Source organism: Pseudolactococcus laudensis (assembly GCF_013449735.1).
In the GTDB taxonomy this organism is placed as follows: domain Bacteria; phylum Bacillota; class Bacilli; order Lactobacillales; family Streptococcaceae; genus Pseudolactococcus; species Pseudolactococcus laudensis.
The window spans coordinates 1-115,343 of record NZ_JACBNY010000001.1 but is presented as its reverse complement, the minus strand read 5'-3'; the positions used below and the strand labels follow the sequence as shown (position 1 = coordinate 115,343).

The 115,343-nt window shown below is 39.1% G+C and carries 114 protein-coding genes, 1 tRNA gene and 3 pseudogenes; 23 read left to right on the top strand and 95 right to left on the bottom strand.

The window, feature by feature from the left end; all coding sequences use genetic code 11:
- Positions 1-242 precede the first annotated feature (242 nt).
- The gene (locus tag HZR21_RS00570; protein WP_180745509.1) at positions 243-740 is read left to right on the top strand and encodes a P-loop NTPase family protein; all 498 of its coding nucleotides are present in this window, start codon (positions 243-245) and stop codon (positions 738-740) included.
- Positions 741-800: 60 nt separating this feature from the next.
- Here the strand turns inward: HZR21_RS00570 and mutS are convergent, their stop codons facing one another.
- From mutS to rpmB, 10 genes and pseudogenes are all read right to left on the bottom strand, one after another.
- Positions 801-3,317: a DNA mismatch repair protein MutS gene (gene mutS / locus HZR21_RS00565; protein ID WP_180745844.1), complete on the bottom strand. Its 2,517-nt coding sequence runs from the start codon at positions 3,315-3,317 to the stop codon at positions 801-803.
- Between the two features lie 34 nt (positions 3,318-3,351).
- Positions 3,352-3,729 carry a YlbF family regulator gene (locus HZR21_RS00560; protein ID WP_180745503.1) on the bottom strand — a complete coding sequence of 126 codons (378 nt, stop codon included), beginning with the start codon at positions 3,727-3,729 and terminating at the stop codon, positions 3,352-3,354.
- A complete protein-coding gene (gene argR, locus HZR21_RS00555; RefSeq protein WP_003140432.1) occupies positions 3,710-4,186 on the bottom strand; it encodes an arginine repressor in 477 nt (158 codons plus the stop codon). Before argR ends, HZR21_RS00560 begins: the two co-directional genes overlap by 20 nt.
- Before the next feature lie 58 nt (positions 4,187-4,244).
- Positions 4,245-5,936 carry an arginine--tRNA ligase gene (gene argS / locus HZR21_RS00550; RefSeq protein ID WP_180745501.1) on the bottom strand — a complete coding sequence of 564 codons (1,692 nt, stop codon included), beginning with the start codon at positions 5,934-5,936 and terminating at the stop codon, positions 4,245-4,247.
- 246 nt (positions 5,937-6,182) lie between these two features.
- Positions 6,183-6,644 (bottom strand): hypothetical protein, encoded by a 462-nt coding sequence (locus HZR21_RS00545; RefSeq protein ID WP_180745500.1) that lies wholly within the window; start codon positions 6,642-6,644, stop codon positions 6,183-6,185.
- A gap of 206 nt (positions 6,645-6,850) precedes the next feature.
- Positions 6,851-8,209, bottom strand: a pseudogene (locus HZR21_RS00540) (FAD-dependent oxidoreductase).
- 187 nt (positions 8,210-8,396) lie between these two features.
- A complete protein-coding gene (locus HZR21_RS00535; protein ID WP_180745498.1) occupies positions 8,397-10,403 on the bottom strand; it encodes a 4-alpha-glucanotransferase in 2,007 nt (668 codons plus the stop codon).
- A 278-nt stretch (positions 10,404-10,681) separates the two neighbouring features.
- Positions 10,682-12,364, bottom strand: coding sequence for a DAK2 domain-containing protein (locus tag HZR21_RS00530; protein WP_180745496.1), 1,683 nt, complete (start codon positions 12,362-12,364; stop codon positions 10,682-10,684).
- 1 nt (position 12,365) lies between these two features.
- Complete coding sequence (locus tag HZR21_RS00525; RefSeq protein WP_003140442.1) at positions 12,366-12,728, bottom strand: Asp23/Gls24 family envelope stress response protein; 363 nt, start codon at positions 12,726-12,728, stop codon at positions 12,366-12,368.
- A 291-nt stretch (positions 12,729-13,019) separates the two neighbouring features.
- The gene (gene rpmB / locus HZR21_RS00520) at positions 13,020-13,208 is read right to left on the bottom strand and encodes a 50S ribosomal protein L28 (RefSeq protein ID WP_003140443.1); all 189 of its coding nucleotides are present in this window, start codon (positions 13,206-13,208) and stop codon (positions 13,020-13,022) included.
- Between the two features lie 207 nt (positions 13,209-13,415).
- Here rpmB and HZR21_RS00515 point away from each other — a divergent pair, with 207 nt between their 5' ends.
- Positions 13,416-14,105, top strand: a complete 690-nt coding sequence (locus HZR21_RS00515) for a DUF1129 family protein (RefSeq protein WP_180745494.1) — start codon at positions 13,416-13,418, stop codon at positions 14,103-14,105.
- Positions 14,106-14,189: 84 nt separating this feature from the next.
- On the opposite strand, the gene polA is transcribed toward HZR21_RS00515, so the two are convergent.
- The 19 genes and pseudogenes from polA to HZR21_RS00430 form a co-directional block, all read right to left on the bottom strand.
- A complete protein-coding gene (polA, locus tag HZR21_RS00510) occupies positions 14,190-16,805 on the bottom strand; it encodes a DNA polymerase I (RefSeq protein ID WP_180745492.1) in 2,616 nt (871 codons plus the stop codon).
- 98 nt (positions 16,806-16,903) lie between these two features.
- Positions 16,904-17,680: a phosphonoacetaldehyde hydrolase gene (gene phnX, locus HZR21_RS00505; RefSeq protein ID WP_180745490.1), complete on the bottom strand. Its 777-nt coding sequence runs from the start codon at positions 17,678-17,680 to the stop codon at positions 16,904-16,906.
- 4 nt (positions 17,681-17,684) lie between these two features.
- Positions 17,685-18,791, bottom strand: coding sequence for a 2-aminoethylphosphonate--pyruvate transaminase (gene phnW, locus HZR21_RS00500; RefSeq protein WP_180745489.1), 1,107 nt, complete (start codon positions 18,789-18,791; stop codon positions 17,685-17,687).
- Between the two features lie 58 nt (positions 18,792-18,849).
- The gene (locus HZR21_RS00495) at positions 18,850-19,716 is read right to left on the bottom strand and encodes an ABC transporter substrate-binding protein (protein ID WP_246307762.1); all 867 of its coding nucleotides are present in this window, start codon (positions 19,714-19,716) and stop codon (positions 18,850-18,852) included.
- Positions 19,706-20,461 carry an ABC transporter ATP-binding protein gene (locus HZR21_RS00490; RefSeq protein WP_180745487.1) on the bottom strand — a complete coding sequence of 252 codons (756 nt, stop codon included), beginning with the start codon at positions 20,459-20,461 and terminating at the stop codon, positions 19,706-19,708. Before HZR21_RS00490 ends, HZR21_RS00495 begins: the two co-directional genes overlap by 11 nt.
- A 658-nt stretch (positions 20,462-21,119) precedes the next feature.
- Positions 21,120-21,779, bottom strand: a complete 660-nt coding sequence (locus HZR21_RS00485) for an HAD family hydrolase (RefSeq protein WP_180745485.1) — start codon at positions 21,777-21,779, stop codon at positions 21,120-21,122.
- Between the two features lie 183 nt (positions 21,780-21,962).
- Positions 21,963-22,319 carry a PTS glucitol/sorbitol transporter subunit IIA gene (locus HZR21_RS00480; RefSeq protein WP_180745483.1) on the bottom strand — a complete coding sequence of 119 codons (357 nt, stop codon included), beginning with the start codon at positions 22,317-22,319 and terminating at the stop codon, positions 21,963-21,965.
- Positions 22,320-22,329: 10 nt separating this feature from the next.
- A pseudogene (locus HZR21_RS00475) lies at positions 22,330-22,488 on the bottom strand (PTS glucitol/sorbitol transporter subunit IIB); the annotation flags it as partial.
- Positions 22,475-22,543, bottom strand: a complete 69-nt coding sequence (locus tag HZR21_RS12115) for a hypothetical protein (protein WP_374940015.1) — start codon at positions 22,541-22,543, stop codon at positions 22,475-22,477. The gene HZR21_RS12115 and the pseudogene HZR21_RS00475, both read right to left, overlap by 14 nt.
- Positions 22,544-22,633: 90 nt before the next feature.
- On the bottom strand, positions 22,634-23,434 hold the full coding sequence (locus HZR21_RS00470; protein WP_180745481.1) for an SDR family oxidoreductase: 801 nt from the start codon (positions 23,432-23,434) through the stop codon (positions 22,634-22,636).
- 225 nt (positions 23,435-23,659) lie between these two features.
- Positions 23,660-24,463 carry an MFS transporter gene (locus HZR21_RS11665; protein WP_246307761.1) on the bottom strand — a complete coding sequence of 268 codons (804 nt, stop codon included), beginning with the start codon at positions 24,461-24,463 and terminating at the stop codon, positions 23,660-23,662.
- Positions 24,460-25,068: an MFS transporter gene (locus HZR21_RS11660; protein WP_246307760.1), complete on the bottom strand. Its 609-nt coding sequence runs from the start codon at positions 25,066-25,068 to the stop codon at positions 24,460-24,462. The genes HZR21_RS11665 and HZR21_RS11660 overlap by 4 nt, the downstream gene beginning before the upstream one ends.
- Before the next feature lie 210 nt (positions 25,069-25,278).
- Positions 25,279-26,709, bottom strand: a complete 1,431-nt coding sequence (gene gatB / locus HZR21_RS00460) for an Asp-tRNA(Asn)/Glu-tRNA(Gln) amidotransferase subunit GatB (RefSeq protein ID WP_180745480.1) — start codon at positions 26,707-26,709, stop codon at positions 25,279-25,281.
- Positions 26,710-26,742: 33 nt separating this feature from the next.
- Complete coding sequence (locus HZR21_RS00455) at positions 26,743-27,348, bottom strand: NUDIX hydrolase (RefSeq protein WP_180745478.1); 606 nt, start codon at positions 27,346-27,348, stop codon at positions 26,743-26,745.
- 2 nt (positions 27,349-27,350) lie between these two features.
- Positions 27,351-28,799, bottom strand: a complete 1,449-nt coding sequence (gene gatA, locus HZR21_RS00450) for an Asp-tRNA(Asn)/Glu-tRNA(Gln) amidotransferase subunit GatA (RefSeq protein WP_180745476.1) — start codon at positions 28,797-28,799, stop codon at positions 27,351-27,353.
- A gap of 2 nt (positions 28,800-28,801) precedes the next feature.
- Positions 28,802-29,095, bottom strand: coding sequence for an Asp-tRNA(Asn)/Glu-tRNA(Gln) amidotransferase subunit GatC (gatC, locus tag HZR21_RS00445; protein ID WP_180745474.1), 294 nt, complete (start codon positions 29,093-29,095; stop codon positions 28,802-28,804).
- Between the two features lie 231 nt (positions 29,096-29,326).
- Entirely contained in the window at positions 29,327-31,090 is a 1,764-nt protein-coding gene (aspS, locus tag HZR21_RS00440; protein ID WP_180745473.1) for an aspartate--tRNA ligase, read from the bottom strand.
- 432 nt (positions 31,091-31,522) lie between these two features.
- Positions 31,523-32,311: a GTP-sensing pleiotropic transcriptional regulator CodY gene (gene codY / locus HZR21_RS00435; RefSeq protein WP_003140473.1), complete on the bottom strand. Its 789-nt coding sequence runs from the start codon at positions 32,309-32,311 to the stop codon at positions 31,523-31,525.
- Between the two features lie 107 nt (positions 32,312-32,418).
- On the bottom strand, positions 32,419-33,849 hold the full coding sequence (locus tag HZR21_RS00430; protein WP_003140474.1) for an aminotransferase class I/II-fold pyridoxal phosphate-dependent enzyme: 1,431 nt from the start codon (positions 33,847-33,849) through the stop codon (positions 32,419-32,421).
- Between the two features lie 232 nt (positions 33,850-34,081).
- Here HZR21_RS00430 and HZR21_RS00425 point away from each other — a divergent pair, with 232 nt between their 5' ends.
- Entirely contained in the window at positions 34,082-35,335 is a 1,254-nt protein-coding gene (locus HZR21_RS00425) for an MFS transporter (RefSeq protein WP_180745471.1), read from the top strand.
- A 140-nt stretch (positions 35,336-35,475) separates the two neighbouring features.
- Here HZR21_RS00425 and HZR21_RS00420 read toward each other — a convergent pair whose 3' ends face one another.
- The 15 genes from HZR21_RS00420 to HZR21_RS00355 all read right to left on the bottom strand — a co-directional run bounded on the left by HZR21_RS00420 (position 35,476) and on the right by HZR21_RS00355 (position 48,294).
- Positions 35,476-35,793, bottom strand: coding sequence for a DUF1292 domain-containing protein (locus tag HZR21_RS00420; RefSeq protein WP_031366252.1), 318 nt, complete (start codon positions 35,791-35,793; stop codon positions 35,476-35,478).
- A 20-nt stretch (positions 35,794-35,813) separates the two neighbouring features.
- Positions 35,814-36,239, bottom strand: coding sequence for a Holliday junction resolvase RuvX (gene ruvX / locus HZR21_RS00415; protein WP_310592546.1), 426 nt, complete (start codon positions 36,237-36,239; stop codon positions 35,814-35,816).
- Positions 36,236-36,502, bottom strand: coding sequence for an IreB family regulatory phosphoprotein (locus HZR21_RS00410; protein ID WP_031366254.1), 267 nt, complete (start codon positions 36,500-36,502; stop codon positions 36,236-36,238). Before HZR21_RS00410 ends, ruvX begins: the two co-directional genes overlap by 4 nt.
- 160 nt (positions 36,503-36,662) lie before the next feature.
- Positions 36,663-37,583 (bottom strand): aldo/keto reductase, encoded by a 921-nt coding sequence (locus HZR21_RS00405; RefSeq protein WP_180745467.1) that lies wholly within the window; start codon positions 37,581-37,583, stop codon positions 36,663-36,665.
- Between the two features lie 206 nt (positions 37,584-37,789).
- Positions 37,790-37,924 carry a 50S ribosomal protein L34 gene (rpmH, locus tag HZR21_RS00400; RefSeq protein ID WP_003138207.1) on the bottom strand — a complete coding sequence of 45 codons (135 nt, stop codon included), beginning with the start codon at positions 37,922-37,924 and terminating at the stop codon, positions 37,790-37,792.
- A 329-nt stretch (positions 37,925-38,253) separates the two neighbouring features.
- The gene (locus HZR21_RS00395) at positions 38,254-40,314 is read right to left on the bottom strand and encodes a serine hydrolase (RefSeq protein WP_180745465.1); all 2,061 of its coding nucleotides are present in this window, start codon (positions 40,312-40,314) and stop codon (positions 38,254-38,256) included.
- A gap of 224 nt (positions 40,315-40,538) precedes the next feature.
- On the bottom strand, positions 40,539-41,435 hold the full coding sequence (jag, locus tag HZR21_RS00390) for an RNA-binding cell elongation regulator Jag/EloR (RefSeq protein ID WP_180745463.1): 897 nt from the start codon (positions 41,433-41,435) through the stop codon (positions 40,539-40,541).
- 126 nt (positions 41,436-41,561) lie between these two features.
- A complete protein-coding gene (locus HZR21_RS00385) occupies positions 41,562-42,374 on the bottom strand; it encodes a YidC/Oxa1 family membrane protein insertase (protein ID WP_180745461.1) in 813 nt (270 codons plus the stop codon).
- 60 nt (positions 42,375-42,434) lie between these two features.
- A complete protein-coding gene (gene rnpA / locus HZR21_RS00380; RefSeq protein ID WP_180745459.1) occupies positions 42,435-42,785 on the bottom strand; it encodes a ribonuclease P protein component in 351 nt (116 codons plus the stop codon).
- A 107-nt stretch (positions 42,786-42,892) separates the two neighbouring features.
- Entirely contained in the window at positions 42,893-44,290 is a 1,398-nt protein-coding gene (gene argH, locus HZR21_RS00375) for an argininosuccinate lyase (protein ID WP_180745457.1), read from the bottom strand.
- Between the two features lie 431 nt (positions 44,291-44,721).
- Entirely contained in the window at positions 44,722-45,930 is a 1,209-nt protein-coding gene (locus HZR21_RS00370; protein WP_180745455.1) for an argininosuccinate synthase, read from the bottom strand.
- 137 nt (positions 45,931-46,067) lie between these two features.
- A complete protein-coding gene (locus HZR21_RS11870) occupies positions 46,068-46,196 on the bottom strand; it encodes a hypothetical protein (RefSeq protein ID WP_259276378.1) in 129 nt (42 codons plus the stop codon).
- A gap of 102 nt (positions 46,197-46,298) precedes the next feature.
- Positions 46,299-47,819, bottom strand: a complete 1,521-nt coding sequence (locus tag HZR21_RS00365; RefSeq protein ID WP_180745453.1) for a glycosyltransferase — start codon at positions 47,817-47,819, stop codon at positions 46,299-46,301.
- A 48-nt stretch (positions 47,820-47,867) separates the two neighbouring features.
- Complete coding sequence (locus HZR21_RS00360) at positions 47,868-48,020, bottom strand: bacteriocin (protein WP_180745451.1); 153 nt, start codon at positions 48,018-48,020, stop codon at positions 47,868-47,870.
- A 4-nt stretch (positions 48,021-48,024) separates the two neighbouring features.
- The gene (locus HZR21_RS00355) at positions 48,025-48,294 is read right to left on the bottom strand and encodes a hypothetical protein (protein WP_180745449.1); all 270 of its coding nucleotides are present in this window, start codon (positions 48,292-48,294) and stop codon (positions 48,025-48,027) included.
- Between the two features lie 400 nt (positions 48,295-48,694).
- Between HZR21_RS00355 and HZR21_RS00350 the strand changes: the two genes are divergently transcribed.
- The 4 genes from HZR21_RS00350 (at position 48,695) to HZR21_RS11525 (ending at position 52,024) form a co-directional block, all read left to right on the top strand.
- Positions 48,695-49,621, top strand: coding sequence for an alpha/beta hydrolase (locus HZR21_RS00350; RefSeq protein WP_180745840.1), 927 nt, complete (start codon positions 48,695-48,697; stop codon positions 49,619-49,621).
- Between the two features lie 120 nt (positions 49,622-49,741).
- Entirely contained in the window at positions 49,742-51,229 is a 1,488-nt protein-coding gene (gene lysS, locus HZR21_RS00345) for a lysine--tRNA ligase (protein ID WP_180745447.1), read from the top strand.
- Between the two features lie 192 nt (positions 51,230-51,421).
- Positions 51,422-51,763 carry a shikimate kinase gene (locus tag HZR21_RS11530; RefSeq protein ID WP_219605535.1) on the top strand — a complete coding sequence of 114 codons (342 nt, stop codon included), beginning with the start codon at positions 51,422-51,424 and terminating at the stop codon, positions 51,761-51,763.
- Between the two features lie 81 nt (positions 51,764-51,844).
- Positions 51,845-52,024 carry a P-loop NTPase family protein gene (locus tag HZR21_RS11525; RefSeq protein ID WP_219605534.1) on the top strand — a complete coding sequence of 60 codons (180 nt, stop codon included), beginning with the start codon at positions 51,845-51,847 and terminating at the stop codon, positions 52,022-52,024.
- A gap of 178 nt (positions 52,025-52,202) precedes the next feature.
- On the opposite strand, the pseudogene HZR21_RS11655 reads toward HZR21_RS11525, so the two are convergent.
- The 4 genes and pseudogenes from HZR21_RS11655 to HZR21_RS00315 form a co-directional block, all read right to left on the bottom strand.
- Positions 52,203-53,105 (bottom strand): annotated as a pseudogene (locus tag HZR21_RS11655) (D-2-hydroxyacid dehydrogenase).
- Between the two features lie 225 nt (positions 53,106-53,330).
- The gene (locus tag HZR21_RS00325) at positions 53,331-55,280 is read right to left on the bottom strand and encodes a PTS fructose transporter subunit IIABC (protein ID WP_180745441.1); all 1,950 of its coding nucleotides are present in this window, start codon (positions 55,278-55,280) and stop codon (positions 53,331-53,333) included.
- Between the two features lie 33 nt (positions 55,281-55,313).
- Positions 55,314-56,225 (bottom strand): 1-phosphofructokinase, encoded by a 912-nt coding sequence (pfkB, locus tag HZR21_RS00320; protein WP_180745439.1) that lies wholly within the window; start codon positions 56,223-56,225, stop codon positions 55,314-55,316.
- The gene (locus HZR21_RS00315; protein ID WP_004261159.1) at positions 56,203-56,925 is read right to left on the bottom strand and encodes a DeoR/GlpR family DNA-binding transcription regulator; all 723 of its coding nucleotides are present in this window, start codon (positions 56,923-56,925) and stop codon (positions 56,203-56,205) included. Before HZR21_RS00315 ends, pfkB begins: the two co-directional genes overlap by 23 nt.
- 249 nt (positions 56,926-57,174) lie before the next feature.
- Here HZR21_RS00315 and HZR21_RS00310 point away from each other — a divergent pair.
- Positions 57,175-57,257: transfer RNA gene (locus tag HZR21_RS00310), tRNA-Leu, on the top strand.
- A 115-nt stretch (positions 57,258-57,372) separates the two neighbouring features.
- On the opposite strand, the gene HZR21_RS00305 is transcribed toward HZR21_RS00310, so the two are convergent.
- Both HZR21_RS00305 and HZR21_RS00300 read right to left on the bottom strand, forming a co-directional pair.
- A complete protein-coding gene (locus tag HZR21_RS00305) occupies positions 57,373-58,722 on the bottom strand; it encodes a hemolysin family protein (protein ID WP_180745436.1) in 1,350 nt (449 codons plus the stop codon).
- Positions 58,723-58,823: 101 nt separating this feature from the next.
- Positions 58,824-59,951 carry an AI-2E family transporter gene (locus tag HZR21_RS00300; RefSeq protein WP_040525604.1) on the bottom strand — a complete coding sequence of 376 codons (1,128 nt, stop codon included), beginning with the start codon at positions 59,949-59,951 and terminating at the stop codon, positions 58,824-58,826.
- A 151-nt stretch (positions 59,952-60,102) separates the two neighbouring features.
- On the opposite strand from HZR21_RS00300, the gene HZR21_RS00295 reads away from it, so the two are divergent.
- Positions 60,103-60,546: a GNAT family N-acetyltransferase gene (locus HZR21_RS00295; protein ID WP_004261169.1), complete on the top strand. Its 444-nt coding sequence runs from the start codon at positions 60,103-60,105 to the stop codon at positions 60,544-60,546.
- A gap of 30 nt (positions 60,547-60,576) precedes the next feature.
- Here HZR21_RS00295 and rsmA read toward each other — a convergent pair whose 3' ends face one another.
- The 4 genes from rsmA to HZR21_RS00275 are packed head-to-tail and all read right to left on the bottom strand — an operon-like array spanning position 60,577 to position 62,902.
- Positions 60,577-61,449 carry a 16S rRNA (adenine(1518)-N(6)/adenine(1519)-N(6))-dimethyltransferase RsmA gene (rsmA, locus tag HZR21_RS00290; protein WP_180745435.1) on the bottom strand — a complete coding sequence of 291 codons (873 nt, stop codon included), beginning with the start codon at positions 61,447-61,449 and terminating at the stop codon, positions 60,577-60,579.
- The gene (gene rnmV, locus HZR21_RS00285; protein WP_004261172.1) at positions 61,440-62,012 is read right to left on the bottom strand and encodes a ribonuclease M5; all 573 of its coding nucleotides are present in this window, start codon (positions 62,010-62,012) and stop codon (positions 61,440-61,442) included. The genes rsmA and rnmV overlap by 10 nt, the downstream gene beginning before the upstream one ends.
- Positions 62,005-62,775 (bottom strand): TatD family hydrolase, encoded by a 771-nt coding sequence (locus HZR21_RS00280; protein ID WP_180745433.1) that lies wholly within the window; start codon positions 62,773-62,775, stop codon positions 62,005-62,007. The genes rnmV and HZR21_RS00280 overlap by 8 nt, the downstream gene beginning before the upstream one ends.
- Positions 62,765-62,902 (bottom strand): hypothetical protein, encoded by a 138-nt coding sequence (locus HZR21_RS00275; RefSeq protein WP_180745431.1) that lies wholly within the window; start codon positions 62,900-62,902, stop codon positions 62,765-62,767. The genes HZR21_RS00280 and HZR21_RS00275 overlap by 11 nt, the downstream gene beginning before the upstream one ends.
- Before the next feature lie 590 nt (positions 62,903-63,492).
- Between HZR21_RS00275 and HZR21_RS00270 the strand changes: the two genes are divergently transcribed.
- The gene (locus HZR21_RS00270; RefSeq protein ID WP_004261178.1) at positions 63,493-63,690 is read left to right on the top strand and encodes a CsbD family protein; all 198 of its coding nucleotides are present in this window, start codon (positions 63,493-63,495) and stop codon (positions 63,688-63,690) included.
- Positions 63,691-63,982: 292 nt separating this feature from the next.
- On the opposite strand, the gene spx is transcribed toward HZR21_RS00270, so the two are convergent.
- From spx to mutM, 3 genes are all read right to left on the bottom strand, one after another.
- Complete coding sequence (gene spx / locus HZR21_RS00265; protein ID WP_031366278.1) at positions 63,983-64,381, bottom strand: transcriptional regulator Spx; 399 nt, start codon at positions 64,379-64,381, stop codon at positions 63,983-63,985.
- A gap of 179 nt (positions 64,382-64,560) precedes the next feature.
- Positions 64,561-65,736, bottom strand: a complete 1,176-nt coding sequence (gene recA, locus HZR21_RS00260) for a recombinase RecA (RefSeq protein ID WP_180745429.1) — start codon at positions 65,734-65,736, stop codon at positions 64,561-64,563.
- Positions 65,737-65,856: 120 nt separating this feature from the next.
- Positions 65,857-66,690 (bottom strand): DNA-formamidopyrimidine glycosylase, encoded by an 834-nt coding sequence (mutM, locus tag HZR21_RS00255; RefSeq protein ID WP_180745838.1) that lies wholly within the window; start codon positions 66,688-66,690, stop codon positions 65,857-65,859.
- 102 nt (positions 66,691-66,792) lie between these two features.
- Here mutM and HZR21_RS00250 point away from each other — a divergent pair, with 102 nt between their 5' ends.
- Positions 66,793-67,251 carry an AraC family transcriptional regulator gene (locus HZR21_RS00250; protein WP_180745427.1) on the top strand — a complete coding sequence of 153 codons (459 nt, stop codon included), beginning with the start codon at positions 66,793-66,795 and terminating at the stop codon, positions 67,249-67,251.
- Positions 67,252-67,312: 61 nt separating this feature from the next.
- Positions 67,313-68,746, top strand: a complete 1,434-nt coding sequence (locus tag HZR21_RS00245; protein WP_180745425.1) for a UDP-N-acetylmuramoyl-L-alanyl-D-glutamate--L-lysine ligase — start codon at positions 67,313-67,315, stop codon at positions 68,744-68,746.
- Between the two features lie 203 nt (positions 68,747-68,949).
- Here the strand turns inward: HZR21_RS00245 and HZR21_RS00240 are convergent, their stop codons facing one another.
- Both HZR21_RS00240 and HZR21_RS00235 read right to left on the bottom strand, forming a co-directional pair.
- Positions 68,950-69,096: a hypothetical protein gene (locus HZR21_RS00240; protein ID WP_180745358.1), complete on the bottom strand. Its 147-nt coding sequence runs from the start codon at positions 69,094-69,096 to the stop codon at positions 68,950-68,952.
- Positions 69,097-69,109: 13 nt separating this feature from the next.
- On the bottom strand, positions 69,110-69,550 hold the full coding sequence (locus HZR21_RS00235; protein ID WP_180745423.1) for a DUF1810 domain-containing protein: 441 nt from the start codon (positions 69,548-69,550) through the stop codon (positions 69,110-69,112).
- A gap of 188 nt (positions 69,551-69,738) precedes the next feature.
- Here HZR21_RS00235 and hslO point away from each other — a divergent pair, with 188 nt between their 5' ends.
- The 3 genes from hslO (at position 69,739) to HZR21_RS00220 (ending at position 71,934) form a co-directional block, all read left to right on the top strand.
- The gene (gene hslO, locus HZR21_RS00230) at positions 69,739-70,599 is read left to right on the top strand and encodes an Hsp33 family molecular chaperone HslO (protein ID WP_180745421.1); all 861 of its coding nucleotides are present in this window, start codon (positions 69,739-69,741) and stop codon (positions 70,597-70,599) included.
- Position 70,600: 1 nt separating this feature from the next.
- Positions 70,601-71,590 (top strand): tRNA dihydrouridine synthase DusB, encoded by a 990-nt coding sequence (gene dusB / locus HZR21_RS00225; RefSeq protein WP_180745419.1) that lies wholly within the window; start codon positions 70,601-70,603, stop codon positions 71,588-71,590.
- Positions 71,591-71,829: 239 nt separating this feature from the next.
- Positions 71,830-71,934, top strand: a complete 105-nt coding sequence (locus HZR21_RS00220) for a putative holin-like toxin (RefSeq protein ID WP_082785331.1) — start codon at positions 71,830-71,832, stop codon at positions 71,932-71,934.
- 145 nt (positions 71,935-72,079) lie between these two features.
- On the opposite strand, the gene HZR21_RS00215 is transcribed toward HZR21_RS00220, so the two are convergent.
- The 10 genes from HZR21_RS00215 to yfmF all read right to left on the bottom strand — a co-directional run bounded on the left by HZR21_RS00215 (position 72,080) and on the right by yfmF (position 82,227).
- Positions 72,080-72,946 carry a YitT family protein gene (locus HZR21_RS00215; protein ID WP_003138168.1) on the bottom strand — a complete coding sequence of 289 codons (867 nt, stop codon included), beginning with the start codon at positions 72,944-72,946 and terminating at the stop codon, positions 72,080-72,082.
- Between the two features lie 422 nt (positions 72,947-73,368).
- Entirely contained in the window at positions 73,369-74,244 is an 876-nt protein-coding gene (locus HZR21_RS00210) for a YitT family protein (RefSeq protein ID WP_003138170.1), read from the bottom strand.
- Between the two features lie 8 nt (positions 74,245-74,252).
- Positions 74,253-75,995 carry an aspartate--tRNA ligase gene (gene aspS / locus HZR21_RS00205; protein ID WP_180745417.1) on the bottom strand — a complete coding sequence of 581 codons (1,743 nt, stop codon included), beginning with the start codon at positions 75,993-75,995 and terminating at the stop codon, positions 74,253-74,255.
- A gap of 22 nt (positions 75,996-76,017) precedes the next feature.
- A complete protein-coding gene (locus HZR21_RS00200; RefSeq protein ID WP_180745415.1) occupies positions 76,018-76,260 on the bottom strand; it encodes a hypothetical protein in 243 nt (80 codons plus the stop codon).
- A 3-nt stretch (positions 76,261-76,263) separates the two neighbouring features.
- Complete coding sequence (locus tag HZR21_RS00195; RefSeq protein WP_180745413.1) at positions 76,264-76,494, bottom strand: hypothetical protein; 231 nt, start codon at positions 76,492-76,494, stop codon at positions 76,264-76,266.
- Positions 76,491-77,777, bottom strand: coding sequence for a histidine--tRNA ligase (gene hisS / locus HZR21_RS00190; RefSeq protein WP_180745411.1), 1,287 nt, complete (start codon positions 77,775-77,777; stop codon positions 76,491-76,493). Before hisS ends, HZR21_RS00195 begins: the two co-directional genes overlap by 4 nt.
- A gap of 398 nt (positions 77,778-78,175) precedes the next feature.
- The gene (gene pgsA, locus HZR21_RS00185) at positions 78,176-78,733 is read right to left on the bottom strand and encodes a CDP-diacylglycerol--glycerol-3-phosphate 3-phosphatidyltransferase (RefSeq protein ID WP_003138178.1); all 558 of its coding nucleotides are present in this window, start codon (positions 78,731-78,733) and stop codon (positions 78,176-78,178) included.
- A 7-nt stretch (positions 78,734-78,740) separates the two neighbouring features.
- Positions 78,741-79,607: a helix-turn-helix domain-containing protein gene (locus HZR21_RS00180; protein WP_180745409.1), complete on the bottom strand. Its 867-nt coding sequence runs from the start codon at positions 79,605-79,607 to the stop codon at positions 78,741-78,743.
- A gap of 84 nt (positions 79,608-79,691) precedes the next feature.
- Entirely contained in the window at positions 79,692-80,975 is a 1,284-nt protein-coding gene (yfmH, locus tag HZR21_RS00175) for an EF-P 5-aminopentanol modification-associated protein YfmH (RefSeq protein ID WP_180745407.1), read from the bottom strand.
- A complete protein-coding gene (yfmF, locus tag HZR21_RS00170; RefSeq protein ID WP_180745405.1) occupies positions 80,965-82,227 on the bottom strand; it encodes an EF-P 5-aminopentanol modification-associated protein YfmF in 1,263 nt (420 codons plus the stop codon). Before yfmF ends, yfmH begins: the two co-directional genes overlap by 11 nt.
- A 240-nt stretch (positions 82,228-82,467) precedes the next feature.
- On the opposite strand from yfmF, the gene yaaA reads away from it, so the two are divergent.
- Together yaaA and recF are read left to right on the top strand one after the other, a co-directional pair.
- Positions 82,468-82,866, top strand: coding sequence for a S4 domain-containing protein YaaA (gene yaaA, locus HZR21_RS00165; RefSeq protein WP_003138185.1), 399 nt, complete (start codon positions 82,468-82,470; stop codon positions 82,864-82,866).
- 6 nt (positions 82,867-82,872) lie between these two features.
- On the top strand, positions 82,873-83,982 hold the full coding sequence (gene recF / locus HZR21_RS00160) for a DNA replication/repair protein RecF (RefSeq protein WP_180745404.1): 1,110 nt from the start codon (positions 82,873-82,875) through the stop codon (positions 83,980-83,982).
- Between the two features lie 92 nt (positions 83,983-84,074).
- Here recF and HZR21_RS00155 read toward each other — a convergent pair whose 3' ends face one another.
- Complete coding sequence (locus HZR21_RS00155; RefSeq protein WP_180745402.1) at positions 84,075-86,546, bottom strand: transglycosylase domain-containing protein; 2,472 nt, start codon at positions 86,544-86,546, stop codon at positions 84,075-84,077.
- 179 nt (positions 86,547-86,725) lie between these two features.
- Positions 86,726-87,496, bottom strand: coding sequence for a TraX family protein (locus HZR21_RS00150; protein WP_180745400.1), 771 nt, complete (start codon positions 87,494-87,496; stop codon positions 86,726-86,728).
- Positions 87,497-87,958: 462 nt separating this feature from the next.
- Here HZR21_RS00150 and tyrS point away from each other — a divergent pair, with 462 nt between their 5' ends.
- Positions 87,959-89,212, top strand: a complete 1,254-nt coding sequence (gene tyrS / locus HZR21_RS00145) for a tyrosine--tRNA ligase (protein ID WP_180745398.1) — start codon at positions 87,959-87,961, stop codon at positions 89,210-89,212.
- A 180-nt stretch (positions 89,213-89,392) separates the two neighbouring features.
- Here tyrS and HZR21_RS00140 read toward each other — a convergent pair whose 3' ends face one another.
- From HZR21_RS00140 to HZR21_RS00100, 9 genes are all read right to left on the bottom strand, one after another.
- A complete protein-coding gene (locus tag HZR21_RS00140) occupies positions 89,393-90,358 on the bottom strand; it encodes a ThiF family adenylyltransferase (protein ID WP_180745396.1) in 966 nt (321 codons plus the stop codon).
- Positions 90,345-91,319 carry a transporter gene (locus HZR21_RS00135; RefSeq protein ID WP_180745394.1) on the bottom strand — a complete coding sequence of 325 codons (975 nt, stop codon included), beginning with the start codon at positions 91,317-91,319 and terminating at the stop codon, positions 90,345-90,347. Before HZR21_RS00135 ends, HZR21_RS00140 begins: the two co-directional genes overlap by 14 nt.
- 57 nt (positions 91,320-91,376) lie before the next feature.
- The gene (locus tag HZR21_RS00130; protein WP_180745392.1) at positions 91,377-91,649 is read right to left on the bottom strand and encodes a hypothetical protein; all 273 of its coding nucleotides are present in this window, start codon (positions 91,647-91,649) and stop codon (positions 91,377-91,379) included.
- A gap of 397 nt (positions 91,650-92,046) precedes the next feature.
- On the bottom strand, positions 92,047-92,889 hold the full coding sequence (locus HZR21_RS00125) for an Rgg family transcriptional regulator (RefSeq protein WP_180745390.1): 843 nt from the start codon (positions 92,887-92,889) through the stop codon (positions 92,047-92,049).
- A gap of 273 nt (positions 92,890-93,162) precedes the next feature.
- On the bottom strand, positions 93,163-94,581 hold the full coding sequence (locus tag HZR21_RS00120) for an MFS transporter (RefSeq protein WP_180745388.1): 1,419 nt from the start codon (positions 94,579-94,581) through the stop codon (positions 93,163-93,165).
- 17 nt (positions 94,582-94,598) lie between these two features.
- Positions 94,599-95,822 carry a tRNA uracil 4-sulfurtransferase ThiI gene (gene thiI, locus HZR21_RS00115; protein WP_180745386.1) on the bottom strand — a complete coding sequence of 408 codons (1,224 nt, stop codon included), beginning with the start codon at positions 95,820-95,822 and terminating at the stop codon, positions 94,599-94,601.
- Between the two features lie 89 nt (positions 95,823-95,911).
- A complete protein-coding gene (locus HZR21_RS00110) occupies positions 95,912-97,054 on the bottom strand; it encodes a cysteine desulfurase family protein (protein ID WP_180745384.1) in 1,143 nt (380 codons plus the stop codon).
- 147 nt (positions 97,055-97,201) lie between these two features.
- A complete protein-coding gene (locus HZR21_RS00105) occupies positions 97,202-99,247 on the bottom strand; it encodes a cation:proton antiporter (protein WP_180745382.1) in 2,046 nt (681 codons plus the stop codon).
- 162 nt (positions 99,248-99,409) lie between these two features.
- Positions 99,410-99,706, bottom strand: a complete 297-nt coding sequence (locus HZR21_RS00100) for a hypothetical protein (RefSeq protein ID WP_003137941.1) — start codon at positions 99,704-99,706, stop codon at positions 99,410-99,412.
- Between the two features lie 241 nt (positions 99,707-99,947).
- Here HZR21_RS00100 and HZR21_RS00095 point away from each other — a divergent pair, with 241 nt between their 5' ends.
- Entirely contained in the window at positions 99,948-100,382 is a 435-nt protein-coding gene (locus tag HZR21_RS00095) for a universal stress protein (RefSeq protein ID WP_003137943.1), read from the top strand.
- Positions 100,383-100,445: 63 nt separating this feature from the next.
- Here the strand turns inward: HZR21_RS00095 and pepT are convergent, their stop codons facing one another.
- From pepT to rplU, 4 genes are all read right to left on the bottom strand, one after another.
- Entirely contained in the window at positions 100,446-101,678 is a 1,233-nt protein-coding gene (gene pepT / locus HZR21_RS00090; RefSeq protein ID WP_180745380.1) for a peptidase T, read from the bottom strand.
- A gap of 129 nt (positions 101,679-101,807) precedes the next feature.
- Entirely contained in the window at positions 101,808-102,098 is a 291-nt protein-coding gene (gene rpmA, locus HZR21_RS00085; RefSeq protein WP_003137946.1) for a 50S ribosomal protein L27, read from the bottom strand.
- Positions 102,099-102,179: 81 nt separating this feature from the next.
- Positions 102,180-102,512, bottom strand: coding sequence for a ribosomal-processing cysteine protease Prp (locus tag HZR21_RS00080; protein ID WP_180745378.1), 333 nt, complete (start codon positions 102,510-102,512; stop codon positions 102,180-102,182).
- A 17-nt stretch (positions 102,513-102,529) separates the two neighbouring features.
- Positions 102,530-102,841 (bottom strand): 50S ribosomal protein L21, encoded by a 312-nt coding sequence (rplU, locus tag HZR21_RS00075; RefSeq protein WP_061773673.1) that lies wholly within the window; start codon positions 102,839-102,841, stop codon positions 102,530-102,532.
- A 38-nt stretch (positions 102,842-102,879) separates the two neighbouring features.
- On the opposite strand from rplU, the gene HZR21_RS00070 reads away from it, so the two are divergent.
- On the top strand, positions 102,880-103,167 hold the full coding sequence (locus HZR21_RS00070; protein WP_180745376.1) for a hypothetical protein: 288 nt from the start codon (positions 102,880-102,882) through the stop codon (positions 103,165-103,167).
- Between the two features lie 74 nt (positions 103,168-103,241).
- On the opposite strand, the gene HZR21_RS11865 is transcribed toward HZR21_RS00070, so the two are convergent.
- From HZR21_RS11865 to HZR21_RS00055, 4 genes are all read right to left on the bottom strand, one after another.
- Complete coding sequence (locus HZR21_RS11865) at positions 103,242-103,367, bottom strand: hypothetical protein (RefSeq protein WP_259276379.1); 126 nt, start codon at positions 103,365-103,367, stop codon at positions 103,242-103,244.
- A 98-nt stretch (positions 103,368-103,465) separates the two neighbouring features.
- The gene (locus HZR21_RS00065; RefSeq protein ID WP_180745374.1) at positions 103,466-104,662 is read right to left on the bottom strand and encodes a Fic family protein; all 1,197 of its coding nucleotides are present in this window, start codon (positions 104,660-104,662) and stop codon (positions 103,466-103,468) included.
- 219 nt (positions 104,663-104,881) lie between these two features.
- A complete protein-coding gene (locus HZR21_RS00060) occupies positions 104,882-106,342 on the bottom strand; it encodes a flotillin family protein (RefSeq protein WP_180745372.1) in 1,461 nt (486 codons plus the stop codon).
- 42 nt (positions 106,343-106,384) lie between these two features.
- Positions 106,385-106,588, bottom strand: coding sequence for a hypothetical protein (locus tag HZR21_RS00055; RefSeq protein ID WP_003137958.1), 204 nt, complete (start codon positions 106,586-106,588; stop codon positions 106,385-106,387).
- Between the two features lie 183 nt (positions 106,589-106,771).
- Between HZR21_RS00055 and HZR21_RS00050 the strand changes: the two genes are divergently transcribed.
- The 3 genes from HZR21_RS00050 to HZR21_RS00040 all read left to right on the top strand — a co-directional run bounded on the left by HZR21_RS00050 (position 106,772) and on the right by HZR21_RS00040 (position 108,353).
- Positions 106,772-107,455 (top strand): response regulator transcription factor, encoded by a 684-nt coding sequence (locus HZR21_RS00050; protein WP_180745370.1) that lies wholly within the window; start codon positions 106,772-106,774, stop codon positions 107,453-107,455.
- 29 nt (positions 107,456-107,484) lie between these two features.
- Positions 107,485-107,883, top strand: a complete 399-nt coding sequence (locus HZR21_RS00045) for a histidine kinase dimerization/phospho-acceptor domain-containing protein (RefSeq protein ID WP_180745368.1) — start codon at positions 107,485-107,487, stop codon at positions 107,881-107,883.
- 149 nt (positions 107,884-108,032) lie between these two features.
- Positions 108,033-108,353 carry an ATP-binding protein gene (locus tag HZR21_RS00040; protein ID WP_180745366.1) on the top strand — a complete coding sequence of 107 codons (321 nt, stop codon included), beginning with the start codon at positions 108,033-108,035 and terminating at the stop codon, positions 108,351-108,353.
- A gap of 51 nt (positions 108,354-108,404) precedes the next feature.
- Here the strand turns inward: HZR21_RS00040 and HZR21_RS00035 are convergent, their stop codons facing one another.
- The 7 genes from HZR21_RS00035 to HZR21_RS00005 all read right to left on the bottom strand — a co-directional run bounded on the left by HZR21_RS00035 (position 108,405) and on the right by HZR21_RS00005 (position 114,965).
- Positions 108,405-109,166, bottom strand: a complete 762-nt coding sequence (locus HZR21_RS00035; RefSeq protein ID WP_180745365.1) for an ABC-2 transporter permease family protein — start codon at positions 109,164-109,166, stop codon at positions 108,405-108,407.
- A 60-nt stretch (positions 109,167-109,226) separates the two neighbouring features.
- Positions 109,227-110,093, bottom strand: a complete 867-nt coding sequence (locus tag HZR21_RS00030; RefSeq protein WP_180745364.1) for an ATP-binding cassette domain-containing protein — start codon at positions 110,091-110,093, stop codon at positions 109,227-109,229.
- A 196-nt stretch (positions 110,094-110,289) separates the two neighbouring features.
- Positions 110,290-112,821 carry a M1 family metallopeptidase gene (locus tag HZR21_RS00025; protein ID WP_180745363.1) on the bottom strand — a complete coding sequence of 844 codons (2,532 nt, stop codon included), beginning with the start codon at positions 112,819-112,821 and terminating at the stop codon, positions 110,290-110,292.
- Between the two features lie 156 nt (positions 112,822-112,977).
- Positions 112,978-113,853 carry a DUF5105 domain-containing protein gene (locus HZR21_RS11990; RefSeq protein WP_180745362.1) on the bottom strand — a complete coding sequence of 292 codons (876 nt, stop codon included), beginning with the start codon at positions 113,851-113,853 and terminating at the stop codon, positions 112,978-112,980.
- Between the two features lie 9 nt (positions 113,854-113,862).
- Positions 113,863-114,036 (bottom strand): hypothetical protein, encoded by a 174-nt coding sequence (locus HZR21_RS00015; RefSeq protein WP_180745361.1) that lies wholly within the window; start codon positions 114,034-114,036, stop codon positions 113,863-113,865.
- 76 nt (positions 114,037-114,112) lie between these two features.
- The gene (locus tag HZR21_RS00010; RefSeq protein WP_180745360.1) at positions 114,113-114,439 is read right to left on the bottom strand and encodes a hypothetical protein; all 327 of its coding nucleotides are present in this window, start codon (positions 114,437-114,439) and stop codon (positions 114,113-114,115) included.
- Positions 114,432-114,965: an RNA polymerase sigma factor gene (locus HZR21_RS00005; RefSeq protein WP_180745359.1), complete on the bottom strand. Its 534-nt coding sequence runs from the start codon at positions 114,963-114,965 to the stop codon at positions 114,432-114,434. Before HZR21_RS00005 ends, HZR21_RS00010 begins: the two co-directional genes overlap by 8 nt.
- Positions 114,966-115,343: the final 378 nt, after the last annotated feature.

The window sequence follows — 115,343 nt, the reverse complement described above, 5'->3', positions numbered from 1 at the left end:
TTTTTCTCCCTTCTTTTGTTCGTTTATATTTTTAAACCATTAAACCATGTTTTGTGATGTGACGCAAAAGATACGACTTATTTTTCTGAATTTTTATAAAGTAAACTGAAGTTCTGCATAAAAGATAAGCCTATTGAGATGAATAACGCACTACAAAATATGATAAAATAAGCTATTGAAAAGTTGCTATATTTTATTGTTCTGAATTCATCTTAGAAAACGAAAGGCTTGTTGAGCTAAACATGAAAATCTATATCATCGGTGCTGTTGCTAGTGGTAAGACCACTTTAGCCAAAACACTATCGGACAGATTGGATGTCCCTTACTATTCATTAGACAATGTCGTCCATCTACCCGATGCCCAATCACCAACAGGTAATACCAAGCGCTCTGTCACAGAACAAGCACAACTTTTTGCCCATATTTTACAGCAAGACCGTTACATCATTGAAGATGTTGGCCGCCCTCAGTTTACCAAGGGGTTACACGAAGTAGATCACATCCTGTTTCTTGATTTTCCAGTTTACCAACTCTATAAACGTGTCATTTTCAGGTGGCTGAAACAGAGAGTTGGGCTTGAAAAGTCAAACTATAAGCCAACACTATCTATGCTACTCAAGATGCTAAAATGGACAAATACAAGTCCTAAGACGCTCATTCAACCTTTTTTGTCAAAAACAATCACCCTCCGCAATAGGATAGATATCCAGAATTATATCAATACGATCAAAATAAAATAGTGTAGAAATTCAAAAAACGAATTTCTACACTATTTTTGGTTAGCCACTATATCAATTATCTCACACCAACTTCTTCAACTCATAAAGCTGGTTCATGGCTTCCATCGGTGTTAGATTCATGATATCAAGATTTCGGACAGCCTCTGCCAACTCATCTGTCCCAGCAAACAAATCAAGTTGCTGCAACTCAGTTGGCATTTCTTGAACGACCGTCTTAGTCTGCAATTTCGGTGTATCTGTTTCTAATTCTGACAAAATCACCTTAGCACGTTTCAATAGTGGGCTAGGCAGACCAGCAATCTTCGCCACATGGATACCGTAAGATTTATCGGCTGGTCCCGACTCTATTTTATGGAGGAAGGTCACCTCACCATCAGCTTCGAGCGTCGCGACGTGCACATTCTTCAAATGCTGCAGGCTATTTTCAAGCGTGACAAGTTCATGATAATGTGTCGCAAACAAGGTTTTAGCGCCGACATGCTCATGAATGTACTCGACAATAGCCTGAGCCAGCGCAATCCCGTCATAAGTCGCAGTGCCACGACCGAGTTCGTCAAATAGAATCAGCGAATTTTTCGTCGCACGACGAATGGCGTGATTGGCCTCCATCATCTCAACCATGAAGGTCGACTGGCCACTAATCAAATCATCCGCCGCCCCGATTCGGGTGAAAATGGCATCAAAAATCGGTAATTGGACCTGTTCTGCTGGAATAAAGCTGCCAATCTGCGTCATGACAACGGTCAAAGCAAGCTCTCGCATATAGGTCGATTTACCTGACATATTGGGTCCAGTAATCAGTTGAATCATCGTTTCTGCATCAAATTCAATCGAATTTGGCACATATTCCTGAGCACCCATCACTTTTTCAACAACCGCATGGCGACCATTGATAATCTGAATTTCTTGCCCATTTTTAATGATGCCTGGCTGGATATAATGGTTGTTTTCGGCGACAACGGCTAGGGATTGTAGCACATCTATTTCAGCGATTGTTTTTGCCAATTTCTGGATGCGTGCAATGAAAGTTTCTGTCTGATCACGAACCTGTAAAAATAGGTCATACTCTAAACTAGCAGAGTTTTCCCGTGCATCTAGCATCTGACTTTCTAATCGTGATAAGGCTTCAGTACCATAGCGCTCAGAATTTTTCAGCGTTGCCTTCCGAAAGAAATGGTCAGGCACTTGCTCACGATTTGAATTGGTTACATGGAAATAGTAGCCATCTTTTTTATTATAATCAATTTTGAGATTATTAATTCCAGAGTTTTCACGCTCTTTGGCCTCAAGTTCCGCAATCCAAGTCGTGCCATCTCGCATAATCATACGATACTCATCTAAAGTTGTATTAAAGCCATTTTTGATGATGTTACCTTCAGTAATTGTAGCTGAGGCGTTAGGGTCAATAGCAGATGTAATCAGTTCAAGCAAGTCAGGCATCGGGTCCAATTGCTCAATGAGCTGAGTCAAAACATCAGCCTTCATCTCTGTCAATACACCCTTAATCGCTGGAACATTCGACAACGTGTTAGCCAGTTGCAATAAGTCTTTCGGATTTGCTTTACCAAAGGAAACACGCGAGGCTAAGCGCTCAATATCATAAACCCCTTTGAGCGTTTCCGTCAAGTCAGAGCGCTCAAAAAAGTGGTCCAAAAAAGTCTGAATGATAGTTTGACGCTTTTGAATAGCTGAGACGCTAACCAAGGGCCTATCAATCCAGAACCGCAGCATCCGAGTCCCCATAGCCGTCTTGGTTTCATCCAGCAACCAGTATAGGCTGCCGTGTTTTTTACCCGTCCGTGCATTTTGAAGTAAGTCTAGACTTTTCTTACTAGCAGCATCCATGAGCAAGAAATCTTTGATTTCATAATGTTGGACCGCCTGCAAATGCGTCAGATGACGTTTCTGCGTTGTCATGACATAATTCAAAAGTTTTGAAGCCACTGAAATTTCTAGGTCAGATAAACTATAGTCAATCAAGTCGGCATTGTCAAAGCCTATTAAATCTTGTGAGACAAGGACGTTAAGCTGAGTTTCAAGGATTTGGCGTTGCACCTCCTCAGATGACAAATCATAGCCAACAACCACTTCCCGTGCTTTAAGGGCAGAGATTTCATCTACTACGGCATCAAAATCAGATAGGGATGTCACAAAGAACTCCCCTGTTGCCAAATCCAAGTAACTGAGGGCGTAACTTGTTTGAGTTCTATCAATTGCAACAAGGAAATTATTTTCCTTGCCAGTGTTGAGGGCATCCACGGCAGTCCCTGGTGTCACAACCTGCACGACATCGCGTTTGACCACGCCGACAGCTTTTTTAGGGTCTTCCATCTGCTCAGCAATGGCGACTTTGTAGCCCAAATCAATCAGAATATCAATGTACTGCTGAACACTATGGTGCGGTACACCTGCCATTGGTATTGGATTGACTGAGTTTTTATTGCGAGAGGTTAAGGTAAGCTCTAAAATTTGCGCTGCTTTAACAGCGTCGTCATAAAAGAGTTCATAAAAATCTCCCATCCGAAATAGCAAAAAAGCATCTGGATAATTTTGCTTAATATCCAGATACTGCTGCATGCCCGGTGAGATTTTCTCAGTTTTTTGTGATGCTTTAGTTGTCACGATAAAGTTCCTCGTTAATTTGTGATTCTAATCTTTGTAACAGATGTTGTAAGAGATCATTTGCGGCAACCAACTTGCGGCGGTAATCCACAATCAAGGGCGTATCATTGAGCTCTGACTCAATCACTTTTGAACGCGCCATGGTCTCTTGATAAGCCTTGACTTTGTCGATTTTTTTAAACAAGACAGCTTGTTTAGCTAGATCTTTCATCTCAACTTCAAGCGCATACAACTCTTTAGTCGCTTTCAAACGTTTTTCAGCCGCTTGAAAAGCAAGAATTGTTGGGTGCTGCGAAACTTGTGTTAGTAATGCCGCAAGAGCTTGCTCATAATCGGCGGTTGGGTCATCAATGTGGTTGGATGGCATTTTGTATGTCTCTTTCAAAGTTTGCAGCACTGGCCTCATCTTGACAAGTGATGAGCAAGGTATCTGCACCAGCAATCGTTCCTAAAACTTCTGAACGATTCGACGTGTCAATGGCATCTGCGACCAAGTCCGCCTCTCCTAAACCAGTGCGAACGACAATGATGAACATGGCACGACTCACACTGATAGCATAAGCTGACATGGTATCCATTAAGCTCATAGCCGTACGAATCAAACCAGTATTTTCAAGTTCACCTTCATAGTCAAAAACGGTATAAAAACTGCCTTCTTCATAACGATTTTTAATAATCCCAAGCTCACGAATATCTCGTGATAAAGTCGCTTGAGTCGTTGTAATCCCTTTTTCTAAAAGACGTTGCGAGAGTTCTTCTTGCGTTTCTATTTTATGATTTTGGATTAACTGTCGAATAATCTTTTGACGTTCTAATTTCTTCATAATCTTATTATAGCATAAGCTGAATCATTATGCTTTTACCTTTTCTATCGCGAAGAATTTACATTTCTTCAGGCGCATCAACCCCTAAGAGTCTGAGACTTTCTTTCAAGACGATACCTGTGGCGTAAGCCAAAGCGAGACGCGCGTCCTTCTCCGCATTCTCATCCAAAATCCGCGTGTGGGCATAGTACTTGTTGAAGGCTTGCGCAAGATTAATGGCGTATTTGGCAATGGCTGATGGCTCGAAAGTCCGTGCTGCTCTTGCGATAATGTCAGGGAATGCTTGCAATAACTTGATGATTTCCCAGCTTTCATCATCTGTTAGGGCAAGGGTTTTGCCTACCACCGCATCCGGTTGGAAGTCAGCCTTGCGCAAAATTGATTGAATCCGCGCATGCGCATATTGGACGTAAGGACCAGTTTCACCTTCAAATGAGACCATTTCCTCTAAGTTGAAGTCATAGCCGTTAAGGCGCTCGTTTTTCAAATCGTAGAATTTAATGGCACCAACACCAACAGCGTGGGCAACTGCGCCTTTATTAGGAAGATCAGGATTTTTCGCATCAATTTGCGCTTGAGCGCGTTTGACTGCTTCATGTAGCGTTGGTTCTAGTAAGATGACATTGCCTTTACGCGTTGACAATTTCTTACCTTCTTTTGTGACCAAGCCAAATGGCACGTGATAGATGTCATCCGACCAGTCATAGTCCATTTTCTTAAGAACTGCTTTGAGCTGTTTGAAATGACCAGACTGTTCTTGACCGACAACATAGAGTGATTTAGCGAATTTATAAGTCCGTTTGCGGTAAAGGGCGGCAGCCAAATCACGAGTGATATAAAGCGTTGCACCATCTGATTTTTTGATTAAAGCTGGGTTTTCAAAACCTTCAAGCTCAACAACAGTTGCGCCTTCAGATTCTGTTAGCAAGCCTTTTTCAGACAAGATGTCGATGATTTCATCCATCTTGTCATTATAAAAGGCTTCACCGTTCATGCTGTCAAATTCAACACCTAATTCCGTATAGATGCGATCGAACTCAACTAAAGATTCATCACGGAACCATTGCCACAATGCCAAGGCTTCCGCATCTCCATTTTCAAGTTTAAGGAACCAATCACGCGCCTCAATATCAACTGTCGGATCATCTGCTGCCTCAGCATTGATTTGTACGTAGAGCTTAAGTAATTCTGAAATCGGATTTTGACGGATAGCTGCCTCGTTGCCGTATTTTTTATAAGCCACGATGAGCATGCCAAACTGCTTGCCCCAGTCGCCCAAATGGTTGATCTTGACTGGATTGTAGCCTATTTTTTGATAAATCTTAGCCAAGGCATCCCCAATCACAGTTGAGCGTAAATGACCGATTGAGAAAGGTTTGGCAATGTTGGGTGACGACATATCAATGGCAACATTCTCGCCAGTTTGCTCTAAAGTCGCATAAGCTGTACCTTCTGATAAAATTTCTGATAAGACAGCTGTTGCTGTTGCTGATTTATCTAGGAAAAAATTGACATAAGGACCAGTTGCAACGACTTTCTCAAAGCCATCTGATGAGATTTTCTCTGCAATATCAGCCGCAATCATCTGAGGTGCTTTGCGTAAAGTTTTCGCCAATGAAAAAGCAGGGAAAGCTAAGTCTCCCATTTCAGATTTTTTAGGTGTTTCAAGCAAGTTGCTGATATCATCGATACTTAAAGCATTATCCAAAACAGCTGCAAGCGCTTGGGATACTAATTGTTTATCATTCATAATTATAATCAAGTCCTTAAAATAGAGTATTTAACTATATTTTACCATATTTTTACCTGTTATAGGTTACAAAATATGACGTCAACACGACTTGTCGCGATTGATACTATTTTTAAATATTAATCATCAGCTCATTTATAAAACTAAATAAATTATCGTTTTAATTCATATCACTATTTGCCCATAATAAAGCGCCTAATCATTTGGCTATTTGGCCCAAATTATCAGACGTACTAAGGATCGAGTTTATTTTTTAATCAATAGTTTTATCGTAATTAGGATGCTGACATAACTGAAGAAGATAACAAGTCCTAACCAAATTTCAGGTCCTAGTTCAAAATTACCGACTAACTGCCAGGTCGTGCCAATGGCAGCTAACCAGCCACCTATTGTGACACCGCTCCAGCCATTGACTTTTAAAGCATACTTATGTAAGCTTTCACGTGTTTCGTCTGATAATTTGATATCCGAATAGGTCTTTTGGATTTTTTGGATTCTTCGTTTTTCCAAATAAATTTTGAGAGGTGGCAATAACCACCACCAAAACTGGATTTTACCGATATCTTTTCTTTTAGATGATTCATGCTTATTTTTGATAGCCTCCCACCCTTTTACTTCTTCGTAAAGTTCGGTTGCTGCTTGTAATAAGGGTGCTCCGAAAAGCAACCAGGCGCCAATTGTTTGTAAACCTAAAATGAAACTATCCATGTCTATATTCCATACCAAACTTTCTGTTAATCATCTGCCAAAACAGATGTTCGTCAATAGTTTCATTTTATCTCAATTTAATAGATTATGCTACTTTATTTTCAAACATCTTTTTTCTATATGCTATTTGTACTGATACTTGCAATATGAGCAAAATAAAACAACTCTGACCTCAATTCGGTCAGAGTTGTTTTTCATCTGCTTACTTAAAACTTAGTCTCACCCAAAGCTGCTTGTGCTGCTAAGTTTAAGAGTGACCATTGACGGTCAAAACCTGGTTGGAAGAAGAAATCTGCTTCTGCTAGGTCTTCTAAAGTTAAGCCAGTTGTAATGGCTAAGGCTAAAGCATTAATTTGTGCTGTTACATCATAGGTAGACATGACTTGTCCACCAAGGATTTTATGTGTTTCTTTGTCGTAATTTAATTTGACATAGACGTCTGTATTGCCGTCGTTTTTAACAAAACTTGGGCGCAAGGTGTCTTTGAAGAAACTGCCTGTCACGGGTACGCCTGAACGAGCTGCTGAAAAATCATTCAGACCTGTCATCGCAAATTTATAACCAAAGACTGAGAGGGCACTTGTGCCCAACACACCACGGAATTTCTCTGTCGGTGTGTCTGATTCAATATTACGAACAACATAACGCGCCTCACGACGGGCTGTTGATGCCAAAGCAACAGGCGCATGTTGTTGACTTGCAATATTAAGCGGTAAAATAGCATCTCCGACAGCGTAGACGTCTTTTGCTGATGTCCGCAAGTACTCATCCACTTTGATTTGACCACGTGGTTCTAGGTCAACTAGTCCTTTGAGCCATTCTGTGTTTGGTGTGACACCTGCTGCAACAATGACAAGGTCCGCATCAATGGTACCAGTCTTTGTCTCAACGCCAGTGACGACATCCCCACCTGCAAATCCTGTGATGCTTTCACCTAGTGCTAAAGCAACACCATTAGCCTCAAAAACGGGGGCTAGGATATCTGTTAAATCTTTATCTAGGTAGTTGCCGAGAACGTCGTCAATCATGTCAATGATTGTCACTTTTTTACCTGCTTTGGCAAAAACTTCTGCACCTTCGACACCAATATAACCTGAACCAATGACTGCGACATTTTTGACTTTAGGGTCTTGCATTTTTTCTTTGATTTTAAGTGCCCAAGCACGGCCGCGCATGAAGAAAATGTTTTCTTTATCCGCACCTGGTACTGGCAAGGCTGCTGGTGTCACGCCAGATGAAAGAATCAGTTTATCATAAGTTTCGTTAAAAACGTCACCAGTTACTAAGTTTTTAATCGTCACTTATTTTTTATCAGCATCAAAACTCAAAACTTCATGTTGTGATTTGACTTTACCGCCACGCTTTTCGATGTCTTCTGGTTTAAAGTTACGAACATCGTCAACACCTGAGACTTTGTCTTCTAAAAATAGTTGCATCCCACATGACAAGAAAGAGACGAAATCCCCTTTTTCATAAATCGTCACATCAGCATCCGGATGCTTGTCCAAAAGTTCCAATGCTGATTGGTGTCCACAGTGACTTGCGCCAATAATAATGACTTTCATGTTGTTCTCCTTTTTTATATAGATACTTGACTCTTGCATAGTCCGCAACCGTGCGCACTGAATCTGTATCAGACAATACTATCAACTTTTTTTTTTTAAAATTCAGCCAATAGAAAAAGCTTTCCATCTTTAGGATACAAGAATGAAAGCCTTTTTTCTATTAATTTGTTTATAAATTTCAAAAAGTTTATCTACCGATATGTCGTCGTGTTATCGCAATCAATCCTTTGATTTTTGAAGTGATTTCATCATCGGCAAGTAATGTTTCATTTGATAAGTGATTGCGATACCGCCAGTAATGAAAAGGAATTTCCGGTTGATTAATCCGCTCCAAACTTTCATCTCCTAAGCAGTGTGAGGTCATGGCAAGTAAATCCTGTAACGGAAAAACAGCTAACATGGCATCAGAATTCATGTGGCGCTGAATAATTTCAGTCGCAATTTCTTGTGTCATAAATCCTGGTGCATTTCCCCACCAATGCATGACATCATTGTAATATTTTTGGGTGAAAGCCGGGTCTTCTTTCCACCATTGGCGTAGCGTTGACGTGTCGTGTGATGAGGTGGACACAACGGACAAATAGGGCGCCCAGTCTAGATTATTGACAATGTGAGCACTATCTGATGGCATCCGCTCAATCATCAGTCTTAATATTTGCAAGTGCCACATGACGTCTGGCACATTGTCAGGTACCATGCCTAAATCTTCACCACACGATAACATATCTGTCGCATTCTTAATGACTGGTAATTTTTGATAGGCTTTTTCTTTCCAAAAATCATTATGACGGGTATAGAAATAATCGTTATGCAGCCTCATCAAATTTTGTTTGACTTGCTCATCACCAAATTCACGAAAACTCAAGGTATCCATGAATTTGATTCGCGGATGATAAAGACCTGGTGTTCGGTGATCTGCTAGGAATAAAACATTTTCTTGTAGGGTAAATAAGATATCTCTCAACTGCTCATCTGAGACTTGTGCTGCTATTTTTTTCTGCGTGTTATAGCAGGCTTTAAATCTATAATTACCATTACCACGAGGTTCTAAAAACTCGGCAAAGATTTTATCGTTGTAGGTACCTGCGAGTTCACGCACGACCCAATCTCTAATAAAGGGTTGGGTAAATCGATCATCACCACCCCAACTATTGAAGGGTATTTGATAGGTGTTTTCGATTTCATCGACGGTTAGGCCAAGGGCAGGAGAAAACTGTCCGAGTAGCGCTCTGACACTGTGATTAGGGATTTCCCAAATTCGGAAGAAACCTAGAATATGGTCCAAGCGGTAGGCATCAAAGTACTCTCGCATGACGGTTAAGCGTTGTTGCCACCATGCAAAATTTGTTTCTGCCATTTTATCCCAATTATAGGTTGGAAATCCCCAGTTTTGACCGGTTTCTGAAAAAGCATCCGGCGGCGCACCAGTTTGCAAATCCATATTATACAAACTTTCATCAGACCAAGCATCCGCTGAGTCATGAGCGATACCAATGGCGATATCCCCTTTAAGGCCAACCCCAAGTGCATGTGCATAATCTGAGGCAGATTTAAGCTGTTGGTGCAGTAAAAATTGGACGAAATAATGGAGATTGAGGCCAGATGTTGATAGTTTTTTGAGTTTATCTTTAGAAAACTTGGCAAATTCTCCCCATTGTGAATAGTCAGATGTGTGATGTAAGTCTCTAAGATAGCAAAAAGCCGCGTAAGGTTCAAGCCAGTTTCGATTTTGAGCGAAGAAATCTAGAAATGCCATACTGGAGAAAATGTTTTTACTCAGTTTTTCATAGCCTATCTTAATATAATGCCATTTGGCAGCTAATACTGCCTCGTAATCTACAGTTTCTAGTCCGTTGAGTGATTTTTGTTGGGCATCAAAGTCGGCTTTTTCTGAATCTGTCAAAACCTCACGAAAAACAGACATATCAAGATAAATAGGGTGTAGCGCAAAAACTGAAATTGCCCGATATGGATAGCTATCTCGCCAGTCCATAAAAGTCGTTGTATCATTAATTGGCAAAATCTGAATCAAATCCATACCTGATTTAGCCACAAAATCTGCAAAACTTTTCAAATCCGAAAAATCACCGACGCCAAACGACTGCTCACTGCGTAACGAAAAGACGGGGATAGCTACACCTGTATGATAGGGAATACTTGTATGTGGCTCAAGTCTATAATTTATTGTGACCATAATGATTTCTCCTTTATCATCAAGCTATTCAGTGCAGATTTAAACGACGCCATTTTTATTAGCGCGCATCTGAATACTTGAGTTTTTTTATTTTATCAGCTATCCTGTCCTAACCTATTAAGACAATTATAGCACAAAATGTAACCGTTTTCACATTTTTGTATTGTATTTGTTATTTAGAAAGGTATATAATCCCTCATTTTGACAAATTTATGACTCTTTTTCTTTAGAATAACAAAAAACCGCCTCACGACGGTTCTTGATTTAGTAATATTGTCTTATTCAACAGAGAAAAGGTAAGGATAAACAGGTTGTCCACCTTCAAAAATTTCGACTTCAACATCTGGATATTTGTCTTCAAGTTCTTCTGACAGAGTCTCAACCATTTGACGTTTACCGTCAGCACCGATGTAAATACTGATAATTTCTGCATCTTCGTTGCTGGCTAACATTTTATCAAAAGTATCTGTCAAGACACCATGCATATCTTTGTCTGATACGACGATTTTATTGTCAATCATGCCGAGCCAGTCATTTTCGTGAATTTCAAGGCCATCAATAGAGGTATCTCTAACAGCATTCGTCACTTGACCACTGATAACTTCTGAGAGATTATCAGTCATATCAGCAGCATTCTCTTCTAATGTTTTACTTGTTTCGAAAGCTAGTAGCGCTGTCAAACCTTGTGACACAGTCTTAGATTCAACAACCTTCGCAGGCACATCTACGACATCAGCAGCCGACTGGGCAGCCATGAAGATGTTTTTATTATTAGGTAAGATAATCACATTGCGTGCATTAACTGACTCAATTGCTTTAACAATATCTTCAGTTGACGGATTCATCGTTTGACCACCTGAAATAACGTAGTCAGCGCCCATATCCTTAAAGATTTTAGCTAGACCATCACCAGCAGCAATCGCAATCACTGCAAATTCTTTAGGCTCAGCTGATGCTTTAGGTGCAGCATTAGTTGCTTCCTTGATGACTTGCGCATCATGTTGCTCGCGCATATTGTCAACTTTAACCTTAACAAGAGCACCATATTTCAGACCTTCTTGCATCACAATACCAGGATCCTCTGTATGAACATGGACTTTGACAATCTCATCATCATTAACGACAAGCAATGAATCCCCGATTTCATTTAAGTAATTACGGAACTCATCATAATCAAAAGATTTAGTCACAGTTGGCCCTTGGCCGATACCCACCATGATTTCAGTACAGTAGCCAAACTTAATATCTTCCGTCGCAACATGACCTGCAACTGACTTGTGATGCTCAGCATTGACCATCTCATCCATGACAGCAGGTGTCGCTTGAAATTCTTCAGACGTCAAATACTCGCCCGTAGCCGCTGCGACAAAGCCCTCTAAGATATAGACCAAACCTTGACCACCAGAATCGACAACACCGACTTCCTTCAGTACTGGCAACATATCTGGCGTTTTAGCCAAGGCAACTTTTGCCCCTTCGAGCGCTGCTTTCAAAACTTCAACCGCATCATCAGAGTTTGATGCTTTTTTGCCAGCAAATGCTGCAGCACCACGAGAAACGGTTAAAATCGTCCCTTCAACAGGCTTCATAACCGCTTTATAAGCAACCTCGACACCACTCTGGAAGGCTTTGGCTAAATTTTCAGCGGTAAAAACATCCGCTTCCTTGATAGCTTGACCAAACCCACGGAAAATCTGTGATAAGATAACACCAGAGTTCCCACGTGCACCCATGAGCAAGCCTTTAGACAAGATAGCCGCAACTTCACCGACAGTCTCTGCATGATTATCAGAGACTGCTTTGGCACCATTGGTAATCGTCATGCCCATATTTGTTCCTGTATCACCATCGGGTACAGGGAATACATTAAGCGAGTTGACATACTCTGCTTGGTTATTTAAACGCGTGCTCGCTGCTTGGATCATCTCCTGAAACAGACTTGCATTGATTGTATTTGTCATCTTATTCAGCCACCACTTTCACATTTTGTACGAAAACATTAACTGAATTCGCTGTAATGCCCAGTTGGTTTTCTAAATTAAATTTAACTCGTTCTTGCACATTTTTAGCGACTTCAGAAATTTTAACGCCAAATGAAACAATCACATAAATATCAACGTCAACACCGTTGTCATTAGCTGAAATTACAACACCCTTGGCGTAGTTTTCTTGACGCAAAAGTGTCTTAAAATTATCTTTCACAGCATTTTTGCTTGTCATACCGACCACACCAAAAATTTCTGTTGTCGATGCGCCAACAATCGTTGCAATCACATCATTTTCGATGTCAACTGTCCCATTTTTTGTATTAATTGTCACAGCCATAATTTTTTCCTCGCTTTACAATCTAGCTTGTTATGAGTGGACCTAAATCTTTCGACTAGGCATACTTTGTGTCTTGATATTTACTAACGATGTTTGCTCGCTAATTCATACCAATCAACACCTTTTCCCTCATTTTATCACAATCCGGCTAATAAAAAAACCGTGAAGTCTTTTCACGGCAAAATAGTTCTAACCAAACAAAGAGCTTTTGAATCATTTGGCCCAACGTATCGTAGACTCAAATTAACGCAAAAGCTTTTCTTTTGTTCTTCATTTGATCAAACACACGTCTTAAACGCGTTCAACTGAAAGGTTTTTAAGTGCACGAGCTGAGGCCCATACTGATTTCACTTTACCATTTTCAACGATTTTAATTTTTTGCAAGTTTGGTTTAACTTGTTTTTTCGTTTTGTTCATTGCGTGTGAACGGTTGTTAGCTGATGAAGTCTTACGACCTGTAAAGTAACATACTTTAGCCATGATATATTTCTCCTCGATTTTTTTTGTTAGTCAAATTCATAACATACTAGAATATTATACCATGTTTTGACTTAAAAGCAAGTGAAATTAATGATTTATTTTTTCAAGCCTGTCAGCTCTTACCTCATTTACTTTCACCATCTCTGATAGCGATACCATTTTCAAAATTTTAATGTAAAATCAGTCATTTTCTGTTAAAATAAGAATATGGAAAATTATATTGAACAATTAACAGCTAAAAATAGCGAATACATTCATGTGGTAACACGAGAGCTTGTCAAAATCGGTAAGTCTGATGACGAAATCAAGGCCATTTTATCCGATATTCTGCCAAAAATCGTTGAGGCTCAGGACCAACGTGTACTGGCTAAAGATATCTTAGGGACTCCCTCTGAATTCACAGCCCAATATGCTCCTGCGGTAGCTGGTGCTAAATCAAGTCAAGCGGCGACAAACCAAAATGACAACGAAACACCTGTCCTCATGTGGTTAGATAGCTCATTGCTAATGCTAGGCATCCTAGCTGTCGTGAACGGAGTTATGGCTGTCTTCAGTAAAAAAGCGACAACTTATGGTTTAATTACGCTTGTAACGATGAGCTTTGCTGCTGGTTTAGTTATGTATCTCATGTTCCGACTCATCTATAAACCCCAAAGTGAAGGTCAGAAAAAAACAACCTTCAAAACTTTTGGTGCTTTAACACTTGCCTTTCTAGGGTGGGTTCTCGTCTTTACTTTAACCATGTTAATTCCAAGAGAATTCAACATTTCACCTGCTGGGTATATTACAGCAATAATCGGGGCACTTGCGCTTGCACTCCGCTACTTCCTCAAGCGTAAATATCACATCAAGTCATCAATGTCTACCCAACCAACTCAAAACTCAGCGAACTCCTAGTCTTTAAAGTCTTTCCCAAATTGGGAAAGACTTTTTTAGTTACAGATTCAAAAAAATCAGACCTCATTGGCCTGATTTTTTATTTTATTTCGCTTCATACCATGTCTTGCCACTATTTTCATCAACTAATAGCGGTACTTTAAGCTCAATCGCGTCTTCCATGGTAGTTTTGACTAATTTTTTGATTGTGTCTAACTCATCATGTGGGACATCCAAGACGATTTCATCGTGAACTTGTAGTAACATTTTGGTTTGATAGCCACCTTCCATTAAAGCACGATCAAGGTTAATCATGGCAACTTTCAAAATGTCTGCTGCTGAACCTTGGATTGGGCTATTAATGGCTGTCCGCTCTGCAAACGAACGCACTGAAAAATTCCTGGCATTAATCTCTGGTAGATTACGTCTTCTATGATAAAGGGTTTCGACATATCCTTTATCCTTAGCACTTCTAACAATATCTTCCATATATTTTTTAATATCAGGATACCGCTCAAAATACGTGTCAATGTATGTTTTGGCAGCTTTTCTAGTAATCCCCAAATTATTAGACAAACCGAAATCAGAAATGCCATAGACAACACCGAAGTTAACGGCTTTGGCGTTACGACGGTCATTAGGCGTGACATCTTCTGGTTTATCAATACCGAACACGCGCATAGCCGTCGCCGTATGGATATCAGCACCGTCGTTAAAGGCTGCAATCAAATGTTCATCCCCTGAAATGTGAGCAAGAACCCGCAATTCAATCTGTGAGTAATCACTTGATAATAGGACTGAATCTGATTTTTCAGGTAAGAAAGCCTTGCGAATCTTACGGCCTTCAGCCAGACGAACTGGAATATTTTGGAGGTTAGGCTGCACACTTGACAGACGACCCGTCTGTGTTAAATCTTGAATATAACGCGTATGAATCTTACCGTCAGCCATAATCTCACCGAGTAAACCCGTGACATAGGTTGACTGGATTTTAGAAATTTGACGGTATTTCAAAATCTTATCAACGATTGGCGCTTGCGGTGCTAACTGTTCCAAAACATCAACAGCCGTTGAATAACCTGTTTTGGTTTTCTTAATGACCGGTAGCTGCATTTTTTCAAATAGAATGACACCTAGTTGTTTCGGTGAATTGATATTAAAGGTCTCACCAGCAAGTTCATAAATTTCTGCTGTTAAATCTGCGATGACTTTTTCATTTTCAAGACCGATTTCACTTAGGACACCACCAGATACTTTAATACCTGCTATTTCCATTTTAGCGAGGACATTAGCAAGTGGTAACTCCATATCTGATAGGAGTTTTTCTTGATCGTTTTCCCGTAGCTTACCAAGCAAGACTGCTTTCGTTTTGACGAGGACATCTACTTTTCGAGCGAGATGATCATACAGGACATCGTCAAATGGCACCGCACGCTTGGCGCCCTTACCATAGACCACATCATCATCTGGCAAATTCAGACCAAATAAATCTGCGATTGTTGATATTTTATTATTTTCAATCGTCGAATAGAGGTATTTAGCAAGCATGGTATCAAATGTAACGAGCGGATAGTCAATACCATGGCGACCTAGTAAGACCTTATTTTTCTTGAAGTCAAAGGTGTTCTTAGGAAAACGGAGATCTTTGAGCAGATCGACGTTTTTTGAGACATAAATCGTCTTGTCATCACCCCAAGCAAAGCCGATAATCGGTTCACGCTGATAATCTTCGCCTAGAATTTCCAGATAGAAGAATTGATCCTCATGAAACATCTCAGGCGTCACTGCATCTTCAACGACTGTAAAGTCCAGTTCTTCAATTACCTTTTCTGTCACACCTTCAAGGTCTTCCAGAAACTTCTGAAAGCCCATCTCTTGATAGAATTTTTTGAGTCTGTCATAGTCAGCGCCTTGGAAAATCGTATCGTCAAGTTGAATCTCAATCGGTGAGTCCAAATCAATCGTCGCGAGTTCCTTTGATAAGAAAGCTTGTTCACGATCATTGATCAGATTTTCTTTCATTTTAGAGGTTTTCATGCCGTCGACATGATCATAGATACCTTGGAGGGAGCCGTATTCTAACAGTAATTTAATGCCAGTTTTTTCACCAATTTTGGTCACGCCAGGGATATTATCGGATTTATCACCCATAAGGGCTTTCAAGTCGATAAATTGCGCAGTCGTTAAGCCTAATTTTTCTTTCAGGTAAGCCGGTGTGTAGGTTTCAAGTTCAGCCACACCCTTAATCGTGATTTCCACCGTCGTTTTGTCTGTGGTCAGCTGGGTCAAATCTCGATCGCCTGAAACAACCGTTATCGCATCAAATCCACCATTTTCCGCCTGCGTCGCCAAGGTACCGATAATATCATCTGCCTCATAGTTTGCTAGCTCATAATGCTTGATACCTTGCGCCTCTAACATTTCTTTGATAAATGGTAGCTGCTCTCTGAACTCATCGGGCGTCTTCGCACGCCCACCTTTATAGTCAGCGTACATTTCCGTCCGAAAGGTAGTTTTGCCTGCATCAAAAGCAACGAGTACGTGTGTGGGTTGGACTGAATCCAAAACATTACGTAACATAGTATGGAAGGCAAAAATCGCATTGGTGTGTAAACCAGACGGCGCAACAAAGCGGTCAATCTGCGTGTAAAGCGCAAAAAAGGCCCGAAAAGCAATGGATGAGCCGTCTATTAATAGTAGTTTTTTTTCTGTAGTTGTCATGGTTCTATTTTAACATAAAAAAACGCGCATCAGATTGATGACGAGCGTTTACTTTATTTTTATAACAAAACACATCACTTTGAAATGCTAGACACAAGCTATTGATTCATCTTTTCAATTAAATGTACTAATTCACTTAAATTCAAAATGACTGCATCGGCTCCAGCTGTTTCAAATACTTGTCGCACACGGTCTATTTCTGACTGCCTTTGCTCTCCTGATAACTGAGTATATTCTGACTCATTTAGCCCCATGACCGAGCTCCCCTCAATCACACCAACAGACAAAACATTGGCATTCTTTCCTTCTAGGATATCAGATACAGTGTCTCCGACTTTAATAACTGTTTGACGGTTTTGGATAGCTAGCCGTTCTAAATTTTTATTGATCATATCAGGAGCAGGGCGTCCTATGTTTTGGACATCATCCGGTGTCATCAAAAGATCCGGTTCATAGCCTTGAGTTTTTGCTGCCTGCGCCACTGGTTCAAGCATTTCTGCTGTATAACCAGTTGTTGTGCCAATCTTTATATCCTTGTCTCTTAAATAAGCAACCGTTTCTAAAACATCAGGTTTTAATAGCGTATGACTGGAAATTTCTGCCATTAATTTATCAGTAAAAACTGCCAACATGGCATCAATATCTTGCTCAGTAAAAGCTCTATGGTGCACATTCTCAAACAAGTTCGTAATTCGTGGCATTTCTAGTAAGGCTCTAATATGATCTCGTTTCAAAGCGCCCATTGGCTGACGAACTTCATCAAAAGACACCTCAATCCCTTCATTTTCAAACGTTTCGATAAAAGCTTGTACGGGAGCAAAGCACCCATAATCAACCGTTGTACCTGCCCAATCAAAAATCACTGCTTCAATCATCTTATCACCTTTCAATTTTCTTATTCGTCAAGTAGGCATCAAAAATACCTGATACGCGCTCAATGTCCGCCTGATAAATCTCACCAATCACCCCAACTCTAAAGGTGTTCAAATCAAGGAGCTTACCTGGATAAATGGCATAACCTTGCGACTTAACAAACTCATACATCTCATTAAAATCAATCTCATAACTCGGCAGTTGAAAAGTTGCAATAATTGGTGATTGTCTTGCTTCAGAAATATAGGCAACTAAACCATTTGCTTTAAAAAGCGACACCAGTTGCGTCATATTAGCTTGATATCGTGCATATCTCGCCTTCACCCCGCCTTCTTTTTCTAATTCTTGCAGCGCTTGTTCAAAAGCGATGACAACATGCGTTGGACTTGTAAAACGCCATTTACCATCCTTTGACATGGTTTCCCACTGATCATAAAGATCCAAAGATAAGGAGATTGCTTTGCCTTTTGTTGCTAACATAGCCTCTTTTTTAGCAATAATAAACGAAAATCCTGGTACCCCTTGAATACATTTATTGGCACTGGAAATCAAGAAATCAATGTTTAAGTCGGCCACATCAATCGGGATGCCACCAAAACTACTCATGGCATCAACGATAAAGGTTAATTGACGCGCTTTAGCAACTTGGCTAATGGCTTGAATATCATTTAAAATACCTGTTGTCGTTTCACAATGTACCATGGCAAGATGCGTGATACCGGGATGAGTATCCAAAAATTCCGCCACAACTTGCGCATCTGGCACTGCGTTATATGGAAATTCTAAAACATCATAGGGAAGACGTGCGTATTGGGCAATTTCTGCCATTCTTAACCCATAGACACCATTTGTTAAAATCAGGAGACGGTCTAACTGTCCGACTGAACTTGTCAACACACTCTCAACACCAAATGTACCCGACCCTTGCATCAAAACTGCTGTGTATGTTTCTTCCGATACATTTGCCAACTGCAGTAACTTTTTAATCAGACGTTTCGTAATCACTTTATAATCATCATCCCACGTACAATGATCTACTAGCATAGCCGCTTTAACTGAGTCTGTTGTTGTGAGCGGCCCTGGTGTTAACAATTTATAATTGATCGTCGTCATGTTTATTTCCCCTTGGCTTCTTCCGCAAATACTTGATGAGATTTTAATAACTCAAGCGTCAAAGGTTTTGGAAAACGTTTGGCTGCCGTCGCATCTTCACCTTGATAAAGTGCTGCTGGATAATATTCTTGCAGAGCTTTTCGAGTATCATTGGCAAGAATTTCAGCCACTTTTTATCATTTGGATTCATTGTTTTATGTTTCAAAAGTGCAACAGATTCAGTTAATAAATAATTGCCTTCCTTAACTTCTACCACCTTGATTGGCAGACCTGCTTTTTCATCCACAATACCTTGTTGACGCAAACCAAAGCCAACCGCAACTTCACCCGTTCGTAATTTTTTGATTGGACCTGAGCCAGAATCTTCAAGGTTAGGTCCAACATTATCAAGGATTTTAGCAAAAATGGTTTTGGCTTCCGACTCCCCATAGGTATCAATCAAAGCTTGAATCATTAACCAAGCAGTCGAGGAAGAATTGATATTGGGTATGGCGATTGTATTTTTATAGATTGGGTTAGCTAAGAGTTGAAACCCTACTAGACGCGTGATAATTCCTTGCTTACCAAAACTATAGATGATAGCAAAGCCATATACAATCGTTGGCACCAACATTGGTAAGATAATTAAAGTCCCTATTAAACGTTTATAGCCCTTGAAAACAGTCGTGAAATTCACACAATAGGCAAAAACAAAGCCTATTAAAGTTGCAAGCAAACTCGTCTGAAAAGAAATCATTAAACTATCAATAAAGGAAGTTCGAATGACAGAATTACTGATTAAATTTTTAAAGTTCGTCAAATTAATGGTCGAATTTGAGACAAATGCTTGATAGAAAATAGTCAGAAGAGGAAAAATCAGAAAGACTAAGAAAAATATCCCTATCAAGCTAAATGTCAACATCACATTTTTTTTATTATCCCGCATCATTTTCTCCGAACAGTTGGAAAATATTATGTCTCTTGATAAGGAGTTGTTGCAAGATAAAACGCTCTGCAAATGCTGAACTTGGATGATGAATTATATTTTTCGGCGAATCAAACTGGACGATGCGTCCTTGATCAAGCACTAAAATTTTATCACTCATTGTCAAAGCTTCTTCTGGGTCATGTGTCACAATAAAAGTGGTTAATTGAAATTGTTGAACAATTTCCTTTATTCGATTTTTAATATTCTCTTTAATGACACCATCCAATGCTGACAAAGGCTCATCTAAAAGTAAAATTCTAGGTTTCATGACAAGCGTTCGTGCTAATGCTACACGTTGTTTTTGTCCCCCAGAGAGTTGATTAATAGACTTTTTAAGGTGTCTACTTAAATATAATAACTCAATCAAATCTGCCACTTCTTTAGCTGATGATAGCCCTTTTTTATTGCGTAAACCGTAAACAATATTTTTCTCAACTGATAAATTAGGAAATAAAGCATAATCTTGAAAAACAATATTAAAAGCTCTTTTTTTCATACTTTCTTTTGTGATATCTCGTCCATCACAAATAATCTTACCGCTATCAGGTTGCAATAAACCTAAAATGATATTAAGTAGGGTTGTTTTACCACTACCAGATGAGCCTAGAATCGCAATTGTCTCCCCCTTTTGAACCTTTAATGATATGTCATCCAAGACAGTTATACCATTAAACGATTTTGAAACATGCTGCAAATCAATCATTAGTCCCTTAACTTTCTAGTTATTTACACGTCTCTGTAACTTATCTCAAAAAAATATTCTCATGATTCCTCTCACCATAGACCTAATGGTTTATAAGCACATCAATAAATTAAATATTTCTTTCATTTTCCCACATAGACACCTGTAAAATATCATTATTATTTTATTATATACACGTCTCTATTTTCGCCTTCGCTCACCACCACCCTTTCACTAATACACTCATTCTAACACGTGGTAAGTTAGGTTAATGTAAAAATATAGTAAATATTAAGAAAACATAATGTAAATAACACATAAATAATACTTTTGTTTTATCTTTAAAAATCAAAAACATTTATTTTATTAAGTTATGATTATAAATGTTTTCAACCAGTAGTTGACATCTCTTATGGAAAATTTTATAAAGAAACTGGGACAAAAGACTTCAGTCATCAAAAGAGAAAAGTAAACCTACCAGTTTATTTTTACCAATTTCGCATTGTTTTGCCAAAAGAATACCAATTTCGTAATTGTTCTCAATGGAGTCATAATGTTGTTTTACAATTTTTTCGGAAAATGATACAAAAATAGGCTATGAACAATTTCTATTAACATTAGAAATCATTCATAGCCTATTTTAGGAGTTTTTTTATCCCAACTCCACAATTTCTTACTCTCAAATTACTTTTAAATTCTGGAGTTTCTCGATTGTCAGTTCTTGATAATCTGTAACAATGATATCAGCGTTGCTCAAATCTTGAGCTGGATAATTAGGATTTTCAAAGCCAATCACATAAGCACCAGCTCGTCTAGCAGCTAAACTGCCATTTTTCGTATCTTCAATGATTATCGCATCTTGAGCAGAAACACCTAGCCTTTCTGCTGCTTCTAAAAAGACATCAGGTGCTGGTTTAGAATGCGCCACTTCTTCTCCACTCACTAACACTTCAAAATAGTCAACAAGTCCTAACTCAGTCATTGCTCGCACAATCTCATGTTTAGGAGAAGAAGAGGCAACTGCTAATTTGAAACCAGCTTCAAAAAGTCGTTTCACTAAATCCTGCGCCCCTTTGATAGCACGAATACCATCTCTTGCTATCATCACCTCACGTCTTTCATTCATGTCATTAATATAAAATGAAATGGACTCAGGTAGACCAAGTTCTTCTTTCATTATGGTCCACATCACTTCGAAAGTTGTCCCCATAAATTGATACTGGTAACTAACATCTTTAGGAAAACCAGCTGTCTTTAACATATCTGTTTTCGTTTCCAAAAAGGTATACTCTGAGTCAACTAAAACACCATCCATATCAAATATTACTATTTTTATCATTAATCAAAACCTCTTATTTATCTGTCATTCATTAATACGCTAGTCTTATAAAAGTAACAAATTTGCTTATTTTCTATCTCTCCCAAAAAACGACAATTAACAAAAAATTGCTTTTCTAGCTACTCACATAATGTAGCCTTAAATGCAATTTTCCTATATTTTAACGACTGAGATATTCTTTGGTTAAACAATCTCAATTGTTGAACCAACCTGTACATTTGGTAAGCTTTTTCCCTCAACATAAAGCGTACCAGGTAATTCAGCTTCACGCGCCCCATCAAATTTAATCGTAATATGACCAAGCGATGTTAAATTTTGTTTAACTACATCACCAACTGCTGTAATAAAGTAGGGAACATCATCAAAAATAATATTTTGCCCGACTTTGATAGCATCATGAATCGACTTGACCTCAATCGTATAACAAAATTCAGCTAACATTGCGGGTGCCTCTTCGCCAAATAAAATCATCATTTGACTTTCTCTCAAGCTTTGTGCTTCGGGACCAATCGCTTTAATTTGAGTTGTAAAAACCGTCATCTTTTCTTCCTTATCTATATAATCCAAAACTTGCTAACCAAGCAACAACAACACGCGGTAAACCATTCAAGAAACGTGAATAAAGCACACTGGGAACACCAACTTCAACTGTTTCAGATTCGGCTTCCATCAAACCAAGACTGACCGGAATGAAATCACAACCATTGCGTCATAACAGATCTAACCGTCTGCTCACTCGCTTTGATCAAGTGAGAAAGCTGCATTTCCGTCGCTTGACCTTTAGCCACCAAAAATTCTAAAATTTGTGTAAATCTTACGACTAATGCCACTTTCTACCTCAATCTAATTCCTGATTATCCTCGTGATTTACCACCCGCAACATTTGTCGTCACACCTGTAATATAACTTGCACGGTCACTCAAAAAGTAAGCTACCAAATCCGCAACCTCAGATAATTTGCCACTACGACCAAGCGGTGTTGCACTTGTATTACTGTAACCTGATCGTAATTCATCAACCGTTTTACCACGTGTATAAGCCAAAGACTCCTCGTAAGCAAGGGTACGCAAACCAGTTTCTTCTATAATACCAGGTGAAACACCGACCACACGAATATCATGACGGGCTAATTCCTTAGACCATGACTGTGTAAATCCGTTAATGGCAGCTTTTGAAGCAGCATAAGGAGACTGACCCTCTGACCCTCCAAGACCAGCTTCAGATGACATATTAACGATAACACCACCATCATGAGTAGCCATAACCCGTGAGACACATTGAGCAACAATATAAGCACCTTTAACATTAATCGAGAAAATTTTATCAAATGCACTTTCTGATAATTCGTATTCGCCGCCAGGATGTTTCACATCTACAAGTAAACGTGGCATATTGATACCTGCATTATTTACCAATCCATTAATCGTTCCAAATTTAGCAACAATTTCTGATACTGCTGCAGCAACGGACTCATGATTTGTCACATCCGTTTTAATAAACAGATAGTGTTCATTTTTTGTATCATTTTCATTCAAGTCCAAATTTGCAACATTAGCACCACTTTCAAGTAACTCATCAACAATTGCTTTACCAATACCTGACGACCCACCTGTCACAACATAAACTTTTCCTGCGATATTTAACCAATCTGACATTTAAGATGCCTCCTTTTCTTTACAGTTCAATTATAATCGCTTTCAATAGATTGATTAAGTCACGCTTTTATTTTTTTATTGATAATAAATTGTTTGAGTTGTGTCATCACCATTTTAATGATAACTTCTATTACTTAAATTTTCACACTTTAACAGTTATTTGTCCACAAAAAAGAATCCTCAAGTTAAGGATTCTTATTTAATCATTCGATATTCTGCACAAACTCATGAAACCTTTTTTTCTTGACGATAAACCTTAATCACAAAATATAAAATCGCAAATTCCAAAGCTGCCATGATTAAGAATAGAATCAAGGCGTTTCGTGAGCCATGTTGGGTACCAATAACTTTAGAAATGGCTAATTTTTGACTAAAGGCAATAATAATGGCAGTGATTGATGTCCCAAAAGCACCCGCGAATTGTTGCAGCGTCATAATGGCTGCATTACCATCTGTTTGTAAGTCCTTGGGCAACTGAGCTAGACCATTTGTCAAGACATTACCTGAGGTCAAACCAAAGCCAATACAGTAGATAGCAAAGAGAATTGAAATCGTTAAGTTAGTCAAATTCCCACTCATGACACAAAAGAGAACTAAAGAAACAATTGAAAGCGAAGTACCAAATAAAATCGGTTTAGCTGCACCAATCGCATCGTAAATGCGGCAACTAAAAGAAACGCAGACCGCATTCAAAATCGTGCCTGGCAAGACTGCTAGTCCTGCTGCAACTGCTGAGTCACCATTCACCAACTGGATATAGTTAGGCAGCACAAGATTAAGTCCTAATAAAGAGGCCAATAAAATAAAAGAACTGATAGCATGTCCATCAAAAGATACATTTTTGAACACAACTAAGTTAATCAAAGGACTCTCTTGACGATTGGAACGATAAATGAATACCCCAAGTCCAATTGCACCCATCACAAAAGCACCTAAAACGTGTAAACTCATAAATGGCATAGCACTCAAGTTACTGAGACTATAAATAAAACCAACCAGTGTCGCAACGATTGCAATGAAACTTATCACGTCCAATTTAATTTTCTGAGGCTCGGTTTTTGCTCAATAGTCATAATCCCTAAGATAAAAGAGAAAATCAAGATTGGTAGCAGGCAGATGAAAATATAACGCCATCCCAGTGAACTTGCCATAACGCCACCAAAGGTTGGGCCAACCGTTGGCGCAACTGCTGTAATTAAGGTTCCAAGTCCAATCATTGTCCCTAATTTTTGACGTGGTACTTGTTCCAAGATAATATTAAACATCAAAGGCAAGGCAATCCCTGTCCCAACACCCTGAGCAAAACGCCCCAATAATAAAATCGAGAAACTTGGTGCTATAATATCTAGCACAACCCCTGCAATAAAACAGAGATTAGCAACGATAAATAATTTTTTAAGTGTGAAACGACGTTTCAAAAATGAAGAGATTGGAACAGTTGCTGCGACGACTAATAAATAAAGTGTCGTCATCCACTGAACTGTCGAAATCCCAATATTAAATTGCTCAATTAAAATCGGAAAAGTAATATTCATAGCCGTTTCAACTGTAATGCCGGCAAAATTAAGAATACCTGTTGCTAAAATCGCCGCAATTAATTTGGGCGATATTTTGTCATTTGTATTGTCTGTCATCGTGTTTTTTAGAACCTCCTTGTTTTTATACTAGATTTTTATTCTAGCGGATAGCTACTTATTTGATTAAACAAGCAGACTATTTTAAAGCCATCTTCTCATGGTATCATATTCAAGCATTTTAATAAAGAAAAACCGACTCAAATGCATCATCCGAATCAGTTTTTCTTTTATCATCCTACAAATCTAGTCAAGATGATACACTCATGTTTATTTATCTAGTTCAGCGTACAACAACTCTTGAACAACTTGTGGATTGGCTTGTCCTTTAGTTGCTTTCATAAGTTGACCAATTAAGGCTTTGGCAGAATTTTTATTGCCGTCTTTATAATCGTTGACAGCTTTTTCATTCTTAGCCAAGACATCTGTAATGATTGGTACCAAAACAGCAGGATCTGAAATTTGAATCAAGCCAGCTTTCTTAACGAAGGCTTCAGCAGAACCACCATTTTTCGCCAATTCAACGAAAACTTTCTTGGCAATTTTTGACGAAATCGTGCCGTCAGCGATGAGCTTGAGCATTTCAGTCAAGTTTTCTGGTGTTAAACCAATTTCTGAAAGCTTTTTACCCTCAGCGTTAAGGTATTGTGCGACCTCACCTTGCAACCAGTTAGATGCCAATTTCGCATCCGCACCCGCATTTACCGCCGCTTCGAAGAAATCAGCCGTATCTTTTGCTGCTGTGATTTGTGCCGCATCGTAGTCAGAAAGCCCTAGCTCAGCCACATATTTAGCACGACGTGCTTTCGGAAACTCTGGCAAGGTTGCCCGAACTTCTTCTATCCACTCATCTGAAATCTCAAAACGCGGTAGATCAGGTTCTGGGAAGTAACGGTAATCTGACGAGCCTTCTTTAACACGCATCAAAGTCGTCTCACCTGTTTTTTCATCGTAACGACGTGTTTCTTGCTGAATCACAACGCCAGAGCGCAAAACTTTGGCTTGACGCGCCACTTCATATTCCAAACCTTTGCGGACAAAGTTAAAGGAATTCAGGTTTTTCAACTCAGTTTTCACACCAAATTCTTCTTGACCATAAGGACGTAGAGAAATATTGGCATCACAACGCATTGAGCCTTCTTCCATCTTCACATCAGAAATACCCGTGTACTGGATAATTTCCTTAATTGCAGTCAAGTAAGCGTATGCTTCCTCAGGGGAGCGCATGTCGGCTTCTGATACGATTTCAATCAAAGGGATACCTTGACGGTTTAGGTCGACGTAAGAGTAGCCGTCTGTGCCGTGTGTATTTTTCCCTGCATCTTCTTCTAAGTGAGCACGTTCAATCCGAAGTGTCTTCTTAGTCCCGTCTTCCAACTCAATTTCAATCGATCCATTATAACCAATCGGCTCATCAAATTGTGAAATTTGGTAGGCTTTGGGATTATCAGGGTAGAAATAGTTCTTGCGGTCGAAGTGCATGTTTTGGTGGATATCCATGTTTAAAGCAAGTGCTGCTTTAATCCCAGACTCGATGACACCTTTATTCATGACAGGTAAAACACCTGGAAAACTCCAATCGACAATATTGGTATTCTCATTTGGTCCTGCACCAAAGTGCGCAGGCGCTGGTGAGAAAATTTTCGAGTTGGTGTTCAACTCGACATGGACTTCTAGTCCAATGACTGTTTCAAAATTCATTTATTTTTCTCCATTTATTGTTTGAGTCAATGCCTAATCGATGTGTTGCTTACCTGTTTGAGATAACTCCTCTAGCAAGTTCAGTTGCGAGCGTGTATTGCGCTTTTCAGACAAAGGAACAGTTAGAGTCTCCAAGTTAAAATAACCGATTTCTGACGTTTCACTATTCACTTTAAAGTCTTGACTTAAAGCACGACATTCAAAGACAAGCTTATAATGCTGGCGACCTTGCGGTTGCCACTTATTCGTGTCAAAAACAGCTAACAAGCGAACAACTTCACCTGTGACACCTGCTTCTTCTACTAACTCTTTAAGAACATTCTCGCTAGGTGAAAAACCAATTTCACCATATCCACCAGGTAAGGCCCAATCCCCTTTTGCTTGATCACGAACGAGCAAAACATTACCATCATCGTTTTTAACAAAGGCTCGGACATCAATCATCGGTGTGGGATAATGGCTAGTCGGAAGAAATAAATCACTAAGTTCTGCTGGTGTTAAATCTGACAAATCGCCTGTTAAATCACGCAAGACATCTTTGATATCCTGATAGCGTTCCAAATCAAAGGCATTCTTGCCATAAATCAAACCTGCATCAGCAATGGCATTCAACCGCTTAATCAATTGGTCAACTGACATATTTAGGCACCAAAAATGACTGGCTTATTTTTATGGAAATCAGTCGTCGCTTCAAAAGCTGCTGCTGCTTGGTAAATCGTTGCTTCGTCAAAGGCTTTACCAATGATTTGCAGACCTACTGGCAAGCCTTCAACTTGACCTGCAGGAATTGAAATACCAGGTAAACCTGCCAAATTGACAGGAATTGTCAACAAGTCAGCCAAATACATGGCAACTGGATCATGACCTTGTGTATCCAAATCATAGGCAACAGTCGGTGCTGTTGGGCCAATGATGAGGTCATAGTTTTCAAAGACTTTTTGGAAATCTTGCATGATCAAAGTCCGAACTTGCCCAGCTTTCTTGAAGTAAGCATCGTAGTAACCAGATGATAAGCTAAATGTCCCAAGCATAATGCGACGTTTCACTTCTTCACCGAAACCTTGCGAGCGTGTTTTGACATAGATATCTTCCAAGTCAACCGCATCTTCTGCACGGAAACCATAACGGATCCCGTCAAAACGTTGCAAGTTTGAGCTAGCTTCTGATGAGGCGATGATGTAGTAAACAGCCACGCCATATTTGCTATGTGGCAAACTTACTTCTTCAACGATTGCCCCAAGTTTTTCAAAGTGTTTAGCCGCAGCTAAGACTTGTTCTTTTACCTGAGGATCGATCCCTTCACCTAAATATTCTTTTGGCAAGGCAATCTTCAAGCCTTTAACATCTTGACCGATTTTAGATGTGAAATCAGGGACTGCAACTTTTGAAGAGGTTGAATCTTTTGGATCGTAATCTGAAACAGCGTTGAGCAAAAGAGCGTTATCTTCAACATTTTGTGAAAATGGCCCGATTTGGTCAAGTGATGAACCAAAGGCAATCAGACCAAAACGCGAAATACGACCATAAGTTGGTTTGAGACCCACCACACCATTAAATGATGCGGGTTGACGGATTGAGCCACCTGTATCTGAACCTAGTGAGAGTAAGACTTGATTAGCCGCAACAGCTGTCGCAGAACCACCTGATGACCCACCAGGAACTTTCGTTTCATCCCAAGCATTTTTCGTTGGTTTGAAAGCTGAATTTTCAGTTGACCCACCCATGGCAAACTCATCCATGTTAGTTTTACCAACGATAATCATGTCGTTAGCATATAATTTTTCGACAGAAGTCGCATCAAAAACTGGCTCATAGTTATAGAGCATTTTTGATGCTGCTGTTGTCAAAATCCCTTTTGTCGAGATATTGTCTTTCACAGCAATCGGAATACCAGACACTGGGTTCGATGCGTCAATCCCACGCTCGTCAATGGCAGCAGCTTGTGCAAGTGCCTCATCTTCTGTAATCGTGATAAAGCTATCAACTTTACTTTCACGATCTTTGATATCTTTCAGGGTTGCTTTGGCAAGCTCAACTGCTGAAATTTCTTTCTTGACCAATTTATCATGGAGTGCTTTAATCGTTGTCATGCTTAGTTATCCTCCATAATTGCGGGTACTTTAATAAAGCCACCTTCAGCTTCTGGCACGTTTTTGAACAACTCGTCGCGATCCCAGCCTGCAACCGCAACATCTTCACGCCAAGCATTGATATTATCTGCCACATTTGATGTAAATGGGACACCTGTTGTATCTACTTCTTCTAATTTCATAAACATATCAACGATTTTTGTCAATGTGCCAGCAAATTCAGCAGTTTCTGCTTCATCAAAGGCTAATTTTGACAAATTCGCGACGTGTTTCACGTCATTTTTTGTGATTTCCATTGATTTCTCCTCTGTTTTTTTCGGGAATCAAACCTATAATTTCATGTTTCATACTCATTTAACTCAAGAAAAGGAACAAATTTTTGAGATAGTTCTTTGCCAATGCAAGGCGATAAGGCGAAGACGTACAGGTGTACGGCAAGACTAATCAACGATGAAGTGGCGGAAAATAGCCCAAAAATGTTTGTTTTATTTGGTTAATTGAGTATATTATATCAGTTTTTGATACTTTTAGTCAAAATCAATATCCAAAACTAATTTCAATTCATTTAATTGTTTCGGGTCAACATCGCTCGGTGAATCCATCATCAAGTCAACGCCTGCCGCACTTTTCGGAAAGGCAACAACTTCGCGGATGTTCTCTTCACCAGTCAAGACCATAAAGATACGCTCAAGACCAAAGGCACAACCAGCATGTGGTGGCGCACCAAATTTGAAAGCTTCTAACATAGCCCCAAATTTTTGCTCAACAAAGTATTTGTCATACCCAATCACTTCAAAAGCTTTATACATCACTTCTGGATTGTAGTTACGAACAGCACCTGAACAAATTTCATAACCATTCATGACCATGTCATACTGGTCTGCCTTAATCGCTAACTTATCCGCATCTGTTTTCGCTGCCTCAAGCGTTTGAACACCACCTTTTGGCAATGAAAATGGGTTATGACCAAAGTCAACTTTGCGATTTTGTTCGTCGTATTCGTAAAATGGAAAATCAACAACCCAGCAAAGTGCTACTTTATTTTTATCTTTGAGGTCGTAGAAATCCGCAAATTCATTACGCATACGACCGAGTACACGGTTAACGATGGCAGGTTTACCCGCACCAAAGAAGACGATATCGCCATCTTCAGCACCCGTTTTGGCTGTAATTTCAGCCAATTCAGCCTCTGTCAAGAATTTAGCAATCGGTGATTTGATGCCACCATCGACATAAGTCAAGTAAGCCAAACCGCCAGCACCTTCTTTTTTAGCGATTTCAGTGAAATTATCAATTTGTGAGCGTGACAAGCTAGCAGCACCTTTAACACAAATCGCTTTAACTTTTTTAGCATTTTTAAAGACAGCAAATTCAGTCGTCGCAAGCGTTTCATCTAAGTCAACCAAAGTCATGCCAAAGCGCAAGTCAGGCTTATCACTACCATAGATGTTCATAGCATCTTCATAAGAAATACGTGGAATATCTTCTGAGCCAAGCTCTTTACCCGCAAAATCTTTCACCAGATTTTGGATTAAGACTTCCATCTCTGAACGAATCTCTTCGCCATCTTCTACAAAGGCGCGCTCCAAATCAAGCTGGTAGAAATCACCATAAAGTCTGTCTGCACGTGGGTCTTCATCACGGAAACATGGCGCGATTTGATAGTATTTATCAATACCACCGACCATGAGCAACTGTTTAAACTGTTGTGGCGCTTGTGGCAAGGCATAGAATTTACCAGAATGGATACGACTTGGAATTAAGAAGTCACGCGCACCCTCTGGTGAAGAATTAGCCAAAATCGGCGTTTGCACTTCCAAAAAGTCTTGGTCTTCCATGAAACGACGGATAAATGATAGATATTTAGCACGTTGTTTCAAAGTTTCTTGCATTTTAGGACGACGTAAATCCAAATAACGGTATTTCAAACGCAAATCTTCGCTTGATTTATTGCTTTCATTGAGTGAAATCGGCAAAGGTTGTGATGCATTCAAAATCGCCAGCTCATCTGCCACCAACTCAATCTCACCCGTCTCCAAATTAGGGTTGGCAAGACCTTCACCACGCGGGCGAATCGTCCCTGTGACTGAAATGGCATATTCATCACGCAAATGCTCAGCAGCTGAAAAATTGTCTACTTTTTCAGGTTGAATCACAACTTGCAAAAGACCAGAAAAGTCACGCAAATCAATAAAAATGACACCACCATGGTCACGACGCGAATTTACCCAACCCTTTACCGTAACGGTTTCGCCTTGTTTCGAAATTGTCTCAATCGTTTTTGTTCTCATATTTTCCCTCTACTTATTATCGTGCTTAACCTATTTTACCATAGGCATACATCGATATATCTTAAAATTTAGAATTATTTAGTTATTTACGTCAATGGTGTATGACCCTAGCGCAACGGTGTTTTTCTTAGAACCGATAGACACTAGACCACTGATTTAGCAGTTTTGCGACAGAAAACTTAACAAAAATAGCACCCCAAATATCGTCAGAAAAGGACGAAATTCGTGGTGCCACCTTAATTCGCCACTGCGCCAAAATCAAAATTTGGAGTGCAATAGCCTTTACTTGTTTTATTTAATTGCATCAAAATAGTGTTCTTCATCTTAAACATCAGGCGCCATTCTCAGCAACAGGCGCTCTCTCAACTGATTCGTGTTAAGACTACTGCTATTTTGGTTAGGGTAGCTTCAAAATTCATTAACTAAACAACCTTAAAAGTTACGACCTTCAAGTTTTTCATAAATACCTGAATTAACAACTTTAAGGTAAGTTCCCTTCATACCAAGTGAGCGAGATTCAATAATCCCTGCTGACTCAAGTTTACGAAGAGCATTCACAATTACTGAACGTGTAATACCAATTTTATCAGCAATTACAGAGGCTGTCAAACGACCTTCAATGCCACCTAATTCTTCAAGGATTGCTTTTACAGCTTTCATTTCAGAATAAGAAAGTGTGCTAACAGCCATATTAACAGCTGCTGCTTTACGGATATTTTCTTCCATCTTCTCGATTTGAAGATTTGACAATTGAATCCCGATAACCGTCGTTGCCAATTCAACCAAAACAAGATCATCATCACTAAACGCTTCTTCATTACGCCAGATGATAAATGTTCCTAAACGCAAGCCACTACCATAAATTGGCGCAACCGTCGTTTTACCGTCAGGATGATCCTTGACAACTTCTTGTGGGTAAAGTGACAACATCGCATCTGAAGGCAAGTTAGCCTCAGTATCATAAGTACGTGATGCGACTTGAACATACTCATCTGATAATTTGCGTTTATCAAACATCGCTTCAACACGGTCATTGTTTGTTTTATAAGGCATGGCATAGCCAAGCACAACACCCTTGCCATCAATGACAACAGAGTTACAATCAATTACCGCTGATAAGCGTTCTGATAGGCCGTTATACGGTAATTCTTCGCTAGAGTTGTTAAGCCCTTCTTGCAAAATCGCCGTAATTCTTCTTGTTTTTTCTAATAAAGTAGTCATACTTCTCCTATTTTTAAAAAAGATTCTATAGCTTTATTATAACAATAACAAATCAGAAATACAACAATATTCAGAAAATTATTTATTGTTTTCTATTTTAAGACAATTTACTGGCGATATTTAGACAAAAATCGCGTCATTTTCTCTTGAATTTGTGCTAATTCATCAACACGTGGCATATAAACAATCCGAAAATGATCTGGATCTTTCCAGTTAAAGCCACGACCATGAACCAACATGACTTTTTCTTGTTTCAGAAAATCTAAAACAAATTGCTCATCGTCATGAATATTGTACATAGTTGTATCAATCTTAGGGAAAATATAGAAGGCAGCTTTAGGTTTCACTGCTGAAATTCCTGGGATTTCATTCATAGCTTTATAGATAAATTCGCGTTGCTCATAGATACGACCACCAGGTAGCAACAACTCATCGACAGACTGCGTGCCACCTAATGACGTTTGAACGACTTGTTGCGCCAATACATTTGAACATAGACGCATATTAGCTAGCATGTTTAGGCCTTCAATATAGCCTTGAGCCCGTCTCTTATCCCCTGAAAGTATCATCCAACCCACACGGAAACCAGCCACTCGGTGTGATTTTGACAAACCATTCATAGTCACGACAAACAAATCTGGTGCCAAAGTCGCGATTGGAACATGTTTAATACCATCCATGATGATACGATCATAAATCTCATCCGAGAAAATAATCAAATCATTCTGACGTGCTATTTCAACGATGTCTAACAAGACCTCACGTGGATAAACAGCACCAGTCGGATTATTAGGATTAATGATGACAATCGCCTTCGTATTAGACGTGATTTTTGACTTGATATCTGCAATATCAGGATACCATTCCGCTGATTCATCACATAAATAATGTACAGCATGACCTCCAGCCAAGCTAATTGACGCCGTCCAAAGAGGATAGTCAGGCATTGGCACTAGGACTTCGTCTCCAGTATTCAATAGCCCATTCATAGACATAGAAATGAGCTCACTCACACCATTACCAGTGTAAATATCATCAACGTCAACATTTGGAAAACCTAACACTTGGCAATACTGCATAATCGCTTTACGCGCGCTAAAGATCCCCTTACTATCTGAGTATCCTTCGCTATCACGCGCATTCATGATTAAATCACGAATCACTTCATCCGGAGCTGTAAAGCCAAATTCGGCTGGATTACCTGTATTAAGACGCAAAATTTTCTCGCCATTAGCACGCATACGATTCGCTTCATCCAAAACTGGACCACGAATATCATAAGCAACATCATCAAGTTTATCGGATTTTTCAAAAGTTCTCATATGTGTCACTACTTTCTCGTTAGTTTTTTTCGTCAGTTCATCCAAATTTACGTCATATAATGCTGCCAGTTTTTTAAGACTTTCTGCTTTAGGATTGGCATTTCCTTTCTCCCAAGCCCAATATGTTGGCTTAGAAACGCCGATTTTCCTTGCGACCTCTGCTTGACTAAAGCCAAATTGCTCTCGCAGTGTCGTTAGTTTATTTTTAATTATCATATACACCTCGTTAGTTTACAGTAAACTAACGTTAGTTTACTACTTCCATAGTTATTTGTCAAGCTAGACCCCAATACCCCAGAACACTCTTTACCATAAGATAAAACATGTTAGCAGGAATCATCCTGACACATCTGATTTTTTCATCTCGTTTCATTTATCTATAAACTTTTCAATTTAAATAATCAAAGGTATTTCCGTCTTGTCAAAATTTTTATAAAATTAAAAGTATATGAAAACAAAATGGAAAAAGAATTTTTTCACGCTTTTTGTCGGTCAACAATTATCCTTTTTCACAAGCATGATTGCGCAATATGCCTTGATTTGGTATTTGACCGATCGCTCTAAAAGTCCAACTTTACTTGCCATGTATATGCTAATTGCATTTATCCCTGGGATCATTATTGGTCCCTTAGTCGGTCCACTAATTGATCGCATGAATAAGAAAATTCTCTTACTGTCAGGTGATTGGATTGTCGCACTTGCTGCAATTATCCTAGCGATTTATGGGCAAGGTGGTCCACTGCCTTTTTGGTTATTAGGTGTCGCCATGTTCATCAGAAGTTTTGCAGGTGCCATTCAGACACCAACAACTCAATCCATTATCCCGACACTCGTCCCAGAAACATTTGTACCTAAAGTCAGCGGGCTCAACGGTGCATTTAATAGCGCCTCAATGATTATCACACCAGCTATTGGCGCGTTTTTTTACAGCCTGCTACCCATTTCTCAAATCATGCTAGTTGATGTCGCTGGTGCCATTATTGCGACAATTACAGTACTAATGACACAAATTCCTAGTTTTGAGCATCTTGACAATCCAAACTCCTATCTTCATGAACTAGTGGCGGGTTTTAAACTCGTCCGACATCATAAAGGTATTTTCAACTTCTTAATCATTACAACCTTAATTGGTATGTTTGCATGGCCCGCCTTTTCACTCTACCCCCTGATTACGACCACTTATTTCCATGGTAGCATTTCAGACGCTTCTATCGTTGAAGTATTTTGGTCCATTGGTTCCCTCCTCGGAGGCCTCCTCATTGGACTTTTCGCCACAACCAAACGACGATTGACGATTGGTGTCATGTGGTATTATCTGGCAGGGATTGCTTTCACACTCATGGGCTTCTTACCCGACAATCGACATGGGCTTTGGCTTTTTATCGCCTTACAACTCCCCGGCGGCATCGGATTCATGGCCGCAAACGGTCTCTTCATGTCCATCGTTCAACAAGCTTTCCCCGCTAAACAAACTGGACGTATTATGGGCATTACACAAGCTATGGTTTCCATGGCCAGTCCGATTGGTCTGATTTTTGCAGCACCACTTGCTGAAACCATCGGTATACCACCCCTTCTAATTATTGCAGGTGTCAGCATTTTTATCGGTAATATCGCAAGCATGCTATTACCTGAAGTCAGAGAGCTTGACCACATGGTAGTCATGACTGATGCAACTGATGACAAAATTGACAACGACTGATGATGAAAACACAACTTAACATATCATGAACTTTATACTAGCGACACTGTCCTAAATAACCACAAAATAAAAACTCTGAAAGTCAAACCTATCCTGATTTAACATCAGATAAGGAAATTTTCAGAGTTTTTGATATTGATTTAGTCTTGTTCTTCTACAAATGTATTGAAAACTTCTTCAATCATATCCCATTCTTCATCAGAATCTTCTGGGATTGGTAAGAGGTCACCCTCAGTACCATCTTCATTTTGTGTATAAGCGTAAGCTTGAATTTCAACTTCACCGTTTTCGTCTTCTTCCGCACCAGCTGGTACAACTAAGACATAGTTTTTTCCAAATTCTTCTTGACCATCAATTGTCAAAAGAATTTCAAACAAAGTCTCATTTCCATGATCATCAATCAAAGTGATAAATTCTTGCTCATGTTCATGGTCATGATGATGTGTATGTTCAGTCATTATTTACTCCGTAATCTAGTTTATAAAGTGTGGCTATCAAGATAATTCTGTAAAATCAACACAGCCGCCAATTTATCAATATATTTTTTGCGATTTTCACGACGTGTGTGTCCTTGAATTAAAATTTTCTCTGCTTGGGCTGTCGTGAGTCGCTCATCTTGATAATCAACTGGAATACCAAATTTTTCGAACAATAAATCACCATAATGACGACTCGCTTGCGCCCTAATACCTTCATCATTGTTCATGTGTTTAGGTAAACCTAAGACAAATTTTGCAGGTTGATATTCTTTGACAAGTTCTGCCAAACGCTCAAACCCATAATCTGCTTTTGACTCATTAATGCGAATCGTCTCAACAGGCTGAGCTGTATAGCCTAACAAGTCGCTTACGGCCACGCCGACAGTTACACTACCGACGTCTAACCCCATTAAACGTTGCATCAAAGTGACACACCTTGATCCTTGAGGTAATTTTTAATCAATTCTTCAACGATATCATCTCGGTCAAAACGACGGATTTTGTTTCTAGCATCGTTGTGGCGCGGGATATAAGCTGGATCGCCTGATAACACATAACCGACCATTTGGTTAATCGGGTTGTAGCCTTTTTCGCCGAGAGACTTGTAGACACTGACAAGTGTTTCGCCAATTTCTTTTTTGCTCGAGTCATCAAACTCGAAACGTACCGTTTCATCTGTAAAACTCATATCTGTCACCTCACTTCTGTAATTTATTGAGTTAGTTTCATTATAAGTTATTTTTGCTAAAAATTCAAACAATACTCTTCATTTTAGTGATTTATCTGGACAAATGAAGAAAATGCTGACATTCTCCAAACTACCGGAAAATCTCTAGCATTTTTAAGACTTATGGTAGGATATTACCTGCTGCCATGTATAAGCTATACCATTCTTCACGCGTCAACACAATATCTGCAGCCTCTGTCGCTTCAATAATACGAGATGGTGTCATTGTACCAAGAACTGTTTGGATCTTAGCAGGATGGCGATTAATGAAGGCGACAGCGATACCAGATGGCGTTACCTTGTATTGCTCCGCAAGCTCTAGTAATCTAGCATTAAGTTCAGGGAACTTTTCATCATTTCCAACAAAGACACCTTCGAAGAAACCATATTGGAAAGGTGACCAAGCTTGAATCGTCATGTCGTGAATCCGTGAATATTCCAGAATACCACCATCCCGAACGAGACCCGCTTGATTTTCCATGTTAACATTAATGCCAGCATCAATCATGCCCGTGTGTTTAAGACCAAATTGAAGTTGATTGATATTGAGTGGTTGTTTAACCGCTGTTTTCAGGAGTTCAATTTGACCAGGGTTTTGATTGGATACCCCAAACGCACGAACCTTACCAGCTTTTTCAAGCTGAGAGAAAGCTTCTGCAACTTCTTCAGGCTCAACCAAGGTATCTGGACGGTGTAAAAGAAGTGCATCGAGATAATCAGTATCTAGACGTTTCAATGAGCCTTCTACCGCTTTAATGATATGTTGTTTTGAAAAGTCAAAAGCAATCCCTGGTTTAATCCCAACTTTAGATTGTAAATAAATATCAGAACGCGAAATACTTGTTTCTTTCAACGCTTTAGCGAAAATCGTTTCGCATTCCCCAGCACCATATATATCTGCATGATCAAAGAAGTTAATGCCATTATCATATGCCGTCTGAATCGTTTCAACAGGATTTTTACCTGGTTCATTAATTCGCATACAACCTAAAATAAGTTGGCTAGCTGTCATGTCCGTATTGGCAATTTGAATTTTTTTCATGGTAAGAGCCTTTCTATTCTTGTAATCGTTTCCAATTCTATTGTATCAAAAACTTGGCAATTATATCCACAAAAACTATATATATTTTAATTCTATTAAGTTTATTTAAAAAGTCCTACATTCAAATTGAGTCATAATCTAGCTTTAAGCCAAAAAGACAACAAAAAAAACATAGGCTCGAGTATCTATGTTCTTTTTATCGTATTTTATGCAGTCAAAACTGCGCGTCCTTTACGACGACGGCTAGCAACGACGCGACGGCCGTTTTTAGTAGACATACGTTTACGGAAACCGTGTGTTTTTTGACGTTTACGTTTACTTGGTTGAAAAGTGCGTTTCATAATGTTTTTCCTCCTGTACAGAATTTTTGATTGTCGGTAACCCAACAACCTTATGTCTAGCCTAGGCTTTTGATCAGTTACTAAACATACCATAATATTCTATCGTTTTTACAAGCATTTGTCAAGGTAATCTCAATTTTCTTTTGTCACAACAATATATCTGCCACTATCACGTCCAACAGAACGGCTGTTAACGCCTGGTTAAATGTTTGATACTTTGGAAATTTACCTTTTATAGTTTTTTCTTATTACTAGAATTTATTAGCCAGTTTTCTGCCAAAATTTCTATATACAAAAGTACCTAAATGTGATCAATAAGTTTTTAAATCTTATTGAGCCATCTGTATTTTTCTAGAGATATCCGAAATTAAATCAAAATTGTATTGATTTTTAGTTGTGATGACTAAAATATAAGGCTGTCTTGCATAAACGATGCCTGCATCATTTCGAATATCCCAAAGGAAACCAACTTTATCTGCAACAGCTTGACCTGTTCCTCTCGGTATACCAGTCCGATAAATCTGGTTTCTCATCAAATCAATGAGATAGGCAACATTACCATTTCTAGAATTATTATAATAATATTTCAAAATATTGACTAAGTCCTTAGCTGAAGTTGTCGCATGGTCTGGATTATTGAAAATACCAGCATAACCTTTACTTTTTAAAAATTTATCAATGTTACCACTGCCGTAATTTATTTTAACCCACTCCGAAAAATTATTGCCTGAATTAATAATCATGTCATAAAAACCTGAACGGAAAGTACCACCCGGCCAGCCCGTGTTCCAATTTGCTTTACCGGTATCCATCAAATTAAAAACATAAAGGGCGATAAAAAGTTTATAGGTTGATGCCGATGTCACAAGTGCATCACCATTTTTTAGAATAGTATCGCCTGTACTCAGATTATAATACCCCGCACTCATGATATTGTTATTACTGTTAAAAATAGGCAAAATCTTTTGATTAGAGTAATCAGCTGCACCGACACTTGACTTTCCAGAAATAGAAGGTGCTGCACCATTTTTATGGACAAGGCGTACTTCGATAGCCTCTAAACGTTTGCTTGCTCCTGTACTCCCAATTATCCCATCGTTTTTTGTCCAAGCTAACCAACCTTTTCCTTCAACATGGCCACGATAATAGACATCATAGAATCGCGAAATTTCCCCATTTATTGAAATTCGCAAAGCTTCAAGTCGACGAGATTGTCCCACTGTACCACTGATGGCATCGTTATAAACTGTATTTTGCCATCCAATGCCTTGAACGTGGGCTCTATAGCTAACATTACCTTGTAAGTTAGTATCTCTGATACTAGCTCTGATTGCCTCAATCCGTTTAGATTGGCCTGTTGTTCCAGCGATTTGCCCACTTACTTTAGGCGATTGCCAACCATAATTTTGACCATGGACTTGATAAGAAAATTTTGTATTGCTACCATTGACAAAAGTACGTTTGGTATCGAAATTTTTTGTATTTTTCGGTACCAGTTGAATCTCAATCCCCTCTAGTCGTGCAGATAACCCTTGACTACCTGATTCTTGACCATTTTTTGCCCACGATAACCAACCAATCTCTTGAATATGCGCACGATAATAGATGTCATAATGTGCCGCAAGCTCATCTGTCAAGTAAATACGGATTCCCTCCATGCGTTTACTTTGCCCTGTTGTACCACTCAGAACACCATCTTTTTGTTCAGCTTGCCAACCGATATTTTGGATATGCGTTTGATAAATAATTTCACCCGAGTAAGTCGCATTTTCCAGTTTAATTTTGATGCCCTCTAGCCGTAAAGAACGACCTTGTGTCCCTGACATGGCACCGTTTTTGACCCAATTTTGCCAACCAATACTTTGAACATGGGTTTGATAAGTAACACTTGTTTCAACAACTTCAATAGTAATTTCGGTTGACACTTTTCCATCTTGAGAAGTGACTATAATCTGTGCTTTACCTAAAGCAATGCCTGTAACTTGACCCGTTCCATCTACTGTGGCTACTTTGGGATTTGAGCTTTGATAGGTGACGATTTGAGGAGCATCAACGGGTGCCACACTTACTGTCAGTTGTGTAATTTGACCAACTGCAATCTTTTCTTTTTCACTTGTAGCTGTGATTTTTGTCGCAATGACTTCTTTCGTAGTCGTTGAAGTTTGCTCTTCTACTTGTTGACTAGGTGCTACATTTTCTGCTAATGATTTGCTCTCATGAGTAGTTGACGTAGCCTGAGTAGTTGATGAAGTCTGAGTTGACTTTATCTCTGATTTATCAATTGTTTCACTACTTCTATCATTTTCATCAGCTAAAGTAATTCCTGTATAAACTGCAAATATACTCATCAACAAGGTCAATCCAATAATAAACTTTGCCAAACCCCTCATAACAGACTCCTTTAAAACGCATTTTATTCTTATTATAACACTTTAAATAGTAATATGTAAATCAGTTTAATAAAAAAATAATAAAAATTCTTGATTTTGAGACAAAACAAAAAACACCGTACGCCTTAATGTTTTAGGCGTACGGTGTTTTAACTTCGCAAATATCAAACTTACTTATGCTACCACTTTTTACAGATATTTGTCAAAATAATCTTATTTGCATCTCAATTTTCTTTTGTCACAACAATATATCTGCCACTATCACGTCCAACAGAACGACTGTTAACACCTGGTTCACGTGAGATAATAGCATGGACGATTTTACGTTCATTGCTTTGTAAATCATTGATATAAACTGTTTCACCATTACGCGCACGTTTTGCCGCATGATGCGCTAAGCTAGTAATGTAGACTTTACGCTTTTCATGATAATCCCCAACATTTATGGCAAGGATTACACGTTCTTCTGTCAAGCTGTTAGCATATGCTTTAGCTAAAACTTGTAAAGCCTGTAAAATTTTACCATGTTTACCAATTAACAAACCGTCCTGCGATGATTTAAGATTGAAAACAATCAAACTGCCATCATTTTGAGCCGAAACCGATGCTGGAACACCCATATCTTGTGTGATTAATGTCAAATATTTTGAGACTTCTTTAATCACTTTATTTTGACTGTGTGTCATTGCCTCAGCTACTGCTGCAGGCGCGATATCGCCTTCAAGGTCAACTAATTTTCTTTCAGCAATTTCGTTCTTAGCCTCTTCGATGATTGCATCTTTATCTTCTTGGCTTAAATCACCCGTGCTTGCTTTTTCAGCTGCTTTAACTGCCTTAACAACTTGTGATAACTCAAGCGTTGCTTCCATAGCGGATTGAACTTTCGGTGAGTCTGCAATAAAATCAGCATCTAATCCACGCGTGGCAAGGCGGTCAGCCTGACGAACAGTTTCTTCGTGGATAGCATCAATATTAACACGGGCACGTTTTTTACCAATGCCCAAGAACCCTTTTTTATCTTTCTGCTCAATTTGAATATGGACATTTTCACGTTTGACGCCAAGTTTTTTCAACCCACGCTCAATCGCTTCATCTACTGTATTTCCTGTAAAAATAGCCATCTCTTTAACTACTCCTTTATTAGGTATTGCTTAAGTACTACTTTGATGTTGATAAACGTATCTAAGATAAGTTTATCTCTTTTTATCACTGATAGCAATCTACGCCGTCAGTCTCTAAAATTTAGCTTATTTTTTCTTCTTAGCTTTTGCTAATGCCTTTTGACGAGCCTTTTCTTTATTTTTTTCTGCGTTCGCCTTGGCGGCACGTTCCTCTTGAAGTTTAAACGGATTGTTCAAAAGCAAGGTTTGGAAGACTTGGTAAGCATTTGATACGGTCCAGTAAAGTGCCACACCAGCTGCAACGCTAACGCCCATCCCAAAGATGAGAATAGGCATAACATACGTCATACTCGTCGTCATTGCATTTTTTTCAGGCGCTGCCTTCATTGTTAGCCACGAGCTAGCAAAGGTGAATACTGCGGCAAGAATTGGCAAGATAAAATAAGGGTCGTGTCCAGAAATATCAAACCAAAGGAAATGACCATCACGCAGAAAATCAACACGCGTAATGGCTTGATACAATGCCCAGAGAATTGGCATTTGCACCAGTAAAGGCAGACATCCCATATAAGGATTCACACCATTTTCCGCATAAAGTTCCTGTGTTTTTTCAGCAACTAAGCGTTTGCTTTCCGCATCTTTACCCGGGTATTGCGCTTGAATTTTTTTCAATTCAGGTTGCACTTCTTGCATTTTACGCGTTGATTTCATTTGTACGTGCATCAAAGGCAATAAGAGCGTTCTGATGATTAAGGTGAATAAAATAATGCCTAGACCGACCAAACCACCAAATGAAAGAAAGTGGATGATTTGGGCAAACCCGTAAACGAATTGCTCCCAAAGACCACTTGAGTGTCCTGTAATATCCGTACGGCCACAACCCGTTAAAACGAGGACCGCTATTCCTGATAATGCGACTAATTTAAGTTTTTTCTTCACAATTTTCCTTTTCTATAACTTAACGCTGTCATTTAATTAAAATCCTAAAAACTAAACTGATTATATCTCTGATTTCTGATAAATTTTTGCTACCTTCAAGACGTGTGTCAAATTTTTTTGCACTTCATCAAACGGCAAGGTTTCAACCCCTTTTCGACAAACAATCACAAAATCTGTTTGTGATAAATTGTCAGAAAGCGGCATTAACGCATGACGAACAAGACGTTTCACACGATTTCTGGTGACCGCATTCCCTAATTTTTTGCTCACTGAAATCGCTGCTCTAAAATGTGTCGTTTCTGAAGGCAATTGGTAGACCACAAATTTCTTGTTAGCCGTTGATTTTCTGGCAGAAAAAATTTTATCGAAATCAATCTTTTTCTTAATTCGTAAAGCTTTTTTGATTGCCAAAATAGATTCTCCTACAGTAATTTATCTAACCAATTCTACCATAAATATGCAAAAAATGCACCATTTCAAGGGTACATTTCTCATTTATTTTGATATAAATTAACACGTTATTCTTTTTCAGAATCAACTTTCTGCTTTAAAGCATCCTGTGCTAAAGCAATTTGCATCTTGACTTGTTCAAAGCCTGTGCCACCATAGGAATTACGGCGTTGAACAGCAGTCCGAGACTTCAAAGTCTCATAGATGTCTGAGTCGATTAAGGACGATACTTCTTGGTAGCGTGTCAATGGCACATCTTGCAAGTAATAACCCGCCTTCGTACATTCTAGCACCATTTCTCCGACGATTTCATGAGCTTGACGGAAAGGCAGTCCTTTAGCAGCTAGGTAGTCAGCAAGTTCTGTGGCGTTTGAGAAGTCTTTTTCAGTCGACTCTGCCATGATGCTTTCATTGACCGAAAGCGTCGACAGCATTCCCGCCATAACATCCAGACTGGTCAAAATCGTGTCTGCCGTGTCAAACATACCTTCCTTATCTTCCTGCAAGTCCTTGTTATAGGCCAAAGGCAGAGATTTCATGACCGTGAGCAAGCCAAAGAGATTGCCATAAACCCGACCAGATTTACCACGGATCAGCTCAGCCATATCAGGATTTTTCTTCTGCGGCATGATCGACGACCCCGTTGAAAAAGCATCCGACAGGGTCACAAACTGGAACTCATTGCTACACCAAAGGATCAGCTCCTCGCAAAAACGCGACAGGTGCATCATGAGAATGCTGGCATTGCTGAGAAATTCAAGGATAAAATCACGATCACTCACCGCATCCATCGAGTTCACATAAATGTCGCTAAAGCCCATGAGTGCCGCCGTTTCTTTCCGGTCAATAGGGAAAGTCGTCCCAGCAAGTGCCGCCGCTCCTAGCGGCGAAATATCAGCGTGTTTCATATTAAACTCAAAACGCTCAAAATCGCGTGTTAACATACTATAGTAGGCCATGAGATGATGACCGAATGAAATCGGCTGCGCATGTTGCAAGTGTGTATAACCAGGCATGATTGTCTCAATATGCTCTGACGCCAAGGTCACAATGACTTCACGCAAGTTTTGTAATTTATCCATGGTTTCTGATAAGGTGTCTTTCATCCACAGATGCATATCCGTTGCGACTTGGTCATTACGTGAGCGTGCCGTGTGAAGTTTACCTGCGACTTGTCCGATTTCTGCATGCAGATAAGTTTCCATATTCATGTGAATATCTTCGTTTTCGATTTTAAATTCGATCTCGCCCGCTTCGTATTTTGCTTCAACTTTTTGAATACCTGCCTTGATTTGTTCAGCTTCCTCAGCTGTTAAAATCCCTGTTGAGGCAAGCATCGTCACATGCGCAAGACTACCTTTTAGGTCTTGGCGTGCCATTTTTTGATCAAAAGTAATCGATGCCCCAAAAGCTTCTGTTTTTTTATCTAGGCCTTCTTCAAATCTACCGCCCCATAGTTTCGCCATGTTGTTCTCCCTTAGTTTATGTTGGTCGCTGTTAATCAGCTGATTTTTAGTAATTTTAATTATGGTGTTTTTTTACCATTTTCGTATTGTTTTGCCAAAAGAATACCAATTTGGTAATAAATCAGCGTTTTTCTTACCGATTTCGTATTGTTTTACCAAAAGAATACGAAATCGGTAGTGAATCATCTTTTCAACCACCGTAATTATATTGAGCAACTTGATTTATTGTGGTTAGTTCATTATATCAAAAAAGCGCCTAGTCTAGCGCTTTTAAGCGAAATTGTAACTCTCTGATTACTTTTAATCTCTATTTAAGTATGTGGTGAAATCTCACGGAATTTCTTAACCTGACCAATCACTCTCTCTGTAGCAATTATTGGCTTTAAGTGTCTCAAATCCAGTTCTCTGACTTGGTTTATTTGATGACTGGCTTATTTTTCTTTATCGAGTTTATCCCAAACTTGAGCATTGACTTGTGACGGCAGTCCCCAAAGTTTGATGAAACCGACAGCTGCATCTTGGTCAAATTCGTCAGCTGCTGTGTAAGTTGCTAAGTTCTCATCGTAAAGTGAGTTAGGTGATTTACGACCGATACAGATAGCATTGCCTTTATAAAGTTTCACTTTCACTGTCCCATTGACAACTACTTGTGTGCTGTCGATGTAAGCTTTGAGGGCATCCGTTGCTGGATTAAACCAGAGACCATTGTAAATCGTGTTTGAGAGTTCATTTTCAATTACTGGTTTGAAATGTGATACTTCACGAACAAAAGTAATGTCTTCAATGTCTTTATGAGCTTTCAAAATAACAGTCGCCCCTGGACACTCGTAAATTTCACGTGATTTAATCCCGACTAGACGATTTTCTACATGGTCAATCCGACCAATACCATGTTTACCAGCGATAATATTGACATCATTAATAAGTTGATATAAGGGCAATGCTTGACCATTGAGCGCAACAGGAATGCCTTTTTCAAAGGTCAATTCGATGAATTCAGCTTCATCTGGTGCATTTTCGATAGAGGTTGTCATGAAGAAAGCATCTTCTGGACATTCGTTCCAAGGATTTTCAAGAATCCCCGCTTCAATCGCACGACCCCAGAGGTTCATGTCAATTGAGTATGGATTGTCAAGGTCAGCGGGTACAGGGATACCATTCTTTTTAGCATACTCAATTTCAGCTTCACGAGACCATTTCCATTCCCGAACTGGTGCTAAAACTTTCAAGTCAGGGGCAAGTGAATGAATTGCCACTTCAAAACGAACTTGGTCATTTCCTTTACCTGTACAGCCATGTGCAATGCCAGCAGCACCTGTTTCACGCGCCACTTCCACCAATGCTTTTGAAATCAATGGACGTGACAAAGCTGAAACGAGTGGATATTTTTGTTCATACATGAGATTACCTTTGATAGCGTAACCAACATAGTTATGAGTGAAATCTTCTTTAGCATTGATAACGTATGACTCAATAGCCCCAACGGTCAATGCTTTTTCTTTGATGAAGTCGAGGTCTTTGCCTTCGCCAACATCCAAACAAGCTGCGACAACATCATAGCCTTCGTCAACGAGCCATTTGATTGCAACTGACGTATCTAAACCACCTGAATAGGCGAGTACAATTTTTTCTTTTGCCATGTGTATAAGTCCTCAACTTCTTTGTTTTTTGATTATATATACATTTTACTGCATAAAAATACATTTGTCAAGCGATTTTTTGCATATTTTTTCATTTTTATTGCTAATAATTTAAAAATCGCCTCAATAAGCGATTTTTATTGTTCTTCTTTCGTAAAATTCAGCTGCTCCATCAACCACGCCATATAGTTTTCCTTTTCGTAAACAATGCTAGCAACTGTTGGCATGGAAGCTTTGGCTAAAATTTCTTCATCATCACTAGCCAATTTTGCCTCATCAAGTGTTACATCAAAAAAACAAAAGGGTATGCACTAAACAATTTCTTGATAAATATTAAACATCTATCTTTATAATTTAAAATTGATATTTCAATCTTTTAACAGATAATCTGTTGATTTTCCAAAAAATTCTGACAGTGCTAAAACTTGTTGAATATTAGGATAACTTCGTTCATGCTCCCAATTTGCTATGACAGGTGGCGAAACAAATAATTTTTGAGCTAGACACTCTTGAGTGAGGTTCAATGCTTGGCGTTCCAGCTTGATTTTTTTTGAAATATTCCCTCCCTTTACTTTACATAATTCCTCATCACTTAAATCGATAATTTTAAGAAATTTAGACTCAGTTTGAATAAGTTGCAACGCTTCTTGATCTGTTATGTCTAAAGATAAATGAACAGCATTTTTATAATCACCTAAGCTAAACAAATATTTAACCGCGATTGCAGACGCATAATCTTTGGACATGAGTGTTGTTTCAAAGGATGTTTCGTTGTTAATCTCAGAATACTGTTCTAAAAATAGTTCAAATCGCTTTTGTTGCTTTTGATGTTGCTTTAAAATTCTCCCTAAATTATTCATAGAAAGCATGAAATAATTATCAGGAAACAATCTCAATAATACTGCTGTTTTATCAATTAATTCATTTATTCGACCAAGACTTAAAAGGAGCATGATATATTTCTGAGTCAGTGTATGAAAATCATCAGTTAACTGAAAATTATGTTTTTTCCAGCCTTGTTTTTCTTTTTTTAATATGACGCAATCTACAAGCTTAAAATAGCGTTCGCATTCAATCGCATCCCCCTGAGGAAAAGGAAAATTCAGCAACATTTTTATATTACCAGTGGTTTTCTCTAGTTCTTCATTGACTAACTTAGTGTAACGTTCAAGTTTATTGAATTTTTCCATTTCTTCAATGAGCGCCCCCTGATTTTCAAGAAGAAAATCAATTCTAACTTTCGTTATTTTTGCATCATACAATTCTTCATGTATTTTATTGACATAATGTGTTGTACCTTTTCGAAGTCCTCTTTCTGCAAGTGTAAAGCTATTTTGATTTGGTCTTTTGATTTTAAACTGAATTGCAACACTTTCATTACTAAGAGAAGCTAGCAAAGCTGCTATATTTCTTAATATATTTTTATCAATAGTTTCAAATAGTACTTCATCAGAATCTACAAAGAAAATCCAGTCAGTTGTTACCTTAGAACTGGCAAAGTTTCTCATCAACGAAAAATCTTCAACCCACTCTTTTGAAAATAACTGCAATTTATCTGATTCTATTTTATTGATTTGTTCAACTGTTTTGTCTGTTGACCCAGTATCAACATCTACAAACTCATCACATAAATCTAGCAAATTGGATATGGCAGGATATATTCTATTTTCCTGATTTTTAACGAGCATTGCAATTCCGATTGTACTGTTTGCTATAAAATCTTGATATCTTAAATTTAACTTCTCAAAATATTCTCTCTTAGAGAGTGTTTCATAATTCTCTTTAAAAGCATTTTTTAAGTCAATTTTTTTAGCAATTTCTAGTATCTCTGAATAATTAATAGACGATGCCATAGATTCAATATCTTCAGTTAACCAATTTTTATACATAAAAACCTCTCATAATAAAAAAAAGAGCAAGTGGACTCTCTCTATTTTTTAATTTCCTGTCGCTGCGTTAAACACTTGACCTGCAAAGTTGACCAATGGTGCTAAAATTCGACTAACTGCATCATAGCGATAGGCGCCACCGTTTACAGCCGAAAGTTCTTCATCGTTCAGTTCTTCATATTGTGCAAAAATCTTGTCCATAGGTTCACTCATCATAATTTTTTACATCCGCATTTGGATATTTTGTTTGAATAGCATGTTGATAAGCCTTTGCGTACTTTGAAAGTCTGATTACCTCATTAGTATTTTCATCTTTCAAGCCTTGATACAATTCAGATAGCTTTACTGCCTTTACGTTAATAAACTCTTGATTGAGTTTAGCTTCAACTGTTTCAAAGTAAACTTGTTTTTCTTTTGAAAAAAGTAGTTCACGTCCTAGATACAAATCACTATCGATTTCTGTTACAAAATACATGGCATGTCTCCTAAATATTTAGCATTCGCTACTTGTTGAAGATGACGTCTCATCTTCATAGCTAAATTCTATCATAATTTCCAACTTTTTAACCCTCAATATTTTAAGGGTTCTGAATTTTCAATCTTTTGTTTTCTATTACCCCAAAATGGCTTATCAAATTTAGAATTCTGAATCTATCCTACATGATGGTTATCACTACTTATAGTATACCTTAAATTTTTCGAGAAAAACCCTATATGCCGTGAATGGTCGAAAATATGCCACGAATAACCAAAAATTTGTATGAGTGACCAAAATATACCCTGAATGACATCTAAAACAGAGTCAATCACGCTACAAACACATTTTAGTCACCAAATATGCTCATTTTCCCTTTTTTTGTTACAATATAACAATGATAAAAAAGAAAACACTATTTAAAATAATCGCAGGCATTGTCGCAATCCTAGCCATCGTTTCAATCGGTGCTAGCTTTTACTTCTTCCATGTGGCGCAGGTTCGTGGTGATAAGTCCTTTATCAGTCATGCCGCAACACCTAAGTCTTCTCCCGTTTACCAGGATGAGAAAGATTTTCTCAAGTTAGACAAAGAAAACTTGTCCCTGAAAAATGACGGTTTAAATCTCAAAGCTTGGTATGTCCCAGCTGAAAATAAAACAGATAAAACAGTCATTGTGGTGCACGGTTTTAACGGTAGCAAGGAACAAATGGCTGCTTACGGTATGCTTTTCCATAAACTAGGCTATAACGTGCTCATGCCCGACAACCGTGCGCATGGCGCATCTGAAGGTACCTTGATTGGTTATGGGGTGACAGACAAACATGACCTCATCAAGTGGACAAATCAGCTTATCAAGACTAACCCTAAGTCTGAGATTACCTACTTTGGCCTTTCTATGGGCGCAGCCACTGTGATGATGGCATCCGGTCAAGATTTACCTAAAAACGTAGTGAACATCATCGAGGACTGCGGTTACAGCTCGGTCTGGGATGAGCTGACTTTCCAAGCCAAGGATATGTACAACCTGCCAGCCTTTCCGCTACTCTATGAAGTATCGGCAATCTCTAAAATTCGCGCAGGTTTCGCCTATGGCGAGGCAGATGCAAGCTCTGTCAAGGCGCTCGCTCACAACAAGCTACCGGTTCTCTTCATCCACGGTGATGCCGATGATTTTGTACCGACAGCAATGGTTGATCAAAATTACGCCGCAACGAAAGGCCCACGCGAAAAATTTATCGTCAAAGGGGCTAAACATGCTAAATCTTTGGAAACAGATAAGGCTGGCTATTATGCCAAGGTCGCTGCCTTTTTAGATAAATATTAATTTGAACGCAACAAAACGATTTTTAATGATTAAAAATCGTTTTGTTTTATATCGCTAGCTACACAAATCTACTATAATATGATAAAATGAAGGCAATGAACTTTTAAATGGGAGAAAACAATGACTGATGAAAATACAGTAGAATTAAACGACCAAATGCTGGTGCGCCGCGAGAAATTAGAAACACTTCGCGAAGCTGGACTTGACCCGTTTGGTAAGCGTTTTGAGCGTGATGCTAACTCAGCAACTTTAAATGCTAAATACGCTGATAAGTCTAAAGAAGACTTGCATGAACTTGCTGAACGCGCAACGATTGCTGGTCGTATTATGACTAAACGTGGTAAAGGGAAAGTCTCTTTCGCCCACATCCAAGACCGTGAAGGTCAAATTCAAATTTATGTTCGCAAGGATAATGTCGGTGATGAAGCCTACGATATCTTCAAACACGCCGACCTCGGTGACTTCTACGGTATCGAAGGTGAAGTCATGCGGACAGACATGGGCGAGTTATCTATCAAAGCAGATAAGATTACTTTCCTATCTAAATCCCTACGTCCATTGCCAGAAAAATATCATGGTTTGACAGATACTGAAACCAAATATCGTAAACGCTACCTAGACCTGATTTCTAATCGCGAAAGCTTTGAGCGTTTCGTCACACGTAGCAAAATCATCTCAGAAGTTCGTCGCTACCTTGACAGCCAAGACTACCTTGAAGTTGAAACACCTGTCCTTCACAACGAAGCCGGTGGTGCTGCCGCAAAACCATTCATCACGCATCACAATGCACAAGACATCGACATGGTGCTTCGTATCGCGCTTGAGCTTCATCTTAAACGCCTCATCGTCGGCGGCATGGAAAAAGTCTATGAAATCGGTCGTGTTTTCCGTAACGAAGGTATGGACACAACGCATAATCCTGAGTTCACCATGCTTGAAGTCTATACAGCTTATACCGACTATACAGACGTCATGGACTTGACAGAGGGCCTCATCCAACACGTTGCCAAAGCAGCCGTTGGTAAAGACGTTGTTGAATATGACGAGCAAACAATCAACCTTGCGGACAACTTCAAACGCATCCACATGGTTGATGCCATCAATGAAAAAACAGGCGTCAACTTCTTTGACATCGTTGATTTCGACGAAGCTGTTAAAGTCGCTGAAACACACGACATCAAAGTTGAGCCTCATTTCCGCTGGGGCCACATCGTCAATGAATTTTTCGAGAAATATGTCGAAGCAACCTTGATCCAACCGACATTCGTCTATGGACATCCGGTAGACATCTCACCACTGGCTAAGAAGAACCCAGAGGACGGCCGCTTCACTGACCGTTTCGAACTCTTCATCGTAGGTCGTGAATTTGGTAATGCCTTTACAGAGTTGAATGACCCGATTGACCAGCTAGAACGTTTTGAAAAACAAGCGAGCGATGCAGCAAACGGGGATGACGAAGCAACAGGCGTTGACTACGACTTCGTTGAATCATTAGAATACGGTATGCCACCAACTGGCGGACTTGGTATCGGGATTGACCGTTTGGTTATGCTCCTAACAGGTGCCCAATCTATCCGTGATGTACTGCTTTTCCCAACAATGAAATAAACCAAAATCATAATCGCTTTCTCAGATCATCTCTGAGTCAGCGATTTTTTATGTCGCTGGCATACCACCGCATAAATGATCCGACCGTGCTGGACATGAGAGAGGATTGAGGCAGCAAAAAACAGGTGCCATGCTGTGACTTATTTCTAAAGTAAATGATTTTGAAATGGCTTAAAATCTGTTGATAAATGAATGAAAATCAAAAAAATTGTGATATACTTACCTTACAAATTTGAATTTGCAGGAAGGGATATAATGGGCAAACAAGTGATTCATATATATGGTGCGTCTGGTTCTGGGACCTCAACTATTGGTAAATATATATCTGATAAATTGGGGTTCTATTTTATGGATACTGATGATTATTTTTGGCAAGCAACAGATCCACCCTATACTATAAAAAGAAATATTTCAGAACGATTATCTATGATGAAAAAAGATATAAATGAACATGAAAAAGTTGTTATATCAGGTTCACTTGTTGACTGGGGTGATGAGTTAATTCCCTTATTTTCATTAGCTATTCGAGTATAAACCGATACGAATAGACGACTTGAAAGATTGAGGAGAAGAGAACGAGAACATTTTGGGGACAGGATTGATACAGGAGGAGATATGTATGAAAATCATCAAGAATTTTTAAACTGGGCGGCGGCATATGACGACGGTGGCTTAGATATGAGAAGTAAAGCAAAGCATGATGAATGGCAAATGAAATTGTATTGCAAGCATATTATTGTAGATGGCAGTTTGCCATTGGAGAAAAATTTTCAAATGATTCAAAGTTATCTATAAGTTCCAGTTTATATGTTGATGTACTGGAATGTAACTATAAAAGTGGGTAACACTTTGAAAAAATCGTATATATTCGTAATAAATCGCTTTAAGCAATTCTATTATTTTCCAACAATGAAATAATATTAAAATCACTTATGACATTAAGCAGTCATAAGTGATTTTTAATAGGTTTCATCTAATATCCCAGATCCAAATCCACACGATTTTTGACTTCTGTACCATTTCTGAAATCTGCTAAAACGTTCGCAAATATGTTCAGAGCACGGTCAAGATAATCTGAAATATCACCTGCGACATGTGGCGTAATCAGTACATTTGGCATCTCCCAAAAGACCGATTCGCTACCCAATGGCTCATCTTTAAAAACATCCAAACCTGCAAAACCAACTTGTCCATTATTCAGCGCATCGATTAACGCTACTTCGTCAACCGTTCCGCCACGCGATAGATTAATCAATGTGGTGCCTTTTTTCATCGCTGAAAAGATGTGATGATCAAATAAATGGTAAGTTTTAGGTGTCAATGGTAGCAGTAAAACAACAACATCTGCTGTTGCAACGGCTTCGATGAGTTTGTCTGTTGGATACATGGTTTGATAATTTTCCTGCTGCCTACCCGTTCATGAAACACCTGTAACCTGCATCCCCATTGCGATGGCTTTGCGAGCTAGCGCATGACCAATCGTTCCCGCACCAACAACACACAAAGTTTTGTCATGAACAGTCGTGAACTCCCCCTCGTTATGCGCCCAATGATGCCGCAACTGATTTTTAACAGCTAAATTAATCTGACGCGTCTGTGCTAAAATCATCGCTAAAGCGTGTTCTGACATATGCTCTGCATGAAGACCACGACTATTCGTCAAAATAACTTGATTCGCTTTCAAATAATCAAAAGGCATTTTATTGACCCCTGCTGATAGGGTGAAAATCAATTTGAGGTTAGGAAAATGCATCAAAAATTCAGATGTCACATTTGGCTCAGAAATTAATATCTCAACTTCTGGATAAAATACCGTTAGGTGTTTATCAATACTTAAGAGTTGATCTGAAAATAAGGCCTCATAGTATTGTCTCATCTCCCTAGACATCTCACGCATAATAGCAATCATATCAGCATCTCCTTTATCAATTCTCCTCATATTTTACCATAATCTCTCCATTTTCAGCGTGTCTGCAATTATCATCTGGTTTTATAAAGGCACAAGCTATCCTGGCAGTAAGCGTAAGGTATCAGTAAATCAAAAAAGAACGCCTACAATAGACGTTCTTTTCTTGATAAAAACTTAGGATAAGTCTGAAACTTATTTTGCTTTACGCAAGGCACCAAACACAATACCTGAGATAACTGCACCGATTGCTACAGCTACTAGATACATGATTGGATTACTTGTCAAAGCGATAACGAAGATACCACCGTGTGGCGCCATGAGTTTGATCCCAAGCGCGCCGACAAGACCACCTGTAACAGCAGAACCGAGGACAAATGAAGGAATGGCACGCGCAGGGTCAGCTGCGCCAAATGGAATCGCACCTTCAGTGATGAATGAAAGACCCATGACGATATTTGTCAAACCTGAATCTTGTTCTTCTTTTGTGAATTTGTTTTTAAAGAGCAATGTTGCAACAAAGACTGCAAGTGGTGGTACCATACCACCAGCCATAACTGCTGCCATGACAACTGAACCACCAGAAGCAACAGTTGCTGCAAGTGTACCTGTACCAAAAACATAAGCGGTTTTGTTAAATGGTCCACCCATATCGATAGCCATCATACCACCAAGTAAAGCCCCTAGTAGAACCGCATTGGCACCTGATAAACTATTAAGGAAGTTTGTCAAACCACTGTTGATAGCTGCCATTGGAATATTGACAAAGAGCATGAGGAAACCAGTAATCAAAACACCTAATACTGGGTAAATCAAGATTGAAACAATACCGTTAAGCGAGCGCGGAACATTAGAAAAGACTTTTTTAAGAATGAGGATAACACCACCGGCAAGGAAACCACCGACAAGCGCGCCTAGGAAACCAGACGGTACACCAGCCAGAGCTAATGTCTTCTCACCACCACTGGCAAATGGTACTTTACCAAAGGCAAGACCATTTGACGCAATCGCACCCGCAACGAAACCTGCTACTAAACCTGGTTTTTCAGCGATAGAGTAGGCGATGTAACCTGCAAGGATTGGTAGCATGAAACCAAAGGCTGCGCCACCGAGTTGTTTGAAGACTGATGCTAATTCATGGTAGCTACCAAGGTTAGCGAGTTGGTCTTTTGGTACACCCATGGCATTATCAATGAGGAAGGCAATCGCAATCGCGATACCACCACCGATAACGAACGGTAACATACTTGAAACACCACTCATCAAGTGTTTATAGAAAGCTTTACCAATGCTGAGTTTTTCCTCAGATTCATTTTCTTGGGCTTGACCTGTTGATTTATAAGTTGGTAAGTTACCCGAAAGTGCTTCTTTAATCAAGTTTTCTGGTTCACGAATACCAGCTGCAACTGGTTTCAAAATCAATGGTTTGCCATCGAAACGATCCATTTCAACTGCTTTATCAGCTGCGATAATAACACCTTTTGCTTTTTTGATGTCTTCTGCTGTCAATTTGTTACCGATACCAGATGCACCATTTGTTTCGACTTTAATTGCCACACCGAGCTCTTTTGCTTGTTTTTTAAGCGCTTCTTCAGCCATATAAGTGTGGGCAATACCTGTCGTACAAGCTGTTACTGCAACAACGAAGTCTTCGTCATTGTTGACAGATGCAACAGACTCTTTGACTGTTTCTTCTTCAGCGGCGTTGAATGCTGCTAATACTTGGTCTGGCGTTGATGTTGAACGAAGTGAATCCGCAAAACCATCTTTCATCAGATACTTAGACAATTCAGCAAGTGCTGCTAAATGCGTGTCGTTAGCGCCATCCGGTGCTGCAATCATGAAGAATAAATCAGTTGGTTGACCATCTAGTGATTCATAGTCTAGTCCGCCATCTTTCTTAGCAAATAACACTACCGCTTCTTTAACTGCTGCATTTTTGCTGTGAGGCATTGCGATACCATCACCAAGACCAGTTGTTGTTAATGCTTCACGTGCTAAGATGCCATCTTTAAATGTATCAAAGTCAGTCACATAACCTGTGTCAACGAGTTTTTGGACCATTTCTGTAATGGCATCTGCTTTATTCGTTGCATTGAGCGATAGAATCATCGCATCTTTTTGTAATAAGTCCTGAATTTTCATAAGAAAACCTTTCTAAATATAAATTAAATCAAATTAACATTCTTCAATGACCACTTGGTCAGAAATTTCTTTGATGAAGGCTGCTTCTGCCAAGTCATCTGAGAAAGCTGTTGCAGTGCCACAAGCTACCCCTTGTCGGAAAGCTTTAACCGCATCATGCGACTTGACAAATTCTCCGACAAAACCAGCAATCATTGAGTCGCCAGCTCCAACAGAATTTTTTACTGTCCCTTTAATCGCTTTGGCAAAGTAAGTTTTTCCGTCTGCAAATAACAAAGCACCGTCGCCTGCCATCGAAATCATGGCGTATTGTGCGCCATCAGCCAGCAACTTGTGACCATAAGGAATCAACTCTTCTACGCTATCGAATTCGACACCGTAGATAGCACCTAACTCATGGTTGTTAGGTTTAACAACCAATGGGCGGTTGGCTAATGATTTAACCAAGACGTCCCCTTCGATATCAATGACAAACTCAGCGCCTTGCGCTTTGATTTTGTTGATGACATCTAGGTAGAAATCTTGCCCAAGGCTAGCTGGTGCTGAACCGGCTAGGACAACGATATCTGCTGCTGTCAAAACATCAAGTTTGGCAAAGAAGGCATCTCGCTCTGCTGCTGAGATTTTCGGTCCTGCACCATTGATTTCGCTTTCGATATTCGATTTGATTTTGACATTGATTCTCGTGTCTGATGCAATCTTGACAAAATCTGTTTGAATATCTTCTGCTTCAAGTTTTTCCTTGATAAATGCGCCAGTAAAGCCACCAAGAAAACCTAAGGCAGTCGAGTGCGAGTCAAGGCGAGCTAAGATACGTGAAACATTAATCCCTTTACCACCAGGGAATTTATCGTCGCTAGTCATTCGATTAACCTCACCTACTTTGAACTCTGGTAAGCGTACCAGAAAGTCGATAGATGGGTTAAGTGTCACTGTGTAAATCATGAATTTCCTCCGTAATAATGTCAATCTTGTCATCAAATTCTGCAATTTTTGCAAAATAGATTTGGCCTAGTTTTGAACTATCAGCTAAAATATATTTCTTTTTCGACTGTCGTAAAACTAAACGTTTAATCGTCGCCTCTTCTTCATCTGGCGTTGTGATACCACCATCTCGTGAGATACCATTTGCCCCGATGAAAGCCTTGCTAAAGTTAAAGGTCACTAGCTGCTGAATCGCAAAATTACCTGTAACAGCTTCTGTTGTTGGTTTAACGGCACCACCGATGATAATGGTCTTAATTTTTTTATCCATCAGCGTTGATGCCGTATGAACTGAGTTAGTTACAACTGTAATATTTTCCACATCCGTTAGATAGTCAGTCATCATGGCAACAGTTGTACCTGCATCCATGAAAATGACATCACCATTGTTAAGATGGCTGACTGCTCTTTGTGCAATAATTTGCTTGGCTTGCACGTTTTTAACAGATTTTTCAGCAACACCTTCTTCATATCGTAAGTTCAATAAACTTTCAGCTCCACCATGGACACGTCTGAGTTGTTGACATTTATCCAACTCTGTTAAATCACGTCTAACCGTCGATTCACTCGTATCCAACCCTTGTGCCAAAAGTTCCAAAGTCACATAACCTTTTTGATTTACAAGGTCTAAAATCTTTTGTTTTCTAGCGTTTTTTAGCATGGCCGTTCTCCTAATGATTCAGCAATATTTACCTAATGGCAGGTAAATCCAATACTTGCTGTAACCGTTTACAGTTCAATTATACAAGCAAAATAATTCATTGTCAAGCATTTTCTATCAAAAACTTCCAAAAATAATCGTTTTGACTTTTTTTCTTCCAAAAACTATCATTTGTTGTAAAAATAGAAATTTTAATCCTAACTTTTATCCGACACTTTTCTCACTTTTTTGATATAATGGAATAGTTAAGCGGAGGTGGCGGAATGGCAGACGCGCATGCTTCAGGTGCATGTATCCGAACGGGTGTGAGGGTTCAAATCCCTTTCTCCGCATCACTTTAAAAAGCAAAATAGTCTAGCAACTAAAATATAAGTTGCTAGACTATTTTTTTCTTGTCACAGATATATAACTTGATAGAATAAAAAATCTGCTTTCGCAGATTAAATTTTATTTTTCGTCACTATCTTTTTCATCAGTCTCAATAGGTTCATGGAAAGTCACACGTAGTTTAATGAGACGTGTCCCTTCAACCTCTAGACTGGTTAAAGTTAAATTGTCTTTTTCTGTCACAACATCATAATCAATTTGTTCTTTTTCACCTGGAATGGCACCAATACCCGCCATGAAATAACCGGCAATGGTATCAACATCATCTGATTCTAAGTGTGTATCGAAAAATTCATTAAAGTCATTCAGTGTTAAGCCACCTTTGACAATGAAAATATGCTCATTAATTTTGAAAACATCTTTCTCTGCAATATCAGATTCATCTTCGATTTCACCAACGATTTCTTCTAGCAGGTCTTCAAGGGTGACAATCCCTTCAACACCACCGTACTCATTAAGTAAAATGGCCATTTGATTTTGCGTTTTCTTTAATTCTCGTAATAGGTCATCAACAAAGATTGTCTCTGGCACAAAAAGTGGTTCTTGCAAAATCGGACGTAAATCAAGGTGATCAAATCCTTTTTCATAAGCACTTTTCAGTAACGTTTTGGTATGTAAAACACCTACAACCTTATCCTTATCATCAACGTAGACAGGAATTCTACTGTAGTTTTGAGCAAGAACAGCTGCGATATTCTCATGAATTCCTTCGCTAATATCAATCATAAAAGCATCAGTTCTTGGTACCATAATCTCACGCGCCATGAGCTCATCCAAGCTAAAGACACCTGCCAGCATCTCCCGCTCAATCTCATCTAGCACACTACTGTCTGCATTGAGCATGTACTCAATCTCATCACGTGTCATATTCTCAGAATTATCATCAAAAGTCATTGGTGTCAATTTACTGAGGATGTTAGTCGATGTCGCTAGTAACCAAACAAATGGGCTCATGATAACACCTAAAATTCTCAGTGGTGTCACCGATGCTAAAGCATATTTTTCTTTAAGATTTTGCGCGATACGTTTAGGATATAACTCACCAAAAACAATCGAAACATAGGTCAAAATGGCAAGAATAATCACCGATGCTAAATTTTTGGCTGCGAGAGTCCCACCCAAAACAGGTGCGAGTTTTGATGCCAAGGTATCAGCCAAACTTGCCCCAGACAAGATATTAATCAGGGTAATCCCGATTTGAATCGTTGACAGAAAGTTACTCGGTTGATTCAGAATACCGAGTAATTGTTGATATTTCTTATCACCTTCAGCAGCTCTTTGCTCGACACGCGCACGGCTAGTCGAGACTAGTGCCATTTCGGCACCTGAAAAAAGCGCATTAACGATGGTCAAAACAATCAGTAAACCAATTTGAAATAATAAGGACTGACTTTCGGGGTCAGGGTGCATGAGTTGTGTTCCTCCAATGTAGTTTCAGTGTTAGTATTAAGCCTGCTAGCATTTTTAAGCAGATATGTATCACACATCAGAAAAAATAGCTAGACAAGACATTATTTCTCTATTATATCATACTTCTCGTTTTCAGTCTCATCCAGTCGTGCTGCTTTATGATTTTCCCAAAGACGCCATGAGAACTTGACAATTTCTTTAACTAATGAGTAGAATGGCACAGCAATTAGCATCCCGACAAGACCATAGAGACTTCCGACGACAAGCATGAGCACCATAATGGTCACAGGATGGACTTCAACAGCTGATCCTACAACTTTCGGATAGATGATGTTACCATCAATTTGTTGCAAGGTCAGGACGACAACCACGGCAATCAGCGCTTGAACTGGGTTAGTAAAGGCCACGGTCAGTATAACCGGTATCACACCGATATAAGGTCCGATATAGGGAATGAGATTCGTTACTGCCGCAAAAACTGCAAACAAGAATGCATAGGGAATGCCAATAATTAAGTAAGAGATAAAGACTGTCACAAAGATAAACAAACAGTCAATCGCAGCGCCACTGATAAATTTGGAAATCGTGCCATTCATATCATTTAAGAGACCTACGATATTTAGTCTATCCGATTTTAAAACTGTTTTTTTCAAAAAAGGTAACATGGACTTGCCATCTTTTAACATATAGAAAAGTAAGACAGGAACCAAGGCTAGAACCATGAAGATTTTAGATACAACCGCAACGACATTGGACACACTCAAGGTTACACCAGACAGCAAGTTTTGTAGAATATCCATATAACTGATGTTGGCTTTATTGAGCAGAGCCTTGAAGTCAATCTCGCTAAAAGCAGGATTCTCGGACAATTTCTCCAACCATTTTTGCAATTGAGGGTAGATATTTCCTGATGCTTTAATTAAATCCGACAACTGAGTGATAGCGCTTGGTACTAGTGACATCATGGTATAGACGAAAATGCCGATAATCAAAATGAAAACGAGCACAATGCCCCAAATCCGTTTTAACTTAAATTTTTTCTCTAAGTAAGAGACTAGCGGATTAAAAACATAATATAAAAAACCTGCGATAATAAAAGGCAGAAATACTAATGAAAATAAGGTTGTCACTGGTTTGAAAACAAAACTAATATGTGTTAACAGCCAAATCAAGGTCACCACGGCCAGTATCTCTATTGTCCAAAAAAATAATTTCGAGCTTTTAAACATTTCCCCACCTACTAGACTGAGCAGGAAACACTGCACAGTACATCTTCTCCAAAAAATTGATATAATTACTTTAATTATAACAGATTTTGACCAGAATGTATTTTTTATGCCCAAGTCCCTCACATTTACCGGTCAAACAAGTAGGAGAACCATGAAAATCAAGCATACCCGTGATACCTTATCAGATGTCTATGTCCAGTCTCTCAAAATTCGAAACACCGTATTCGTTAAAGAACAGCAGGTCCCCCTTTCCCTCGAAATCGACAAAGACGAGGCCTATGCCGTCCACTTCGTTTTACTACTTGATGATCAAGATGAGACGGCTGTTTCGACCTTGCGTATCTTGCCTTCGGCCAATGGTGAACAGGCTTTGATCCAACGTGTCGCGACGCTCAAACCTTACAGAGGTCAGGGATATGCACAAAAATTAATGGTTCATGTCCTAGACTTTTTACAATCTCAACATTTTAAAATAGTAGAGCTTCATGCCCAGATACAAGCTATCCCTTTCTATGAAAAGTTAGGCTTTGAATCTTTTGGTGATATTTTCTTAGATGCTGGCATCCAACATGTGGCTATGAAAAAAATAGTTTGACAATTTTGATGTCAAACTATTTTTCTTGTCTTATTTTTTTAAAGGTAAGAGTGCCTCAGATAATTTAGCAAATTCTGGAATTGATAGTGCTTCACCTCGAATTTGTGGCGAGATGCCTGCAACTTCAAGCGCTTGTGTGAGTTGCTCGCGGACTTCTTCTGTTTTTCCAAAGGCTGACTGGAGATTGTTCCAAAGCGTTTTACGTCTGTGGAGAAAGGCGAGTTTTGCGACTTTGAAAAAGAAATCCTCGTCCGAAACCTCAACCATTGGCGCATCGCGACGGGTCATTTTGAGGATGGCAGAATCAACGTTAGGTGCCGGAACAAAGACTGTTTTGGGTACGATGAAGGCGACTTGCGCGGTCATATAATACTGAACCGCGATAGAGAGGCTACCGTAGGCTTTGGTATTAGGCGCTGCTGAGATACGGTCGGCAACTTCTTTTTGCATCATAACGACGAACTCGGTAAAGGGGATTTTACTTTCGATCAAGTGCATCAAGATTGGCGTCGTGATATAGTAAGGGAGGTTCGCCACGACTTTGATGGGCAGGTCAGGATTTTTGAACTTGCGGATGTGCGTCTGTAAATCTGCTTTGAGGACATCTTCATTGATCACTGTGACATTGTCGAAATCTCGTAGGGTGTCTGCCAAAATCGGAATCAAGCGGTCGTCGATTTCAAAAGCCATAACTTCTGCCGCATTTTCAGCGATAAATTCTGTTAAAGCGCCAATACCCGGGCCAATTTCGATGACATTGACATTGCGGTCAATCTCAGCTGTATCGACAATTTTTTGTAAGATATTGGTATCCGTCAGGAAATTTTGTCCCAAACTTTTCTTGAATGAGAAACCATGACGGTCTAGTATGGCTTTGGTAACGCGGTAATCTGCTATATGCATGAATAGTTCTCCATTATTTCTTCAACTTCTGCTAGGGTGATGCCAAACAATTCTAAGCGTTTGAGCTGCTGTTTCGCATTGCTATAGCCAATTCTGAGTGTCTGACCCAGATATTCTCGTCTTTGCCGGCTGTCTGTATGTCCGATTAAGCCAAGCCGAATCAAATCTGCATGCGTGATATCAAAGACAGTGTCTGCATCAAAATTCGACGTTAAATGCCCTAGGGCCTTCTCTAAATCATCATAACTCGCATGTTCCACCCCGAGGGAACGGCCTTTGGTCTTTGATTTTGGCTTGGCCTCATCTCGATTGAGAAAGGCGTGCTTGACTGTGGGAATGGCGGTCATGATGATGCGCCGAATGCGCTCGCCACTATGGTCAGGGTCTGTAAAGACGATAACGCCACGCAAGTCGTGTAAACGCTCAATCCGCTCCAAATCATCATCTGAAATCGCCGACCCTTGCGTTTCATAGGTGTCAACCTCGTAATAGCGTTTGAGATTAGCCGTATCATCTTTACCTTCGACGACAACGACTTCGGAAATTTTACGTTTATCAGTCATGTAGGTTAAAAATCCTCATAGCGTTGTCATAAGTCGCTTGGGCAACTGCTGCCGTTGGGATACCTCGGAGTTCTGCGATTTTTTCGACGACAAACTTGGTATAGGCAGGCGTGTTTTCACGACCCCTGAAGGGCATGGGCGCAAGATAGGGGGCATCGGTTTCAACTAAGATTTTATCGAGTGGTAACTTAGCCGCTGCTTCTTGGAGATCCAATGCCTTTTTAAAAGTCACCACACCTGAGAAAGAAATCATCATGCCCAAATCTAAAAATTGCTTGGCTTCTTCATAGGTACCTGAAAAAGAGTGCATGATGCCACCACGTGGGCCAACGCCTTCAGACTTGATGATATCATAAGTGTCTGTCATAGCATCACGGGTGTGAACAACAAAAGGTAAATCATGCGTTTTGGACAACTGAATTTGACGACGGAAAACTGTTTCTTGCACATCTTTGGGGTCTTCCATCCAGTGATAATCTAAACCAATCTCACCTAGGGCAATCACCTTGGGATTCGCCAAATGCTTGACAATCATAGCCCCAATTTCAGATGTATAAGCCCCTGCTTCTGTCGGATGCCAGCCAATGGTTGAATACAGGTTATCATAGCTTGCTGATAACGCCAAGCTTTGCGCAATTGTTTGGGTATCAAACCCAACAATATTGAGTTTGGTGACACCAAATTCACGCGCTTTTTCAATTTCCTCAGCTTCACGACCTGCAAAATTATCGACGTTTAAGTGAGTATGTGTATCAAATATCAATTTCTTCTCCGTTCTCTATTTCTGATGCTTGTGTTTCTAAATAGTTTTCTACGGCTTCAACGTTTATCACTTTTCTAACAGGTTTCACCTGAAACACAAGACAAGTATCAGAAGTTACTTCTTCCATTATAACATTTATTTCCAACTCGGTTTCACCTCAACCTTAAAAATCTCTGTCTATTAGCAGATTAACCTTCTCAATAATTTGATAATCTGACCGCTTTTATTATCTACTTCAACACATATTGAGCAGCTATCCGCTTAAAAATAGCTTTTCAGCATTCTTATTTGTCTTTTTTTTTTTAAATATGCTATACTAAATTTGAGGACGGATATAATGAGTTAAAAGTAATTTTAACTCTAAAGAAATTTATTAAACTTACTGTTATTGTTTTTTGTTTCCAAAGCATAAATTTAGTCACCTGCGGTTTATTTTTTTTCATTAAGAACGACTATTATTGACTTAACTAGTAGCCGTTTTTCCAATAGATAAAAAATATTTTCAAAAAAACTAAACGTTAGCCATGATGTAGCCATCATTAAGCTGGAGCTTCGGCTCAATAACTTATTAAATTGAGTTTTGGCACCTTGAGACTAAGAAAATAGATGATTTGTTCACTTACGGCAAACACCTCGTTCACTTCTACGATTAGTCGTCGCAGAAAAAGAATTCTATGTCTCAAAGCAGTCGCCTCAACATCTTAAAAGGAGAACACTATGTCTGATAAAGGAACTGTTGATAAATTAAAAGGTAAAGCAGAAGAAGTCGCTGGTACTGTAACTGGCGATGACAAGAAAAAAGCCGAGGGCTTGATGAATCAAGCAATTGGCAAAGTAAAAGAAACGGCTTCTGATGTTAAAGAAGCGGTTGAAGATGGCGTTGAAAAAATCAAGGAAAAAATTGACCGCGACTAACCTCTCCATCAAATTTTATGATATCTCTTAGGCTATCATGTATTCGTCCTCGCACCAAACGTGACTCATATCATTAAACAGTCATTTGTTTCAATCATATAAGACACACCATCAACAAAAACAAAAAAGATTAATAGTCAGCTCTAACAGTAAGGAATAATGAGACAAGCGACATGCTTGTCTTTTTCTTTACTTTGTTTTTGACATCATAACGAGGGATTAGATTTAAAACTACAAAAAAACTGCCCACCATTAGCGGACAGTTTAATTACGAATACAGTACTTTAATTGTTTAAATTGCATCACGCAAACGTAGGCCATCATTTTCTAAGACACGTACACTACGAGGTAAGAATGCGCGAATTTCTTCTTCATTATAACCAATGTGTAGACGTTTATCATCCATGATAATCGGGCGACGTAGAATTTGTGGGTTTTCAGAAATGATTGTGACAGCCTCTGATAAAGAGAGCTCCTCAAAATCAACGTTTAGTGATTTCACAAATCGATTACGATTTGAAATCAGAGATTCAATACCATCATCACATTTTTCTAAAATATGTTTGACTTCGTCAGTTGACAAAGGACTTGACATGATGTTTCTCTCATCATAAGAAATATCATGCTGACCTAACCATAGTTTTGCTTTCTTACAACTCGTGCAGGATGGAGCTGTGTAAATTGTTATCATAGTGACCTCCGTGTTGGTACTTCTAACGCATTTCTTGTTATTTATATGATATCAATTATAACATATTTTGTCATCAGTCAAAAGACCTATTCAATAAAAACTTCAATTTTTAAAGCAATTATGAAAGTATTTAGTCAAAAACGCTTAATTTACTATTAGTTTTTTATCATAAAAAGACTTTATTCTTCGATTTCAATAGTATCTAACTCAAGAGATACTAACTCAGATTCTGCTGCTTTTGCTTCTTTTTTAGCCTTGGCTGTTTTTGGTGCTGATTTGTCTTCAGCTTGCGCTTCAACTGTTTCCTCTTCAATTAAACCAAATGCTTCACGGACTTTGTGGTCAATTTCAGCGAATACTTCTGAGTGTTCTTTCAAATAAAGTTTAGCTTTTTCAGACCCTTGACCGATTTTTTCATCATTGTAAGAGAACCAAGCACCCGATTTTTTGATGATATCCAAATCAGTAGCAATTTTAACCAATTCACCAGTCTGAGAAATCCCCTCACCAAACATGATTTCAACTTCTGCAACCTTGAACGGTGGTGCCACCTTGTTTTTCACGACTTTGATTTTCGTTTCTTTACCCATCGCAGTGTCTTTATCATCACCAGTACCTTTGATTTGCGTGTTGCCACGGACATCTAAACGAACTGACGCGTAAAATTTCAAGGCACGACCACCAGGGGTTGTCTCTGGGCTACCAAACATGACCCCAACTTTTTCACGCAATTGGTTAATAAAGATGGCGATTGTTTTGGTTTTATTGATTGATGCTGATAATTTACGCATCGCTTGTGACATCATCCGTGCTTGCAAACCAACGTGGGAATCTCCGATTTCACCATCAATTTCGGCACGTGGGACAAGGGCTGCCACTGAGTCAATAACAACTAAGTCAATGGCACCTGAATCAATCAATTTACCAGCAATTTCAAGACCTTGCTCACCAGAATCTGGTTGAGAGAGCAAGAGTTCATCAATGTTGACACCAAGCGCTGCTGCATAAGCGGGGTCAAGCGCATGTTCCGCATCGATAAAGGCTGCAATCCCGCCTTCTTTTTGGGCTTGCGCCACGGCGTGAAGGGCAACTGTTGTTTTACCTGATGATTCTGGGCCGTAGATTTCGATGATTCGCCCCTTAGGATAACCACCAACACCCAAAGCAATATCGAGCGCCAAAGAACCCGAGCTCATGACCTGAACTTTTTGCTCAGCCTTGTCACCCAGACGCATCAAAGCGCCTTTACCGAAGTCTTTTTCAATCACTTTCAGGGCATCATTGAGGGCTTTCTCACGCTCATCACCAAATTTTTTCGTAATATCATCTAAATTTTTCTTAGCTTTTTTTGCCAATGTATCTCTCCTCGTTTCATATACAGCCAGTTATATCAAGCTAGGCTGCAAAACTTTCACAATACCCTATTATAGCATTTTTCCATCTACTTTTATATACGTAATGCACCACCAACTTGCTCAAACTTTTTTCAATTTTTGACACTTGGGGCAAAAGTGCGTCCCCCGACCCGCCAGTTTAAATTTTTCAATCGCCCTCCCACATCTCGCACACGGCTGACCTGTTTTGCCATAAACTTGCAAGTGATCCTGCATGGTCCCATCAAGACCAAGCGCATTTTTATAGCTGCGAATGGTCGAACCACCATATTTGACACCTTCTGCTAAGATATGGATGACAGCACGTCTAAGCTCTGCTACTTTTTGGGGTGATAAGTGTCTTGCGATTTCAGACGGATGAATCTTGGCCAGCCACAAGACCTCATCAACATAGATGTTGCCCAGACCGGCCACCAAAGACTGATCCAATAAGTAGGGTTTGATCTTTTTCTGACTGCCTGAGAGCTGATGTTTGAACCTTTTCAAATCAAAATCCGCCTCTATTGGTTCTGGTCCAATTTTTTTGCGGTTAAAGAAATCACTGAGTTCGGATGTTTTGACGAGTTCTAGCGTGCCAAACTTTCGGACGTCTTGATAGACGAGGGTTTGACCGTTTGACAGGTCGAAAAAGCCGTGGAAATGTTTGTTATCTGGCACGTCGTTGCTGGGATAGCTCAGCCATTTGCCTTCCATACGCAGATGACTGACCAGGGTTTGCTCGCCTAGCTCAAACAGCAAATACTTGCCGCGACGATTGACTTCGTGGATAGTTTGATTGATGAGATAGGTTTTTAATTCTGTCAAATCAGACTTGATCATTCGAGTATAGTTAATTCGAAGTGCCGTGATTTTTTGACCACGAACAAGTTTATTAAGGCCGCGTCTGACGGTTTCGACTTCTGGTAATTCTGGCATGGCAAATTCCTTTAACATTAGTTTTAAATAGGGGTTGTAATATATTTTATAAGACTATACAATGAACTTAGACACCGGTGTACTAAAAATGTGGAGAGCACAATGAAAATCGAACAAATTTCTGAAACAAAAATCATTTATCAACGCCGAATAGGTGCTTATGGTATTGAAAATAAAAATTTGATGACGCATTTTAAAGCTTGGCTAAAAACGCATCAACTATTAAAGGATGATGCCGTTGTTCTAGCCTTAGCTTGGGATAATCCTGTAACTACCACACCCCAAAATTGCCGATACGATATCGCCTTAACCGTAGACAATTTTGATACTTTTGAACAGTTGGACGCGTCAAGCATCAAAGCTGGGCATTTAAAGGCTAGTCGTTATGCAATTTTTACAATCGCACATACTGAAGAAGCCATCCAACAAACCATGCAAAATATGTTTGCTGACCTCGCGCAAGCTGGTTATACATTTAATCCGCAACAACCGATTATTGAACGTTATGCGATGAAGATGCTAAAAAATGATCTGTGTGAAATCTGCGTCCCAATTCTTTAAGAATGATGTCTGACTATTAATCTATTAACAATTTTACCAGAAAATTAGTTATAATAGAGTCATGATAACTTTAAAGACTGTGATAGCTATTTTAAAACAAGACCAAAATTTTCGTGACATCATCATAGAAGGTGCCTATTTTAGTGCCCCTCATCAGGATATGACATTTCGTCAACTCTCTTATGATAGTCGTGAGGTAACGGATAGCACCCTCTTTTTTGCCAAGGGACTTAATTTTAAACGTCAGTTTTTGGCGGATTTGACGATTCCTTTCTATGTGTCTGAAACTGATTATGAGGTTGATATTCCAGCCATCATCGTCAATGATGTTAAGCACGCTATGAGTTTGATTGCCATGGCTTTCTACGACCAACCACAAGATGCGCTCAAAACACTGGCCTTTACCGGAACAAAAGGAAAAACGACTGCTGCTTACTTTGCTAAAAACATCTTGGATACGCATAATGGTGGTAAAACCGCTATGTTTTCAACCATGGAAACAACACTTGATGGCAAGACTTTTTTCAAATCACAACTGACGACACCTGAAAGTCTTGATCTCTTTCGGATGATGCGTGAGGCTGTCAGTAATGGTATGACGCATTTGGTTATGGAAGTCTCGTCACAGGCTTATAAAACAGCACGTGTTTATGGGCTAACTTTTGATGTCGGGGTTTTCCTTAATATTTCGCCTGACCATATCGGCTCTATCGAACACCCGACTTTTGAGGACTACTTTTACTGCAAGCGTCAGTTGCTAGCTAATTCTCGCTACGCGGTTGTTAATGCAGAGATGGCGCATTTTGACTTCGTTAAATCTGAGTTAACAGGTGAGACTGCTTTCTATGGGGCGGGTTCTGAGCACCCGATTTCAAACTCTGAAGCTTTCTCATTTTCTGCCCTTGATACAAATTTTGAGATTCAGTTAATTGGCCGTTTTAATCAAGAAAATGCCCTTGCTGCAAGTCTTGCTGCCATTCGCCTGGGGGCGAGCTTAGCTGATGCGAAAGTGGGGGTGTCGAAAACGACTGTTCCTGGTCGTATGGAGGTGCTGACGCAAGCCAATGGTGCTAAGGTTTTTGTCGATTATGCGCATAATGCGGATAGTTTAGAGAAACTCCTTGATGTGGTGATGCCGCATCAGACAGGGCGCGTGGTGCTTGTGATGGGCACGACTGGGAATAAGGGCGAGAGTCGGCGTCAGGGTGTGGGCGAGCTTTTGGAGCAGCTGCCTGAGATTGAGGTGATCTTGACTGCGGATGATCCGAATTTTGAGGATCCTGCTGAGATTGCGCGTGAGATTGCGAGTTATATGACCCGCGATGTTCAGATGATCATTGATCGGGAGACGGCGATTCGAACGGCGATGGCCAGTACTTCTGGTGCTGATGATGCGGTCATTATCGCTGGTAAAGGGGTTGACGCTTATCAAATCGTCAATGGTGTGCGTGAACCTTATGTAGGTGACCGCAAGATTGCTGAGAAATATTTGTAAAGAGGCTGAGACTAAAGGCCTCAGTCCCCATAACAAAAAGGCAAACTAGCCCTATCAATTTTGATTGTGCTAGTTTGCTTTTTCTATTTCAATTTATAGTCGGTTTTTAACCATTATTTTTCTAATATTGGCCGCCATCAAGGTTTAACGAATAGTCAGTCTACTCGATTTGGTCTATTTTTATAATAGTGATAGCGCTTCTGCTAATTTGGTTTTGCTTTGTAGAAACAATTCCAATTTGGTAAAAAATCAGCGAATTTCTTACCGATTTCGTATTGTTTTGCCAAAAGAATCCCGTTTTGGTAGTAAATCATGATGGCATCACTCGCAACTTTGGAGATTAGGCTCATAACAGTACAGATTTTATTTTTCAGAAAAGTGACACAATAAATTTAAAGTAGCTGTATCTTTTTCACCAGCATAAAATTTATCCAGTACTTTTTGGTAGATGTCCTCATGAGGCGCTGCATAGTTAAATAGTGTCATACTAGACTTTAATTTGAGAGCATCTATTTTGCCCAACACCTTAACACTATCATCTGTTTCCAACTCAAGCAGGGCAGTCGAAATTTCTTTTAATCGAGCACCAAGTATCGGGTGGTGTTGATAGGCAACTGCTTCATCCAGACCAAATATACTATAGTATCTAGCTTGGGTGCTTCGTCCCAATCCATCAAGTTGGGGGAAGATATACCACATCCAATGACTAGACTTGCGACCTTGTTTGATCTCGGACAAGGCAATGGCATAGTCATCTTTTTGTGCTTTGATAAAACGCTCAAAGTTAAATTTCTGCTCATCCATATTTTAAATCCCTCATCTTCTATTATTCCTGTTAATAGCAACTGATTTTATGTCTATTATACTAGATTTGGCATGACATTTCGTTATGAGATGGCAACTTAACTTGGATTTTCAGCTATTTCGTCCGAAGCTATCTCTCAAAATCACTTCCTCTGCACCTCTACCATATTTATGTTAAAATATAGCTTATGGATAAGATAATCAAGACAATCTCAAATAATGGACATTTTAGAGCCTATGCGCTTGAAGCGACACAAACGGTTAGCGAGGCACAAAAGCGGCATCAAACTTGGTCAAGCTCAACGGTTGCGCTTGGGCGGACTTTGATTGCGGCGCAGATTTTAGGTGCCAACCAAAAAGGTGACGATACGATTACCGTGCGCGTTCAAAGTAATGGCGCCATCACGAGTATCATTGCGGTCGCAGACACACGTGGCAATGTCAAAGGTTATATTAAAGAGCCTAATGTGGACTATAAACGTGGCTCGACTGGTGAAGTCTTAGTCGGCGATTTAGTCGGTCAAGGCTGGTTTTCTGTCGTTAAAGACATGGGCTTGAAAACGCCTTATACGGGGCAAACACCTTTGATTTCTGGTGAGATTGGTGAAGACTTGGCTTACTACCTGACGACTTCCGAGCAAACACCTTCTGCTGTTGGCTTGAATGTTTTGCTCAACGAAGATGAGTCTGTCCATGTTGCCGGTGGCTTTTTAGTTCAAGTCATGCCTGATGCACCTGAGTCTGAAATCGCAGCTTTAGAAACACGCATCCAGAACATGCCTGCTATTTCTAAACTCTTGCGCTCACATGACCACTCTAAAGCGATTTTAGACGCCATTTACGGGCAAGACCAATATAAAATCTTGGAAGAATCGCCTCTGGCTTTCCACTGCGATTGCTCTAAAGAACGGTTTGCTGACGGTATCCAAGGCCTTGGCAAAATAGAAGTTGAAAAATTGATTACTGAAAATCACGGGGCTGAAGTCATTTGCCAGTTCTGTGAAACAGTCTACAATTTTTCAGAAAATGATTTGAAAGAACTGATATAATATGACGAATACATACGATACACCCTGGAAAATCGGGGACATTGACATCAATAACCGCATCGTCCTTGCACCGATGGCTGGCATCAACAACAAAGCATTTCTCAGCCTCGCTAAAGAATTTGGTGCAGGCCTTGTGGTCACTGAAATGATTTCTGATAAGGGAATTGAGCATCGCAATGCCAAAACCCTATCCATGCTTGATTTTGATGGCGTACCAAATCCCTTGTCGATTCAAATTTTTGGCGGCGATGCTGAGACTTTGGTGGAAGCTGCGAAATTTGTCCAAGAGCATACAACGGCTGATATTATCGACATTAACATGGGATGCCCTGTCCCTAAGGTCACTAAAAATGAATCTGGTTCTCGCCTCCTGCTAGACCCTAATAAAGTGTATGACGTGGTATCTGCCGTTTCATCCGCTATCGACTTACCTTTAACGGTTAAGATGCGTCTAGGCTGGGATAATGATCACCTTTTCGCCGTCGAAAACGCGCTAGCTGCTGAAAAAGCGGGTGCTGCTGCCGTTGCCATGCATGGTCGGACGAAAGCACAGATGTATGAAGGCAAGGCTGACTGGGATTGGCTCGCCAAGGTCGCAAGCAAGATGACCATTCCTTTTATCGGAAACGGCGATGTTAAAACGCCCGAAGATGCCAAGCGCATGCTGGATGAGACGGGTGTCGATGCTGTGATGATCGGGCGTGCAGCACTTGGTAACCCCTGGATGCTGAAACGGACTGCGCATTATCTAGCTACTGGCGAGGAGATGCCTGAGCCAAGCGTTGCTGAGAAAATCGAGACGGCCAAGGTTCACTTAACGCGCCTGACTGAACTCAAAGGTGACGAAAATGGTTCACGTGAGTTCCGCCAACACGCAGCTTACTACCTCAAAGGGGCGCCTCGTGCTGCTAAGGTTAAGGTTGCGATTAATCAAGCCAGTTCTGCTGCTGAAATTTCTGGCATCTTTGATGATTATATGAAACTTTTTTGATATTAAAAGGACATCTGTCGTTGACAAATGTCCTTTTGTTTTAGCTATGCTTGCCTGTACCAGATTACCCTCTAAACTCAAGCTCACAAAAATGTTATTTAAACTCGTGTTTAAAACATAAAATTTTAATTTGATATGCTATACTGGAATGAGTAGAAAAGTTGAGATGGTGGCTATCTTGAAATGGAGGTGATGCTTATGCAAGTAAGTAATCAAATCTACAGAAAGGAGATGCCTGTTTGTCAGCATTTGAAACAATTCAAGTCCTATTTAGCTTTGGTATGTTTACCATTGCTTTGATTGGCTTAGTTGTGAAACTGCATAATCATGACGAAAAAAAATAACCGTCCTATAACTTTAGCCAGTTAAACGGTTATTTTTAACTAATTAACAGCTACCGTCTTAAACGGTTCTACTGGGAGCATGTGTAATCAGCACATGCTCTTTTTATACTTTCATTATAGCAATTGCAAAAACATTTGTCAAAACTTATAAATTCAAGTCTTCTGTATAGGTAAACCCACTACCAATCACTTCATGAACATTGATGATGGAAACAAAAGCATCTGGGTCTATTTCTGCTAGGATTCCCTTGACTGCTTGGACTTGGATAGGACTTAAGACAACATAGATAACTTTAGTGTCTTGGCCTGAGTAGACTCCTTCCGCCTTTAGGTAGGTGGCACCTCGACCGATTTCATCCGTTATTTTTTGGCTGATTTCCGCGTACTTGCTACTAATAATCAGCATCCCTCGCACGGTGTATCCACCATTTTGCACGACGGCAACGACTTGACTAAAGACGAAGCTCGCAATGACGGTATACATCATGTGTTGAATGTCGATGTAGGATAGGGATAAAGTGAGGACGAGGATGTCAAAGACGAAGAGGGTTTGGCCGAGGGCGAAGCCTTTTTTCTGCTCAAAATAACGGCCAATGATATCGCCGCCACCGGTCGTGCCGCCAAATCGAAAGACGATGCCGCCACCAATCCCTGCGAATATACCTGCGAGTAGCGCTGCGATCAAGGTATCATGCGCGAGGTCGATTGAAAAACTCATACGCTGGAAGAGCCAGATAAAAACAGATAAGCAGACAGTACCATGGATGGTGTAAATCATGCCTCGTTTACCGAATATTTTTACACCCAAAATAAATAAAGGAATATTGAGCAGAATCTGTGTGTAAGCTGGATTGATTTTAAACAGGGCGTGAAAAATCAGAGTGATCCCACTGACACCACCCTCAGCTAGATGATTGACCATGTTAAAATTAACAAAACCAAAGGCGTAAATCGCCGTCCCTAGAGCAATCATCAAGAAATTCAGGGGGTGAAATTTAACTTCTTTATTCATCTATTTTTCTTTCTTTCTGCGATTTCACTTCGTGAAATCTTGAAACTTGACTTCCGCTTGCGCTCCTGCCAAGCAGGGTCATTCGCGATCTTCGGACGCTCAAAGGCTTTCTGCGATTTCTCTTCCTGAAATCTTGAAACTTGACTTCCGCTTGCGCTCCTGCCAAGCAGGGTCATTCGCGATCTTCGGACGCTCAAAGGCTTTCTGCGATTTCACTTCGTGAAATCTTGAAACTTGGCTTCCGCTTGCGCTCCTGCCAAGCAGGGTCATTCGCGAACTTCGGACGCTCAAAGGTTTCCCAAAAAATAAGACCGTGATGAGCTATCACAATCTTATCAAAGTATACCCAGTTAACTAAAGATAGTCAAAAATGTTTACTTTATTTGATTAACTGAGTATATTAAGCCTTATCATTTTTACTATTAATTGTCGTCTTCGATAAAACGTCCTAAGACTTTAACGTTTTCAGCAACCGACACAAAGGCTGTTGGGTCAACTTCTTTCATGATGTATTTGAATTCTTGATATTCAGCTTGTGTGATAATCGTAATCAAAATCGTCATTGTCACTTTTGTATAGCCACCCTCAGCTGAGTTAACCACTGTGACTCCCCGATGTAATTTTTGATGTAGGGCCTGAGTAATTTCTACCGGATGCTTGGTAATAATGGTTGCTTGCATCTTACGTTGCTTGGTATAGATAGCATCCGTCACACGGCTTGATACAAAAATCGTTAGAAGTGAATAGAACATATACTGCCATCCGAAAAGAACACCTGCGATAAGGACAATGACACCATTGAACAAGAGGCTGATGTTGCCAACCTGACGACCAGTTTTTTTCCGTATATAAAGGCTAACAATGTCTGTACCGCCGCTAGAAATACCACTACGTAACGCATAACCAATCCCTGCACCCATAACAGCACCACCAAAAATCGCATTGATAATCGGATCTGGCGTCATGGTAAATTCAGGAATGATATGAATGAAGATTGAGCTTAAAGTAACCGTAATCACTGTATAGATGGTAAATCTTTTTCCGATTTTTAACCAAGCTAAAACTAACAAAGGAAGATTTAACAAATATAAGGTGACGGATACGGGGATATCATGGTCTAGTAATTTATAGGATAGGGTCGTAAAAATCTGTGCTAGACCTGTAATGCCACTAGAATAAACATGACCAGGCTGAAAGAAAAGATTCAGGGCGACCGCTGAAAGTAGCGCGTAGACAACTGATGCCGAAAGTTTATACATCAGTTTTTCGATAGATAAATTTTTGATCACGTTAATCATAGAAGGTATTATTTTCCAATTTTAAAATTGAGCTCTGCCAATTGTTGGTCAGAAACCAAGCTAGGGGCTTGCGTCATCGGATCCGTTGCCTTATTGTTTTTCGGAAAAGCAATAACTTCACGAATATTATCTTTACCAGCTAGGAGCATGACGAAACGGTCAAGTCCAAGGGCTAGACCACCGTGTGGTGGGAAACCGTAGTCCATAGCTTCAAGTAAGAACCCAAACTGCTCATTTGCAGCTTCTGCTGTGAAACCAAGCGCTTTGAGCATGCGTTCTTGCAAGTCTTTATGATTAATCCGCAAACTACCGCCACCCAACTCATAACCGTTGAGCACGATATCATAAGCGACTGCACGAACCTTGGACAAATCACCCTCAAGTTCATGCGCACTTTCTGTTGTCGGCAAAGTAAAAGGATGGTGGGCGCTTGTGTAGCGACCTTCTTCTTCACTCCACTCAAACATCGGCCAGTCGATCACCCAGAGGAAGTTAAATTGATTTTGATCAATCAAGTCCTGTTCTTTGGCGATTCGGCTACGAAGGGCACCGAGTGTCGCATTTGCCACGTCCAACTCATCTGCCACAAAGAGAACCAAATCTTTATCCGTCAAAGCAAGCGTTTCAGCCAATTCATCGGCGATTTCTGGCAAGAATTTAGCGATAGGACCTGAAAATTCATTGGCCACAAACTTAACCCAAGCAAGCCCCTTAGCACCAAATTGTTTGGCATAGTCCGTCAGTTTGTCAATATCTTTACGCGAGTAAGCATCCGCTGCATTTTTGGCAACAATGGCCTTAACGACAGGCGCTTCTGAGAAAACCTTAAAATCCGCCTTTTTGACAATGGTAGAGACATCTGACAACAACATCTCAAAACGAGTGTCTGGCTTATCAGAGCCATATTGATTCATGGCGTCATCATAAGTCATGCGTGGGAAAGGCAAGGTCACTTCGATATTTTTCGTCTCTTTCATAACCTTAGCAATCAAGCCTTCTGTCAGGTCTTGAATCTCCTGCTCATCAAGGAAAGATGTTTCCAAATCGACCTGTGTAAATTCAGGCTGGCGGTCCCCTCGCAAGTCTTCATCGCGGAAACACTTGACGATTTGATAATATCGGTCAAAACCAGCGTTCATTAACAGCTGTTTGGTGATTTGCGGTGACTGAGGCAAGGCATAAAAATGCCCTTCCGAAATCCGACTTGGTACCAAATAGTCACGCGCCCCTTCCGGTGTTGACTTGGTCAAAATCGGTGTTTCAACATCAATAAAGTCCAAATCATCCAGATAGTGACGAATAGCCTTGGTCACATTGTGACGCAATTTAAAGTTTGACAACATTTCTGGACGACGCAAGTCCAAGTAACGATAGCGCATGCGTGTGTCGTCACTGGCTTCTAAATCATCTTTGATTTCAAACGGTGTTGTCTTCGCTACATTTAAAACAGTCAAGTCAGCAACTTCAAGCTCGACTTGTCCAGTTGCTAATTTATCATTGGCTTGCGCTCTGGCAAGGACTGTACCTGTCACTTCAATAACAAATTCACTACGCAAACTTTCCGCTGTTGCCAAAACTTCTTTTGAGGCTAATTCAGGGTTAACCACCAACTGCATGATGCCTTCACGGTCACGCAAATCAATAAAAATCAAGCCACCAAGGTCACGACGGCGTGCCACCCAACCTTTAAGCGTGATTGTTTGACCAATATCTTCTGAGCGGACGGCGCCCGCATATCCTGTACGTTTCATTTTTACTTCCTTTTTTGTCTTACTAAATTACTTTCGATAACACCAGCATCACAACCTGTAAACCAACCGCTAGAAAAACTAACACAGTCGTCAAACGACTTTCTTTGAGAAAAGCATTGATTTTCTTGACTGCCACTACATAGAGGGCGACAAAGAGCCAGAGATTGAGACCGTTATAATCGCCTTGTAGCAGTTTGAGGCCACTCATGATAATCATCAAAATTGCGATTATCCTGATTAACAAGTGAACTTTCTTTTCTGTCATACCCTACCTCGCGAGAAATGACGTCACGAGTAAAAGTACAAGCGTGACAATCACAATAACCCGTGCGATTTTATCTCGGGTAATCGCCTTATCTCGATTAAAAATCACAATCAAGGCGCAATAAATCACTAAAAAGACACGGTCAAACTGATGAGACTGCGTGACAATCTGATACAAACTAGCAGCCATTGATAAAGCCGACAAGCCCATCAATATCTTGAGTTTATCTGTCATGCGTCAGCCGCCACTTCAGTAAAGACAGCGTCAAACTTGTCTTGAATTTCAGACAAGGTTGTCTTGACTTCTGCACGTGTCGCATTGTTTTTAACGACGATCTCTCCGGTCTCAACTTCTGATTCCCCGAGGGTGATAATCACCTTGGCCCCAAATTCTTCTGCCGACTTGAATTGTTGTTTAATCTTGCGATTTAAGACATCACGTTCCACGGCATAGCCTTGATCGCGTAGCGACTGCACTAACTTGAGAGCTGCAACATTGGCGCTTGCGCCCAAGACAACCACGTAAACATCGAGCGGCTGGGCAACTGGTAGTGGCGCGCCTTGCTCTTCTAAGATAAGCAAAAGCCTGTCCACACCGATCCCAAAACCAAAGCCAGGCGTTTCAGGCCCACCAAAATAGCTGACCAGCGAATCATATCGACCACCACCACAAATCGTCAGCTCCTTGCCCTTGATCTCCGTCATGAACTCAAAAATTGTGTCGTTGTAGTAATCAAGACCACGCACCATATTTTGGTCGATAGTGTAGGCGATATTGAGGCTCTCCAACATGGTCTTGACGTCGGTCAAGTGCTGCTGACTAGCGTCAGTCAAGAAATCCAGGATTGAAGGCGCGTCTTTGACGATGGCGATATCCTGTTTATCTTTGGAATCCAAAACACGCAAGGGATTTTCGTGCAAGCGACGCTTAGAATCATCAGACAGATTGTCTAAATGCTGTTCCAAGTATGCAATTAAGGCCTCACGGTAACGTTCGCGTGTCTCGCTATCCCCCAATGAATTGATAACAAGCTTGATATTTTTGACACCGACTTGGTCGAAAAAGGCTTTAGCCATGGCGATTGTCTCAACATCCGTTGCAGGATTTTTTGAGCCGAAATTTTCAACACCAATCTGGTGAAATTCACGTAGACGACCAGCTTGTGGGCGTTCATAACGGAACATAGATCCTATATAATAAACTTTAAATGGTTTTTGAACTTCTGGCGCAAATTTTTTGTTTTCGACATAAGAGCGAACAACTGGCGCTGTCCCTTCAGGACGCAAAGTCACATGGCGATCACCCTTGTCGTAAAAATCGTACATTTCCTTGGTCACGATATCTGTCGTGTCCCCAACGGAACGCGAGATTACCTCGTAGTGCTCAAAAAGTGGTGTACGGATTTCACTAAAACGATAAGTCGCAAAAACGCGACGCATAGTCGCCTCGACAAATTGCCATTTTTCACTCTCGCCAGGCAGGATATCAACCGTGCCTTTAGGTCTTTGTAATTTCATATTTCCTATTTACCTCTCTCAATTCCTATAAGAAAACGCCCTTGAGCGTAGACATATACTCAGTTAACTCCAGGAAGAAAACAAAATTTTTGAGATATTTACCGTCAATTCAAGGCGATGAGGTGATGACATACAGGTGTACGTCAAGACTTATCAACGATGAAGTGGCGGAAAATAGCCGAAAATGTTTGCTTTATTGGGTTAGGTGAGTATAAACGCTCAAGGACGACAATATCGTGGTACCACCTTGGTTTCTAGGCATTCCTAGCTCTGTAGCTATAAAGTTGCTAACTTTTCTTTTTAAATCGTCACTGTCTATTGTCTGCGGATTTTCAGCTACCTCCGCTCTCTGATTGCTTATCTTAATTATATATTAGTCATTACCATTTTGCAAGATTTTATTGCTGTGATTGGTCTGCATCTTTAAAGACTGACATATTTTGGGCAAAGTAATCATAACCTGAATAAATGGTTGCGGCTAGGCAGATGTATAAGAAAATCACGCCAAGTAAGTTCCAACCTAGTAACAAGAAGATGATAGATAGCATTTGTGTGAAGGTTTTAATCTTGCCTGGTAGAGCAGCTGCCATAACGACACCACCTTGTTCAACCAAGAGTAAACGCAAACCTGTCACGGCTAATTCCCGACAAATGATAATGGCAATCACCCAAGCTGGTGCTAATTTCAAGGGCACTAACATGATGAATGCTGACATAACCAACATTTTATCAGCCAAGGGATCCGCAAATTTACCGAAATTTGAGACGATGTGCCATTTACGTGCTAAATAACCGTCTAACCAGTCAGTTGCAGATGCGACTGCAAATAAAATTGCAGCGACCACTTGCCAGACATGAGAGTGACCACCTAATGCTAAAATCAAGATAAAAAGTGGAATCGCAAAGATGCGAGCAATGGTTAAATTATTAGGTAAGTTTTCTTTGGTTAATTTCATCAGTTCTCTATTCTATCGTTATCGTCAAGGTTGCTGGACTTTCAGGTGCCACAATACTTGACAAGTCAATTGGGGTATCACCGATTTTAATGGTCAACCCTGTTGTTTTTCCTAGCGTCAAGACCGTCTGATTCCCAGTCAAGGATGTAGTCGTCGGGGTGGCATCAGTCAGAGTGATCTGTCCTCCTGGCAAATCAGAGTTAGTCATACCAATCCAAACAGCTACTCCCGCTGCCGTACTGAGGTTAACTTTTACTGGACTTGCGACATTTTTCACCGTTGCTGCTAGTGCTTGACCATTGCCTGTCACCGTTATTTCAGGTTTGGGCGGTTCAGGTGCTTTTGATTCTGAAGAAACAGATGATGTACTTGGCTCAGTACTACTTGCTGATGCCTTACTTTTAGAGCTAGTCGATAAGCTATAAAGGTGTTCTGCAATCCCACTGTTTTTAGGTTTGTTAAGGACTACGGTAGCTGAAATACTAATGATAATAAGGGCAGCAACAGTACCTAATAAAACGATTGGCAGATAATAACGCCATTTTTTATCACCTAGTTCTTCATCTGCTTCTAGGCGTTCAGAAGGTTTTACAAATCGATAACTTTCAGATAAGTCAGGTGTTTCATCTACTTCAATTGGTTCGTTTTTTTCATAAGCTGTGACCAATTGGTCATAATCAAGGTCCAAACGTTCTGCATACTGTTTGAGATAAGCCTTGACATAAAAGTCCCCTGGCAATGCATCATAATCATCATGCTCCAAGGCGACGATGTACATTTTTTGAATCTGTGTTAATTCTTCAGCTGCGTTAAGTGTCATATCAAGCTTCGCACGCTGGTCACGTAAAACTTGTCCTACTGTTTTTTTTGCCACGAGAACTCCTTTCTGGACTTTTTTTGAGCTGGCACTTACCTTATAGCCTAGACAATGGTGGCAGTCAGCATCACTTTTTTATTTTTACTTTGGGTTCATAATAAATTCAGTCGAGACCATCTCTTTGATAAATCGGTCTGCATGTTGCTCAATTTTTTCCAATGTCAGACTTGACAAAATCATTGGGAAATCAAAGAAAGTCACACCTTCAAAAAGATTAGATGAAAATTGATTGGCAATAAATTCTAGTGAATTTAAAGACTTATAATAATCGCCTAACATCTCTTTTTTGATAATCGTCAAGTGGTCTAAATTGAAATCAGTTTCTATTTTATAACTTTTTAGCGTATCACGCAAAACTTTAGCGAGTTTTATTGGATAAATCGTATCTGACGTCATGCTGGCAAAATGATATTGAGGCGCTACTTCAAAATCGAAACCAAAAGAATCATCAATCAATCCTTGATTATACAAGCTTTCATAACGACTACTAGTATTGCCTAAAATCATCGTCAACATAAGTTGAATCGCTAACTTATACTCAAATCTAAGCAAAGGGTCTGACGGTAAGCGGTCATACCCCCTAAAACCTAGCGCAAGTTTAGGAATCGTGACATCAAAAGACAAATTATTTGTCGCAATCGGTGCTGCTGCCACAAATGGTGCACGCTGAATCGGTACAATCGGCTCAAATCGTTTCTCAGTTTGATTTTTTTCAACCAAATCTGACATTTCTGATACCTCAAACGGTCCTGTTAAAAAGAGCGTCATATTGGCTGGATGATAAAAGGTCCGATAATTTTCATATAAATCTTCCGCTGAAATACGTCTAATACTTTGCGGTGTACCTGCAATATCAGCTGCTAAAGGTGACTCAGGATAAAGATTTTGTAGAAGACCAAAAAACAATCTAAAGTCTGCATCATCTTGATACATCTGAATTTCCTGTGTGATGATACCTTGTTCTTTTTCGACAGAAGGTTGCGTAAAATATGGCTCCTGAACAAAATCTAACAACAATTCAACATTAGGTTCAACGTTTTCCATGGTTGAAAACAGATAAGACGTCCGTGTAAAACTTGTAAAGGCATTGGAATTAGCGCCCAGTGCACCAAAAAAGTTCATGGCATCGCCATCTTTTTTCTCAAACAATTTATGCTCTAAAAAATGAGCAATGCCTTCTGGAAAGGTCTGCATATCTGAGCTACCACGTGGCATAAAACGCGTATCTAAACTGCCAAAATTTGTCGTAAATAAACCATAAGTCTTATTAAATTCAGGCTTTGGCAAATAATAGACGAGTAAGCCATTATCTAGCACCTCTTTATAGAGTGTCTCACCGACTTGTGGATATTTTTTAATCTCCAAGGCTTTCTCCCTCCATAAAATATAAAGCTTGTAAATTCAATGTCTTAGCTATTCTAACAACATCTGCTTTTGTCACGGCGTCTAATCTTTGCAACCATTCTGCTTGAGAAAGCTGACGGTCTGGTAAAAGTTGTTTGATATAAGCCTGCTCGATCAAATTTGACGGTGAATCCAATGATAAGAAATAAGCATTTCTCAACATATTTTTAGTTTGGCCTAATTCACTATCTGAAATATCACCTTGTGCCAAAGCACGAACTTGCGCTCGAATAATAGTTAAGGCTTTACTACGATGTCCCGCATCAATACCAGCTGCAATTTTCAAGAAACCAGTAAAGGTATCAAAACGTGAGTTAGCATAATAAGCTAAACTTTCTTTTTCTCGCACGTTTGTGAACAATTTTGAATGTGAAAAACCACCTAAAAGACCATTCAACACTTGCATCGTGAGATAATCAGAATCACCGTATTTGACTGGGTGACTATAAGCCAACTGTAAAATTGATTGATTAACATCTTCTTTTTCTGTCTTTTCACGCACGATATTGGATGTTGCTTGCTCATAAAAGACAGTACGCACAGGCTCCCTATCAGTAAAAGGCATTTCTGAAAAATAAGTCCTGATATTCGCTTCCTGAGCCGCTGACAAATCACCCAGAATCCAAATATCAATCGTATCTGTCAGTAACATTTTTTTATAGTACTCAAAAACACTCTGACGCGTCTCATGCTCCATCAGCTCAACTGATGAAATACTAGGTGTCGACAGATTTTTATCCTCAAAAAAGAGCTCGCTCAAACGCGTTGATGACACGTAGGATTTATCCTCACGTGTCGATGCCAAATAATGCAAAAGATTTTTCTTTTCACGCGCAAAAGTAGCTTCATCAAAGCCAATATCATCAATCAAAGGCATAAACAAAGCCTGATGTAAAAGTTCAACCGCATCTGTTACCGTATCACTCTCAACAAACTTAGGATTAACAACACTCATACCGATATTCAAAAAATGATTATCACCTTTTTTAGACACACCAGTCGCAAAACTGGCACCATACATCTCTGATAATTTTCTTTGAAATTGTTGATTGGTCGTCAAAACTGCATTTGATGTCTCCCAGAGGTTAGAAATAATCACACGTTTAGCAACATTAGCGCGCGACATCTTAGAGCGAAAGCGTACCAAAAATTGCACTGTCTTAAACTTAGTTTCCTTGATTATATGTAAATTTACGCCATTTTTTATTTTCATGTTTGTCCTTTATTTATGTACTTTTCTATTATACCAAAATATAGGCATCCGGACACCAAATCAAGTAGAAGATTTCAATAAATTTTATAGCGCACTGATTGTCAGTATCGCTAGATTTTTCAACGTTTGCCTAATTTTCTGTCATATTAGCATGATGCCTTGTGCCCTACTGCACAACTTCATTTAACGAAAGATTCCGATTGCGCGCCTATAAGGCCTTAATTTATGTTAAAATGAGGTATGAATACTTATACGATATACGATGAATTTATCACCCTAGGCAAGTTGCTCAAAGAAGCAGCGATTATTGAAACTGGTGGCGCAGCCAAACATTTCTTAGCGACCAACGATGTTTTGTACAATGGTGAATATGAAAATAGACGCGGTAAAAAACTTTTTGATGGCGATGTCTTGGAATTCCCAGGATTCGGGCTAAAAATTAATATTGTCGCAGCGACAGCAGATGAAATTGCGGAACATCAAGCCGAACTTGACGAAGAGGCACGTGTCAAAGCCATTGTCAAAAAAATCAACGCTGATAACAAGAAAACGGAAATGCGTCAAAAATCAGCTGCTAACAATAAAGAGCAATACTATAAACGTAAAACGAGCAAACCTAAATTCCCTGGTGCTAAATAAATACCTATGATTATTTCCGAGTTACATCTCTCCAATTTTCGAAATTATAACCATCTCGACCTCAAATTTCATCCCAACTTAAATATTTTCGTCGGACAAAATGCCCAAGGCAAGACCAATATTGCTGAAAGCATTTATTTTCTTGCCTTAACTCGCAGTCATCGGACACATGCTGATCGGGAATTGATTGCGTGGGAGCAAAAAGAGATGTTGGTATCAGGCACGATAATCAAAAAGAATACAACTGTCCCACTCGAGATTACCTTAACACTTAAGGGGCGGATTGCCAAAGTCAATCATCTCAAGGAAAATCGACTGGCTGATTATATCGGTCATCTGAATGTCATCATGTTCGCACCTGAGGATTTGGCGATTATTAAAGGCGCGCCTAGTGTTCGGAGGCGTTTTATTGATATGGAAATCGGTCAGATTCGGCCTGTCTACTTGTATGATTTGATGCGCTATAATAAAACGCTCAAAGAGCGCAACAGCTATCTCAAATTCGATGCATCAAAAATTGACCCTAATTTTTTGGATGTCTTAGATGACCAGCTGGTAGAATATGGCGAAAAAGTCATGAATCATCGCAAACAATTCATCTCCAGTCTCACTGAGATTTCTGCTGACTTGCACAATCATCTAAGTCATGGTCAAGAAAAGTTGAACATCGTTTATGCTCAAAATGTCAAGACTGACTTCGCAGACGAACTTAAACAAGCGCGTCAAAAAGACCAGTTTCGTGCCCAGACTTCTGTTGGACCTCATCGAGATGATTTACAATTTTTCATCAATGATATTAATGTTTCCAATTTTGGTTCTCAAGGTCAGCAACGCACGACTGCGCTGTCTGTCAAATTAGCTGAAATTGAGTTGATTTATCAAGAAACGGGTGAGTATCCGGTTTTACTCTTGGACGATGTCATGAGTGAACTCGATAATCAAAGACAGCTCGATCTGTTATCTTTAGTTATCGGTAAAACACAGACGTTCATCACAACAACGACGCTTGATCATCTACAACATTTACCTGATAAAATGACGGTTTTTGAAGTGACTTCAGGTACGATACAGACCGTCTCCTCAGAACAATCAGATACATCAGTAGATTCCGAGTAGTGCTCAGTATTAAATTCTAAAAAGTATTAAGAAACGTGAACGGCTGAGCCCGTTCACGTTTCTTAATTATTTTTTTATTCTATTGCTATACCTTATGGTTTCTTTTTATTAGCATCATCATTACTACTGCTAGTATTGCTACTTGAACTATTACCTGTATTATTTCCAGAATTATTATTGGCATTATTACCCGCATTACTACCTAAAATTTTTGTCCAAGCATTTGCATAGTCACTATCACTACCACCAATCGCAAATTTATATTGCGTCGTCGGTGCACCTTCTGGTTTAGCCCAGTAAGATGTCGTCGTTGGTCCTGATAATGTGAAGTTAGTATAGCCTCCACCTGTGAACGCTCCTGGCTTTTCACCCGTTGAGGTTAAGACTGTTGATTTCGTCACTGACGGATCAAGTGTGAAACGTTGCTCAACACCAAAGACACCAGGATTAGCCTGATAAATACTATTAGCCAGTTGCGCAACATATTGTGAGTTATTGTTATAACCCGTCATCGCAGCCATTGGTGTATTATCATCGTGACCGACCCAAGAACTAAGCGTTACTGTAGGCGTTGCAACCATAAGCCAAACATCGACAAAATCATTTGATGTCCCGGTTTTACCAACCCAATCAGCACCCGCTAACGTTGGATTCAAGTTAGACAACTGACCATAAAAAGTCGTTGTTTTCTGTGACTTAATCGGCCCCTTTAAAAGTTCTGCCATGATTGATGAGGTGGCTTTTGAATACACTTGTACAGGCTTGCTTTCGTGTTTATAAATCTCTTTGCCATTACCGTCTTTAATACTATCAACGACATAGTACTGCTCATATTGTCCACCGTTTAGCAAGGCTTGATAACCATTCGTATGTTGAACAACAGAAGGGTCAATCCCTCCACCCAAAGGCAGTGATTCAATCTGGTAATTATCAACCTTATAGCCCATCTTACTCATGTAAGGTTTGACACTCTGACCGTTTTTAAGCATTGTTTGGTAGGTCCAGTAAGCAGGAATATTCCAAGACGTATCTAATGCATCTTGCAAGGTCATCATCTCTTGCGTACCCGCTGACGTGTCATGCATGATAGGCTCGCCACTAGAGAACTTAGTCGGATAGTTAGATAAACGACTTGCACTACCTAAAATTCCCATATCAATCGCTGGACCATAAGCTATAATCGGTTTAATCGACGAACCAGGACTTCGGTGCGTATCAAAAGCATGATTATTTTGGTTACTATTATAATCCAAACCACCAACAAAGCCAAGAACAGCACCAGTTTTATTATCCATCAGAACATTACCCGTCTGGTTTTCACCTGTACCATCTTGCAAGAGGTAGCCGTAATTTGCGACAGCCGTCTGCATGGCTTGATAAATCCCTTGGTCAATGGTTGCTGTTATTGTAAAGCCACCTTGCTGCAATTTTTGTTCTGCCATTTTTTGGTAGGTTTCTTTAACCACATCATTACCTTGGTCAGCTTCAGAAACCTTATCTGTCTTAATCAAATAATCATAGACTTTATCAAAGGCTTCATTATAGACCACATGATATAAATAACCATGACTTGTTGTTTCAGCTGTTGCTGGCGCAATGAATTCAGTCGAAATATCATATGCTTTATAGGCTTCATACTCTTTTTTAGAGATATAACCATTTCTATAAAGGTTAAAGAGTACATCTTTTTGTCTATCTAAACCATATTGCATATTTTCCTTAGATTTAAGATTACCGTCTGCACCATAAGGTGTATAAACAATCGGACTCTGTGGTAAACCTGCGATAAAAGCTGCTTCTGGTATCGTCAAGTCTTTAGCTGACTTACCAAAAATTCCTTTAGCTGCCTCTTCAACACCAGCAATATTTTGACCTTTATTATTACGGCCAAAAGGCGAGACATTTAGATAGTCTGTTAAGATTTCATCCTTGGTAAAATGTTTCTCAAGCTCTAAAGCATATACCATCTCTGTGGCTTTTCGTTTAAAAGTTGGGGAATCTCCAAGGACTTGTTGTTTAATCAACTGTTGGGTAATCGTTGAACCACCTGAAGACGAGCCACCCATTGATTCTCCTAAGATTGCTCTGAAGAAAGCTTTGGGCACCACACCTTTGTGATGCTCAAAATTCTCATCCTCTGTTGCAATCAAGGCATTTTTTACCGTTTGAGCAATCTGGTCACCTGAAACTTTTGTTCTGATTAAATCACTTGAAATATCAGAAATCGGCTGACCATTGCTATAAGTCATCAAGGATGCCTCAGGAATCGTATTGATTTTTTCAGTCAATACTTTGCTTGACGGCACTTTGACATCTGAAATCAGGCTCACCAAATAACCCGTTCCTGTCGCAGCACCAAAAATAATACCTAGACTCAAAATCGTCGCAAAAATAACAGCCAAACCTCTGACAACTATAAAAATCGTCTCTAGAATAGTTTTACTATCAGAAGGACTTTTTTTATTTTTGTTTTTGTTTTTATTTTTTTCGTTACGTTTCGCTTTTTTAGCTTTAATGCGATGCTGTAACGCCTCACGTTCTTTATCGGAAAATTCTTTAGTCATAGCTTTATTATATCATAACTTTTTTCTTTTACCTACTACTATATGGCCTACAAGCCTTTAGATATAGGGGTTTCATCTTTTGTATCTCTATCAATAATTTGCGCGTGAAGGTTCACTTGCAAACAAAAAGCCAACACGATAGGCTAGCTTTTCAAAGTTTTACATCACGACTAGAGTGATTATAAGAAAATCAAAGTGGATAAGAGATACAGCACAATAATGTGAAGCGGATAGAAGATATAGAACAACCATTTTTCTTTTCTACCTTCCTTGCCATTATATAAACAGATTGGTAGGAGAGAAAAAATCATCATCCATTGGTCATTATGTGGGTTTGAAACAAAAATAAATAGACTGACTACCACAAGTGCAAGATATATTAATAGTTTTTTATCTCTCAAAATATAAAACATTAAAGCTAGTAGGATAAAAACCGGTCCACCTTCAACAGTAATGAAATTAGGGATAAAAAATATGAAAATTTGTTTGATGATAAGTGGCATATCTTGACTTGCCATAACAAACAAAGTCACAAAAGGTGTCACAACAAGAAACAACAAGCCCAAAATAGCTTTACCAATGTACTTGACTTTACCGAAAAATCCGTCATACACCCACATGGCACATAAACCTAAAAACAAAGTGCCGAAGATAGTATTAATCAACTCTACTTTAGGATTTGGCAAGATAGCAGGTATAGCCATAAATAAAACCTGACAAATCCAAAAACCTATCAATAAGTTCAACATATACTTCTTACGATTATGTGTGTAATGAAAACCTTCTGCACTTAAAAATAAGAAAATTGGTGCAACTAGCCTTCCTAGCATTGTGAACCACAATGGAATCCCTTCAAAATAAAACATTTGGTGAACATGGTCAAAAACCATTAAAATAATTCCGATAAGTTTTAAATCAAATGATGTTAAACCTTTTTTCATAATAGACATGCTACTTTCTCCTACTTATTTAGTTTCACGGCATTAAAACGGTGTTGTACGCCTTGACGATATTGAAATTATACACCAGATTCTGATAGCTTTGACTTACACTTTCGTAAGCTCACTGTAAGGTAAGTCGTTTCAGCTGTCTATCATACAACATCTAAATCATCAAATTAGGTACTTTTTAGGCTTAATATCAAGTCAACAATGCCATCTGATAAACTCGTGTTAAAATATAGGCTCACGCCTTAAAATATCTTGATTTTTTTGATATAATAGACTTAATTTATAAAAATTTAGCTAAATGAGGTGGCATTAGGTCTGCTCAGCTTTCAATATAGCATTTTTAATACTTTATCCCCTGTGTCTATATCACGATGCGTTGATAAAATAGCTCGGATAAAGCATTATCTGCTACCATGTGTCGGCAGTAAGCAAATACAACCTCTAAAGTAAGGATGATTGAACATGAATATCTTCGAAGAACTCAAAGCGCGTGGTTTGATTTTTCAAACGACTGATGAAGCAGCTTTAGTCAAAGCCTTGACGGAAACTTCTGTTAGCTTTTATACGGGCTATGACCCAACGGCGGACTCGCTGCATTTGGGGCATTTGGTACCTATCCTAAATATGCGCCGCTTGCAACTTGCTGGGCATCATCCAGTAGCGCTCGTTGGTGGTGCGACTGGGATGATTGGCGACCCCTCATTTAAGGATGCTGAGCGCTCACTCCAAACCACTGATACCGTGGCACAATGGTCTGAATCGATCAAGCAACAGTTATCACGTTTCCTGAGTTTTGAAGGCGAAAACGCTGCTATCGTAGTCAACAATTACGACTGGTTTTCTGACATGAACGTCCTTGAATTCTTGCGCGATGTCGGCAAATACTACACCATCAACTACATGATGAGCAAAGAATCGGTCAAAAAACGGATTGAAACTGGGATTTCCTATACTGAGTTTGCCTACCAAATTCTTCAAGGCTATGATTTCTATCAACTCAATGAAAACCACGGCGTCAACCTCCAAATCGGTGGGTCTGACCAATGGGGGAACATGGTAGCTGGGACTGATTTAATTCGTAAAAAGTCAGGTAATGAAACCCATGTCATTACAGTACCACTTATCACTGATTCAACCGGTAAAAAATTCGGCAAGTCTGAGGGCAATGCCGTGTGGCTTGATGCCGATAAAACATCACCATATGAATTTTACCAATTCTGGCTCAATATCGCTGATGCCGATGCCGTCAAATTCTTGAAAATCTTTACTTTCTTATCTCTTGATGAAATTGATGAGATTGCAAAAGCTTTTGAAGCAGAGCCGCATGAACGTTTAGCTCAAAAAACATTGGCTAAAGAAGTCGTTACTTTGGTTCACGGGGAAGCTGCTTATGCGCAAGCAGTCAATATCTCAGAACAACTTTTCGCAGGTCACATCAAAGCCTTGTCAGTCAAAGATATCAAGGCCGGCTTGAAAGATGTTCCTAGCTATACTGTTCCAAGTGATTTTGACGGTAACTTGGTTAATCTGCTTGTTGATGCCAAAATCTCACCAAGCCGCCGCCAGGCACGTGAAGACATCACAAATGGCGCTATTTACCTCAACGGTGAACGTCAAACTGAGCTAGATTATATTTTGAGCGATGCAGATAAACTTGAAAATGAATTAACAGTAATCCGTCGTGGTAAGAAAAAATATACAATTGTGAATTACTGATTGGGATAACCTATCGCCATTAAATATATATAATAAAGTAAAGACAAAAAGCCACAAAAGCTCATTTAAACGTGAGCTCTTGCGGCTTTTTAGATTTTTAGACTTTGAAATTAATTAGGATTATTACATCAACACAAATGTCCAGAAACTCTTTTTGATACATACTGAAGAACTAACATTTTATAATGTGCAATCAAAATGAATTTCATTTGTTTCAAAATTTCCATATGCTAAAACAGACTCTTTTTCTAACATATAATCAAGTAGCAGTTCTGAAACCATATATGTGCCGAGAAATGAATTTAAGACTGAACCACTGTTTTCGCTGATCGCACCTTTTTTGTTGACAATCAATATTTTAATTCTATCGATAAATTTTATAGCCGTCTGATAATTTTTAATCAAATATGCAGTTTGAGCTAAAACACCATAACCGCTTACGAGAATAGGACCACTAATTTTATTATCAACTTTGGCTTGAATTAGATCTAACATTAATTCATGATCATCAGAAGCATTTATTATGATATCTGTATCCGTAAGACCATCAACTAAGCCATTTAATTCTTGATAGTTAGCTATAAATTTTTTATGTGGTGTTATCTGATACTTTTCACCATATCTATCATTTAATGCTTCAACTTTATATTTTCCTATTTCATTTACTAAATAATTTTGTGCTTCTAAATTTTTTTCTTCAATAGAGTCACCATCAATTAAAACAAAATGATTGAATTTTAACTTCCCCAAAATTTCAACCAAGTAACTGCCAGCTGTACCTAAACCGATAATAATAATTCTTTGTTCCGAAACTTTTATTTCATAGTCTTGATAGAATTTTTTCGGAAAAGTATTAACAAACATTTCAGTTCTTGTTAATGCCTCCACTGTTCCAGAAATCCAGTATCCATAACCTTTATTTTCTAGAAATAAGAGAATATCATCTTTTTTTGATTGTGAGATCAATCCATAGCCAGCTATTTCTTCATCAGTTCTTGGTATATTGATAAACTGTAAAAACGAAAAAAATCCTTCATTATCATCAGTATTAATTACTGTATTTAAATAATTATTACCATAATATGTCTCTATTCCTGATTCTTTTTGCATCCAAATCAATTCTGATTTTAATCTAAATCGCTTCATTATTTTTACTCCTTTGGATAGTTGTTAAAATCAAACTAAGTGCTACTGTAGATATGATTAGGAAAATAAGCCATGCAATTTTTGCATGCCATAAAGTAAGACTTGTAAAGATAACTGTACCCACTGGAATTGATAGCATAAACAAGGTATCAAGAAAAGCACCAGTTTGTGCTAATACCTCAGGCGATAAGGCATTCAATAATTGTGAAGACAATTTTGGATTAATTTTACCTATCACATACCCTATAAAAGCGATAAATATCGTACTAATTAAAGGAGCAAGCTGTAGCATATTTAAAATTGAAAGAACGATCAAACTAGCTGATACAAGTGAAATTAAACTGACCAATGTAAGTTTTGAAAAAACATCATTTGGTAATAAACTACTGGTAATCACACCTAGAATATAAGAACTTTGCAAGATTAAGATAGAGGTACCAAATTGAAGATTGAAAATTGGCTTATCCAATAAAACAATATTAAAAATTGGCAAAACGGCACTCCCTAATACATTAATCAAAATAATACAACTTAATATTCTAGCAAAACCAGTTGTCCCTTCTTTACCAAATATTTGCTTTGTGTTTGATAAAATTGCTTTCATTTTTGCGATAAGAGAAATTTTATTATCCTTACTAACAGCAGAGATAAATTCAAAAGGCATCTCCTTTCGTATGACAATCAGTGCAAAAACTGACAATAAAAAAGTTATAGCATTTACAGTAGCAACAAGTGAGAAATTTTGATAACTAGCAGTCAGTAGCCAAACCCCAAAAATTTGACCAAGTAAAGAACTGATATAAGTAATAAATTGCTTAAAAGAAAATGCCGACATCATCGCGTTTTCTGGAATATTTTTTTGAATAATAGGCATTTTTAAACCACGCTCAAAATTACTAAATGTATCAGATATGATATTAATAAAACACACTGCGGAAAAAGCAAGATAGGACATATTCATCTGAAGTAAAGCAACTATAATAAATAAAAACGCCTGAATAAAACCAATACTAATCGCCTACTTTACCTTATGCTCAGTCTTATCAGCCCTTATACCGACAGAGATTTGAAAAAATATAGGGATGAGCATAATGGCATTTGCAACAAATACCATGATTCTTGGATTAGGCATCATTGAAGCATATATAACAAACACAATATTATAAATGGATGCCCCCGAATTATTTAAAAAATCAGATATTGTTAGCCATCTAAAAACTTTATTTTTTAAAAAAAGGTTCATAAATTCTCCAAAGTAATTTGAAAAAGCGATAAACATAAATCGCTTCATATTCATCGCCGTTTAGTTTTAACCAAAAATACAAATAAGGATGTCATTACTATCCAAGATATGTTTTTCTTCAAATTTCATATTTATTTTCTCCTCTCCAACAAGTCCCCAGCTGTTAGTCTTGTTCAGTTCTCGTAAATCGTTCAAACTAACTTACAAAATAATTATATCACTTCAAACACACCTATGTGAAAAGTTGCTAACTTGCAACACTTTTTTGCTATAAACCGTTGCAAGTTAGCAACGATAGGTTTTCCCCTTTTTAAATTTGATAAAATATAGCTATCATAGGAAAGGAATTCTAATCATGATTTTTAAACTATTTAATCTGTTTGGTATTTTAGATTTTTAATTTAAACAAAACGCCAGTATTTTAACAAGCTACTGGTATTTTTATTTAGGTATAGTTGACTAGAAGAATCTCAATTTTTCTCGCTAATGCTGATGCATCTAAATTTTTCAAAAACTGAATATCCCTTTTAATCTCCGTCAAAATCTCTGATTTTTCATCTTGACGATAGCAAGAAATTTTTTTAAAAACAGAAACAGCGATTCTCTCTACTGTATCATTTGGTTTTAATAGTACTTCAAGTTTCTTTTCAAACACATCTGCATAGTTAAATTTTCGATGAAGAATCATATGAACATATAGATTCACAACTGTTCGCTTAACGATATGTGCATTGTAAGGTAACTTTTTATAAAATTTATCTTTTTTTAACAAATCTAAACCAAGTTGGTACACTAAATTAATATCTAAAGTTTCCAAAACCATCGCAAAAACATTAACATCAAATACTGTCCATTCTTCAATATCTGTTAAATGTTTATCAATAAACAGACATTCCTCATCTGTCAGCACATTTCTTCCCGACAAATCTTTGATTGCACACTTAGCCAAAATGTTGAAAATCTTTTTCTCTTTTGTTCTAGGTTTTGGTAGAATCAGGGCTTTCAATCCCTCTATATCTTGAGTAACAATATAAGACTGTAATTTTTCACCAAACCTATGTAAATTACCACCCTCAAAATTTCCGATTGTCAAGAAAAATTCGCTCGCAGTCATATTTAAACCTTTAATCGCATGCATAAAACCGTCTAACAATAACATTTGTGTCCCATTTTCGAATCTTGAAACCTGTGATTTATTCAAATTATCACTTGTGACATCTCCCATAGTGTAACCCCTAGACTCCCTCACCTTTCGATAGTGAACACCTAAATCTTTAAAATCTAACATCTATTTTTCTCCATTTTCTTACTCAGCACTATCAGATAAAGTAGCATAACCAAGTGACCTAAAACAGCCAAATAGCAAACGCTTCCATATCAACTAATAGAATTATACAAATTTTCAAAATATATGTCAATTATTTATATCAAAATATTCAGACAATAATTGATACAAGCAACTCATCTAAAAAATAATGTATTTTATGACCGGGACAAAAAAACTGTATAAAATCTGCCCTTTTAAAAACAGATTTCATACAGTTTTAATTACTAATAACTTCTACATAACTGATGCAGATTTTTTTCGTGTGAGTAAACGATAACTTGATAGTCCCCAAGCAAAGATGACTAAGGCTAGGGCAACATAGAAAGCTACGTGCATCCCTTGAAGAAAAACTTCTGGCCGTGATTTAACATAGCCAGATACGCGGTGTCCGATTTGTCCTGACATGGCAACAAATAAAACCGTTGTCGCTAAGGTTGTCCCTAATACAAAGCCGAGGTTTCGGCCCAATGCGTTGACTGAGCCAGCAATTCCTAGATACTTCATTTCCACCGTTGACATGACTAAAGCGTTATTAGGGCTTTGGAAAAAGCCGACACTACCGCCATGAATGAACAAGATTAGCATCACAAGTGGCATAGCCGTACCTTGACCAATCATGAGATAACCGAGTTGGACGATTAGAACGCCAGAAATAGCAAAAAATGTGATGATTTCCTTGTCGAATTTATCTGATAAAACACCAGCAATTGGGCTAAAAATGAACATCCCCACGGGGTAAGCCATCATCACCATTCCTGCAAATCCCGCAGCAGAACCACGATAATCTTGCAGATAGAATGGCATGAGGATGTTAACAAAACTACCTGCTGTAAACATCGTCATGCTAGTTAAAACGCTCATACTAAAGAGTTTACTGCTAAAAATATTGAGATTCAGCAAGGGTTTTTCAACTGTTTTTTCTGTATGAATAAACCAAACAAAAAGTGCAACCATGGCAACAAAACTTAGGATGACCGACAGCGTCATGAAACCTTGAGCTTGGCCTAGACTAACTGCGATGAAAAACGCGACAATCGTTAGAAACATCTGCGTTGCCCCAAGTAAATCGGCATCTTTCACACTACCTGAGCCAGGATCTTCCGGCAAGGCTTTTCTACCAATAAGATAGGCAACGACGCCCAAAGGCACATTAATCCAGAAGATGTACGACCAACTCGCAAACTGTAAGATAAAGCCGCCGATTGCAGGTCCTGCTATTGCACCTAAACTCACAAACATAGACATGATACTCATAGCTCTAGCTCTCAAAGCCGGTTCAAAGAGTTGACTAGTAATCCCAAAACTATTGGACATGGTCATAGATGCCCCAACAGCTTGAACAATCCTTGAAAAGAGTAGAAAATGTAGACCTAGATTAATCCCTGCGAGTAGTGAGCCTAGGGTGAAAATCAAACTACCAATGCTAAAAATTTTCGTTTTTCCGACTAAATCACCGAGCCTACCAAATAACAGAATTAAACCTGATATAACGACTAGATAAATGGTCACTGACCAAGTCACTTGCCCCATATCAAGGTGCATTTCACGTGCCATACTTGGCAGTGCAATGTTAACAATTGACCCATCAAGGGTTGACATAAACGTAAAAATACCGAGCGCCAATAGCCCTGGAAATTTTTCTTTACTAAACATATGCGACTTCCCTTTTTCTATAATAAATCTTGAATAGCTGCTTCTAAATCATCGATTTGTGCCTCACCTGTAATTTGGCTGACCATAATCCCATCAACCGCTCGTTGCACCAAACTATCAATATCCATACGTGCTTCAAATTTTTCAGCATTTTCAAGCTTAGGATTAGTCTTAGGTTGTGGTGGTGCAAAAATCGTACAGCAGTCTTCAAATGGCTGAATCGAAATATTAAACGTATCAATCTTCTCAGCCAATTCGATAATTTCTAATTTATCCATGGTCACAACCGGTCGAATAACTGGCGTTGTAGTGACTGCATTGATAGCTGTCATTGAGCCCAACGTTTGGCTAGCCACTTGTCCTAGACTTTCACCATTGATGATGACCTGACCGTGACGGCGAGCCCGAATCTCATCAACGACACGCATCATGAAACGACGCGTTACTGTCATCAAATAAGGCATCGGTACTTTTTCTTTGATTTCTTCTTGAATCTCAGTAAATGGCACTTCGATAAATTGAATATCACCGCCAAAAACTGTTAACTTACTAGCTAAATCTTTTGCTTTTTTAAGCGCACCAGGACTCGTATAAGGTGGGCTAGCAAAATGAACTGCCTCAATTTCAACGCCACGTTTAAGTGCTAAATAACCCGCAACTGGCGAGTCAATCCCACCAGATAACATCAGCATACCCTTACCGGCAGTACCGACAGGTAAGCCGCCCGCACCCTTAATTGTTTCGTAGCTCAGATAAGCAAAGTCAGGACGAATTTCGACCCGCAAATCAATATCAGGCTTTTTCATCTGTACTTTCGCATGTGGCACTGCCATAATAACCGTATGCCCCAACTCACGATTCAACTCTGTACTATCTAGCTCAAAATCATGGTCAGAACGCTTAGCCGTAATTTTAAAAGTCATGCCTTCTTGATACACATTTTTCATCAAGGTTGCCACTGCTGCTTCAATTGCTGGCATATTTTTGTCCACTTTAATCGCAGGCGAAAAATTCTGAATACCAAACACCTTGACTAATTTCTCAGCCAAAGGCGCATAGGCTGCACCATTAAGATAGATATGAGCACGGTCTCGCTCACCCTTAACCGAAATCGTCGGAAATTCTGTCAAAACCTCTCGGATATTTTGAGCCAAACGACTGATAAAACGCATCCGATTTTTGCCCTTAGTCGACAACTCACCGTAGCGAACCATAATTTCTGAATAATTTAAATTTGTCATAGTCACTTTCTATTTAAAATCCCTCGCCTAAACACTAGCGAAAGATGCCCGATACCCTCACCTACCTAGCGAAAAAGTATCTCTATATTTTATTGTATTTTTTGGAATTTGGCATGGAGTTGTTTGAAAATCGTCAAAAATTGTTCGATTTCTGCCATGTTATTGGTCTCATCTAGGGAAATGCGAACAGCAGATGTCGCAAGTTTAGGTGACACATGCATCGCCGTTAGGGTACTAGACGCTAGACCCGCCTTAGAGGAGCAGGCACTTGTCGTTGAAATGTAAATCTCATGTGCTTCAAACCCATGTACTAACACTTCACCACGGACACCTTTGAGTCCAAAAGTAATGATATTAGGTACAAAGTTATCCCGCTGACTAAAGACGACAACATCCGAATATTCAGCCAGTGCTGTCAACAAGACTTCTTTCATCGCCGCCAACTTCACAAGTTTAGCCTCTGAGTCAGCTAGCACCATACGTAAAGCCTTAGCTGTTGCTGCAATACCTGCCACATTTTCCGTCGTTGAGCGTTGATTATTTTCTTGACCACCACCTGTTAACAAGGGTTGCAGTTTTTTCCCTTTTTTAATATAGACAAAACCAACACCTCGGGGGCCATGAAACTTATGTGCTGAAAAAGTTGCAAAATCAACACGTTCAGGTAAAAACTCAAGCACGTCTAACTTACCAACAGCCTGTACCGCATCCACATGAAAAGAAATCGTTGGTTTATCCGCTAACAAGTCACCAATCTGACGAATCGGCTCAATGGTACCAATCTCGTTATTGACAGCCATAACTGAAACCAAAATTGTCTCTTTTTTTATCAAGGCAGCCAGCGCATCAAGTTTAACAAAACCATGGCTATCAACAGGGGCAAAATCCACCTCAAAGCCTTGTGTTGCAAGCCATTCTGCAGATTCTTTAACCGCAGGATGCTCAACACTTGAGACGATGATATGGTTACCATAGACACGTTTTTCAAATGCCACACCTTTTAGAATCCAGTTATCGCCTTCTGTACCGCCTGAGGTAAAGTAAATTTCCAATGCTGATTTGCCGAGTAGGTCGGCAATTTGCTTGCGAGATGCCTCTAGCATTCGCCCAGCAACTGTCCCTAAATTATGTAAGCTAGACGGATTGCCCATGATTTTTGTGGCAACGTCTGTATATGTTTTCAGGACTGCGGGTTCAATCGCTGTTGTCGCTGAATTATCAAAATATATCATGTTTCTTCCTTTTATTAGAACTTCAAGCTAACTTCTGTAGAAAAAATAGATAATTGACGAACCTGCGCAAGCGCAGAAGTTAACGCTACGTCATACTGCTTTCACTATCATATTTTGAACTTGAAAATAACTGCGAGTTCGCAGTTTTTATTTTGGTGTATACTCTAGGAAATCATAGAGCAAGTTGGAATGATTGTCATTCATTGAATAGTTTTCGAGGGCATTGACATTTTTTCGCATAACTTTGGCTTCTCGCGCTGTTAGCAAACCTTGTGCCTCATATTCAAAGATTAATTTGCGTTCTAAATAATAGCCGCGCATCATCTCATCTAAATTATTAGGTCGTGCCTTGGTGATGATTCGGGTGATGAATCCGCCCGTTGCCACTTGCTCTGATGCACGCAAGCGTTCTGATTGTAGATAATTTATCAAGTCGGCATTATAGACCCCTTCCAAACTCTCTAGGGCATCTAAAATAAGACTTGTATTATTGAAGTAAAGGTCACGAATTTCCGTCTTAGAATCGCCAACCAATTTCTGTATTTTTTTTCGATTAAAATGAATGTTAATATGTAAAATATTACTCAAAACCAAGCGAATCACCCGTAAAAAAATGGCAACTGCAAAGGCTAAACTTGAAACAAATCTATGAACAATAGAGCGTTCTAGCTCTTTCAAATATCGTTGGTAAATCCGATAAGTTTTAATCGTAATTTCATTATTTCGGAATGCATTTTCCAGACCTTCATTTTCAAGTCGAAGAATCAAGAGCTGTAAGTCATTAAATTCGGCAGTCATTGTCGCTGATTCTTGATTAATAATCAATTTCCGAATTCTCGCTTGATAATTATCAATCGTCGCAATATAGCCAAGTTTATTTCGGCCTTTTTCTGATTCTCGCTCAAGCTGCTCTACGACAGTAGTCAAAATGGCAATCTTTGCGACATTATAAACTTTTTCTTCCTTTTTAGGGGCAATAATAGGTAACACTAAAATTCCCGTTAAGAAACTGACGACGGTTACTGATGCCGCAAGAAAGATAAGCAATGAATATTTCTGAGCAACTGCTTCTGGTAGTAATAAGATTGTCGCAACAGACACTGTCCCCTTGACACCAGAAAAGGTGAGAAGTAAAATATCATCGACATAACGGGCAAATTTTTGATGACGTTTTTTAGCAATCACAGCATAATAGACACTTAAAATCACATAACGCATGATAAACAAAGTTGCTGTCAACACTAAAACAGTGAGCAATAACCTAAAATTATCGTAATAAGCATTACTGATGATTGGCGTCACGATTTGTTGTAACTCAATGCCTAAAAACAAAAAGACAATGGAATTCAAAATAAACGTCACAGCATCCCAAACTGTTTTCGAGACACTTTCAACCTGAGCATCAAACAAGGTAATTTTTTTGAAACCACCTGCCTGCATGACACCTGCCACGACAACAGCAATAATCCCTGAAACATGAAATTCTTCTGCTAGGAAAAATGCCAGCAGGGGCAGCATAATTTCCAACATCAGATAACCCGTGACATCCTGCGCCGCGACATCTTCCATCAGGGTCAGAACAGTCCGATTCAACCAAGCCACTAGAAAACCAACTAGTGCTCCCCCAATGGCTGACAGTGCCAAGCTGCCAACGGCTTTCCCAAGAGAAAACTCTCCTGTAGTTAACGCTAATATGGCAAACTGAAAGGCGATAATACCAGATGCATCATTAAAAAGACCTTCGCCTTTTAAGACGGCAATGATTCGTTTTGGAAAATCGAAACGCTCAGAGAGCGAGCTCACCGCTACCGCATCGGTCGGTCCTAAGCTGGCTCCAAGGGCAAAACAGGCGGTTAAAGGAATGGCAGCATAAAAATTATGACTGATAATCCCGACAATAAGGGTTGTCAGAAAGACGACAGGGAAAACAAGCAGTGTTACCGTACGTCCATGCTTGACAATCCCTTTCACGTCTGCTTCTTCTCCTTCTCTAAACAAAAGGGGCCCAATAATAAAGGCCAGAAAAAGCTCCGAATTTAGGCGCAAGACATCTCCTGCTCCAAGTACACCTAAAATCAAGCCAAAGACAACTTGAATGAGGGGTAGTGGAAGTTTAGGGAAGACCTTATTGATGACATTAGAAACAATTAATGCGACAAAAAATATGATGACATAAAATACCGTATGAATCACCCGTGTATGCTCTCCTTTCACTTTCTAACTTGGCACAAATGCTCACGCACAGATGCTTGACCTAATTGTTGATAGTTCTTACCACTCATCCCATTCGAGTATAGTGCATTAACTAGCTACTACATCCAAAACTATGATTTTAACAACACTTAAAAACTATCATTAGTTATCATTTTTTTCGTCCAATAATTTTTTGAATAAAGCTTTTTTCATGGCTAACTTCTGGTCAAATTTTTGGGCAGATTTTTTATCCAAAGTCGCCCGACATCGTTTAATTTCTAATTCTGACAATTGCCGACGCAAGCGTGCTTTTTGATTATCTCGACTGCGAAAGCGATCTAAAAATGATAATTTGGCTGCCATGGCAGTATTCAATTCACTTTTATCATGATTTTCTAGATAAAGCTCGCGCATATGTTGAATTCTTTGTTCGAATTCATCATCAGACAACTTTTTCATTTCTTCTCTCCATATGATTAATTGATAAGGCTTATTATAGCACAAAAGCCTCGCACACGCCAACGCCAGAACACCATAGACTTTCAAATAACATCAGACAAGTTTTTCTTTTACTTTTCCGCCAAATGAGCATATAATAAAAGTAGAGGGTATGACTGGTTTCTGCCCAATTATTAATCTCAAGGGGCACACGAACACCGTGTCAGCACACCTTAGAGCATCATAAATGGAGGAAAAAGCTATGCTTCAAGAATATAAGAAAATTATGGTGGGGATTGACGGATCCGTTGAATCTACTAACGCTTTTGACCGCGCACTCGCTGTCGCAAAACGAAATGACGCAGAACTTCTACTCGTTAATATTATCGATTTGCGCGCCTTCCAAAGCATCTCAACCTACGACACAATGGTAGCTGAGGACACCAAAAAAGGAGCGGAACAACTCATTGCCGATTTCGCTGAAGAGGCAAAAAAAGCCGGTATCAGTAAAATTAAGACCCGAGTAGAATTCGGATCTCCTAAGGTTATGATGTCAACGACACTCCCTAAAGAAGAAAACGTCGACTTAATTATGATTGGTGCCACAGGCTTGAGCTATATCGAACGACTATTCATCGGATCAGTCGCTCAATACATTGTTACCCATGCTAAGTGCGATATCCTAATCGTCCGTTAAAAATGAAATCAGAACTCTAAAAGAGTTCTGATTTTTTTGATAGATAGACACAGATACTCAGACTTAAAGTTGTGTGCTGTTTAATTTAGCAATCTCAATAATTGTATCAACAGCTGCCTGCATGGTTTGCACGCTCACGAACTCAAAGCGACCGTGCATATTTTCACCACCCGCAAAAATATTCGGCGTTGGAATACCCATAAATGAAATTTTAGAGCCATCTGTCCCACCACGGACAGGTTCAATCTTAGGTGTGATACCCAAGTTTTTCATCGCAGTTTCAGCAAGTGTGACAATAGACATATCTTTCTCAATCACTTCAGCCATGTTGTAATATTGATCTTTCAAGACAACATTGACACGGTCTTCATCATAAGTCGCATTCATTTTTTCAGCAATTGCTAGAAGGTCTGATTTCATTTGCTCGAAAGTCGTCCGATCATGGTCGCGAATGATGTAAGTCATCGTCGCAGCTTCTGGTGAACCAGACATGCTTGCCAAGTGGTAAAAACCTTGACGGCCGTCAGTCAGTTCTGGACGCGCTGTTTCTGGCAATTGATTGTGGTAATCATTGGCCAATTGAAGGGCGTTAATCATTTGATTTTTTGCTGTTCCTGGGTGAACATTACGACCAGCAATTGTGATCACAGCTGATGCAGCATTGAAGGTTTCGTATTCCAACTCACCTAGTGGACCACCATCGATTGTGTAGGCAAAGTCAACATCGAAATCAGCGACATCAAATAAATCAGCTCCTGTCCCGATTTCTTCATCTGGTCCAAAGCCAACACGAATTTCACCATGTTCAATCTCAGGATGTTGGATTAAGAAATCAGCTGCTGTCATGATTTCAGCAATACCTGCCTTATCATCAGCGCCAAGCAAGGTTGTACCATCTGTTGTAATCAAAGTTTGGCCTTTGTAGTTGGCTAGATTAGGGAAATCTTTGGTATCCAATGCATAACCGCTTGTCCCAAGTTGGATTGGGTTACCATCATAATTTTCGACGATTTGTGGATTAATCCCATCCGCATTAAAATCAGCTGTATCCACATGCGCAATCAAGCCCATTTTACGGACTGGTTTAGCCGTCGTCGCTGGAATTGTCCCAATGACATAGCCATTGCTTTCTAAATAATGGACATTCTCTAAGCCGATTTCACGCATTTCATCCGCCAACATGGCTGTAAACGCAACTTGTGATTGTGTCGTTGGAACTGTTGTACTTGTTTCATCAGAGCGCGTATTAATTTTGACGTAACGTAAAAAACGTGCTAACATCTTATTTTCTGTCATCATTTTCCTCATTTCTTAGGCATTCACACCCTAGTCGCATGAAAAAACTTTCAACCCTAGAGTCGAAAGTTTTCATTTTTAAGCTAGATTAAGCTTTTTTTGCTTTCTCGCATGAGCTCGTCGCAGTTTTTAAGCTTTTTTAGCTACTGGATAAACAGATACTTTTTTCTTGTCGCGACCGAAACGTTCGAATTTTACAACGCCTTCGATTTTAGCGAAAAGTGTATCATCACCACCACGGCCAACGTTTTCACCTGGATGGATTTTAGTACCGCGTTGACGGTAAAGGATTGATCCGCCAGTCACAGTTTGTCCGTCAGCAGCTTTAGAGCCAAGACGTTTAGATTGTGAATCACGACCATTGGAAGTTGAACCACCACCTTTTTTGTGGGCGAACAACGATAGATTCATTTTCAACATAGGGTTTTTCCTCCTTGATTTAATGTAGGAAATTATTTTGGTTTCAAAATCTAACCAAAACAATCCACTTGATAGATACCCTTAGGTAACTTTGATGAAACTGCTATATTCTGCTTCTTGGGCAATGGCGTTAACACCATTTTCAAAGTTGCGCAATAATATCTGAGCAATTTCAGCTTGTTTATCGGATAAATCTGACAAGATTTCACAATCGAGAAAGCCTCCTTCGACTTCATCCACTTCAACCAGGGGTTGAAAATGAGCAAGCGTCTCTAGAGAATTCACCGTTGTAATCGCAAGACTTGAAACGCCAGCACAAACTATGTCGTGCGCCATTTTGCCATTAAAGGCATGTCCTGTGATCACAAAACGTGTAATCTGGTCATCTTTTCGACTAAACTTGATGTTAATCATCTGATCAAATATCGCGATTAAGCGTTGATTTCTTTGATGATAACTTTTGTATACGGTTGACGGTGACCTTGTTTACGGTGTGAGTGTTTTTTAGGTTTGTATTTGAAAGTAACAACTTTCTTTTGTTTACCTTGTTTCTCAACTTCTGCGACAACAGTTGCACCAGATACGAATGGTGCCCCAATCACAGTTTTTTCACCGCCAACAAGTACAACTTCGTCAAAAGTTACAGTAGCGCCAGCTTCAACGTCCAATTTCTCAACGTAGATTGCTTGTCCTACTTCAACTTTGACTTGTTTCCCGCCAGTTTTTACGATTGCATAAGTCATTTGCGTGTTTCCTCCTTATATAATATGTTAGACTCGCCTTGGTAGGTGGAATGACTTCACTTAAGTACAACTCTGAAAATTGCTTTTGTTCAGTTTTAGATAAAATTTTCTTAGACAAGGAAATCCGCCGAAGGCTTGCTGGTGCAAGTCAAGAAGGATTGACGACGACTAAGAAGATTTTAGCAAAAGTGGGCAAAACTGAATTTACAGGGCTATACTTTAACCTAACTTCGTGCGGTTGTACTCTTGAAAGCTATGAAACTCACAAAGACAACATTGTTATTATACCAAAAACAAATGACCTTGGCAAGTATTTTAATAAATAAAAACAAACAAGGCGACTGCCTCGTTTGTTTGATATGTCTTGGTGAACTAGTTCAACTTGCTAAAGTACCGACAGTCACTCTGATAAGTCGTCTGTTTGTTCATCAGAAACGCTATTGACATGTTCTGCGACTTTAGCTAGTTTACCAGTTTCTTGCACTGTCAATGTCCCTGCAGCACGCTGTTCCATCATGTTAGCCAAATCCATACCTGTTGATTATTTGATAAAATCAAATAATCCTGGTAATTGGCCTGATCAACAACTAAAAATCAATTTACTACAACTACTTTAAAGCTAAATCATGTTGAAAAAAGACGATACAAACCTTTTGTGTCACTGATTTCATCAAAAATAGATATGATTTCATCAGATTGATAGTATATACCTCGTCTTTCTGTACCAACTTGTCTAATAATCTGGTTTTCTTTTGCTTTATTTAACAAATTATTCGCTGTACGTATACTGATACCCATTTTTTCAGATGCTAGTTGAGAATTAACAACTGGGTTTTCAACTAATAGATACAGCAGATTAACAAGATTTTTATTTCGTCTTTGATCAATCCTGGTCAGCCATCTATCTAACGTTTTATCTATTTTTTGGCTAATCTTAGTGCCAATATTAACTGCTAACTTTAAGGCCTCTGAGATTTGAACGATGATAGGCAACGGATCACCATTTTGATATTCCTTTATCGCTGACATATAGCTATCAATATTGGCCAGCAAACCACTTGATACTGGTAATGTTACAGATAAAAGAATTTGTTCTGCTTTTAACATTCGATGGATAAGTGTTCGACCGGTACGCCCATTGCCATCCACAAAAGGATGAATCGTTTCAAATTGCGCATGAAATAGTGCCGTTTTGACAATTGGATTAATGTCTTCACGTTTAGAAAAAGAAATGATGTCATCCAAATACTCATCTAGTCGATCGGCAACTGGTGGCACAAACAAAGCATCATGTGGACTATAAGAATTCCCACCAATCCAAACTTGTTCATCACGAAAATGTCCACCAAAATCTTCTCCCGATGGTTCTATCAAAGTTTTATGAATTTCTTTGATGACATCTTTATCAATGTCTGAATCCGATTTAATACCCTCACGCATGGCTTTAACGTTGCCAAAAATTAATTTAGCATTATGTGGGGCTTTGACATTCAATTCTGCCAACGCAATATTTCTAACACTAGACGTCAAATTTTCGATTTGTGAACTCGCAGCGGATTCACTTCTCAACAATAGCGCAGGAAAAGAATACTTCTTCTCCTGTTGAATAGCATCAAATCTTGTGATGGCGACCAATACTTCATCCAATAAAAGTTGTATTTCTTTTGTTAGATCAATCTCAATCCCTTCAATTTTGAGAGGAATTGCAGCTAAATACTCAGCTTTTATTTTAGATTTCTGCCGTTTTGAAATGTATGTGAAATCTAATTTACTTTGCCAAGGTACTATTTCATATGTTATTGGGTGCCATTGTTCGTTCATCGACCAAATTTCCTTTCATTCTATTATTTAGGTAATTATCTCACTTATTTTCCTTTAAGTCAATTTTAGAGGAAATTAAGTGAAGACAAAAGCACAATTCGCTTAGGAATTGTGCTTTCGTCTTCAATCTGAGAGGCTTACACAGTACTCTTTTTTATTGACCTTAAATTAATCGTTTCAAACAAAGCGACTACCTCGTTTGTTTAATAGTATTTAACATCACTCGTCTGTTTGTTCATCAGAAACGCTATTGATATGTTCTGCGACTTTAGCTAGTTTACCAGTTTCTTGCACTGTCAATGTCCCTGCAGCACGCTGTTCCATCATGTTAGCCAAATCCATACCTGTTGATGATTTGATAAAATCAAATAATCCTGGTAATTGGCTAGCAGAGGCGCCTGAGATGCTTTCAACGCCGTCATAAACTGTCATATTTTGAATTTGTGACAAAGGTTCTGCAAGTTTCGCTGCAATATCTGGCAAGACTTTGACAAGTTCTTGCATGATGATCATTTGACCATTAGACTCAAAAGCCTTGGCTAATTTTTCTTGGCTTTCTGCTTTTGCTAGACCAATTTGACGAATACTTTCAGCTTCGGCTTCACCACTCTTACGAATACGTTCAGCTTCCGCTTGCGCCTCAGCTGTCACTGCATAGGCTTTGGCATCAGCTTCTTTTTGTTCAGCAATCAGCTTCACTTGCGCAACTGTTTCAGCTTCGACTTTTTTCTGCGCTTGCTCGACTTTAGCGGTTTCAACATTGCGCTCAGCGACTAGCTTATCAGCATCAGCTTTCGCCAATTCTTGTTGCCGTCTAGCTTCAATATTTTGAAGTTCTTGTTCGCGTTGTGCTTCGATGATTGCGATTTGTTTTTCACGATCATACTGAGCTGTTTTAATTTGCGTATCTTTCTCAACTTCTGCAATCTTTTGCTCAGATTCTTTCTCAGCCTTAATCGCGATTTGTTGAGATTCAGCTTCCTTACTTCGTGCATTTTTATCAGCTTCTGCTTTTTGAATACGTGAACGGCTCTCATTGTTTTTAATTTCAATGATGGCCAAGTTATTGTAATAGCCCGAATCATCCGAAACACTCTCAACCGACAAAGTAATCAGTTCAAGACCAAACTCTGCGAGTAATGGTTCAACCAAATTCACAACGTTTTCTTGGAACTTAGTTCGGTCAGTATTTGCCTCCTCAGGCGTTAATTGACCAATGATCGAACGTACTTGGTTGCCCAACACATCAGATAGGTCAATCACCAAGGCATCCAAATCAGTGCCTAAAATACGTTGTGCCGCAGTTCTACGCATCGCATCAGACTGACCAATGCGGATTGTTGCAAGAGTTTTAACATTGATTGGGACTTGGTTGACTGTTGGCACCTTTGTAACGGTACTTGCCACTGTAAATGGTTTTTGAGAAATGTACGTATACTCTTGAAGGACAGGTATGACGAAAGTCCCACCACCACTTACAATTTTTGTTTTTGATCCTGTTACTGGGTCCGGCTGAATACCACCACCTGAGATGACCATGATTTCGTTAGGCGCAACACGTTTGTATTGGGCTAAGAAAATAATCAGTAACAGTAAAACAACGGTTGCAATTGCGATCGCAATAATCATCCCGCCTGTCAAGACAAACCCTTCCGAAAGTAAAAATAACTGATTTTCCATAAAAAACTCCTCTGTAACAACGTTCTAGTACTCAAGAGTTTGTTAAATTTTTTCAACAGAATAGGTATTATTTGCAATCAATAGACCAACTTTAACAAAATCACCGACGCGCAACTCCTCATCACGGCATTTTCCATTGATAGTAAAGATGCCTTCTAGAGTGCTAACTTGGACTTTGGCAGTTTGACCAAATACATCAATAACCCGACCTGACTCATTTAACAATACGAAATCTTGAAGATCCAAAACATGATCTCCTTCTAATTATTTGACATAAATGCCATGCCTTATTTTATCATTTTTCCATAACATTCTCAATAATTCAAAGACGACATTTTAAAGGATTATTGGGACTATTTTAGATTTTTATTGTAATTTGGTATAATATGAAGTAACAGCTTTAATTTAAAACTTAACAAGGAGACTATATTGAGCAAGCTATTGATTGTTGAAGATGACGGCAATATCTGCCAGCTACTAGAACTATTATTAAAGGATAATCATAAACTCACTATCGTTAATACAGGAACAGAGGCTCTGCTACAAGTCAATCAAGCGCAATTTGATTTGATTTTACTTGATCTGATGCTACCTGGTGTAACTGGCGAAAGTGTCCTAACAACAATTCGTAAAACGAGTCAAACACCTATTATCATCACGACAGCGATTGATGATAAGGCGAAAATCGTTGAATTGCTAAAATTGGGTGCCGATGACTATCTCACAAAACCTTTTAACCTTGATGAATTACAAGCAAGAATTGATGTACAACTTCGTAAGATAAACCATGAAATGCTACCAGACAAAACTTTCGCCTATAAAAACTTGTCTCTAAATCCTGAAAATTTAGAGCTAAGAATTGGAGACGCTAAGCTCACCGTTGCCCAAAAAGAATATCAAATCATGGCCTTACTCATTAATCATCCAAATAAAATCTTCACAAAGGAAAATCTTTATGAACGCGTCTGGCAAGAAAATTATCTAGGCGGTGAAAATACCTTAAATGTCCATCTGAGCAATCTCCGTAAAAAGTTAAAAGCAGCTGATCCAGAAACCGACTACATTGAAACAGTTTGGGGTATGGGTATCCGTTTAGCAAAAGAAAAGAGTTAATGATGATGCTTATTTTGTTACTCCTCTTTTTGCTTACTACAATTATCTTAAGCGTTTATTTAGCACTTGTCCTATTTGATTTACAGCAAATCACGCGCCAAGTGACTTTTATTGCTGAAAAAGAAACAAACGCCGAGATAACTTCGACAACCAAAAATCCTTGGATAAAAAATTTATTGAATCAAAACAATCGCCTGATTCGTAAGAATAAAACCTTTCATCGGGAGCAAGTCAAAAAAGATAAATTACTGCACGAAATCTTAACCAATTTAACCCATGATCTAAAAACACCTCTCACCGTTGCATCTGGCTACACACAACTACTTGAAAAAACGGTGCCTACTGAAAATCAAGAAATCGTCTCTAAAATCGATAATAGTTTGACCAGTATCAAACACTACCTTGACTATCTCATGAGTATAATTTAATTCAAGAAAAGAATATCTCCCTTAACTTAGAAATAATAGATATATCTGAAAGCTTACGTGAAAGTCTTTTCCTTTATTATGAAGGCTTTGAGGAACGTCAAATTTCACCTAGTTTTTCACTGCTCGATCAACAATATACCATTGTTGATGTGGTTATCTTACAACGAATTTTTCAAAATATTCTTGGCAACGTCCTCAACCACGGCAAGGACTACCTCCAAGTTACCATGACCACTTCTGATGAAAAATGGTTGAAACTTAGTTTTTCCAATGGATTACAAGCTAAAATTGACAACCCGCAACTTTTATTAGAACGTTTCAAAACCAATGAGCCATCTCGTACAAATAAAAGCACTGGACTCGGACTTAATATTATACAAGAGCTCTGTCACATGATTCATATCACGCCTAACATTGAAATAACAGATACCGACTTTAAAATTGACCTTTTAATCCGATTAAACCAATAAAAAATCTCGTGAGTATAAAATCTCGCGAGATTTTTTGTCAACAAGTAAACCTTACAGCTCTTTATGTTTAATAACAACAGAACTGCCAACTAGTGACAACAATATAATAGCGACACCTACAAAAAGATAGGGGAGACTTTCATTCATTGAGACTAAATTCAATCCGACCTTTTGAGTGAAACCCGCAAGATCAAAATATTTGATGACATCCGATTTTGTTATAAGCTGTGCAATCTGAACAATCAAAGGATAGATCACAATAAACACCGCTGCCATGATTGAACTCTGAGTTAAAATCAAAATTAACGTTGCTAGACTAAACAATACACTGACCATTAAGCCCATTACGACAGACGACAGTAGCATTTCAGAAAAAATCGAAAATAAATCTACACCTGCTGTACCATATTTAAAGATGCCAGAGACAAGAACGATGATAAAAAATAGAAAAGTCGATAAAATCAAGACAACTAATTCAGTCACATACTTAGCAAAAACGAACGACAATCTACTGGTTCCTGATGTCAAACTATTTTTATAGGTCTTCAAAGAAAACTCAAAACCAATTAGTATAACAAAAACACTGATAAAACAATAATTCAAAATGGAACTTGAGGCAACAGTGTTTTGCATCAAATGCGGCAAGTCCCAGACCGTTTCTTTGAAAAGGTCATTATCTACATTGACGCCTGAAGTTATAGCAGTTTCAAAAAAGACACTCAACACTCCAAGTGCAGCCACTACCAATAATGTAATGCGAATCCCAGTTGTCTGACTTAAACGATAAAAATCTGCTTTCATTAAACGTACCATCACTTATTCCTCCCCTACTGTTTTCACTAAATTTGTGTAATAGTCTTCCAGGATATAGTCTTATTTATCTATTCCCTCAACATAAATATCATATACCACTAGTAATTTATTAATCTCTGCAACGCTCAAAGATGTGCTAGAAATTTTAATTTCGTGCTGACTTAGCACTTCAAAATCATCTGTCACATTTTCAGATAAAACAACAGCTGCTTTAGCAGCATCTTCTACCTTAACAACAATTCCTTCTGTCACAATGGCATCAAACTCATCTTTAGTGATTTCCTGAATCATCTTACCTTTATGAATGAAACCAAAACGCGTCGATACTTGATACAATTCTGTCAAGATATGACTTGAAATAAAAATCGTTGTCTCTCTCTCCTGATTAATTTTCACAAGCAACTCACGCAATTCCACGATTGCAATTGGATCTAGACCATTGATCGGTTCATCTAAAATCAGAAAATCTGGTTGATTAACAAGCGCCATAGCGATACCCAAACGCTGTTTCATACCAAGAGAAAACTGCTTAAACTTTTTCTTACCTGTATCTGCAAGATTCACAAATTTTAAAGTCTCATCAATCACTGAAAAGTCGTGAATACCTCGCTGCAAACAAATAATTTTCATATTTTGATAAGCATTCAAAGCATTAAAGGCTGCAGGTGACTCAATCGCAGAGCCAATTCGATTTAATCCCTGATTATATTTACTAGATTCTTTTGCATGACCCAAAAGTGTGATTTGACCATATGTCTCATTGGATAAATCAGCAATCACTTTCATAATTGTTGTCTTACCCGAGCCATTTCGACCAATTAAACCATAGATATCTCCTTTTTTAACATCAAGTGAGACATTATCAAGCGCCAACTGACGCCCGAATTTTTTAGTGACATTTTTTAAAGACAAAATTGTATCTGTCATATCCGCTCTCCTTTTTCTGCAGAAGTTTCCGACTGCGTCGTACCGCTGTCAGTATCATGTTGATACTATTATCATATCATGCAAATATCAAGCTGTCTCTTAAGTAACTATTAAATCTTTCTTAAATCTCAATCTATAATTTGATGCAAAAAAAAGCGACTCAATCTGAGCGCTCTTTTCATTTATCTTTTAACTCTTAAATCGTTTCAAACAAAGCCACAACTTTTGCTTTTTGATCGGCTAACAAGGCGATTTTAGCAGCAATTTGTGTCTTAGCCATTTCGATAATTCGTTTAAAGGCTGGTTCATTTTTGAATGGTTCTGTGAAGTCGATAAAGGCTTGCAGTTTTGCTTCTGTGTCAAAGCTATTGCCAATGACTTTGATAAAGTCACCAGACGCCATATCTCCGCCTAGCTTTTCTTGCACCCAATCCCAATTCTCAACCAACCATTCAAAGGCAGCAGCTTGAGAAAAGTCACGGCTGACAAGTGATGAGAACCAGAAACGTAAGTCTTGTGGTTTTACCAAATCAGTGTTGCGATATTGTGAGATGATCGTTTCAACTGTCGTCATTTTCTTCGTGCTAGACACGGCAACATTCAACTCACGTTGGAAGGTTTGGTCAGTCGTTTTAGCATAAGCATCAAAGTACTTTTGAACTAATTCGTCTGTTTCGTTTTCAACGATTTCATTTTTCAGGACAACTTGTCTGATATCAGCTGGAATACTGTGAATATCAGTAGCATGTTGGCTAAATACCTCTGATGATTGTGCGACAGCATCCGCGTTTTCAGCGTAGACTTCCCATGAAATTGGTAAGGCACGTAATTGCTCATCATTAAATGATTCCCCGGCAACTTTAGTCCAACCTAAACGGTTGTATTGTTTGTCAAACAAACGTGCAACAAATTTCTTAAAGTTGACTTCTGAATCAGTTGATTCGTCGATGAAAATTTTCAGAGCATTAAGCGCTTGTGACATGGCCAAGTTGACAACATTTGACGGTTCATTATCAAATGTCGCAAGCAAGTTGACCAAGTCAGCGTAGTCAGACAAGCCACCTTCTGCCAATTTCAAGGCAGATTGGATGAGTTGAACTTTTGTAATCGTATCAAAAGTTGGGACTGCTGCAGTTACTTTTTCAGTCAATGCTGCATCGTATTTGACCAAATAGTGTGCGGCATTTTGCGCATTAAAGAGAAGTGGTTTGTCGCCATTTTCAGCTGATAAAGCCGCAAATCCTGGAATTCTAACTTCTGCTTCTGACAAGACATCAGGCAGACCAGTCCAATTCGTGTTAAGTGGGATTTGCCATAGACGACCTTGGTCTACGCCCTCACCTGTAAAGAATTGTTGTTGGCGTAAAACGAGTTCATCGTTTTCTACAGACACGCTCAATACAGGATAACCAGGCTGCTCGATCCACGATGTCATAAAGGCTGAGACATCACGACCTGACGCTGCTGACAAGGCATCCCACAAATCGCGACCAACAGTATTGCCATACTGATGCACGTCAAAATACGCATGAAGGCCTGCTGAAAAGTCAGTGTCGCCGAGCCATTTGCGGAGCATGACCATAAGACGAGCGCCTTTGGCATAGACGATAGCGCCGTCAAAGAGCGTGTTGATTTCGTCAGGGTGGTTAACTGCAACATGGACTGATTGGACACCATCGATGGCATCACGATTAAGTGCCATAGGAGCTTCGGATACTGAGAACTGCTCCCAGATGTGCCAGTCAGGCTCGATTGCATCAATGGCAACGTATTCCATCATGTTAGCGAATGATTCGTTCAACCAGAGGTCATCCCACCACTCCATAGTAACTAGGTCACCAAACCATTGGTGTGCAAGTTCATGCGCGATGACAAGTGCCACGTATTGGCGGCTAGCAAGTGTCGAGTTATCTGGATCAGCAAGCAAGGCGACTTCACGATAAGTGATTGCACCCCAGTTTTCCATCGCGCCTGCTGAAAAGTCAGGCAGACCGATATGCCATGAATGTGGCAATGGATATGCGACTTTGAAGTAATCTTCGTAAAATTCGATGACACGAATGGCGATATCTAAAGGAAAATCAAGCGCTTGTGCTTTATGCGCTTTGGTTGCAAAGACACCAACTTGTGTGCCATTTTTTGTTTTGCCAAGTTTTGACTGCATATCACCAAAAACAAAAGCCAAAAGGTAAGATGACATCTTAACTGTTGTGTCAAAGGTATGCACACCATTCTCATTTGAAATTTCTGGCATATTTGAAACGATTTCTTCGCCGTCTTTTTCGTCAAATTTCACTGACAAATCAAAGGTTGCTTTAGCCGCTGGCTCATCAATAGATGGAAAGGCTTGGCGGGCAAAGTGCGTCTCAAACTGCGTACCGACTAATTGTTTTTTCTCACCGTCAGCATCGTAATATGACGGGTAAATACCTGTCATGTTATCTGTTAAAGCTGCAGAGTAAGTGAAGTCAACTGTCGTTTCACCAGTTGCTGGGACTTTAAAAGCTACTGTTTCAGATGCTTCATCCAAGCTGAAATCGACTGCTTGACCATTGACGGTAACTGATGTAATCTCTAAATCTTTTTGGTGAAATGCAATATCAGTCGTCAGACTCTCACCAGTTACAGTTACTTGACCTTCGAACCGTTTTGTTTCTCGGTTAACATCCAGGAAAATTTTATAATTTTCTGGTTTAAAATCATCGTATAAATGCTTAAATTCGCTCATGTTCATCTCCGCTATCATTCATTATTCTGTATCATTATATCAAAAAAGACTGCTCTTGTAAAAATTTGAGATTAGTCCCATACTTTTTTTAGACAACAACTAACAAGCTAAAGAAAACGCTCTAGAGTTCAAACTCTAAAGAGCGTTTCTTAAAGCTTAATAATCCATCACGTCTCCGACATAGCTTTGGAGAAGATACTCATTTTGAGAATCATCAACATTTTTCATTTTGATATCCCATTTACCATCTTTTTTGCTCATCATGATATTGAGTTTATCACTTGATTCTACTAAGTCTGATTTATCAAGAATTTCTCTATATTTATTATAGGTATCTTCTTCTGCTTTTTTGTAATCATAATCATCTGTCGCATCAAGATAGGCACTCTCATAATCACCGATAAGACGACTAATATTTTCTCTAGATAAAGCATCCAGCTTAACATTAACTAACGCTTTATTATCATAAAAACCTACAGTTGTCAGTTTATAAGATGAACGTTTAACTGCCATATAAAGTTGTGGTAGATTCCCCCAATCCTTTCCTTCTCCTTTATCAAAAAGATGAAGGGCACCTGCTTCATTACCATCAACATCTTGTTTTAAATCAAGTGTACTAATCGCAGCCACAGGAGACTTCCAAGGTTTAACTTGAATTTCCGTATGAGCATCATTAAGCACAAACTGGGTACTGAACGATTGAGTTAAATCCGGGTCTTGAAAAATTTCAACAACTTCTGTAAAATCTTTCATCCCCTTATCCTTAGGATCAAAACCAATATCAAGCTTTAGATTTTCATCGCGTTTAACAGTTAACTTTTCTCCTGAATAATCAGCCTTACTGTCATCCTCATATTTTCCACGTACACGAGTCGCCAATTGCTCTACGTTGACAGACTTACCTTTTGGCGGTGCAGTTTTGTCTTCCGACTTTTGACAGCCAACTAAAAACAAGGTAGATAGTAAAAGTCCTGCAAATAATCTTCTTTTTCCCTTTTCATTATTTTCTACATCATTAATACCTTTTACCACATCAAAAAGTTACAGGTTTTTTAGTTTATTTTTAAGGTAATTAATAAAAGCGTCTTTAGAAACATCTTTTCCTGTCAGAAAATAATAACGTTTCCCCCTTGAAAAAGCCGCATAATAGCACTCTCCTTCTTGTGCTAACTGAATGACTTGCCCCTTTATTTTACTAGGTACAACTTGTGCCATAAACTCAGGAATAATTGTTGAGTCATCGCCCTCCTTCACTTCAATTGGCTTATTTTTCTGGTTTCGATGAGAGGTATCAAACTTCCCAAAAACTTTTATTCATCGAAACTTGATTTTGACTCACCGCCATAATATGAATCTGATCCCTCTGATGATAATACACGAATCCGCTACCAATAAAGAGTATAAGCAATGCCACTAAAAACAGCCTGCCATAAAAGAATTTCATTTTTATCCTTTTATCAAAAAAACCTGACCTGGTCTCCGTAGCCAATTCCGCTCTTATAGCTAATTTAGTCTTATCTACCAACTCATTTGGTGCCTTAATTTGACTCATCGCATCAACATATTTTTCTTTAAGCAACTCATCAAACGAGTCATCAAATTTATAGTTATCATTCAACAGTTATCACCCCTCCTTCCATTTTTTTCTTCAAGGCAACTCGTGCACGTGATAGTCTCGTTTTAACAGCTGATTCAGTCAACTCAATTAATTGCCCAATTTCTCTAACTGAATACTCCTCAAAATAAAAGAGATGCAAAATCATACGTTGATCATCTGTTAATTTTGAAATTGATGACATCAACTTATCATTGATTTCATTGTCAATACGAAAATCCTTAGCAGTCTGAACATCCGCTAGTAAATACTCAAATTGGTAATCGCTTAAATCAGTCCGCTTTTTCCGCCAAGCTAAATTAAATTGATTTTTACAACAATTAATCGTGACTCGAATTAACCAAGCCTTCAAGTGAACCTCATTTTTAATCTTCTCTTTATTGCGAACCAGTTTTAGAAAAACTTCTTGAAAAATATCCTCAGCATCACTTTTGTTTTTCATTCGAACAAAAGCAATCTTATAAACCATATCAGCATAAAATTCGACTAAATCATCTAGCTCGAGTGCTGAAAACCCTGATTTTCCCATTTCACTCCTTGTATATAACACCTTTTACTCCCCAAAAAGGTTACATATCATTTGTATTATAATAAATATACATTTTAATTCAAATAACTAACGTTACACTGATTATTTTAACATTATAAACAAATTATTACAATATTAAACATATTGATATATTATCATGTCCTTAGTTGTCAATAGCACTACATTAGTATTCCAGGTCTGTTATCTAAAAACTCACTTCCCGCCAAATGAAAACAAACAAAAAAAAAGTAGGCTCTTTGTCAAATCGTGTGGGAAAATAGTTTTCCACTATAAAGCAAGTAACTGTTGAGTTGCTTGTTTTTTTAATTAGTTAAGGTTTTGTTCATGAGGAGAATGCGTTTCTTGAAGTTCCTAAAG

Excerpts from the sequence above, each read along its gene's own strand:
- HZR21_RS00150 (WP_180745400.1), bottom strand. The coding sequence starts at position 87,496 with ATGTCTATTATGAAAAAAGGTTTAACATCATTTGATTTAAAACTTATC.
- hslO (WP_180745421.1), top strand. The coding sequence starts at position 69,739 with ATGGATAAGATAATCAAGACAATCTCAAATAATGGACATTTTAGAGCC.
- HZR21_RS11530 (WP_219605535.1), top strand. The coding sequence starts at position 51,422 with ATGAAAATCAAAAAAATTGTGATATACTTACCTTACAAATTTGAATTT.
- yfmF (WP_180745405.1), bottom strand. The coding sequence starts at position 82,227 with ATGAAAATAAAAAATGGCGTAAATTTACATATAATCAAGGAAACTAAG.
- HZR21_RS00235 (WP_180745423.1), bottom strand. The coding sequence starts at position 69,550 with ATGGATGAGCAGAAATTTAACTTTGAGCGTTTTATCAAAGCACAAAAA.
- rnmV (WP_004261172.1), bottom strand. The coding sequence starts at position 62,012 with ATGACTGATAAACGTAAAATTTCCGAAGTCGTTGTCGTCGAAGGTAAA.
- HZR21_RS00130 (WP_180745392.1), bottom strand. The coding sequence starts at position 91,649 with ATGAAGCGATTTATGTTTATCGCTTTTTCAAATTACTTTGGAGAATTT.
- phnW (WP_180745489.1), bottom strand. The coding sequence starts at position 18,791 with ATGACGACGATCAATTATAAATTGTTAACACCAGGGCCGCTCACAACA.
- HZR21_RS00060 (WP_180745372.1), bottom strand. The coding sequence starts at position 106,342 with ATGGAAAATCAGTTATTTTTACTTTCGGAAGGGTTTGTCTTGACAGGC.
- HZR21_RS00200 (WP_180745415.1), bottom strand. The coding sequence starts at position 76,260 with ATGACAGAAAAGAAAGTTCACTTGTTAATCAGGATAATCGCAATTTTG.
- HZR21_RS00530 (WP_180745496.1), bottom strand. The coding sequence starts at position 12,364 with ATGACAAATACAATCAATGCAAGTCTGTTTCAGGAGATGATCCAAGCA.
- yaaA (WP_003138185.1), top strand. The coding sequence starts at position 82,468 with ATGAATACTTATACGATATACGATGAATTTATCACCCTAGGCAAGTTG.
- HZR21_RS00210 (WP_003138170.1), bottom strand. The coding sequence starts at position 74,244 with ATGATTAACGTGATCAAAAATTTATCTATCGAAAAACTGATGTATAAA.
- pfkB (WP_180745439.1), bottom strand. The coding sequence starts at position 56,225 with ATGATTTACACAGTGACACTTAACCCATCTATCGACTTTCTGGTACGC.
- HZR21_RS00300 (WP_040525604.1), bottom strand. The coding sequence starts at position 59,951 with ATGTTTAAAAGCTCGAAATTATTTTTTTGGACAATAGAGATACTGGCC.
- HZR21_RS00495 (WP_246307762.1), bottom strand. The coding sequence starts at position 19,716 with ATGCGGGATAATAAAAAAAATGTGATGTTGACATTTAGCTTGATAGGG.
- aspS (WP_180745417.1), bottom strand. The coding sequence starts at position 75,995 with ATGAAACGTACAGGATATGCGGGCGCCGTCCGCTCAGAAGATATTGGT.
- HZR21_RS00545 (WP_180745500.1), bottom strand. The coding sequence starts at position 6,644 with ATGGATAGTTTCATTTTAGGTTTACAAACAATTGGCGCCTGGTTGCTT.
- HZR21_RS00355 (WP_180745449.1), bottom strand. The coding sequence starts at position 48,294 with ATGTATTTTGTAACAGAAATCGATAGTGATTTGTATCTAGGACGTGAA.
- HZR21_RS00305 (WP_180745436.1), bottom strand. The coding sequence starts at position 58,722 with ATGCACCCTGACCCCGAAAGTCAGTCCTTATTATTTCAAATTGGTTTA.
- HZR21_RS00215 (WP_003138168.1), bottom strand. The coding sequence starts at position 72,946 with ATGAATAAAGAAGTTAAATTTCACCCCCTGAATTTCTTGATGATTGCT.
- codY (WP_003140473.1), bottom strand. The coding sequence starts at position 32,311 with ATGACTACTTTATTAGAAAAAACAAGAAGAATTACGGCGATTTTGCAA.
- pepT (WP_180745380.1), bottom strand. The coding sequence starts at position 101,678 with ATGACAGAAAATAAGATGTTAGCACGTTTTTTACGTTACGTCAAAATT.
- HZR21_RS00100 (WP_003137941.1), bottom strand. The coding sequence starts at position 99,706 with ATGAAAAAGTTGTCTGATGATGAATTCGAACAAAGAATTCAACATATG.
- HZR21_RS00525 (WP_003140442.1), bottom strand. The coding sequence starts at position 12,728 with ATGGCTGTGACAATTAATACAAAAAATGGGACAGTTGACATCGAAAAT.
- aspS (WP_180745473.1), bottom strand. The coding sequence starts at position 31,090 with ATGAGAACAAAAACGATTGAGACAATTTCGAAACAAGGCGAAACCGTT.
- HZR21_RS00005 (WP_180745359.1), bottom strand. The coding sequence starts at position 114,965 with ATGGGAAAATCAGGGTTTTCAGCACTCGAGCTAGATGATTTAGTCGAA.
- HZR21_RS00030 (WP_180745364.1), bottom strand. The coding sequence starts at position 110,093 with ATGACAGATACAATTTTGTCTTTAAAAAATGTCACTAAAAAATTCGGG.
- HZR21_RS00480 (WP_180745483.1), bottom strand. The coding sequence starts at position 22,319 with ATGACGGTTTTTACAACTCAAATTAAAGCGATTGGTCCCGAAGCACAA.
- HZR21_RS11525 (WP_219605534.1), top strand. The coding sequence starts at position 51,845 with ATGTATGAAAATCATCAAGAATTTTTAAACTGGGCGGCGGCATATGAC.
- rpmB (WP_003140443.1), bottom strand. The coding sequence starts at position 13,208 with ATGGCTAAAGTATGTTACTTTACAGGTCGTAAGACTTCATCAGCTAAC.
- HZR21_RS00570 (WP_180745509.1), top strand. The coding sequence starts at position 243 with ATGAAAATCTATATCATCGGTGCTGTTGCTAGTGGTAAGACCACTTTA.
- HZR21_RS00490 (WP_180745487.1), bottom strand. The coding sequence starts at position 20,461 with ATGATTGATTTGCAGCATGTTTCAAAATCGTTTAATGGTATAACTGTC.
- HZR21_RS00120 (WP_180745388.1), bottom strand. The coding sequence starts at position 94,581 with ATGTTTAGTAAAGAAAAATTTCCAGGGCTATTGGCGCTCGGTATTTTT.
- polA (WP_180745492.1), bottom strand. The coding sequence starts at position 16,805 with ATGACAACTACAGAAAAAAAACTACTATTAATAGACGGCTCATCCATT.
- HZR21_RS00560 (WP_180745503.1), bottom strand. The coding sequence starts at position 3,729 with ATGCCATCCAACCACATTGATGACCCAACCGCCGATTATGAGCAAGCT.
- argH (WP_180745457.1), bottom strand. The coding sequence starts at position 44,290 with ATGGCGAAACTATGGGGCGGTAGATTTGAAGAAGGCCTAGATAAAAAA.
- gatC (WP_180745474.1), bottom strand. The coding sequence starts at position 29,095 with ATGGAAATCACAAAAAATGACGTGAAACACGTCGCGAATTTGTCAAAA.
- HZR21_RS00420 (WP_031366252.1), bottom strand. The coding sequence starts at position 35,793 with ATGACTGAACATACACATCATCATGACCATGAACATGAGCAAGAATTT.
- HZR21_RS00535 (WP_180745498.1), bottom strand. The coding sequence starts at position 10,403 with ATGGTCACAATAAATTATAGACTTGAGCCACATACAAGTATTCCCTAT.
- HZR21_RS00275 (WP_180745431.1), bottom strand. The coding sequence starts at position 62,902 with ATGGAAGAAGTAACTTCTGATACTTGTCTTGTGTTTCAGGTGAAACCT.
- HZR21_RS00240 (WP_180745358.1), bottom strand. The coding sequence starts at position 69,096 with ATGAGCCTAATCTCCAAAGTTGCGAGTGATGCCATCATGATTTACTAC.
- rsmA (WP_180745435.1), bottom strand. The coding sequence starts at position 61,449 with ATGCATATAGCAGATTACCGCGTTACCAAAGCCATACTAGACCGTCAT.
- HZR21_RS00015 (WP_180745361.1), bottom strand. The coding sequence starts at position 114,036 with ATGGCACAAGTTGTACCTAGTAAAATAAAGGGGCAAGTCATTCAGTTA.
- rpmH (WP_003138207.1), bottom strand. The coding sequence starts at position 37,924 with ATGAAACGCACTTTTCAACCAAGTAAACGTAAACGTCAAAAAACACAC.
- mutS (WP_180745844.1), bottom strand. The coding sequence starts at position 3,317 with ATGCAGCAGTATCTGGATATTAAGCAAAATTATCCAGATGCTTTTTTG.
- HZR21_RS00430 (WP_003140474.1), bottom strand. The coding sequence starts at position 33,849 with ATGATAATTAAAAATAAACTAACGACACTGCGAGAGCAATTTGGCTTT.
- mutM (WP_180745838.1), bottom strand. The coding sequence starts at position 66,690 with ATGCCAGAATTACCAGAAGTCGAAACCGTCAGACGCGGCCTTAATAAA.
- gatA (WP_180745476.1), bottom strand. The coding sequence starts at position 28,799 with ATGACAACGATTAAAGCACTCCATGATAAATTGGTCAAGAAAGAAATT.
- HZR21_RS00035 (WP_180745365.1), bottom strand. The coding sequence starts at position 109,166 with ATGGTACGTTTAATGAAAGCAGATTTTTATCGTTTAAGTCAGACAACT.
- HZR21_RS00425 (WP_180745471.1), top strand. The coding sequence starts at position 34,082 with ATGAAAACAAAATGGAAAAAGAATTTTTTCACGCTTTTTGTCGGTCAA.
- HZR21_RS00095 (WP_003137943.1), top strand. The coding sequence starts at position 99,948 with ATGCTTCAAGAATATAAGAAAATTATGGTGGGGATTGACGGATCCGTT.
- dusB (WP_180745419.1), top strand. The coding sequence starts at position 70,601 with ATGACGAATACATACGATACACCCTGGAAAATCGGGGACATTGACATC.
- HZR21_RS00485 (WP_180745485.1), bottom strand. The coding sequence starts at position 21,779 with ATGATAAAAATAGTAATATTTGATATGGATGGTGTTTTAGTTGACTCA.
- spx (WP_031366278.1), bottom strand. The coding sequence starts at position 64,381 with ATGATAACAATTTACACAGCTCCATCCTGCACGAGTTGTAAGAAAGCA.
- recF (WP_180745404.1), top strand. The coding sequence starts at position 82,873 with ATGATTATTTCCGAGTTACATCTCTCCAATTTTCGAAATTATAACCAT.
- hisS (WP_180745411.1), bottom strand. The coding sequence starts at position 77,777 with ATGAAATTACAAAGACCTAAAGGCACGGTTGATATCCTGCCTGGCGAG.
- HZR21_RS11660 (WP_246307760.1), bottom strand. The coding sequence starts at position 25,068 with ATGACAGACAATACAAATGACAAAATATCGCCCAAATTAATTGCGGCG.
- HZR21_RS00080 (WP_180745378.1), bottom strand. The coding sequence starts at position 102,512 with ATGATTAACATCAAGTTTAGTCGAAAAGATGACCAGATTACACGTTTT.
- HZR21_RS00195 (WP_180745413.1), bottom strand. The coding sequence starts at position 76,494 with ATGACAGATAAACTCAAGATATTGATGGGCTTGTCGGCTTTATCAATG.
- HZR21_RS00395 (WP_180745465.1), bottom strand. The coding sequence starts at position 40,314 with ATGAGGGGTTTGGCAAAGTTTATTATTGGATTGACCTTGTTGATGAGT.
- HZR21_RS00360 (WP_180745451.1), bottom strand. The coding sequence starts at position 48,020 with ATGGACAAGATTTTTGCACAATATGAAGAACTGAACGATGAAGAACTT.
- jag (WP_180745463.1), bottom strand. The coding sequence starts at position 41,435 with ATGGCTATTTTTACAGGAAATACAGTAGATGAAGCGATTGAGCGTGGG.
- HZR21_RS00270 (WP_004261178.1), top strand. The coding sequence starts at position 63,493 with ATGTCTGATAAAGGAACTGTTGATAAATTAAAAGGTAAAGCAGAAGAA.
- lysS (WP_180745447.1), top strand. The coding sequence starts at position 49,742 with ATGACTGATGAAAATACAGTAGAATTAAACGACCAAATGCTGGTGCGC.
- HZR21_RS00125 (WP_180745390.1), bottom strand. The coding sequence starts at position 92,889 with ATGTTAGATTTTAAAGATTTAGGTGTTCACTATCGAAAGGTGAGGGAG.
- thiI (WP_180745386.1), bottom strand. The coding sequence starts at position 95,822 with ATGACAAATTTAAATTATTCAGAAATTATGGTTCGCTACGGTGAGTTG.
- HZR21_RS00110 (WP_180745384.1), bottom strand. The coding sequence starts at position 97,054 with ATGATATATTTTGATAATTCAGCGACAACAGCGATTGAACCCGCAGTC.
- gatB (WP_180745480.1), bottom strand. The coding sequence starts at position 26,709 with ATGAATTTTGAAACAGTCATTGGACTAGAAGTCCATGTCGAGTTGAAC.
- HZR21_RS00295 (WP_004261169.1), top strand. The coding sequence starts at position 60,103 with ATGAAAATCAAGCATACCCGTGATACCTTATCAGATGTCTATGTCCAG.
- pgsA (WP_003138178.1), bottom strand. The coding sequence starts at position 78,733 with ATGAAATTAACCAAAGAAAACTTACCTAATAATTTAACCATTGCTCGC.
- HZR21_RS00135 (WP_180745394.1), bottom strand. The coding sequence starts at position 91,319 with ATGAATATGTCCTATCTTGCTTTTTCCGCAGTGTGTTTTATTAATATC.
- rpmA (WP_003137946.1), bottom strand. The coding sequence starts at position 102,098 with ATGTTGAAAATGAATCTATCGTTGTTCGCCCACAAAAAAGGTGGTGGT.
- HZR21_RS00470 (WP_180745481.1), bottom strand. The coding sequence starts at position 23,434 with ATGTCAGATTGGTTAAATATCGCAGGAAAAGTTTATGTTGTGACAGGT.
- tyrS (WP_180745398.1), top strand. The coding sequence starts at position 87,959 with ATGAATATCTTCGAAGAACTCAAAGCGCGTGGTTTGATTTTTCAAACG.
- HZR21_RS00405 (WP_180745467.1), bottom strand. The coding sequence starts at position 37,583 with ATGAAAAAAATTCAAATTGCCAATACGGACATGACAGCTAGCCAACTT.
- HZR21_RS00325 (WP_180745441.1), bottom strand. The coding sequence starts at position 55,280 with ATGAAAATTCAGGACTTATTACAAAAAGATGCGATGATTCTATCGCTC.
- argR (WP_003140432.1), bottom strand. The coding sequence starts at position 4,186 with ATGAAGAAATTAGAACGTCAAAAGATTATTCGACAGTTAATCCAAAAT.
- argS (WP_180745501.1), bottom strand. The coding sequence starts at position 5,936 with ATGAATGATAAACAATTAGTATCCCAAGCGCTTGCAGCTGTTTTGGAT.
- HZR21_RS00455 (WP_180745478.1), bottom strand. The coding sequence starts at position 27,348 with ATGTCAGTTGACCAATTGATTAAGCGGTTGAATGCCATTGCTGATGCA.
- HZR21_RS00365 (WP_180745453.1), bottom strand. The coding sequence starts at position 47,819 with ATGTATAAAAATTGGTTAACTGAAGATATTGAATCTATGGCATCGTCT.
- phnX (WP_180745490.1), bottom strand. The coding sequence starts at position 17,680 with ATGATTGAAGCAGTGATTTTTGATTGGGCAGGTACAACGGTTGATTAT.
- rplU (WP_061773673.1), bottom strand. The coding sequence starts at position 102,841 with ATGACTTATGCAATCGTAAAAACTGGCGGGAAACAAGTCAAAGTTGAA.
- HZR21_RS00315 (WP_004261159.1), bottom strand. The coding sequence starts at position 56,925 with ATGCTAAAAAACGCTAGAAAACAAAAGATTTTAGACCTTGTAAATCAA.
- HZR21_RS00250 (WP_180745427.1), top strand. The coding sequence starts at position 66,793 with ATGAAAATCGAACAAATTTCTGAAACAAAAATCATTTATCAACGCCGA.
- HZR21_RS00065 (WP_180745374.1), bottom strand. The coding sequence starts at position 104,662 with ATGAACGAACAATGGCACCCAATAACATATGAAATAGTACCTTGGCAA.
- HZR21_RS00155 (WP_180745402.1), bottom strand. The coding sequence starts at position 86,546 with ATGACTAAAGAATTTTCCGATAAAGAACGTGAGGCGTTACAGCATCGC.
- HZR21_RS00370 (WP_180745455.1), bottom strand. The coding sequence starts at position 45,930 with ATGGCAAAAGAAAAAATTGTACTCGCCTATTCAGGTGGTTTAGATACG.
- HZR21_RS00515 (WP_180745494.1), top strand. The coding sequence starts at position 13,416 with ATGGAAAATTATATTGAACAATTAACAGCTAAAAATAGCGAATACATT.
- HZR21_RS00025 (WP_180745363.1), bottom strand. The coding sequence starts at position 112,821 with ATGAGCGAATTTAAGCATTTATACGATGATTTTAAACCAGAAAATTAT.
- HZR21_RS00245 (WP_180745425.1), top strand. The coding sequence starts at position 67,313 with ATGATAACTTTAAAGACTGTGATAGCTATTTTAAAACAAGACCAAAAT.
- HZR21_RS00410 (WP_031366254.1), bottom strand. The coding sequence starts at position 36,502 with ATGAGTTTTACAGATGAAACGGTACGTTTCGAGTTTGATGACTCGAGC.
- HZR21_RS00140 (WP_180745396.1), bottom strand. The coding sequence starts at position 90,358 with ATGAAGCGATTTAGATTAAAATCAGAATTGATTTGGATGCAAAAAGAA.